Consider the following 111,602-nt stretch of genomic DNA (forward strand, 5'->3'; position numbering starts at 1 on the left):
CATTCGTTGCGGGCGAGTTGCGGCTCATTGGGAGGGACTTCCATGGCAACCAGCAACAAAGCAGACCATCAGTCTGTCTCCGAAGCGTTTCGGAAACTGATCCGTTCCGAGGGCTATCGTCATAACGTACAAACGTTCTTAAATCTGGGGGTCGAACCAGAACTGCCGCCAAACCTTCAGTCATTACTTGCGGCCATTGATCGGGCCAAAGAGGGGCCGACCGAAGAAGTCCCTTAGCTCCTCGGCAGCAAGCGTCATTACCTGCTGCATGTCAGCGCCGTAGCGACGGTAGTCCTTGTAGTGGAAGGTGATGCCGGCCTCATCGAAGCCGATCAGGCGGCGGTTCGAGATTGCCACGCGGTGGGTGTAGCGCGACAGATAGGCGAGCACCGCCTCCGGCCCGGCGAACGGCGCCTTGGCGTAGACCACCCAACACTTCTTCCGAACAGGAGCAAGGTGGTGCAGGAATGCGCGTCGATCGGACAGGTGCACCAGCGATCCGAAGAAGGCGAGCCGCCCGGCGTCGTGCAGAGCGACCAGCCGGGCGAGGAAGAGCCGTCGGAACAGTTTGCCGAGCACGCGCACCGGGAGCAGGAAGGCCGGCCGCGAGGAGACCCATCGGCTATCGCCCAGTGCGATGCCGCCGCCCGGCACGATTATGTGCACGTGCGGATGGTGGGTCATCGCCGATCCCCAGGTGTGGAGCACGGCGGTGATGCCGATGCGCGCGCCGAGGTGTTTTGGATCGGCTGCGATCGTCAGCATCGTCTGTCATGATCACGGAATCGGGACCCGATATTTTCGCGCAAAAGGAACCCCGGTTTTGGGGCGGTGAAGGGCACGAAGCGCCAGGATTCGTTGCCGGTCTCGGCGATCTCGCAGTGATGGGTGAGGCGGTCGAGCAGCGCGGTTGTCATCTTGGCGTCGCCGAAGACGCTCGGCCATTCCCCGAAGGCGAGATTGGTGGTGATGATGACACTGGTGCGTTCGTAAAGCTTCGAGACCAGATGGAAGAGCAATTGCCCGTCGGCCAGAGCGAAGGGCAGATAGCCGAGCTCATCGAGTACGACGAAGTCGAGCCGGGTCAGGTGATCGGCAATGCGGCCCTGGCGGCCGGAGCGGGTTCGGTCTCGAGCCTGTTGACGAGGTCGACGACATTGAAGAAGCGCCCGCGTGCGCCGTTGCGGATGAGAGAACGGGCAATTGGCTGGCCGAACCTCTGACAGAGGCACGCGGAAGGCCATCGATCTTCGCCCTCTAGCCATCATGCGCTATCGCACGACCGGTTCAATCGGGAACCGGAGCAAACCTGCGTCGGGATCGAGTTATGTTTAAAAATTAACAAAATCACTCTATAATTTAGATAAAGATAGACATATTGATGGAGATGGCGTATCGTCAGATGGAGGCTGACATCGGGAAGGGGCCTCGACACCCAGGGAGGAGATATAAAAATGAAATCGAAGCTGGTTTTGCACGCTTCCGTCGCGACCTTGCTTGCGGCAGGCTGCTGCGTTGCCTTTAGCGCTTTTGCAGGGGAAAAGCCCAAGGGGCTGATGCTCTTTTCGTACCTCGGCGATCAGGCCTATGTTCGCCAGTACAATGTCGCCAAAGGCCGGGCAGGCAAGATTGAAGATGTCCAGATCGACGTCAAATCGGGCACCTCGCGCGGCGACGTCAATTTCTTCATTCAGGAAATCGTCAACGCCCCCGCTGAAGGCTACAAGGTTATCGGCGTCAACACCGGTGCCACCTCCAAGGAACTGGTAAGCGCGCTCAACGATGCGACCAGGCAAGGCATCAAGGTGCTGTCCTTCGACGGCGCGCCACCGCCGATCGACGACCTGACGGCGCAGGTGAATTATGATCCGGTCGGGGCCGAGAAGGCAGTCGTGCAGGAGTTTGCCAAACAACTCCCTGCGGGAGGCGAGATTGGCGTCATCCGCTGTATTGCGGGCCTGGCGGATACCGACGCGTTCATCAATGCTTTCAAGGATGCGTTGAAGGGTACGAAGTTCAGCATCGTTGCCGAGGGCGACGCCCGTTGCGACCCCGAGAAATCGCGCACGATCGCCGAGGGCATGTTGAACGCGCATCCAAATCTGGTCGGCATCTACGATATCTTTGACGTCTCGGCACAGGGCACGCTGCAGGCGCTCGAGGCAGCCGGCTCCAATGTCATCGTTGGTTCGGTCGGCGGCCAGGAGTACGCGCTGAAGGCGATCGCTGCGGGCAACAAGAACTGGAAGTTCACGGTCCCTTACCCGTTCGAGGTGATCGCCAGAACAGCCACGGACACCACTGCTGACCTGGTGCGCGGTAAAAGCGTTGAAAAGCTTGTGGTGGTGCCGGCGCAGCCCGTCCAAACCTCGGAGAATGCGGGTGGCATGCTGAAGACGGTCTCCGACGTTGTGGCGGGCAACGTTGATGACGTCGTGAAATAGCGCCACCGATGGAAGCGCACGTCAACATTGCGGGGAAATCATCCGACCCGGCGGCGGGGCGCCGCGATCACCTCTCCATCCTGCTATGGCTTCTGCAGGCCGGGCCGATCATAATTCTCGTAACCCTGGTCGTGGCATTCGGCCTGCTTGCCCCGCATTTCATTTCGGTGCGCAATCTTCAGAACCTCCTGGCCCAAAGCGCGATTGTCTGCGCCTTGGGCCTAGGGCAATTCCTCGTGATCCTGGTTCGCGGCGTCGATGTCTCGGTCGGCAGCGTCATAGCGCTGAGTGTCGTGACGGTGGCCACGCTCATCGGTGTCGATCAACCCAGCTCGATTGCGCTGGTCATCTATCCTCTTGTTGGTCTGATTGTCGGACTGATCAACGGCTTCCTCATCGTTAAAGGCGGCATTCCGCAGCCCCTCGTGGTCACCGTCGCGATGCTCGGCATTGTTGCCGGTGTCGCATTGCTCATCAGCGGCGGCAACACGCTCGTGGGTGTTTCGCCCGCCGTGCATTGGCTGGCAAACGGCAAGATGCTGGGCATACCTGCCGCCGCCTTGATGGTCCTGGTTCTTGCAGGGTTGTTCTGGCTCATGTTGCGGCGTACGCAATGGGGCCGCTGGCTCTATGCGGTTGGTGGCAATCCGGATGTCGCGCAATGGGTTGGGCTTCCGCGCGACAGGTTGATCATGAGCGCCTATGCCATCTGTGGGACGACAGCGGGCATCGCAGGCATGCTGTATCACGGTCGGACCGGGTCGGCTTCGCCTCTTTCGGGCATCGGCTATGAACTGGACGCCATCACGGCGGTGGTTGTCGGCGGCGCAAGTCTCTTCGGCGGTCGCGGCAGCATCACCAACGTGCTGTTCGGCGCGCTCATCATCGCCACGATCCGCAGTGGCCTTCAGCAACTCGACGTCTCTCCGTTCTGGTCATCGGTGGCAATCGGCGTCGGCATCCTGCTGGCCCTTGAACTCGATGTCTTGCGCAAACACATCGAGACCCGCATTCGAACGCTGCGTGCGAGGCAGGTGAGCCAATGAGTGTCGCCTCGCCAGACAGCATTTCCAACATGGCCACCGATGCGCGTCTGGTTCTCTCGGTGCGGGACGCGCGCAAGGCCTACGGGTTCGTAACGGCGCTGGCTGGTGCGTCGCTTGACCTCCATGAGGGCGAGATTGTTGCCTTGCTCGGCGACAACGGCGCCGGAAAGTCGACACTCATCAAGGCGATCACCGGCATCGTAACGCTGGATTCGGGTGACATCGAGCTTGACGGACACCCATTGCGGCTGCGTTCGCCCGCCGACGCGCGTGCATCGGGCATCGAGACCGTGTTTCAGGACCTTGCTGTCTTCGACAATCTGACCGTATCCGACAACTTCCTGATCGGACGCGAGCAGACGCGGCCACGCTGGCTCGGTCCGCTGGGCTTCCTTTCCGCTGGACAAGAGCAGCGACAGTGGCTGCAGCATGCCAGCGCATTGAGCGTCAGCCATGTCTCACCTTCCCAGGAGATCGGACTGATGTCGGGTGGCCAGCGTCAGGCTGTCGCGGTTGCACGGGCAGTGGCGTTCGCCCGACGGGTGGTCATTCTGGATGAACCTACGGCGGCACTTGGTGTGCGGGAATCCGACGAGATATTGACGATGGTAAGACGCCTGCCGGAGCGAGGCCTGTCAGTCATCATCGTAAGCCACAACATGGACCACGTCGTGCGCGTGGCGCACCGTGCTGTCGTCATGCGGCAAGGCCGGAGTGTCGGCGAGATGACTGTAGGCCAAGGCGTTCAGAAGGATCTTGTCGCAATGATCATGGGCGTCACCTGAAACAGCGTCATCCGGAAATCCTGCCGCTTTGTAAAAGTGGATTGGCGCGGTCGACGGCAAGTCGATCGATGAGTTCCTCCACTTTCCCGAGGCTGAAGATATCCTCAAGCGCCAGATAGGCAGCGCCAAAAAGGGCACTGTCCTTTTGCGGGTTGGCAAGCACGATCTGCAACTCGCGCGTGGCGAGCGGCAGGCATCGCTGGTAGACGAGTTCGCGGATACCCGACAACAGAAACTCTCCGCCCCTGGCCAGCGTGCCGCCGACCACGATCAGGCTCGGATTGAGGATGCTGACGACATCGGAGGCGACTTCGCCGATCACCCGCCCGGCGCTGCGCAGCAGCATCAGGGCTTCCGGCTTCTGCATTTCAACCAACAAAATGACATCGCGGGCGTTCTCCGCCTTGAAGCCTTTGCTTGAGAGATCCCGGGCAATCGCCCAGCCGCCGGCGCGGGCTTCAACGCAACCGAGCTTGCCACAGCGGCACAAAGGCGCGTTCTCGGAGTTGAACTGGATATGGCCGATGTCGCCGGCCGCGCCCTGAGCGCCACGAAAGATCTTGCCGCCCGCGATAATGCCGCTGCCGATACCCGTTCCCGCCTTGATGAAGAACATGTCATCAACATGCGGGAAATTCTGGCGATGCTCGTGGATCGTCATGAGGTTCACGTCATTTTCGACATAGATTGGCACATCGAAGCGACGGCGCAGCCAGCTGATGGTGTCGAATTCGTCCCACCCGTGGAGCACCGAAGGACCGACGACGCGGCCCCGTTTGAAATCCACCGGCGTGGGCATGCTGAGGCTGACTCCAAAAAGCGAGCCATGGCTGGTCCGGGCCTTCGCTGCGAGGATGTCGAACCCGTCGGCAATCTGCTCGAGGGAAACCGCCGGTCCGTCCGACGCGTTGAACGGTATTGTACTTTGCGAGACGACAGCGGGTTCGAGGTCCATGGCGGCAAGATGGATGTAGGTTTCGCCGATATTGGCGACGAGAAAGAAGCCCGCCCGCTCATTGATCCCAAGCACGCGCGTCGGCCTTCCGCCGCTCGGCATGGTGCGCGCCGTCTCGCGGATCAGACCGGAGTCGATCAGCGCATTCAGGCGCTGGGTGACGGTCACGCGTGACAATCCGGACGCGTCGAGCAACGCCGACCGGGACGTGGCGGCGCCGGTGGCAATCAGCGAGAGAATTTCCCCGCTGTTTGCAAGCGCGGGATGCTCCGCCGTACCATTTGTCCTGACCATTCCGCACTTTCCCGTTCGCCCTGAGATTTAGCCATAAACCCCCGGGAGATAAAGGCGTGTCTGCAAGAAAGCTGCATAGCTTTTGTACAAAAATATGCAATAATACGTTGACTTAAAGATATATCGGTGGCTAAGAGGATGTCGCCCGGGAGGAACAGATGAACTTGCGTGGACCGCCCCGCGCTGTTGCGATGTTTCTCCGTCACTCGATCGACGGAATCTCACATGTTGTCAGCGCAAAAGGACTTCGCCCGCCCGGATCTCCTGGCGAACGCCATTCGCGCGCTGTCAATGGATGCGGTCGAGAACGCCAAGTCCGGCCATCCAGGCATGCCGATGGGCATGGCCGAGATCGCGGTCGCGCTCTGGCACCGGCACCTTCGTCACAATCCATCCAATCCGGCCTGGACCGACCGCGACCGCGTTGTGCTCAGCAACGGCCACGGCTCGATGCTGCTCTACGGCGTGCTTCATCTCACAGGGTACGATGTCTCGATCGCCGATCTCCGGCAGTTTAGGCAGCTTGGCAGCAGGACGCCGGGCCATCCCGAATTCGGCTATACGCCGGGAGTTGAAGTTACGACCGGGCCGCTCGGGCAAGGCCTCGCAAATGCCGTCGGCATGGCAATTGCCGAAAAGACGCTGGCCGCCAAATTCAACCGATCCGGACACGACATTGTCGACCACCACACCTTTGTCCTGGCAGGCGACGGCTGCCTGATGGAAGGCATTTCGCATGAGGCTTGCTCGCTTGCCGGAACGCTCGGCCTTGGCAAGCTGATCGTGCTCTACGACGACAACGGCATCTCCATCGACGGCCATGTCGGCGGCTGGTTTTCGGAGGATACGCCCAAGCGCTTCGAGGCCTATGGCTGGCAGGTCATTGCCGATGTGGACGGGCACGATGTCGAGGCGGTCGACCGGGCGATTTCCGCGGCGAAGGCGCAACCAGCCCGCCCGACGCTGATCTGCTGCAAGACCATGATCGGCAAGGGGGCGCCGACGAAAGCCGGAAGTCACGATAGCCATGGCTCTCCGCTCGGCGCCGACGAGGTCGGCCGGGCTCGGCTCGCGCTCGATTGGCCGCATGCGCCGTTCGCCGTTCCAGGAGAGATTGACGACGCGTGGAACGCCTCGGTCGGGGGGGCTGCATCGGAGGCCGCCTGGCGCCGCCGCTTCGAGGCATACCGCGCGGCCTACCCCGATGATGCGGAGGAGTTCGAACGGCGAGCCACGCACCATCTTCCCGCAGGCTTCGCCGCCAAGGCGGATGCGTTCGTTGCGCAAACCGTCGAGAAGGCCGAAATGCTGGCGACACGCAAGGCAAGCCAGAATGCCATTCAGGCCTTTGCCGGCTTGCTTCCCGAACTGATCGGCGGTTCCGCCGATCTGGCCAGTTCGAACCTCACGCTTTGGAAGGGGGCCGAACCGATCACATCCATCTCGGGCGGCAACTATATCTATTATGGCGTGCGCGAGTTTGGAATGGCCGCGATCATGAACGGCCTGATGGTCCATGGCGGGTTTCGTCCATTCGGTGGCACGTTCCTGATGTTCTCGGAATACGCGCGCAACGCCCTGCGGATGGCAGCGCTGATGAAGCTTGGTGCCATCTATGTCTTTACCCACGATTCCATCGCGCTCGGTCAGGACGGTCCGACGCATCAGCCCATCGAGCAGTTGGCCACGCTCCGTTTGATGCCCAACATGGATGTATGGCGACCGTGCGACACCGTTGAAACGACGGTTGCCTGGCAGATTGCGCTTGAGCAGGTGGCGACGCCGACAAGTCTCGCGCTTAGCCGGCAGAACCTGCCGTTTCAGCCGCGCGACCAAGCCCAGGTTCAAGCGGTGCGCAGGGGCGGATACGTGCTGCGCCGTGAAGACGGCTGGCTGGACGCTGTCGTCATCGCAACCGGTTCCGAAGTGCAGCTCGCAGTCGGCGCCCGCGAGCGACTTGCTAAGCAAGGGATCCAGGTTCGTGTGGTCTCCATGCCGTCCACCAGTGCCTTCGACCGGCAGGACGACGGCTACAAGACCGAGGTGCTGCCGCGCGGCGTTCCCCGCATCTCCGTCGAAGCTGGCGTCACCGACAATTGGCGCAAATATGTCGGCCTCGAAGGCGAATGCGTCGGCATCGACACGTTTGGCGAATCGGCCCCGGCCGAGATCCTCTACGAGCATTTCCAGCTGACCGTCGAGGCCGTCGAAAAGGCGGTTTACAGGGCGCTTGAGAAACATGGCCGCGCTGCGTCGCCGGAGTTGGGAAGGCAGCAGGCGAGATGACCGCTACCTATGTCATCGGACTGGATTACGGCACCGGATCAGCCCGCGGCGTCCTGATCGACGCCGCAACCGGCGAGCAGATCGGCAGCCACACGCATGCCTATCGCCATGACGTCATGACGCAAAGCCTTCCTGACGGCACGCCCTTGCCACGCTCATGGGCGTTGCAGAACGCCGCCGACTATCTCGATGCTGCGGAAGAAATCCTTGATGTGCTGGGGCGCGGACGGATCATCGAGTCGATCGGACTGGGCTTTTCGGCAAGCTCGCCGATGCCAACCACCACCGACGGCACAGCCCTTTCCGAACTTCACCCCGGCGAGCCTCATGCCTATGTCAAGCTGTGGAAACATCGCGCCGCACAGCCCTACGCAGACGCGATCAACCGTCGGGGCGGATCCTTCCTGCGCAATTTCGGCGGCAAGCTTTCCGGGGAATGGCTGCTTCCGAAGGCCGCCCAGATTGCGGACGAGGCGCCAGGCATCTGGAGCGAGGTCGGCCGGTTCATCGAGTCCGGCGATTGGCTTGTCTGGCAACTGACCGGCTCCGAAGTGCGCAGTCTGGGTTTTGCGGCCTACAAGGCCCAGTATTCCGAGACCGAAGGCTATCCGCAGGGAATCGTGCCCGGTCTTTCCGAAAGATTGTCGGTGCCGCACCGTATCGGCACTTCGGCTGGAGGCCTGTCTGAGGCATGGCGGACGCGCACGGGGATCACTGGCCGCGCGATCGTCGCAGTGGCGGTTATCGATTCACACGTCGTGCTGCCCGCGGTCGGGGCCGTGTCGTCCGGCTGTCTCGTCGGTGCGCTCGGAACGTCTGCGGTCTATCTCTTTTTGAACGAACAGTTCCGTCCTTTGCCTCCCGGCATCGAAGGTGTGGCCAAGGATGGATCGGTTCGCGATCTCTGGTGCTACGAGGCCGGGCAGGCCGGGTTTGGCGACATGCTCGCCTGGTTCGTGAAGGCCTTTCCGCGTGGCGCGGACGAGGCTGAAAGTTTCCGTATCTACAACCGTGAGGCAGCCGGGCTCGAACCCGCCGCCAACCATCTCGTGGCGCTTGACTGGTGGAACGGCAACCGGGTGCCGCTCGCGGATTCAGACCTCAGCGGCCTGCTTCTCGGTCTCACCACCGAAACCACGGGCGTCGGCATCTACCGCGCACTGATCGAGTCGCTGTGTTTTGGCGCTCGCACGGTGGTCGACCTCTTCGAGGCCGGCGATTTTGGCATCAACCGCATCATCCTGACGAGCGGGCTGGCCCAGAACAATCCATTGCTGGTGCAGATCATGGCCGACGTGCTGGGGCGCGTCGTGGAGGTTCCAAGCATTGCCCATGCGACGGCCGTCGGCGCGGCGGTTCATGGCGCGGTCGCGGCCGAACTGGTGAGCGGCTTCGCCGAGGGCACGGCCCGCTTCGGCGCACGCACCTTCACCCCCTATCACCCACGCCGCGAAAGCGCGGCCGCCTACCGGTCTCTCTACAAAAATTATCGGCAGCTCAGCGACAGCCGGACCGTACGCAACGCCATGCATGATCTGAACAGGGCGGCGTCGCTCGACCGGCCGGAGAAAGAAACGAAATCGGTGGCCTGAGCAAGGCGATTGCCAACCCCGTCGATCTCTTTTGCGGAACCGCCATCCTTCGACGTGCAGGGCACGCATGAGGCGCGGCTCGCATCTATAATTATGTATAAAAACATACATAATCATAGATATAATGTTTGACTGTATGCAAAACATATGCGTAACTCGGTGAGCCTTTGAGGAGAAAGGTTCAACAACTCGGGAGGAGTTCATGTTCACTTTGCCTATGTCGACCGGCACCAAATCCGGAACCATCGTGAAATCAGCCGTTGCGGGCCTGGTGTTCTTCGGGACCGCTTTTGCAGTGACCGGCCATGCCTCGGCCGATGAAGTCATTGTCGGCCTCGTCACCAAGACGGAGGTCAACCCGTTCTTTGTGAAAATGCGTCAGGCTGCCGAAGCGGAGGCCAAGGCCAAGGGCGTCAAATTGATCGCCCGTGCTGGCAAGTTCGACGGCGACAATGAGGGCCAGGTCACTGCGATCGAGGATCTGATCAGCGCCGGCGCCAAAGGCATATTGGTGACGCCTAACAACTCGACCGGCATGCTGGGTATCATCAAGAAGGCGCGCGATGCAGGGGTCCTCGTGATCGCGCTCGATACGGCGACCGATCCCGCCGATGCGGTCGACGCCACCTTTGCCACGGATAATTTCGAGGCCGGCGTGCAGCAGGGCGCCTATGCCCGCAAGGCGCTCGGCGACAAGAAGCCGGTGCTGGCCATGCTCGATGGAACGCCTGGCGGCACGGTCGATACGTTCCGCCACAATGGCTATCTGAAGGGCTTCGGGCTTGCCGAGGGCGATCCGGCCATCGCCGGCTCGGCCATCACCAATGGCGCGCAGGACAAGGGCCAGGTCGGCATGGAAAACCTGCTCTCCAAGAACGGCGAGATCAATGCGGTCTACACCATCAACGAGCCAGCCGCCGCCGGCGGCTATGCGGCGTTGAAATCCTTCGGCAAGGAAGCCGATGTCATGCTGACCTCGATTGACGGCGGCTGCGCCGGTGTCCGCGACGTCAAGGCCGGCAAGATCGCCGCGACCGTCATGCAGTTCCCCTACAAGATGGCGGCCATGGGCGTCGACGCGGTCGTCGATTATGCGGCCAGCGGCAAGAAGCCGAGCGGCTTCGTCAATACGGGTTCATTCCTGATCACCGACAAGCCGGTTGAAGGGATCGACTCCAAGGACACCGAATGGGGCCTCAAGAACTGCTGGGGCGACTGATATTTTGAATCCTCCCGGCGGGACCATGCCGGACAGGCCGTCGGCAAGACGGTATATCTGTATCGGCATGGTCCCGTTCGTTTCCGGCCCGACCCTTGAGGCTGGGAACGCGGCGACTGTTCCAAAGGGCACTTATGAATTCGCCATCGGCACTCTCTTTCGGCGGAACGTCCAGCATTGCCAAGAAGGTCATCGGCACGCCATCGGTGGGCCCATTGCTGGTACTGCTCGCTTTCGGCGTGATCTTTTCCCTGACCAATCCGCGTTTTCTCGCCACGCAAAACCTGTCGATCATTCTCCAGCAGACGGTGATCATCGGCACCTTGGCCATTGGCCAGACCTTGATCATCCTGACCGCCGGCATCGATCTCGCGGTGGGAGCGATATGCGTCCTGGGCACCATCCTGGCCGGAAAGCTGGCGAACAGCGGCTATGACCCGATCGCGGCCGTGGCCCTGGCCGTTCTTGCCTGCACAGCGGCGGGTGTCGCGGCTGGAAGCCTGATCAGCGGCCTGCGCCTGCCGCCTTTCATCGTGACCCTCGGTATATTGGGCATCATCACCGCCGCCCTCAGGTTGATTTCGGCGGGCGGGGCTTTTGCGGTCAACGACGACTTTCTCGGCTGGACGGGAAACACCATCCGCCTGAACGGTTTCGTCGTCACCTACGGCGTCATCATCATGCTCCTCCTCTATGGATTTATCTGGTTTCTTCTCAACCAGACGCAATGGGGACGGCATGTCTACGCGGTCGGCAACAATCCGGAAGCTGCCCGGCTTGTCGGCATACCGGTCGGTCGGCTTCTGCTCTCGGTCTACGTCCTAGCGGCGTTCATTTACGGGATCGCGGCCTGGCTGGCGCTCGGCCGAATCCCCAATGCCGACCCCAATGCCTTGCAGACCGCCAATCTCGATTCCATCACCGCCGTCGTCATCGGCGGCACCAGCCTGTTCGGCGGCCGGGGCGGATTGATCGGTACCCTAATAGGCGCGCTGATCGTCGGCGTCCTGCGCAACGGGCTGACGCTCGCCGGCATTGATCCGCTCTGGCAGGATCTGATCACAGGCATTCTCGTGATCGTGGCGGTCGCGCTCGATCAACTGACCAGGGGGAGGCGGTGATGACGCCTGTCGAGCCGAGAGCGCCAGTGGTGACCACCCCGGGTGGCGTCATCCTCGAAGCCCGCAACGTAGTCAAACGCTACGGCCACGTCACCGCTCTCGACGGTGTCGATTTCGAACTGCGCGCCGGCGAAATCCTGGCGGTGGTCGGTGACAACGGCGCTGGAAAGAGTTCGCTGATCAAGGCGCTGACTGGCGCGATCGTCCCCGACAGCGGCGACATTCTGCTGGACGGCCAACCCGTCCACTTCAAGGGTCCGCTGGAAGCACGCAAGCTCGGCATCGAGACGGTCTACCAGGATCTCGCCGTTGCGGCCGCGCTCGACATCGCCAGCAACCTGTTTCTCGGCCGGGAACGCCGCCGCCCCGGCTTCCTCGGCAATGTGCTGCGCATGCTCGACAAGAAGGGTATGCGCGCGGAGGCGGAGCGCAGCATGGCGGACCTGAAATTCCACCTGCCGTCGATCGGCAGCGCGGTCGAATCGTTGTCAGGCGGCCAGCGTCAGGGCGTCGCGGTCGCCAGAGCGGCATTGTTCGCCAAGAAGCTCGCGATCATGGATGAGCCGACGGCAGCACTCGGCGTGCGCGAAACTGGCCAGGTTCTCGACCTGATCCGGGCGATCCGCCAGCGCGGATTGCCGGTGGTCCTGATCAGCCACAACATGCCGAACGTCTTCGAAATCGCCGACCGCATCCACATCATGCGCCTGGGCAAACGTGCGGCCGTGGTCAGTCCGAAAACCCACACCATGGGCGATGTCGTCGCCATCATGACCGGCGCGGCGAAGTTCGAAAAACCGGCAGCATCAGCTTTTCGCTAATGCAATGTCGCCCAAAAGTGAGCTCGGTCTTGGGAGAACGACATGCATAAAACAAAGACCTAAAGCGGGTCGCCTGAATCCGTTCTGACGCGACACGCTTTAGGACCGCTGTCATAGGCCGAACGCATGTGGTCACCGCGAATTCATGTCGAGCTCGTTAGCCACCATCTCCATTGAGGCTCCCGCTCGACACATAATCAATAGAGGACGTCGCGAAGCAGCTCGAAGATTAGGTCAGAAAGATCGCCTGGTCATGGTACGGGTAGGCTAACGGGTCTTCGCCGGCAAACCCGGATCAATCAGCCTCGCGATCGGTGACGCGATAGAAGCCGTTGCCTGCTTTGATGAAAAGGCCAGGAACGCCAGCTCACGGCGAACAGAAAGACTTCGAGCCTGCCGGCGCTCGGCTATTTTTTCGGATACCAGGCGCCTGAATAGCTGGTCAGTGACCGCATCGTCCGGGTGCATAGTTACGTTCGGGACTTCGCGGGCGGTACTGTCCACAGCAATGCCACTGCCCTTTTTGTGCTGCAGCCGTCCGCGACCCCGATGGGACCTGGCCACATGGAGGCGACCATGCTGGTAAATGAAGCGATGACGGGGAAAGTGCGCTGGTACTCCCCCGATGCGTCGATGCAGGAAGTCGCGCGGGTCATGTGCGATGAGGGTATCGGTTGCGTGCCGATCGGCGAGAACGATCGACCCGTCGGCATGACCATGGATCGCGACGGGGTGTGCGCGGCAGGAACAATGCATGCTGGTCCCTTTGCCCACCTGGCTATCGATGCGGATGTGCCCGCCGGACTGTTTGACGAAGCCGTAGACTCGGCTGAGTCCGAGCCCTGTTCCCTCGCCATTGCTTTTTGTCGTGAAAAAGGGCTCGAAGACCTAGGCGAGAACTTGCTTGTCCATGCCGTGGCCGGTGTCGCTCAGCGTCAAGCGAACGAACAACGCCGCCAATCCTTTCAGATCAGATCGTCAGGCGCGTCACTCGTCGCGATCGTGAACCTGCCGTAGTCTGTCATTGCATGCCTGGCGTTGACCGCCAGGTTGAGAATGGCGACGTCGAGCTGATTGGCGTCGATGAGAACCGGACCGAGCGCTGGATCGAGATGACGCTCGATCCTGATGTCGCGGCCGAAGGTCCGCTCCAGCAGAGCGGTGAGCGATCCAATATGTTGGTTGAGATCGACCTTTTCGGGCTCCAGGAACTGACGCCGGGAGAAGGCGAGCAACTGCTGCGTCAGCGCGCCGCCATTTCGCGTGCGCTTCAGCATCTCCTCGATCAGCGTACCGATTTTCGGATCGGCGGGATTCTCCGCAAGCTGCTTTGCCAACTGCCGGAGGCCGGATTCGAAGAGGCGATCAGATTGTTGAAGTCATGAACGATGCCGGCTGCGATGCGACCGATGGCTTCGAGTTTTTGCGACTGCAACTGGCGTTCTTCCTGCGCGGGGCGCGCGGACACGTCGCGAAGGCTGGCGAGCAGGGCAGGTTTGCCATCCCAGGTCACCTCGACGACGCGCATCTCGACCTCGGCCGCCTTGCTGCCCGGACGGGCCACGGTGATTTCTGCGGTTTCTCCCGAGACGACGGGCCGCCCGAGGGGAACATGAAGAAGCTCTTCGAGCGGATGCCCGAAAATGCGGGCCGCGGCCGGATTCGCGTAGAGAACCGCTCCCGAAAGATCGACGACGAGGACACCGTCGGCCGTGTTCTCGATCAGGAGACGGAAACTGAGCTGGCTGATGCTGGTCAGCTGCGGATCATCGGTCAGGTCGGAAATTTCCGCCGCGCTCCGCGTCATCGTTCTGGCCTCCTCACAGGTATGACTATGACGAATCGTTCGTCGCGGAACCGCCGAAGACATCCGGCGCGCCCTCTATCGGCTGGCCGAGATGCATTCCGCCGCCATCGATCGTGAAGCGTCTGATCTGCTTGTCGTGTTCGCTGCCGCGCATCTTCAGCACCATGATGCCGCGATACATGAACTGTGCTTTCTGAATGTAGCGCAAAAGGATGAAGGAGTCGGTCAGCGTCGAGATGTGCTGTTCGCTCGCCGAATGGCCGCCGACCAGCGACTTGTCCGTGGCGGTGCAAAGTCCAGCGATTTCCCGTTTCTTGACGAAGGATGTGAGGCTGATCAGGAACTCGCGAAAGCCGGTCTCCGGCGCAATGCGTTCGAGCGCGGAAAGGCTGTCGATGGCAAGCCGATCCGGTTTGAATTCCTCGACCAATTGACGGATCATCAGCAGATGGTCGGGAAGGCTTTGCGCTTCCGGATAGAGACAGACGACCTTGAGCCCGCCTTCCGCTTCCATCGTCTCGAAATCGACACCCCAACTGCGCGCGTTGCGAATGAGCTGACCGCGGCTTTCTTCGTAGCCAACCAGTAAGGAGCGTTCGCCGGCCGCGACGCCACCGGCCAGGAAATTGGTCACCAGCAGCGTCTTGCCGGTGCCGGTCGCGCCGCTGACCAGCGTAACGCTGTCGCGGAAGAAGCCCCCGCTCGTCATCCTGTCAAGATCGGCATTGCCGCTCGTTACCGGGAGAGGTAGAGGCGGCTTAAGGCCGGCCTCCTTAGCCTCGAGAGGCGTCAATTTTCTCGGACAGCCAGGTCTTGATAAGGGACTGATAGGGCACGTCGCGCTTGTTCGCCGCGACCTTGATCCGTTCGAGCAGGCTATTGGGCAGCCGCAACGAGATCGAGGTCGACGACGGCTTGAGGTTGGGCAGGCGGACCCGCTCTGCCTTGCTCCAATCGACATGCTCACTGGAGTCGTTGGACTCCCAGAAGGCGCGCTCCTCGGCCTCCGATGCAAAGGTCGGAACCGGCTTAGCTGTCTTGGTCATAGTAGCCTCGCTCCTTGCGGCTCATATCCCGGGCGGAAATCATCCGGATCTTGGTGTCCTTGTCCCGAAGCGTGAAGGTGATGTGCAGCAGCCTTCCATCATCGGTGCGCCCGAGAGCATGAATTCGTTGCTCGATGACGCTGTGCTTTGCGTCGGGAACGGTCAGCAACGGCTCGTTGAAGAACACCTGTTCCGCCTCGGCCTGGCTGACGTCGTGCTTGTCGATGCTCTTGCGGGCATTGCCCGCATCCCAGTCGAAGCCGGCAATCCGTTCCCATTCGATCATCGATGTATATTGCCATAATATACGCGGATTTCAAGCTCCGTCAGGCGTGAGCGCTCCGCCCAGCAGATTTGGACAGCATAGGGAGAGGAAATGGAGGCAAGGAAAACCCCCTCGCTGATCGGCCAGACCGGTGGCGCTGACGCTCAACCGCCAGCCTCGCAATCCCGGCCGCGTCGTCCGGCGCAGGGCTGAAAGCCCCGCTTGTCCTGCCGGGCAGGGATGCTCACCAGGCAGTTGCACCGGCCCGCCGGCTCCGCGGGCAGGGGATGTCTTCGGAAGGAAGACGAGAAAGGACCGGTGAAAGGCCGCGTCTGCAACCCTCCAAGGAGAATTCCCATGGAACTGAAATTCGTTGATCCGCGCTCGCTCAAGGACAATCCCGACAAGGCGCGCCGTTCCAAGTCCAGCCCGCAGGCCGACGCGCTGCTGCTGGCGACGATCAAGGCTGTTGGCATCGTGCAGCCGCCCGTCGTCGCCGCAGAAACCGATGGCGGCAACGGCTTCGTCATCGACGAGGGCCACCGTCGCGTCAAGCAGGCGATTACCGCCGGCCTCGAGGAAGTCGCCGTTCTCGTCGTTCCCTGCGCCGAGGATGGCGGCGCCATGCGTTCGCTGGTCACCACGATCGCGCATGAGCAGCTTAACCCCGTTGACCAGTGGCGCGCCATCGAGCGTCTCGTGGCGCTCGGCTGGACCGAAGAGGCGATCGGCATCGCGCTCGCCCAGTCGGTGCGCCAGATCAAGAAGCTGCGCCTGCTCGCCAATGTGCTGCCGGCGATGCTGGATCATATGGCCAAGGGCGACATGCCCGACGAGCGCCAGCTCCGCGCCATCGCGGCCGCCTCGCTCGAGGAGCAGAAGGAGGTCTGGAAGGCACATAAGCCGACCAAGGGCGATCCCCAGGTCTCGTGGTGGGCTGTCGCCAACGGCCTCGCCAAGACCCGCATGTATGCGCGCGACGCCAGCTTCGGCGACGATCTGCGAGAGGCCTATGGCATCGCCTGGGTCGAGGATCTGTTCGCGCCGGCCGACCAGGACAGCCGCTACACCACCGACGTGGACGCCTTCCTGGGGGCCTAGCAGGAGTGGATGACGCAGAACCTGCCCAAGAAGGGCGTCATCGTCGAGACCAACAATTGGGGCGAGGTGAAGCTGCCGCCCAAGGCCGAACGCGTCTACAGTACGCCCAAGAAGTCGGACCACACAGCGATGTATCTTGACCGCGAGGGCAAGGTGAAGACGGTCCACTTCCGCATGCCCGAGGCCAGGAAGCCCAAGGGCAAGGGTGCGGAAGACGCCGGCGGCTCGCGGCGGTGCTCGAAGGTTCGCCCATGCCGCCCAGGCTTTCTCCGCGACAGGCCGAGATCATGATGCTGGTCAACAAAGGCATGACCAACAAACAGATCGCCAAGGATCTCGATATCTCGCCGGCGACGGTGAAGACCTTGCTCGAACGGCTGTTCCGGATTTCGAAGGCGAAGAACCGGATCGCCCTGATTCATTGGTGGCAGGGGACAGATCAGCCCAATGTGTTCGACGGCTGAGCATGGTGCGCCGGCTGCTCGGATAATTCGGCAGATAGGCTTCATTATGCCCACGGGATCCTGGTCGGCGGGGTCATCGCCGCCGCCGTCGGCAACGATCTGGTGCTGGCGCATTCCCATGATCCGCTCAAGACGGCCTAACCTAAGTCCTGATCCTCACTGGCGGACCGGCGATCTATCTGCTCGGGAGCGCCAACTACATGAAGGCGGTCTATCGTGTGGTGCCGGCATCCCAATGGCGGGCGTTCCTGCCCTGCTGCTCCTGATCCCGTCGCCTACACCGTCGACTTGCTCGCTATGGGCTGGCTGACAGAGCTGGCGCACCCACGCCCGGCAGGCATCGAAGAAACGGTGTCCGGTCCTGTCGGGCGGACCTCATTCGGCAATCGTCGTCGGCAGGAGAGCCAAAGTGTGATCGCGGCCCAAACCGGTGCTCATGACCATGTTTACGCTTGGGCCGTATGTGGCTGTTGTCTTTTGATATGGTATCGATAACATGCCTTGCGTGAAGTTGATTCCAACGGGTGGTTCATGAGCGATGCCGGACGCCGCAGAGAGCTTGTGCCCGAGTGTCCAGCGTTTTGCTTGGGCACATCGCTGCCGGCTGGTGGAGCGGCATGATGGCCAAGGCCGCCTCATCGAGACCGGGCGAGAGCCACGCCCCGACGATGGTCGACGTGGCGCGGCGGGCAGGTGTGTCCACCATGACGGTTTCACGCGCCCTGAAAGAGGGCAGCCTCGTTTCCAAGGCGACGCGGGAAAAGATCATGATCGCGGTCAACGACCTCGGCTACGTGCTCGACCAATCGGCCGGCAGCCTGTCCTCGCGCAAGACTGGATTTGTTGCCGCGATGGTTCCATCACTCAACAATTCCAACTTCGCCGATACGGCGCGCGGCATAACGGATGAACTGGAGAGCACGGGACTCCAGCTTCTGCTCGGCTACACCGACTATACGGTCGAGAAGGAGGAAAAGCTGATCGAAGCGATGCTCCGTCGGCGGCCCGAAGGCATCATTCTGACCGGCGGCGCCCATACGGAGCGCGCCCGCCGGCTTCTTAAAAACGCGGGCATCCCTGTAGTCGAAACCTGGGAGTTGCCGGCGAAACCCATCGATCAGGTGGTCGGATTCTCCAATGAAGAGGCGATGGGACTTCTCGTCAAGACGCTGGCCAGAAAAGGCTACAATAAATTCGGTTACATCGGTGGCACGACCTCGCGCGACACGCGCGGCAGCCAACGGCGCGAAGGCTTTGTCAGAGCCATTGAGGAGCTCGGCCTGCCAACCGGGCGCCTCGTTTCCTTTGGCGTGCCGCCGATATCCATCGAGCAGGGAGGCCAGGCCGTCGTCAGCATGCTGGAGCGCTGGCCGGACACGCAAGCCGTACTCTGCGTTTCGGACCTTTCGGCCTTCGGCGCACTGATGGAATGCAAGCGCCGGGGCATGCGGATCCCGCAGGACATCGCCATTGCCGGCTTCGGCGACTACGAGGTAGCCGCCTTTTGCCATCCCGGCATCACCACCGTGAATGTCGACTGCTACGGCATCGGGCAACAGGCCGCCCGCAGATTGATCCAGGTGATCCGAGGCGACGAGAAACGACACGGCGAAGAAATCGTCCTCACAAGCTATCGCGTCGTCGAGCGCGAAAGCACCTGAGTTCCTGCATCGATTCAAACGCAGCGAAGGGCAGCCCAGCAGCGATGTTTCGCGAGACCATCACCCTCACGCATGACGGTGCTTTGAAAGCCGTTGCAGCCGGAGCAGCGCGCGCCGTCACGATGGGCGTGCCGCAATGTCTCGTGGTCGTCAATGCGAGCGGCGAAGTCCTCGCCAGCCTGCGCATGGATGGCGCGCGGTTCCTCAGCATGCGTACGGCGCAGGCGAAGGCGTGCACCGCGGCGTCAATAAACGCCGCTACTGGCGGCATGGCGTTCGAAGTGGCGCTCTCAGCCGGTATCGCATCGCAGGGCGACGTGACCAATTTGCCCGGGGGCTTGCCGATCCGCTTCGGCAGACGCCTTGCGGGCGGCATCGGCGTCGGGTCGGAACCGGCGAGCAGGAGTTCTATGTGGCACACGCCGCCTTGGCGGCGGTTGGCGCCGACGTGATTTAATGCGATGTGCCGATGCGCCTCCAGCGCAACCGAAGGATCTTCAGAACGCTATCTGAACCTTCATGGATTTGTTTCGGTCACCGGCGATGTCGAAAGCCGCGACCGCCTCGTCGAGAGGATAGATGCCCGTCAGTAGCGGTTTGACATCCACCCGGCGGCGATTGATCAGGTCGACGGCGATCGCAAACTCCTCGTGGAAACGGAAAGTGCCCCGCATCTCGATCTCTTTGGCGACGACGAGGTTCTGCGGGATCGACAGATCGCCGCCGAGACCGAGCTGCACGAGCACGCCGCGCGGCTTCAGGACATCGAGCCCTGCACGCACCGCGCGTTCATTGCCGGAGGCCTCGAACATCACGTCGAAACTACCCTTGTCGACATTGTAGGCGGCGAGCTCTTCGCTGTTTGTCGCGACATTGATCGTCCGGTCGGCACCGATCTCCAGGGCCTTCGCCAGCACGCCGTCCATGACATCGGTCGCGACGATCTCGCGCGCGCCGTGGGCTCGTGCGGCGAGGATGCAAAGCGCGCCGATCGGCCCGCAGCCGGTGACCAGAACCCGCTTGCCGAGCAGCGAGCCAGCGCGGTTCATGGCATGCAGCGTCACCGCGAAGGGCTCGGCGAAAGCGGCTTCGTTGATGGAGATGTGGTCGGCTATTCTGTGGCACTGCCACGCCTCGGCGACCAGGCGCTGGCGGAACGCCCCCTGGATGTGCGGCATCGGCATGGCGCTGCCATAGAAGCGCATGTCGAGGCACTGGTTCTGCATGCCTTGCAGGCAGTAGCGACAGGCATTGCAGGGCCGGCTGGGCGAGATCGCCACGCGATCGCCGACCGCAAGTGTGGAGATGCCGTCGCCGAGGGCCCGCACCGTGCCCGCAACCTCATGGCCAAGAATCATGGGTTCACGAAGGCGGATCGCGCCGAAGCCGCCATGGTTGTAATAATGCAGGTCCGAGCCGCAGATGCCGCCAGCCTCGACCGCGATCTCGACCTGTCCGGCGCCAGGGGAGCCCGGATCGGTCTCCTCGATCCGCAGGTCTTTTGCCGCGTGGATGACGATCGACTTCATGATGTGATCCCTTCTCAGACGACCGGTGTCAGCAAGGTCTGTCCGCCGAAATGGGCCGCGAGATTATCGCGAACGAGCTGACCCATGGCCTTGCGGGTCTCCACCGTGCCGCTGGCGTGGTGCGGTTGCAGCACGACGTTGGTAAGCTTCAGGAAGCGCTCGTCGATGGTTGGCTCGTTCCAGAACACGTCGAGCCCCGCACCCTTGATGGCACTGGATTCCAGGGCCGCGAGCAACGCGGTCTCGTCGATCGTGCTGCCGCGCGAAATATTTATGACGATACCGTCTGCTCCGAGCGCTGCCAGGATCGACGCATTAATCATGTGTTTTGTGCTTTCGCCGCCGGCGAGCGTTACGATCAGAAATTCGCTGTCGCGCGCCAGTTCGACCAGATCGCCGACAAAAGCATAAGGAAGATCGTCGCGCTTGCGGTTGTCGAAATAGGAAATCGTGCAGTCGAATGCAGCGGCGCGCTTCGCCACCGCCGCACCGACGCGGCCCATGCCGACAATGCCCAGCCTTTTTCCACAGACACGCGTGACCAGCCCCATATTGCCCTTGCGCCAGCTTCCATCGCGTACGTAGGCGTCGGCCTGCGGGATTTTTCGCGCCACGGCGAGCAGCAGCCCGATGCCGATATCGGCTACGTCCTCGGTCAGCACATCTGGTGTATTGGTGACACGAATGCCGTTCGCCCTGGCATAGGCAAGGTCGATGGCGTCGGTGCCCACGCCGTAGCAGGAAACGATCTCGAGCTGCGGCAGCTTTCCCATCAGCGCAGCACTTGCGCCAAGCTCGCCGCGCGTAGCGATGGCGCGGATCGCGCCGGCGTGGCTTGAGAGCAACGCGTCCTTGTCCTCGGACTGCCAAAGTTTGTGGACGCGATACTTCGCCTCAAGATCTGCCATGTCCCAATCCGGATAGGGACCTGTCATCAAAATGTCGGTCACGGCATCATCTCCTGTGCGAGTCCATTTTTCCCATTGACTATGTTATCGATAACATTCATGTCAATAGCGACTGGCGGCGGGGTGATGGAAATCGCGGCCGCTTCAGGAAAGCTTGCTCGGGAGGAGCGTTTGGGCAGTTCGTTGTTTGATTTGAACGGCATGCGGGCGCTGGTCACCGGCTCGGGGCAAGGGATCGGCCTGGCGCTGGCCGAGGGGTTGGCGCAGCACGGCGCCGAAATCGTGCTCAACGGACGCAGCGCCGAAAAAATGAAAACGGCTGCGGATTCACTGACAGCGAAGGGACACAAGGTCCATAGCGCCGTCTTCGACGTCACCGATCATGCTGCGGTGGCGAACGGCGTCGCGCAGATCGAGGCGACGATCGGCGCCATCGATGTCCTTATCAACAATGCCGGCATGCAGTTCCGAATGCCGCTCGAGGATTTCCCCGCTGACAAATGGGAGGAACTCTTGCGCACCAACATCTCCAGCGTGTTCTTCGTCGGGCAAGCGGTGGCGCGGCACATGATCCCGCGGCAGCGCGGCAAGATCGTCAATATCGCCTCGGTGCAAAGCGAACTGGCACGGACGAACATCGCGCCCTATACGGCCACGAAAGGCGCTGTGCGCAACCTGACGCGCGGCATGTGTGCCGATTGGGCGAAGCATGGCTTGCAGATCAATTCCATTGCGCCGGGTTACTTCAAGACGCCGCTCAACCAGGCGCTGGTCGACAATCCCGAGTTTTCAGCCTGGCTGACCAACCGAACACCGGCGGGTCGTTGGGGCGATGTCGGCGAACTGGTCGGCGCGGCGATCTTTCTAGCTGGACCGGCCTCATCCTTTGTCAATGGACACACGCTCTATGTCGATGGCGGCATCACAACCTGCCTCTAAGTCCTGGCCCATCGTTGTGATGGGTGTCAGCGGCTGCGGCAAGACCAGCATTGGCGTCGCTATCGCGGCTCGTCTAGGGCTTGCTTTTGTCGAAGGCGACGTGCTGCACCCGCGTGGCAATGTCGAAAAAATGTCGGCGGGCATTCCGCTTACCGACGAGGATCGTTGGCCTTGGCTGGACCTGTTGGGCGCAGCCTTGCGCCATGCACATCAAGAAGGACGTGGGCTCGTCGCGAGTTGCTCGGCGCTGAAGAAGTCCTATCGCGATCGCCTTCGCCATGGTGCTAGCGGGCCGGTGCTTTTCGTATTTTTGCACGGGTCACGTGCGGTGCTGCAAGCCAGGCTCGCCGAGCGCGGCGGCCACTTCTTTCCACCCGCTCTGCTTAACAGCCAGTTCGCCACACTGGAAAATCCAGGCGACGAACCGCTGGTGGTCACAGTGGACATCGAGGCGCCTGTCGACACGATTGCCGATAGAGTATTGCAGGGTCTGGGTGCACTTGGGGTCAGCCCTGTCAGCATCAAGGAAAAAGGCACGTTGAAATGACGCAACCAGCAAAAGTCGCCGTTGTCGGCGCCGGCATCATGGGGTCGGCGATCGCCACCCGTCTGATCGAGACTGGGCAAGCCGTGACGGTATTCGATCTGGACAAGGCCAAGGTCGCCGCGCTGACTGCAAAGGGTGCGGTTGCCGTCGCGTCTGTTGCCGAAGCAACGCGGACGAGCAGCTTCGTCATCCTCAGTCTGAACCATGCCGACATCGTGCGTTCCGTGGTGTTCGGCGATGCCGGTGTCGCGGCCGCTGCGTCGCCCGAAAAGCTGCTGATCGACATGTCTTCGATCGATCCCGTCGACACCGCGCAGATGGCCAGGAAGCTGTCTGCCGAGACCGGCATGAAATGGCTCGACTGCCCGCTTTCGGGCGGCGTTCCCGGCGCGCTGGCCGGCCGACTGACCGTCATGGCGGGCGGCGAGGCGGCTGACTTCGAACAAGCCCGCACGGTGATGCGGCATCTCTGCGCCAACTACACGCTGATGGGGCCGAGCGGGGCAGGGCAGACCACCAAGCTGATCAACCAGCTTTTCTGCGCAGTTCTGTTCCAGGCCGTCGCCGAAGCGGTGAAGCTTGCCGAAGCCGGCGGCGTCGATCCGAAGGCAATTCCGGCGGCACTCAAGGGCGGGCGGGCCGATTCCAGCATCATGCAGGAGTTCATGGCAAAATTCGCTGCCCGCGATTTTTCGCCGACCGGCCGCATCGACAACATGCTGAAGGACCTGGATTCGCTGCAATCCTTTGCCCTCAAAACCAAGACGCCGATGCCGATGACCGGGCAGGTGGTCGAGATCCATCGCCTGCTCTGCACCGCAGGACTGGGGCCAAGGGATTCGGCCGAAATGATGCGTCTGCTCGACGGCAAGACCAACTGATCCGTTGGCCATATTTTCTTTGATGCTTGACGCTTAGAAATGTTATCGATAACATAATTTTATCTCGGGAGGAACGCATTGTGACCGAGCAAAAACTGATCGAGTTCAAGTCAATTACCAAGGAGTTCGGCGGCACCCGCGCGCTCTCCGACGTGACGCTTGATCTGCACAAGGGCGAGATCCTGGCGCTGCTCGGCGAGAATGGCGCCGGCAAGTCGACGCTGATAAAGACGCTCGCCGGCATCTATCGGCCGGATGGCGGCCAAATCCTGTTTCGCGGCGAGCCCTACCATCATCGCCCGCCGCGGCCGAACCAGCGCCAGCCCGTCGCCTTCATTCACCAGGATCTCGGTCTCATCGAATGGATGACGGTCGGCGAGAATGTCGGCTTGGCCCAAGGCTTTTCGCTGCGATCCGGGCTGATCGACTGGCGATCGACCGAGGCGAGGGCGCATGAGGCGTTAAAGCTGGTCGGCTGTGACTTCGACCCGACGACACGCGTTCAAGATCTGACGCGCACCGAAAAATCGCTGGTCGCCATCGCTCGCGCCTTGGCTACCGAGGCCGATGTGCTGGTGCTCGACGAGCCGACGGCCAGTCTTCCCGCCGACGAGGTCGAGCGGCTGTTCGACGCCATCCGTCCGCTCAAGCAACGCGGCGTCGGCATGATCTATGTCTCGCATCGCCTGGATGAAATTTTCCGCATCGCCGATCGCGTCGCCGTGCTGCGCGACGGCAGGCTGGTCGGCCAGAAGAAGGTCGCCGATACGAAACCGGACGAACTGGTCGAGATGATCGTCGGCCGTCCGGTCAGCCAGGTTTTCAGCAAGGCAGAGACGCAGGCCGGCGAGACGATCTGCGCCGTGCGCGACCTTGTCTGCGCCGGTGCCGGCCCGGTGTCTTTCGACGTTCGCAAGGGTGAGTTGCTCGGCCTGGTCGGCCTGCGCGGCGCCGGGCAGGAACTGGTTGGCCGGGCGCTGTTTGGCTGCCAGGCCTTTTCCGGCACGGTGACGATCCGCGGGGCTGTGCCGGACCTGTCCAGCCCGATCGCGGCGATGTCGTCCGGCATCGGCCTGATCGCGCGTGACAGGACCGAAGAATCAATCGCTGGATCCTTGTCGATCCGTGAGAACAGTTTCCTCAATCCCGGCGCCGGCAAGCGCGGCCTGTTTTCCTTCCTCGCGCCTCATAAAGAGGCTGCGCTAGCGCAGGCGATCGGCAGTTCCGTCGGGCTGCGCCCCAACGACCCGAATCTGCCGATCGAAGCCCTTTCTGGCGGCAATCAGCAGAAGGTGGTCGTCGGGCGCTGGCTGCACACCGGGCGTACGTTGCTGATCGCCGAGGATCCGACGGCCGGCGTCGATGTCGGCGCCAAGGCTGAGGTCTACCGGCTGATCGGCCGCGCGCTTGAAGCCGGCCTCGCCGTCGTCGTGGTGTCGACCGATTTCGAGGAGATTGCCCACATCTGCCACCGCGCTTTGGTGTTTTCGCGAGGACAGATCGTTCGCGAACTCACCGGCAAAGACCTCACCACATCCGCCGTGATCACCGCGGCATCGGCTTCCGAAGCCGCCTGATCTTTCTGGGAGCGAACTCATGCAATCGATCGAATCCAGCGCCCTCGAACCGACCCGCGGCGAGATGGCTGATTTGTCCATGGGGCAGAAGGTCATCCGGCTGCTACCGGTCTACGGGCTGGTGATCCTGACGGTGTTGCTGATCCTTTTGTTCTCGATCCTGCTGCCGAACACGTTCCCGACGCTGCTTAACCTGCGCTCGATCATCTCCGACAAGGCGATTATTGCGCTGTTGTCGCTGGCGGCGATGATCCCGATGGCGTCGGGACGGATCGACCTCACCGTCGGCTACGGAATTGTGCTGTGGCACATCCTGGCCATCAGTCTGCAAACCATGTTCGGCATTCCGTGGCCGCTGGCAGTGATGATTGTGCTGGTTCTCGGCGCCGCGACCGGCTTCCTCAACGGCCTGCTGGTCGAAGTCGCCCGCATCGACTCTTTCATCGCCACGCTGGGCACCGGCACCGTGCTCTATTCCTTGGCGCTTTGGCACACTGGCGGCCGGCAGGTTGTCGGCGTTTTGCCCAACGGCTTCTACGCGCTCAACGGCACGATGGTGTTCGGGCTGCCGATCACCGGCCTCTACGTGCTTGGCATCGCCGTCGCACTGTGGATCATCCTCGAATATCTGCCGATCGGCCGCTACGTTTATGCCATCGGCGCCAACCCGAAGGCGGCTGCTCTCAATGGCATTCCGGTGCGCCGTTTCGTCATTGGGGCGTTCATCTCCTCGGGGTTCCTGACGGCGCTGACGGGCGTGCTTCTCGCCTCCAAGCTGCGTATTGGCCAGGCCAGCGTCGGATTGGAGTATCTCCTGCCGGGTCTGGTCGGTGCCTTTCTTGGCTCGACCACGATCAAACCCGGGCGTGTCAATGTCTGGGGCACGATGACCGGCGTCATCATCCTTGCGGTCGGCATTTCCGGCATTCAGCAGTTCGGCGGCTCGTTCTTCGTCGAGCCATTGTTCAATGGCGTGACGCTGCTCGTCGCCATAGGCATTGCCGGCTACGCCCAGCGCAAGCGCGGCGCGGCGCAAAGAGCCAGGACCAAGACCGTCGCGCAGCGCTCGAAGTGACGTCGGGCCTCGGGGACCTGGGATGAGCGACTACGAGATTCTCGACGATCGGTTCGGCAAGCTGATGATCGGGCATGCCAAGCTCGAACGGCTATGGACCGGTAGCCGTTGGGCGGAAGGACCGGTGTATGTCCCCGCCGCAAGGCATTTGCTGTGGTCGGACATCCCGAACGATCGGCTGCTGCGCTACGACGAAGGCGACGGCTCGGTAAGTGTCTTCGAAACGCACTGCAACAATCAGAACGGCCACACCCTCGACCGCGAAGGCCGCGTCGTTGCTTGCGAGCATGGCGGGCGCCGTGTCTCCCGGCTCGAGCATGACGGGCGTTGGAAGACGCTTGTCGAAACCGTTGCAGGCAAGCGGTTCAATTCACCCAATGACGTGGTGGTCAAATCCGACGGTACGATCTGGTTCACCGACCCGGTCTACGGCATCGAAAGCCACTACGAGGGCAAGATCGCCAGAGCGGAGATCGGCGGCTCCCATGTCTACCGGTTCGACGAGCTTTCGGGTGAGGTGAGCGCCGTTGTCACCGACATGGTGCAGCCGAACGGCCTGGCTTTTTCGCCCGACGAGACGATCCTCTATGTCTCGGAGAGCGGCGCCAGCCATGTGCCCGGCCTGCCGCGCGCGATCAAGGCCTATGACCTTGCCGTCGATGGCCGGTCGGCGCGTGCAGGCGGCATCTTCGCCGAGTGCGGGGCTGGCCTCTTCGATGGTTTTCGCGTCGGTCGCGACGGCAACATCTGGGCCTCCAGCGCCGACTCGGTGCGCGTCCATGCACCGGACGGAACCCTGATCGGCCGTATCCTGGTTCCCGAGCTCGTTTCCAATGTCTGTTTCGGCGGTCCCAAGCGCAACCGCCTCTACATCACCGCTCAGACATCCCTCTACGCCATCTACGTCAACGCACATCCGGCCGGTGTTGGTCCGGTGGCGGGCGACATCAGCCGGTGACATGTCGCCAACTCCAATCGAAAGCCGAGTTTGAAAGATCATGCAATTTCTAGAAACCAAGGGAGGTACCAACATGCAACGCAGAACATTCCTGAAATCATCCGTAGCCTTGATGGCCATGACAATCGCTGCTCCTGTCCTGTTCGCCGGCCAGGCACGGGCGGACGCCACAGCCGACGCCATGGCGGTCGTCCAGAAATATGCGCAGAAGGTCACGGCCTGGGATGGCCCGACCACCGGTCCGAAGGCGCAGCAAGGCAAGACGATCGTCGTGCTCGCCGGCGACCTCAAGAACGGCGGCATCCTGGGCGTCACCAACGGCGTCGAGGAAGCAGCCAAGGCGATCGGCTGGGAGGTCAAGGTGATTGACGGCGCCGGCTCGATCGGCGGCCGCACCGCTGCCTTCGGCCAAGCCATGGCGTTGAAGCCGAATGGCATCGTCATCAACGGTTTTGACGCGGTCGAGCAGGCGCCGGCGCTGGAACAGGCCAAGGCCGCAGGTATCCCGTTGGTCTCCTGGCATGCCGGACCGGTGATCGGGCCCGACGAGAAAAGCGGCGTGTTCGCCAACGTGTCGACGGATGCCATGCAAGTCTCCACGGCCGCGGCCGACTGGGCCTACGCCGATGCCAAGGGCAAGCCCGGCGTCGTTATCTTCACCGATTCGACCTACGCCATCGCCATCGCCAAGGCAGACAAGATGAAGGCGGAGATCGAGCGGCTGGGCGGCAAGGTGCTCGAATATGTCGACACGCCGATCGCCGAGACCTCCCAGCGCATGCCGCAGCTGACCACTTCGCTGCTGCAGAAGTACGGCGATACCTGGACGCATTCACTGGCGATCAACGACCTCTATTTCGACTTCATGGGACCCTCACTTGCCGCCGCCGGCAAAGCCGGTACCGACGCGCCGATCAATGTCGCCGCAGGCGACGGTTCGGAATCGGCCTATCAGCGCATTCGCGCCGGTCAGTTCCAGAAGGTGACCGTTGCCGAACCGCTCAACTTGCAGGGCTGGCAATTGGTCGACGAGCTGAACCGCGCCATCGCTGGCGAAAAATGGTCGGGCTATCTGTCGCCGCTGCATGTGGTGACGGCCGACAATGTCGAGTTCGACGGCGGGCCGAAGAACGCATTCGACCCCGGCAATGGCTACCGCGACGCATACAAGAAGATCTGGGGCAATTAGGAGCCCGGCGATGCGGGCGCAATACGCGATGCGCCCGCATCTCATTCGCACGACAAATCCACGAATTGCACCGCGACCTGCCCTTGCCGGCCGGCGGCCATCCCAAGCGCAGAAAATCAGGAAACCCTCGCCATGATCATTCGCTACGCCCTGTTCGAAGGCGAAATCCACCCCGGACGCGAGAGCGAATTCCGGCGCTTTGTCAGGGAAAGGCTAGTGCCGTTGTGGACGCAATTTCCTGGAGCCGAGGAGGTGCGCGTTCTGGATGGCACGGCACGGGATGAGGGCGCCCCCGTCTATGCCATGGCGCTCGCCATCCGTTATCCCGACATGGACGCCTGCAACAAGGCGCTGCAGTCCGACGTTCGCTTTCAGAGCCGCGATGTGACCGGAGAGCTGCTCAAGATGTTCACCGGCCGTGTGCATCACCATGTTTTCGAAGCGAACGAGTTTCCAACCGCTCGATTACGGCGACGGGACGAGGTTTCAGAAATTCGCGTTCGAGGGCCTGGGCGAGATTGACTTCATCGTGGTCGGGGCCCGGCGTGGATCGTGTCGCTCGAACAAGGGAGCGGCTTGCAGAGCTGAATCCGGAGTTCGTCAGACGGACGATCGCACAGCTCATGATCATGCCAGACTACGAGGAGATGACTGCTGATAGCCTTGCCATTACAACAGCCCTGCTCGAAGAGGTGCTGTCGCCAGCGACATCATCCTGACCAACACCGGCAGCCGGCTTCGAGCGGGACCTTTTAGAGCCCAGACGCCTTGGTGAGGTTGGTCCGCAAGATGGGAGTCTTTGAGCGACCCCGAGGGGAAGGTCGTTCGCGCAGGACGAATTCACGCCGATGACCCTTTCGAGACCTTGCGGAGCCGAATTCTCTTTTTGGAAGTCGGCATTAGCCGGAACCAGCATTCGCGCGGGCTTCTCCAAGCCGCCGATCAGCGGCAGGGAAGCGGCATGGCGCTAGCCTGCTTGGGCGTGGCGAACGTCCACACGGGGCGGTGCTGACGTCCCGACTTTGTGAAGCTGAAAGACTTCCGTCGCTTCGCCGCGCCCGCGCAACCTGTGCTTGCCCGCCGGGATCGTTTCGAACTTTTCGTCGAGCCGCGAAACAGTCTCGCCGGAAATCGCGATGGCGGTCGCGGCATCTGGTGCGAGCAACTTGCCGAGTTCCTGAAGCCGCTGGCTGATGTTCACGGTGTCGCCGACGATTGTGTAGTTCACGCGATCGGATGCGCCGATATTGCCGACGATGACGGAGCCCGTGTGGATGCCGATGCGGACGTGAAGCGGAGGCCGGCCTTTGCCAGCCGCTTCCAGATTGTCCTTGTCCAGCTCCTCGCGGATCGCCGCGGCGGCGCGGACGGCCGCGGCGGCATGGCCCTTCAGACGATCCGGCGCGCCGAAGAACGCCAGCATGCCGTCGCCCAGGAACTTGTCGACCGTACCGCCATGTGCATCGACCGCGCCACACAGGATCGCGAAGTGGTGGTTCAGCAGCCTGGCCGCGGCTGCGGCGTCCATCTGCTCCGACAGCGTGGTGAACCCGACGATGTCGGTAAACATGACGGTGACGACCGCTTCGCGCGGTTCGGCGATGCCGACCTCTCCGGTGCGCACCAGCTTGGCCACCAGCGAGCGCGGAATATAGGTCGAGAATGCACGCAGACCGATCAGCATGGCGTTGAAGGCCGAAGCCTGGTTGTCCAACTCCAGAACCCTGCTGCGCGGCAGCGGAGTCACGCCGTCGAGATCGAAATCGGCAACGCGCATGGCCTGGCCGGCGATCGCCTGGATCGGTCGCGACAGGCGCCTCCCAAGCAGGATCGCGACGATGACCGCCACGGCCATCGCCCCAACACCGAGCAGGGCCGATCCCAACACGCGCTCGATCTCCTTGCTGATCTGACTGGTCTCGAAATACGCGCCGAGCGTCCAGGGCTTGTCGCCATAGCCTGCGATCTTGCGGGTGATGGCGATGTAGGTGGCGTCGCCGCTCCACTCGGACGCATTGTCCACGCTGCGGTCGATCTCGGCGATTTCTATGTCGCGGGCGCGGCGCGTGTCGAAATCCCGCTCTACCTTCCGCGCGCTATAGGCGGCCAATACCGGATCGCCATACGTGGCCAGCGGCGTCAGCGGCAGGACGCCGTTCTTCAGAGCGTCGGGATCGGCCAGCCTTTGGTCGGCGAGCACGCGGTCTTCGCCATCGAGAATGAAGGCATGCGTGCCAAATCGCGATGATAGCTCCCGCGTGATATCGGACAGTTTCTGCAATTCGACCGCCGCGATCACCCAGGCCTGCGTCACGCCATCACGTGCCAGCGGCACTGAGACATGCGCGTACAGGCCGAACTCGTTGGCTACGAATGCCCCCCATTGCCTGCCGCCGACCCGTCTGCGTTGTTCGAGGGCGGCGCGGACTTGGGGCGACTTCTCGGGCTTGGCCGGAAAATGCTCGATGGCGCCCGTTGCAACGTTGTTTTCGACTGAGCGCGCGGCGCCGCGGCAGACCAGGTCGGGGGTGCAGATCAGCATCGCCTCGACCCCCGAGGCGGTAGCCAGAGCACCGGCAACGGCTGCAGACATCGCCTCGTCGTCGATCTGGAACTCGCCCTGGGCATACAGCTGCGCGATGCCGTCGACCGCGTTCTCGGCGTCCCCCATCTCTGCGCGCAGCGAGTCCTCCATCGCATCGATCAGGAGTGTCGACTGGGCGCCGAGCAAGTCGAACGTGTTGCGAAAATTGGCGCCGACCGACAACGCGAGCACGCCCCCGACCGACAGGAATACGAGGCTGCCAAAACTCAACGCCATGATGACCGCAATAGGGATGCGACGCCGCTTCTTTTCGGGGCGGGCCAGACGCACTGGTTGTGCGGACGTGCTCATGCAACAAGTGTCGCAATGCGCCACCGAATTGCAAGCCCCGTGACGGCTTTAAAGAGGGCGCGCCCCGAATGCACGAGCCTCGTTGCTTCCGTGCCCAGCGCATCACCCGAATGTCCACTTCGGAAGATGTTTCTCAATTTCTGTTCATGGCGCGCCCGTTCCGGTTCAGATCGATCGCAGCAATGTGAGGCTTCCACCCGACCGTTGCTCATCCATGGCAGCCGCAATGAACGGCTATTCACAAAGCGGACCTTTGGTGAGGACAGAAATTGCCGCTTGCCCCGATGCAGCCATGGAAGGAGAGTCCATGTCAGGATGCACATCAGATCAGGATGGTGCAGGGAGGCTCGGCGGACCCCGACACCTCGACTACGACTACACGGCGGTGCAATTGCGGTGCGACTACGATCCGCGCCACGCAAGCCTCCCAAGCCGCTGGCTATTGTCATTGCATTTTGGCTGGCGGCAGATCGAGCCATAGCAAATCCGCCTCCAGCTCGCGCCAGTGCTTGCTATGTGCGCGGCTTGATAATTGATGCTAATTCCAACGGAACCATAAACTGCCCCAACATACAATTTCGCTAAAATGCCCCGGAACCTATTGCTGCTCTGCGTCTTGACTCGCCGTCGGAGGGTGCATGCGTAACGCCACAGACGGGCTTTCTTTCGTTGAGTTCCAGTCGCCGACGCTGGTCGAGAATGCGCCCGAGGGCGGCGAATGGCTTCATGAGATCAAGTACGACGGCTACCGCACCGAACTGATCATTGAGGGCGGCAAAGCGAGAGCCTTCACGCGCCGTGGCTACGACTGGTCGCACCGATACCGACGAATTGTTCAAGCGGCGGCGGACTTGCCGGTGAAGGCGGCGATCATCGACGGGGAGGCTGTCGTTCTCGGCGACACTGGCCTGCCGGACTACCAAGCGTTGGAACGGGAGTTGGGCAGCCCAGACTCGCCGAGGCTCATCTTCTACGCATTCGACCTGCTGCACCTCAACGGGCGCGATCTGCGGCAGCAGCCGCTGGTAAGGCGTAAGGCAGCCCTAGAGAAGCTGCTGAAGAACTCAGCCCCGACATTGACCTACGCCGAACATCTGGAGTTGGGCGGCACGGACGTATTTGAACATGCCTGCCGTATGGGGTTGGAGGGCATCGTCTCCAAGCGCACCGATGCCACCTACCGCTCAGGGGTCCAGACCAGTTGGCTCAAGGTGAAGTGCATCAAGAGCGACACTTTCCCCATCGTGGCATTTGTCGAGAAGCTGGGCGCTCACCCGCGCCGCATCGCATCCCTCTACATCGGTCGCCGCGAGGGCGACCGACTGCTCTATGCCGGGAAGGCTCGCAGCGGCTACACCTTGAGCGCTGCGCACCTGGTTCGAGAGCGGCTCGACCCGCTGATCATCAGCAAGTCGCCTCTGTCAGAGCCCATCGTGAAGCCGAAGGCGACGTGGGTCAGGCCAGAGGTGCTGGCCGAGGTACAGTTCAGCGGCGTCACTGATCGCGGCGTGTTGCGCGAGGCAGTATTCAAGGGTCTGCGCGAAGACCTGGTCGCGATCCCGGCCAAGCCTCCGGCGCCATCAAAGCGACGTGGACCAGCCCAGGAACATGGCATTGCCAGGGAGAACATCCTGCAACTGCTGCCCGACGCGGTCTCGCCCTCCAAGGAAGAGCTTGCGCGCTACTGGCAGAGGGTTGCCGATTACGCACTCGTCCATCTCGGCCATCGACCGCTGAAGCTGGTCCGCCATGCTCTCGGGGCAACCTTCTACCACAAGGGCGCGCTGCCGAAGATCCCCGCAGCAGTGCATCAGTTGCGCGTTCAGAAGCGCGAGGGTGGCGAAGGTGTGCGCGTGTGGGTGGACGACCTTGCCGGCTTGCTGGGGCTGGTCGAGATGGATGCGGTAGAGCTGCATCCCTGGAACGCTGCTGTTGACGACATCGAACATGCCGACCGGGTCGTTCTGGACCTTGATCCGGGCGAGGGGGTCGAGTGGGACAAAGTGATCGAGACCGCGCTAACGCTCCGCGACATCATGGAAGCGGAAGGTCTGCAGAGCTGGCCGAAGGTGACGGGCGGCAAGGGAATTCACCTGATGGCCCCACTTGAGACGAAGATCACGCACGACAATGCCCGGCTCCTTGCCCGATCGTTCGCCAAGCGCCTCGCTGAAGCCCATCCTGATCGCTATCTGCTCTCCGCCGCGCCGGCAGCCCGAAAGGGCCGCATCTTCATCGACTACCTTCGCAATGGGCGCGGCAACACGGCGGTCGGCGCCTTCTCCCCACGAGCGCGACCCGGCTTCCCAATCGCCCGTCCCGTGACCTGGAGCCAGGTCGAGGCAGCCATCCGTCCAGATGCGTTCACCATTGACCGTCCGTTTAGGGCGGCTGCTAGAAAAGCAGCGTGAGCAATCTCGCAGCGCATTCTATTAGCAGTGGGCGAAGACGCCCGGCGATTCCGCCGAACATTCGATCATGTCAACTAATTGCCGGCCGGGTCGATCTCTATCCAGGCGGGCACATGATCACTCGGCTTTTCCCAGCCTCGCAGGTCAGCGTCCACGCCCGCGTCACGTAATCTGTTCGAAAGTGATGGGCTGACGAGGAGGTGGTCCATCCGCAGGCCGGAACTCCGATCATAACCGCCTCGGTAGGAGAAGTTCCAGTACGTGTAGATGCCTTTCTCCGGATGAATGCAGCGGACGGCATCCATCCAGCCATTGTCTAGCATTTCGGCGTAGGCCTGCCTGCTCTCCGGAAAGTAGACTGCGTCGCCCGTCCAACGTCTCGGCACCACCGCATCGATCGGCGTTGGCACGACGTTGTAGTCGCCGCACAGAACGCTTGTGATCCCCTCTTTGAGCAGTAGCTGGCCGTAGCTGATCAGACGGTCGAACCAGCGGAGCTTATAGTCGAATTTCGGGCCGGGCGCTGGATTGCCGTTGGGCAGGTAGATGCACCCCACGACGATCCCATCCACCTCTGCCTCGATATACCGGCTGTGAGTATCGTCAGGGTCACCCGGCAGGCCGCGTCGACGCTCCAGGGGCTCCTTTCCCCGTGCGAGTATAGCTACACCGTTGTAGGACTTTTGCCCGTGCCAGATCGCGCCATAACCGGCGTTCCTGACGGCTTCCGCGGGAAATTTCTCGTCCGAAGTCTTCAGTTCTTGAAGGCACACGATGTCATAGTCGGTCTGACCCAGCCACTTGATGAGCAAGGGCAGGCGACCGTTCACGCCGTTGACGTTAAAGGTTGCGATACGGGTCATCCGAAGTTCTCAACAACCCTCGGCGATTTGAGCATGGAAGGCTCAGATGTTATGCTTGCATCATGCCGCCAAAGGGAGGCCTTGTCAGTCGTCTTTCTAGAATGGCGGTCGAGCGGTTTCAGCGAGCCTTTCCGCGTGCCAGATGGCGCAATGAGCGCAGAAGCTGGTCGTCGGGAGCGTCGTAGGCGAAGTCGCGAGCGGTAGATGCGGCGCGCACAATCCGGCGTTAGGGCGGCCGCAACGCACGGACGGGTGGAGCTTGGGCAGGTCTACTGCTGATTGAGGGCGACCGCCTTGGGTCCAGTGGGTTTAAGTAATGCTGCGAAGGAATCCTATATGGCCGAGCCACAGCTCTCAATTCGTAGCGGCAAGGCGGGCGATCTTGCGAAGGGTTGAACCGAAGCACGGCTCGACCTTGTGGACCACATCGGCCATGGTCTTGTCCGACCGGACCCGCTGCTTGTGCTGGACGGCATCCTTGCCCAGCCCGGCAGTTCGGCCGACTTCGTCGCTCGTCGTGCGAAAGGCGTCGGCAATCGTGCGCGGAGCGAAGAAGCCATTGTCGGAGTACTGGACCAGTGCCATCTCACTGCCTAACCACAAAATGCCTCATAACCTGAGGAGATATAGCGTCAAAATGGGAGGTCTTTGAGAGAAGAAGCCGACAAGAGGAATAATAAGCCGTGGCCATGCGGTGTTTAGCTGGTCTATTCACCGCATAAATTGCGGCAAATGATCTTGCATATACGACGATTGAGGCCCATATTCGACGCAAAAAGTGCGGAGAATATGGCGACCTATATCTACGAGCTTGAAAACTGGCCGCAGTTCGAGTGGCGCGGCCAGGACCTTGCCGATCAACTGGCGACGGTGCGCCATCGGCAGGGCCGGCTGCTGGGGCGGATGGAGGCGCTAGGCTTCGAATTGCGTGCCGAGGCGATGCTTCAGACCCTAACGGAGGACGTTCTCAAATCCAGCGAAATTGAGGGTGAAATTCTCGACAAGGAACAGGTGCGGTCGTCCATCGCCCGCCGACTGGGCATGAATATTGGCGCACTGGCGCCGGTCGACCGCGATGTCGAGGGCGTGGTCGAGATGATGCTCGACGCAACTCAGAACTATCAGGCGCTACTTACGGATGAGCGGTTGTTCGCCTGGCATGCGGCCCTGTTTCCGACGGGTCGCAGCGGCATGACGAAGATCATCGTCGGTGCGTGGCGGCATGAAGCCTCTGGTCCGATGCAGGTCGTCTCAGGTCCGGCCCGGCTTGAGCTTGAAATGGCCTCGTTCATCGACTGGTTCAACGGTTACGCGCCGCTTGATCCCGTTCTGAAGGCGGGGGTCGCCCATCTATGGTTCGTCACCATCCATCCCTTCGAGGATGGCAACGGCCGTATCGCCCGCGCGATCGCCGACATGATGTTGGCGCGATCGGAGGGCAGCGCTCAGCGGTTCTATAGCATGTCCGCGCAAATCCGGGCGGAGCGGAAGGACTACTACGCGATCCTCGAACGGACGCAGAAGGGCAGTCTCGACATCACCCCTTGGCTGCAATGGTTTCTAAGCTGCCTCGACCGCGCCTTCAGCGGGGCCGAGGAGATTTTGGCCAATGTGCTGCGAAAGGCCCGTTTTTGGGAGGAGATGGTCCAACGACCTCTAAGCGAACGCCAGCGCAAAGTCGTCAATCGGCTCCTGGACGGCTTCGAAGGCAAGCTCACCTCCTCGAAATGGGCAGTGCTGACCAACACCTCACCTGACACGGCCTTGCGCGATATCAATGATCTCCTGGCGCAAGGGATACTCGTGAGAGATGAAGCCGGTGGGCGAAGCACGAGCTATTCGCTGGCAGGATTGGATGACGGGCCGGATCGCGCGCCTCGGCGACATCGTTGAAACAGGAGCGCGAGCCGACAGCGCGCGCCCAAAGCATGATTGGCCCGCTCGATTGGTTCGGAGAATGCGTCTATGCCGTTTGTCGCTCGGCACTGGTCCATCGGGTTCGGTCGCAAGCCGTTAGGGCCAGTCATTGACGAACTTTCCGCCTTGATAGCCGCCATTGAAGCCCCAGCGAGCGGTTTGATAGGCTGCAAAACCCCTGAATCGCGCTTTGGCTTTGCCTAGGCACCCAACGCCTTCTGGTTTCGCCATCCTGACAGCACCACAACCCGTACGGCAACCGACGCCGGGCCTGACATTTTATCTCCTATTTCTGCGCAGCCGCAACTCGCTGCAACATCGGTTTTGACATCAAGCCATCAGATGCCATCTTGCTAGCAGGCGAAATGAGCCTATACAATGGGTGCCAAGGAGTCCGATATGGCCGAGCCACAACTCTCAGTCCGCAGCGCCAAGGCGCGTGATCTTGCACACCGGCTTGCCCGTCGTGAAAACCGCTCGATTGCGGAGGTGGTCGAGCGCGCCCTCGAATCTTACGAGGTCCGCGAGGCCGGTCGTGAGCCTGCTTCTGCCTTCTACCCGCGGCTTTCAGCGCAATCCGGCACAGACATCGACCTTGAGGCGGTGATCCGTGAGAGTCGCCGGCCGAATCGAGGCGTCGAGCTTTGATCTTTGTCGATACGAACGTCGTTTCCGAAACGTTGAAAAAGACCCCAGACGAGGCGGTCATTGCCTGGCTGATCCGATACGATGCCGAACTCGCGCTTCCAACCGTGACGATTGCCGAGATCGCGTTCGGCATCCAGAAGATAAGACCGGATCAACGTGCCGAACGGCTGGAGCAAGGGTTGTCGGACTGGCGCCGGCGTTTCGCAGACCGCATCTTCGGTCTGACAGAAGAGGCTGCGCTGGTTTATGGGGAAATTATGGGTGCTGCTGCTCGCCAGGGACGCGGCATGTCGGCACCCGATGGCATGATCGCGGCGATCGCTCGAGTAAACGGGGGCCGCCTCGCCACGCGCAATCTGACTGACTTCGAGACGGCAGGACTCGTTCTGACATCTCCGTGGGAGTTCTGAAGCGTTTTCCTGTCGTCGCTTTTGTTCAAGCCCCATCTGCCTGTCAAAGCCGGGCTGAAAGGCCGTCAAAGCGCAGGCGAGCGATATCAGGTCAATTTGCATGTCGTCAAAATCCCCTGAAGGTCACTCGAAGCGCCTCAGCGGCAGCCTGACCGGGTACGGCAACCGACCTGCCTTTTCTTCGGGAAAACCATTAGGCTCGCTGGGCTTGCGAGACGGCGAGAGATGCCCGATCTGAAACAGATGCCGGATGTGAAACAATTGAAATTGCTCGGCGTCCTGGCAGCGACGGCGATCGGTCTATATGTCTGTTATCTGCTGGCGTGGCCTTTTTTGCCGGCATTGACCTGGGCGCTCGTCCTGGCAATTATTCTGTCTCCGGCTCACCGGTGGGTTGAGAGACGGGTCGGAAATCGAAACCTGGCAGCGCTGATATCGGTAAGCGTCGCGGCGATCGCCGTCGGCCTGCCGCTGGCGCTCGTCGCACAACAGCTCGTTCGCGAGGCGGTAAACGGAGCGACTTATCTGGAGGAGGTCATCCGCGGTTGGGACGCAGTCGGCTTCATGTCTGGCTATCCCACGCTTTCGGCCATTGCCCAATGGATCGAGAACCAATTCGATCCGGCCGGCTCAGTCGCCGCATTCGTGCAATGGCTGACGGGACAAAGCACATCGCTATTGCGTGGCTCCATCTATCAAGTCGCGATGTTCGGCCTGACATTTTATCTTCTGTTCTATTTTCTGCGCGACCGCCAACATGGCCTGCAAGCCGTCGCGGGCCTTTCGCCCCTGCGCGCTCCGGAGACAGCCTACATCTTGTCTCGCTTTGCGGAGACCGTCCATGCAACACTGCTCGGCACCGTGTTCGTCGCCGCCGTCCAGGGAACATTGGGTGGCCTGATGTTCTGGTGGCTCGGCCTGCCGACGCCAGTCTTTTGGGGCCTTGTCATGGGACTTCTTGCCATCGTGCCCGTGCTCGGGGCGTTTGTGATCTGGGTGCCCGCAGCGGTCTATCTCGCACTGGAGGGAGCTTGGGCCAGCGCAGCGATATTGACCGTCTGGGGCGGCGTCATCGTCGGCGGCATCGACAATCTGCTCTATCCGATGCTTGTCGGGAATCGGTTGCGCCTCCACACGGTGGTGGCCTTTATCGGCGCGGTCGGCGGCATCGTCTTGTTCGGAGCATCCGGCCTTGTCCTCGGACCTGCGGTGATCGCCATCACAATCAGCCTCATCGACGTGCTAAAGACTCGATTGACCGACCGGCCGACGCCGGCGCGCGCTGGTGAGCTACCGCATCAGTCCGTGACGGATTGATCAAGCACGAAAAGGGCGCTGGTCTTCGAGTGGTAGCGCGAAACCTGAACAACCTCTGGGCAGAGATCTCAACGAAGGCAAGCACATCAGCCAGGCTGCTGTATTGCGGCAAGCTTCCAGTCACCGCCGTTCTGCCGCGTAAAGGTCCACAGTTCGACCGTCTCCGTCGGCTGATCGGCCCCGCCCTCAACGACCTTGCCGCTGATGCGGTCGCGGGTCACGTCGCGAGACTCATAGCGCAAAGCAGCCGTCGCGTAGTCGCGATCACCCTCCCGCCAACTTTCCGCAATATCGGCCTCCAGCAGGCTGACGTCCGACACGTCGTTCCTGACGCCCTTTTTGGCATTGTCGGCAAGTTCCTCGGACAGATAGGACACCATCTCGGATGTCACCAACCGGCGCAATGCAGCATGATCTTCGCGCCCGAATGCCTCCTGAACTTCCGTCAGCCGTTGCTGGAACGTGTCGAGGTCGGTTTGGGTGAGTGTGATCTCATCGGAAGCATTGTCTTGGTTCGTTCCGCCATATCCTGACCCAATGCCTGGAATGGGGAACGCTGCGGTGTTGCTCGGGTCAGGCCGGGCTGCAGCGCCCAAAGGTCCCGGTGCCACGCGAGGCACCGGCCATAGCGGGTGCCGGGTTTTGCGCCGCCTGCGAGCGGAAAAAGCGGATCGCCAGCATGATCGCGCCGCCGAACAGCAGTACTTGGAGCAAAAGACCCAACATGCCGGCCAAGCCGCCGAACCCATGACCCAGAAGAACGCCGATCAAACCGCCGAGAAGCAGCCCACGTATCATCGATCCGCCGAGGCCGTTGAAGAAGCCCGGGCGCTGGAATGCCTGCGGCTGACGGGCCGCATTGTTCGTGGCCGCATTGGGCGTCATCGAGCGCTCGACCGGTGCGGCCGGTTGCGGCGCAACTCTGGTCGGCGGGACCGGCTGGAAAGTGCGCATGCCGCGACTGCCGAAGCTGCCGCCACGGCGCGCATCGGCGTGATCCACAGCGACCATGGAAAATGCCAGGAACAACCCCACAAACAAAACTGCCAACCGTCCCCAACGCGAAATCAGCATAGGCAAGTCCTCAAGTGACACTCTTTCCGCTCATATGGGGTGCGTCGATCGAAATAGCAGTGAATCGTCCGTCGAGATATTTTCGGGCGGCATGGTCGGCCGCCCGCCGGTGTTCACGACGAGAATGTCTGCCCTACCCAAGCGCGATGATCGCTGTTCGACCACGCAGGCTCCCGCACCCGGCCGACCGGCATCGGTCGCGTCAACAGCATCGCTCATGCAAGCCTCTGGTCATCGATGTCCCCGGTGATGATGCCGAGGTCTCCCGGCGAAGACTCGATTGACTTACAGCTTTCCTATGTACTATCAACATATCTGGAAAACCTGCCATACAGGTTTGCCCACTCCTGAACGGGAGATTGCGTGAGCACGGCCGTATCCGCAAAACATTCCGACGCAGCGAGCCTGGTCAGCAATACGATCGGCGAGATCACGCGCCATATCCGCGCGCATGAGCTCGGGCCCGGCGACCGGCTGCCCAGCGAGGCCGCGCTTTCGAGACAATTGAGCGTCTCGCGTACCGTGGTTCGCGAGGCCTTCAGCTCGCTCGCCGCCATGCGGCTTATCGACCTGAGGGCGGGCAGACGGGCTACCGTCGCCGAGCTGGATTATGGCGCGATGTCACTGGTGATCGAGCATGGCGTCCACACCGAGCAGATCACGGTGCAGCAAATCTATGACGTGCGCCGCACGATTGAGACCCGCACCGCCATGCTGGCGGCCTTGCGCAGAACAGCCGACGAAGTGGAAAGGATCAGGACGCACGCGCTCGCCATGCTCGAGAATTTCCAGCGGCCGGAACAGGTCATGGAGCACGATCTCGCCTTTCACCTCGAAATCGCCAAGGCTGCGAAGAATCCGGTTTTCAGCCTCATCGTCGGCGCGTTCGAGCGCGTATCGCGCCAGACCTGGCCGATCGGCTGGCGGACCCGCCCTTCGGATGCCGAGCAGTTGGCGATGATCCAGATCCATATCGACCTCGCCGAAGCAATCGAGACCGGTGATCCCCAGTCGGCGCGTGACCTGATGGCGAGGCATTTTGACGAGAGCGTCAAGGCCCTGCTGGCGGCCGGCATCGCCTGAGGAGCAGGGGCGCAATGAAGATCACGAAACTGGAAACGCTGCGGCTCAAGGAGCGGCCGAACCTTCTGTGGGTCCTGGTTCACACGGACGAAGGCCTCGTCGGACTCGGCGAGACCTTTTTCATGGCTGAAACGGTCGAGACCTATCTGCACGAATATGTCGCGCCGTGCGTGATCGGGCGCGACCCCTTGCAGATCGACCTGCTTGCCGCCGACCTCGTCGGCTATCTCGGTTTCCGATCGACGGGCGCGGAAGTCAGGGGCAATTCCGCTTTCGACATCGCGCTTTGGGATCTGTTCGGAAAGGCGACGGGTCAGCCGATCGCACAACTCCTCGGCGGGTTCACCAGGCACGAGATCAGGACCTACAACACCTGTGCCGGAACCGAATACATCAAGAAGGCCACCGGGCAGACGACGGCCAACTACGGGCTCGATAAGCCTGGCGACGCCTATGATGATCTGAACGGCTTCCTTCACCGCGCCGACGAACTGGCGCATTCGTTGTTGGAGGAAGGCATCACGGCCATGAAGATCTGGCCCTTCGACATGGCCGCCGAGAAAACGCGCGGCCAGTATATATCGCAGCCCGACTTGAATTCCGCGCTGGCGCCGTTCGAGAAAATCCGCAATGCGGTCGGCGACAAGATGGACATCATGGTTGAATTCCATTCAATGTGGCAGCTGCTGCCGGCCATGCAGATCGCTCGCGAGCTTGCCCCCCACAAGACCTTCTGGCACGAAGATCCAATCAGGATGGACAGCCTGTCCAGCCTGAAACGCTATGCCGAGGCTTCGCTGGCGCCGATATCGGCTTCGGAAACGCTCGGTTCCCGGTGGGCCTTCCGCGACCTTCTCGAAACCGGAGCGGCCGGTGTCATCATGCTTGATATCAGCTGGTGCGGCGGGCTCTCGGAGGCGCGCAAGATCGCTGCCATGGCTGAAGCATGGCACCTGCCGGTCGCGCCACACGACTGCACAGGTCCAGTGGTGCTCGGCGCATCGACCCACCTGTCGCTGAATGCGCCGAACGCGCTTGTCCAGGAGAGTGTCAGGGCCTTTTACAAGACCTGGTACCGCGACCTTGTGACCGCTTTGCCGCAGGTGAAGAACGGCATGATCACCGTGCCTCCCGGACCGGGCCTCGGCATGGAACTGAACCCGGAGATCGATCGCGCCTTCACGGCGCTTCGACGGGTGAGCGAGGCATCTACTCTCTGAAAATGAACCTGAAGCAGCTTTCTACGGAGGAGGAGAACCATGAAGAAGCTACTTATCTCGGCAGCCTTGGCAGCAGTACTGGCTGGAGGCTCGGCAATCGGCTCACGCGCACAGGAGCCGATGAACATCGTCTTCACGCATCATTCGTCGGCGTCGAACCCGTTCTGGCAGGCGGTGAAGAAGGGCTTTGACGACGCCTGCGCCAAGATCCAGGCCAATTGCCAGATGGTCTTCACGCAGACCGAAGGTTCGATCGAGCAACAGTCGGCCAACATGCAGGCGGCACTCGCGGCAAAACCGGACGCGCTGATCACCTCGATCGTCGACAACAATGCCTTCGACCAGATCATCGCCGACGCCCGCGCTGCCGGCGTCACGGTCATCGCGTCCAACGTCGACGACACCGAGGGTGCAGCCGGCAATGCCCGCCAGGCCTTCATCGGCCAGGGCTTCATTCCCGCCGGTTACGAACTCGGCAAGAAGATGTCCGAGTTCTTCCCCAAGGAAGGCAAGATCAGGGCGCTCGTCGGCGTCTCCGCGCCCGGTCAGAACTGGTCGGAACAGCGCGCTGCCGGCGTCATGAAGTTCCTTGAGGAATACAAGGCGGCGAATGCCGGACGCGAAGTGGTCATTGAACGGCTCGACACCGGCACAGATGGCGCCGTCGTCGCCGATCGTGTTGGCGCCTATCTGTCTGCCCACCCGGACACCACGGTGTATTTCGACACCGGCCTTTGGCATGCCTACGTGGCCCAGGTCCTGATCGATCGCGGCATCGAGCCGGGCAAGGTGCTGATGGGCGGCTTCGACATCGTCTCGGAAGTCCTGCAACAGATGGAAGCGGGTTACATCCAGGTTCAGGTCGACCAGCAGCCCTACATGCAGGGCTTCATGCCGGTGATGGAAGCCTATCTCGCCAAGAACGTCGGTCTGCTGCCAGCAGACATCGACACCGGCAAGGGCATCATCGTCAAGGAAGACGTGCCGAAGCTCAAGGAACTGGCCGCACAAGGCGTGCGGTAGGCGCGAAGCCAGCGTCCTCTCCTCGTTCTTTACGCGGAGGGGGCAAGGGGAGGGCCAGGCAGCACGGCTTTGGGCGTCGGCTCCGTCCCATCCTCCAACGGCATCTCCCATGTCAGGGGCGGTAGCCGACAAACTGCCGCCATCCCCTTGCCGATGCGACAAGCCAGCGCAAACAATCCCAAGCCGGAGCGAATGATGAAGCGCTTGATGAAGATTTATCTGGAGAAGCCTGAGCTTGCGGCGGTCGTGTTCCTGCTCCTCCTTCTCCTCGTCTTTCAGATTCGCTCGAACGGCGTATTTCTGAACACACAGAACGTGCGCGGAATCCTTGGGCTGCTGCCTGAAATGGGGCTGGTCGCGATCGGCGTGACCCTGCTGATGATATGCGGCGAGTTTGATCTTTCGGTAGGCTCGGTATTTGCGCTGACCCCGATGACCATGGCGGTGATGCTGGCGGCAGGCGTGCCGTTCGCGCCGGCCTTTGCCGCCGGGCTCGCGATCGCCGCCCTGATTGGCTTCTTCAACGGGTTCATAACGATTCGTTTCGCGATACCGAGCTTCATCACCACGCTTGGCATGCTGTTCATCGCGCGTTCGCTGACGGTGGTAATCTCCGGTGGCTTCCCTCCTGTCATCCCGGCCAACGCTCTGCCGAAATGGCTGTTTACGATCTATGTGGGGCCGGGCGACCTCTTTCGCATGTCGTTCTTCTGGTTTCTCGCCGTGGCAATCCTGGTGACGGTGCTTCTGTCGCGCACGAATTTCGGCAACTGGGTGCGCGCCACCGGCGGCTTTCTGCCCGCCGCGCAATCGATGGGCATCCCGACGGCCCGGGTGAAGGTCGCCTGCTTCATGATCTGTTCGGTGCTCGCCGGCTTTGCCGGCACCATTCAGGTGATGCGGCTTGGCGCGCCGCTGCCTTCGATCGGCGAGGGGCTGGAGTTGCAAGCCGTGTCGGCTGCCGTCATCGGTGGCGCCTCGCTGACTGGCGGCATTGGCACTATCTTCGGCGGCATCATCGGGGCTGCCCTGATCCGCGTCATCGACAACGGACTGGTGCTGAGCCAGGTTGACGCCAACTGGTTCAAGATGGCAATCGGCTTCCTGACTATCTTCGCGGTCGTCGTGAACGCCTGGCTTCGAAAGCGGGGCAGGGCAATGAAGGTGGAGACCTGATCATGGCGGCACCCATCATCGCGATCAAGGGGCTCCAGAAATGGTATTCCGGCGTCCACGCCTTGAAGAACGTCACTCTGGACATTTATCCAGACGAGGCGCTGGGCCTTGTCGGCGATAACGGCGCCGGCAAATCGACGCTGATCAACATCCTGTCAGGCACCCAAAAGCCCGATGGCGGCGAGATCAGGATCGAAGGTGAACCGGTCCGCTTCTCGAACCCGCGCGACGCCATGGATCGCGGTATCGAGACGATCTACCAGTACAATTCGATGGTCCCGACCATGACCATCGCACGCAACGTTTTCATCGGACGCGAACCGGTGAAGGGCTCGGTTTTCGGCATCGGCATCCTGGACCAGAAGCGCATGCGTGACGAAAGCGTCAAAGCGATCGCCGACGTCGATCTGCATCTGAGGTCGCCCGACGCGCTGGTCGGCGAACTGTCGGGCGGCCAGCGCCAAGGCGTGGCGATCGCCCGGGCCATGCACTTCAAGTCGAAAGTCATGATCCTCGACGAGCCGACCAATCATCTCTCGGTCAAGGAGACGCGAAAGGTGATCGGCTTCGTTCGCGCCCTCAAGGCCCAGAACATCACCAGCGTCTTCATCAGCCACAACATGCATCATGTTTTCGAATGCTGTGACCGGGTCGTGGCGATGGCGCGCGGCGAGATCGTTCTCGACAAGCGGATCGGCGAGACTTCGATCGAGGAAATCCACGAGGTTCTGTGACGCGAAGAAGCGGTCACTGGCGAGCCGTTCGGCTGGTAGAGGTCAGTCTGCGCTACGGCTTTTCCGCAAGGATCGCCTCGGCGGTTTTCTCGTCGGTGATCAGCACATCGACGACTCCCAGACGCAACACGGCGCGCAGCACCGGAACCTTGTCGAGGCCGCCGGAGGGCAGGATCACAGTGTCGACGTCGCGCAGATGTTCGGGGGCGAGGCCGATGACACGGCTGTTTAGCGGGTGATCGACGAGTTGTCCGTCGGCGCCGATCCAGTGACCGCAGATATCGCCGACGGCTCCGGCTTTTTGGAGCGATCTGAGATCATTGTCTCCTACCAGTCCGATCCGAAAGATGGTGGCGTCTTTGTGCACCGCGCCCACCGAAACGAAAGCGGCGTCAACGTCGCGGGCGTGGGTGAAGGCGTCTTCCAGAATGGACTGGCGCATAAGCAGATCGCGCGTGGCCTCCGTATCCGTGAACACCGGTGCCGCGATGTAGTAGCATTCCGCGTCGAAGAGCGCCGCGAGCCGCGAGGCGATTTCATAGATGTTGATCGCCGATCCACGCGTGAGCCCGCCAAGCAGGGAAACGACCGACATGCCTTTGACGGGGCGCACGGTCACTGAGCGCAGACTAAGCTGGAGCGTGCGTCCCCATCCCACGCCCACCGATATCCCGTCACGGATTCTATGCGACAGGGCTTCACCGGCAGCGGCTGCGATCACCTGTGGCACCAGGGTAGGATCGGGCGGTGTCGGAACCACGATTGGGTCGGAAACGCCATAGGCGTCCCGCAGCCGGTGCTCCAGCTCGATGCAGTTCGCCACCTTGGAATTGATGCGAATCTGAACGATCCCGCGCTGACGGGCATGCGCCAGCATCCGGTTGACGCGAAGGCGGGTCAGGCCAAGAGACTTGGCGATTTGCGCCTGCGTCAGGTCACCGACATAAGCAAGCCAGGCGGCGCGCACGAGCAGCCCTTCCTCGCGATCGGCCGTGACGGAACTCGTTACGGCTTGGCGGCCGTCGCGTTTCTTTCGCGCTGGTTTCTCCATCAGATCATCCTGTCCACTCCGCGGCAGCGGGTCCAGACCGGCTCGGCGGAGCCATGTGCTCATCGATATGAGGCATCAATCGAGTTTCCCGGCTCCGCTAGCCTCGATGATAGCGGTCGAAGGACAAAACCAGCGGAGCATCATGGCAAATTGCGTCGATGATGGCGCTCGTCAGCGGCAGGCGATCGTGGGGAAGTACACCCCGGGCCATCATATTCTTCAAAGTCGGACCAAGGTCCAGCGCCAGTTGCGCGCCCTCGACCGTGTCTGAACTCATATGTTCGCGCTTCGCCACGGAATAGGGCAGGCCGCGGCCGAGCAGGCGCCCCATGCGACCGTTACGGCCCGCCTGGCAGGTCACGTAAAGATCGCCGGAGCCGGCCAGCCCCAGCACTGTTTCGACCTTTCCACCCAGGGCTTCGACCAGAATCGCCATCTCGGCGAGGGACTGCGAGAATAGCGACGAGGCAAGATTGTGCATCAGTGCGCCATTGGGCGCCTTGCCGTCGCGCTCGAGCAGCCCGACGGGAGCTCCAACGGCGAGTGTGTAGAAATTCTTGAAAGCGGCGCAGATCTCGACGCCGACGAGATCGGATGACGATCGCGCATGATAGAAAGGCGCGCGCAGAATGCGGGACGCCGCGGCCACCTGGTCGGGATCATGCCCGGCCACGATCACTGAGGTGTCGCGCTGCGCCGCCAGTTCGCCGGCAATGCACGGTCCGCCGACGGCCATCACCGGGACCGACAAGCCAGTGCGTTGCTCGATCTCGCGGGCAAGCAGATGTGGCAGGATTTCCACGCCTTCGTCGCTTGCCGCAAGCCCTTTCGTAATCATCAGTATCGGCACGGGCGACTTGATGCTTTCTGCAATGCGGTCGATCGCCCAAGGAATGCCGGCCGACGAGACGCCGAGTACAAGCAGATCGGGTCCATCGTTCATCGCCGCCCCGAATTCGGTCCAGGAACAGGCGGTTACCACATCAGGCAGATTGATGTTGAGGCGTGGGTGATGACTTGTGCTGGCCACGGAGCCGACGATCTCCTCATCGAGATGGGTCCCGACAAGAGTGATGCGGTTACCAGCGTGAGCGGCCGGAAGCGTCATGGCAGAGCCCATGACGCCGGCGCCGAGGATAACGATCCGCGCCATTCAGCTTCTTCCCTTGTCCAGCCGCTCGCCGCTGCCTTCGTCGAACAGGTGGATTCGCTCAGGCGCCGGCTCCACATGGATCACAGCTCCAGGAGAGACCTCCATGCGGTCATGCAGCACCGAGCAGATCGCGGTGTTGCCCATGCTGGCAAAGATGTGGATTTCGGGGCCAGTCGGCTCGACAACCGTAATCCTCGCTGGAATGCCGCGCCCGTCGGCCACTGGTCGAAGATGTTCGGGGCGAATGCCGTAGATCACCTTTTGGCCGGGCCGGACCGCAGCCCCTGGCGGGAGCGGGAGGGATAGCTCGTCGGTCCGCACCACCCAGGCGTCGCGCTCGGAAGCCACCTCGCCATGGAACATGTTCATTGCGGGCGAGCCGATGAAGGAGGCGACGAAGAGGTTTGCCGGGCGATCGTAGACATCGAGCGGGCGCCCGATCTGCTCGATATGGCCGTCGCGCATAATGACGATGACATCGGCCATGGTCATGGCCTCGATCTGGTCATGCGTGACATAGACGGTGGTGGTCTTCAGCCGCTGGTGGAGCTCCTTGATTTCGGTGCGCATCTGCACCCGCAGCTTGGCATCGAGATTGGACAGCGGTTCGTCGAACAGGAACACAGTTGGGTCCCGCACGATGGCGCGACCCATGGCGACGCGCTGCCGCTGGCCGCCCGAAAGCTGGCGGGGATACCGTTCCAGATAGGGTGTCAGGTTGAGGATCGATGCCGCCCACCCGACCTTCTGTTTGATTTCTTCGTTGGGGCGCTTCTTCAACTGCATGGAAAAGGCCATGTTGTCGAAGACGGTCATGTGCGCGTAAAGCGCGTAATTCTGGAAGACCATCGCGATATTGCGGTCTTTGGGATGGAGCATGTTGACGACCCTGTCACCTATGGCGATCTCACCGGACGTGATGGGCTCGAGACCGGCTATCATGCGCAACAGAGTGGACTTGCCGCAGCCGGACGGCCCCAGCAGAACGACGAACTGGCCATCCTCGATCGAGAGATCGAGTCCGTCGATAATCGAGAGGGCGCCATAGTCCTTCTTTATGTTGCTGATGGTGACAGACGCCATAAATTGCTACCCTTCGATTGCCCTTGCCGGTTGGATCTCATTTTCGCCATGCGAGCGATTGGCGATCGGATGCGCTCTCACCATTCGCTCTCCAGAAACTCTTCCAAGAGTCCCGCATCGGCGGCCAGGTTGACAAAGGACCATCGGCCGCGGATTTCTCGCGAATAGCGAATGGCGTCGTGCCAAAGCGCGCGCGGCAGCTCTAGTTCCGCGCCGGTGACCGGCCCTCCCGCAGCCTTGAGTGCTGCCTCCATGCGGGCGACCGGCATTGCCATGGGCCGAACCTCCTGGCGCAGCGCCGGCCAGATTTCCGCAAGCCTGCGGTTGAAGATTTCCGACTGGCTGGCGTCGAGTGCCGTCTTCTTCATCTCGGCAATGCAAAGTGGTCCAAGCTGCGCGCCATAGCGGGCCAGCATCGCCGCTTCGTCGATGGCGGTCGGCTTCACCTGCGGCGGCTCTTTCATGTCCAGCAGCCGCGCTTGCAGACGCGCCATGACCAGCGAGGCAACCCCGACCTGCTGGCCGTGCGTGGTGCCGGGATGACGCTCTCCCGCGAACATGTCGACCCAATGGGAAATCTGGTGCTCTCCCATGGACCCGGGATGGGAAACGCCGGCAAAGCACACGCCCATCGAGCACAGCGTCAAGACGCGCTGGAGATGCCCGACAGCGGTGACGTCATGCCTGGCAAGGCCAGGCGCATGGGCCAGCATCGGCTCCTCATCGCCCGCCTGCAGCAGGTAGGGCACCTCGGAATAGTAAGTGTCGAACAGCCGATGCGAAGCCCACCAGTCGATCTGGGCCGTGGAGCGGCAGAGGCTGTCGCCAAGCCCGGCGGCGCTGAGCCAGGCGGGCGCTGCGGCCGACACGCCAAGGTCCAGGAAGATGCCCCGGGGCGCGTGTGAAGGCAGCGAGATCTTGAGCCCGGAGGCCAAGGTCACCGACGCTGTCGAGGCGCCGTAGCCATTCATCGAGGCGGCCGTGCCGAAGACGGCATAGGGTCGCTCGTCGAGGAAGGTTGCATGCTTGCAGCTGTCATTGAGGACGCCCGACCCGACGGCCACGACCCCTTCGGCGTGACGTGTCTTCTCCCTGACCATCTGGATCGTCGCCTCATCACAGTCGAGGCCGTCAGGCAGCACGATTTCGTCGATGTCGGCGATGGCACGCAGCGCCTTCGCGACGCGCCTGCCCATCACATCGACGGTGTTGATATCGGAGACCACGGCGATGCGGCTGCCTAGCTTCAGCGGCGCAACGAGATCCGCCTCGCGGCCTTCCGTCGTCTCCAGCAATTCGATGGTCTGGAACGGCAGGACCGCGGCCGCGCCTGTCTTGGGATCTGTCCAGCGTCCAGCGACAACGTCCTCGATCAACGCGCTCCAGTTGGTCGCTTCAGCCATGATCGGCCTCCATGAAGGCCGCGAGGCGTTGGTTCCAGGCTGCAAGCGTTGGCCAAAGATCAGCATGGATCGCAAGAAGTTCGGCGTAGAGCGCGGCCCGTTTCGTGTCCGGTTCGAAGGTTTTGGCCGGCTCGCTGGCCATTGCGAGCGACGCTTCGGCGATCGTGGAAAACCAGCCCACCCCCTTTGCCGCCGCCATCGCCGCGCCTAGCGAGGAGGCTTCGACGGTCGTCGAACGCTTTATTGGACGATCGAGTGCATCCGCCAGAATCTGCATCCACAGGTCGGACTTCGCTCCTCCGCCGATGGCTATGAACTGGTCGATGGTCTGGGCGGCAGCCGCAGCCGCCCGCTGACTTGTCGCGGCCTGATGCAGCGCTATGCCTTCGAGCACGGCGCGATAGATGTCGCCGCGGCGGCTCGAGCCCGAAAGCCCGGCAATCACACCACGGGCCGCACTATCCCAGTGCGGGTCCATGACGCCCTGCCAGTAGGGCAGGAGCATTATGCCGCCTGCGCCGATCGGGCTGGCAGCGGCTTCGGTCTCGAGCGCCTCCAGCGCATCGCTTGCGCCATGCAGATCGACGCCAAGCATTTCGCGCGCCATCCAGTCGACAAGAAAAGTGCCGGCGCGAAGGCACGTCTCGTAGATGTAGCCATTATCGGCGACCGCCGTTTCGGTGCGGAAGGCCTGGTCGTGGACGTAGTCCGTGCCGAAGCTGCCGGAGACGACCGCCGTGCCGAGGTTGATGTAAGCGCATCGCGGCTGCAACACACCAGCGCCCGTGCCGGCGCATTGACCGTCGCCGCCGCCGGCGACGATCGGCGTGCCCTCGCGCAGGCCCGTCGAAATGGCCGCTTGCGACGTCAGTTGGCCCAGAACGGTGCCGGGCCGCGCCAGATCCGGCATCATGCGCCGGGCGACGCCCGCTGCCTCCAGTATATCGTTCGACCAGTCCATAGCCCGCATATCGAGTATGCCCATCGGGTCGGCGGATGCGGTGGACGTCACCCACCGGCCGCTCAAGCGAAAGACCAGATAGCCGTGGACTTCGGCCATCCGCTCCACGCGGGCAAAAATCTCGGGCTCTTGCTCGCGGAACCAGATCATGCGGTAAAGGCAAGGAATGACGTCCAGCGGCTTGCCGGATATTGCGTGGACGCGTGCCGCGCCGAAACTCTCGCCGAAGCGGCGTGCTTTGCCACGGGCGCGCTCATCGAGCCAGAGCGTCGCCGGCCCGACCGCTTCGCCTTGCTCGTCGAAAAGTCCGAAGCTCTCGCGCTGGTTGGCAATCGCGAGGGCGGCAATGCGTGCCGGCGAAACCGTTGACGTCACGGCGCGCAGCGCTGCGACCGTCGAGGTCCACCACTCGGCCGGATCCTGCTCGAAATAGCCCGAACGCGGGTTGGACATTGCAAGCGGTGCACGACCTTCGGCCACGGCCAGACCATTGCGGTCCCAGGCGATCGCCTTGGTTGCCGAGGTCGAGGAATCAATGCCGATGACGAGATCAGGAACCATTGCCGCCACGTTGCCAAACGGCGAGGGCGGCCGAAGCCGCCTTCGCCCAAATCACCGACCAGCCGCTAAAGACCGGCGTCCTTGACTTTGCCGTCGACAATGCCGGCAATGGCATCGAGGCACGCCTTGGCATCGCCGCCATAGTCTTGGCCCGTAAGCAACTTGCCGAGCTCAACCGGAATGTCGTTGTTCGACAGATCCGCCCAGATCGGCATGTCCGGCTCAGATCCCATCTGATTGTCGATCGTGTATTTGATCGCGTCGAAATGGCGTGTCGTTCCGGGGCCGACAACAGCCTTCGCCTTGACCCGAGGATCTGTAAAAGAGGAATTGCGCATCGGCGAGGCGCCGCCGCCGAGCGTCGATACCCGCGCCATGACATCCTTCGAGCAGACCCACTGCATGAACAGCCATGCCGCTTCCTTGTTCTTGGAATATTGCGACAGCGAGATCGTCGAGCCGCCCTGGTGGCCGACGGCCGGGATTTCGTTGAAGCCGCAATCGGCAGCGGCGCGACGACCAGGAACTTCCTTGGGCGCGGGCAGGGCCTCGAACAGGCCTTTGACCTTGGAATCCTTGGCATCGAAGCCGGGGAAATCCTCGCCCCAGGTGATTGCCATGGCGGCTTGTCCCTGTGTCAGGGCCTGTCCTTGGCCGTCCCAGGTCCAAGTCGTCGCCGACGGCGGCGAGTTCTTGACCAGCTCCTGATAGAATTTGAGCCCGGCCACGCCGCGCTCGTCATTGCCGACAAACTTCTTGTCCTTGTTGAAGACAGAACCGCCATGGCCCCACAATGCGAAGGTCCAGTCGCATTCCAGCGAATAGTGGCCGGACTTCGCCTGGCACGCGGTGCCGAAGATGCCGTTGCTCTTTTCTGCCTCTGTAAGCGCCTGGACGGCCTTGAGGTAGGCGTCGAGGTCTGTCGGCAGGGCAATGTTGTGTTTGTCGAAAAGATCCTTGCGGTACATCAGGATGAAGATCGGAATATCGAATGGAATTCCGCACTGTTTGCCGTTGTACATGGCGATGCCGTCGACCAGCGGCTTGGAGAAATCGTCCCAGTCGAAGTTCGGCATCGCCAGTTCTTTGTTCTGGTCGTAATACTCGCGCGGATCGACGACATCCTGGGCAAATGTCGCCATCCAGGACTGGTCGAGATAGTAGACGTCATAGGTGCCAAGCTGGCCCTGTACGTCTTGCGTCGCCTTGGCGAGAACCTGCTCCAGCGGCACGATCTCGACTTCCACCTCAATGCCGGTTGCCTTGGTGAATTCACCCGCGACAAGCTGGTTGGCAACAATCGTTGGCGGCGTCGCTTCCGACGTGTAGCGGATTTTGGTGCCGGCATATGGTTTGCCGACGTCGGCCAGCCACTTCAGCATATCGGCGTCCTGGGCGCGGGCTTCTTCAACCCCGAGGCCCAGCATCCCCCGACTGGTGCGGCCACCACCTAGCATGGCCGATCCGAAGGCGGAAAAGCCGACACCGGCGAGCGCCATCTTCCTCATGAAGTCGCGTTTGGTTATCCGGCGCGCCGTAAAGTCATTGCAGGTATCGGCTACGAATGTCTTCTTGTCGTGTTCACTGAAGCTCATGATCGTTCCTCCATTGCGTTTTTGTCGTCGTTCTTCTCGTCAGCGCCTCACTCCTTCAGCGATCCGAGGGTGAGGCCGCGGACCAGATGCCGTTGAACCAGCAGGATAAAGATGAAGCTGGGTATGATCGCGGACGTGCCGAGCGCTGTGATGTAGCCCCACTCGGTCGCGGTCGAGGTGACAAAGGTCGAGATCTTCACCGGCACAGTGCGGATCGACGTTGTCAGGAACAGTGAGAGCAGGAACTCGGTCCACGAAAAGATGAAACACAGCACGGCCGTCGCAGCGATGCCGCCCTTGACCATGGGAAGGACCACGCGTCGGAACGTCTGCCAGCGCGTCGCGCCGTCAATAAGCGCCGCCTCATCAACCTCGCGCGGAACATCGTCGAAGAACGACTTCAAAAGCAGAACCGCCAGCGGCAGGTTGATCAAACTGTGAACGAGGACGAGGCCCGTATAGGTATCGCGCAAGCCGAGATCGCGGAACATGAAAACGATTGGAATGACGATCGCGATTGGCGGCATGAAGCGCTGCGAAAGAATCCAGAACAGGAAGGACTGCTGGCCGCTGAACTGCATTCGCGACAGGCAATAGGCGGCCAGGGTGGCCAGCAGCAGCGTCAGCGCCGTAGATCCGACGGCTATGATGGCGCTGTCGAGCAACGACTGGCGGGAATCGTATGAACTGGCGCCACCCTTGATCACCCCGGCCGCCTCGCCGCCCTGTTCCATGCCGATGTCGACGCGTGAGACGCCAAGCAACGTCACGCGGTAATTGTCCGGCGTCGGTGTGAAACCGACGTAGACCGGTCCGCTGCGGTCGAAGATCGCCGAATAGGGTTTGATAGACGACAGCGCCCACCACGCGATGGGGAACATGAAGATCGCCACCACCAGAACGGCGAGCACGTCGCGGGCGATCGTTTGGGCGCGCGACGACTCCATCAGAACCTCACCTTGAACAGCCTGACGAAGAGATTCGACACGACGATCAAGACGACGAGCACGATCAGCGACAGGGTCGCGGCATAGGGGAAGTCTCCGGTGAAGTAGATACGGCCAGCGTAGAACGAAAGCGTCTCGGTGGCCGTGCCTGGCCCGCCGGCGGTGATGATGTAGACGTAGTCGTAGATGCGAAAGAGATCGACGCCGCGGATCAGCACCGCGACCGCTATCACCTTGCGCAGCATCGGCAATGTGAGCCGCAAGAACGTCTGGATGCCGTTGGCACCGTCGATCGCGGCTGCCTCGAAAGGTTCCTTCGGCAGCGCCCTGAGCCCTGCCAGGATGATGAGCACCATGAACGGCGTCCATTGCCATATGTCCGCCAGCAGGATCGCCGCCAATGCGGTTCCGGGCTGCGTCAGGATCGGCTGTGCCGGCGAGATCAGGTCGAGGGCATAGAGGTAGAACGACAGGACGCCGAAAGAGCCGTCCTGCATCAGCAGGAACATCATTCCGGTCACCGCAGGCGGCACCACCAGCGGCAGTGTCATCAGCGCCCGCAGCACGCCGTAACCTTTGCGATCGGTGTCAAGCAGAAGCGCGATGAGGATGCCGAGCGCAAGCTGAACCGCAAGCGCGACGAAGGTGTAGATCAGCGTGGTTTCCAGCGAATGCCACATACGCGCATCCGAGAAGGCGCGCGTCCATTGGTGGAGCCCGGCGAAGTCGAGCTGACGGGAAACGACATTGCGTTTGTGAAGCGACAGCCAGACCGAATAGGCGAGGGGATAGATGCCGAAAACGAGAAGCATCACCGTGATCGGCGCGAGCCAGGGGAAAGGATGCTCGGCCGTCATGAACCGGGGAAGGGCCCATCTGGGCGCTTCGCGGGTCACGGTCACCGTGCTCACGCGCAAATCTCCGCTCGGTCACACAGACGCATCGGCCTTCTCCCTATCGGCCAGATTGTGCCAACTTGAACTTTTGTAAGTTTGTTGTGCCTTTTGTTAAGAACGTGTCGGACGGCCGCCGATTTGTCAAGTGTCGGTTCAGTCAGGCTCAAGGGATTTGCTCGTGGTCCCAGAGGATGCGTGATCGCCGAGTATGGAGTTGTTTTGGAGGAAACGCCGCCGGCAAATGCCGTGCACCAGCCTCAAACGCGCTCAGGGCCGCCGCCAATTTTGGCTGCAACATCCTTGGCCCTCGAACTGCGCAATTAGCGCTAAGATGCGATAAACTGCGCAGTTACAATAAGACCCTTTTCGTTACGAATTTACAAATGCTTAACCCTGATGCCGTTTCGAGCTTAGTTGTCCGCGGACAACTCACAGGGAATGCAGGAGAACACCTCAGACAGAGCAGTGGTTGTCCGCGGACAACCAAATGGCGCCAGGTGGAACGATGAAGGATCGATTGCTATGATGGCGCCGAAGTCCACCGCCGGCCTCCGGACACCCCATCTCATTACGCGGCTTCCAGTCCGACGGCCGGCTGCAGCATTGTGAGATACTCGGCAGCGGCCTGCGCCTTCGCAGCGGCCGTGATGATGGCTCTCTTGTCACTCTTAAGGACGGCGAGCCAGCTCGCCAGATAGGCGGCTGTGTTGTCGCGTGGATCATGCGCCACGCCCAGGTCGGCACACAGGAACGATGCCGCGAGCTCCGCAACAAGCTCCTCCACGGCGTAGCCTTCACTGCCGAACCTGCCCGTCAGATCGCGGTCCAGGCGATGCTTTGCGCCGGACCAATGCGAAACCTCGTCTAGCAAAGTCGAGTAAAGGTGAACCTCGCTGTCGAAACGCCCGCGGTCAGGCATGAGGATGTCGTTGATGCTGGGCCGGTAGCAAGCTTTGGCACCACCGTAGCTGACGCTTGCGCCGATGTTCTGGACGAAGCTCTCGAGGGCCTCGATGTGCGGAGCCGGATTGCCGAGAGCTCCTCGGCGGGGCTGAAGAAGCGATCCGGTATGTTCTCGATCTGCTCAATATTGAAGACGGTGTAGCCCTTCAGATATGGAATCGCGCGGTCTTCGTCATCGTCGTGATGCTTCGGCGTGAACGTGCCATATTTGACGACGAGGGTGCCTTTTTCGCCCTTTCGGGCTTGACCACCGAAGTCCTGCGCCTGCCGGTAGGTCATCCAGGTGTTTTCCTCGCAGCCTGAGCCGAACTCAACGTGGGCGGAACCTGAATGTTGCAAAGTGAGGATCGGCATGGCTGGATACGGTGACGATGCAGGCTCCACGGCCTATGCGACGGCAGGCAGCTATACCTGCCAGCAGGCACGATCGCAGCGGCGCGCCACGCGGCAGCGCCTATATTGACGGCCCCTACGGCATGCTTCCCCAGCGTGCCCACGGGGGCTTGGCACAGCCACGGGCTTGGCCTCCACCGTGTACGGCGCGACGCTCGCTAGCGATCTGACCCTGCAGCGGGTGATCGATGCCTCGTATCAGCCCGCGTACCTCGAACTGGTCAATCCGGGCTCGCTGCGAGCGCTATGTCACCGATTCGGACGGCATCGTCCATGTGCCGTCGACCCGTTCAGACCGACGCGGACAATTTGCCCATCATTGCTGAACTTGTAGGTCCCAATTCGCCCTTGCGGGCCACCGACGCGGTAAAGAGCTTGATATCAAACATTCTTTTTGGTTCAGACTCGTGGGACATTCAGACTCGTGGGACATGACCCACACGACGCGCTACCGTGTGTCTCGCCATCACGCCACCGCCATCCGACTTTGAGAAAGATCAGGTAGACCGGTCGAAACGGCCCGATTTGCGAAGCTTCGCAAGCAAGCTCTCTGCCGCGCCGTGATAGTTGGCAGAGGCCTGCTCGGCCATCGGCAGCGAACTCCACACGGTTAATTCGGCCACCAGAAAGTCGTTGTCTGCGTCCACCGGCGCGGATCTAAGTTGTCCGTTTTTATCCATCATGATTGCTACCACGGTGTCGTTTGCGCCGTACCCAATCGCCGCCATCCTCTGAATGCGAGAATCGCCGTCCACGCGAACGTCGAACAAGACAGATCCGCCAGTTTTCTCCGCGATGTCATCCACTCGGTCGGAAAACGCCCGATTCATACCGCCTGTATTGGCAAGTGATTGCTCCAACAAAACCAGTTCAACGTACTCCGCCTTCATGCCGTGACTATGGGCGCACAGGCCCAATCGGCAATCCTACCCGGATCTTTTCACACAGGAATCCCAATGACATCCTCCAACGCGCCGCGGCGTGCGCGGCGACAATCAAGGTGAGACCGAACCAAGCACGAGACAGATGATATTGGTGATGATTGCGATTTCGACGCTGTTCCAGGTGGCTGCGATCAAGCGGTCGTTCTGCCACAACGAAGCGTACCACTCCGTCGTCCCTGATTGTCCTGACCCACAAGCTCCTCCCCAGGAAGAAACTAAGCCTTGAGCGGGCGCGTGGGCGGCTGCAGCGTCCGCAGACGACCCTCCGATCTCTTTCCGCTTCCTCGCAGGAGCGCCAGCTCCATGTTCGGCGTTTGCGCCGATTGCTGAGGGACGGAGACAAGGAACGCGACTGCCTCTCCGCTCGTTGACCGTCTCGACCCGAGTTGCCGTCATGCCCTCCACCTCCATACGCAAAACGGGGTCTGATCCGGAAAGAAGAATCCTCTCGGTCTGGTTTGTAGCCAGCGCCAAGGCATACCGAGTTTGACAGCGTTCCGCCGGAGACCTTTGCCGCGTTCCGGGCCGCATCCGCCAGGGTCGCTATTTCGACGACGCATCGGCAACAACTTCCGGTACCACCTTGTTGCTGCCGGTAGCGACCGGGGGACGACCTGACATTTCGGTGCCGAGTTCGTCCTTTACGCTCCAACCGTCGGTTTGTGGACGCATGGAAGCTCTGGAATACCAGTGGCCCTGATCGCGCATCGCGCGGAAATTTGCGGCTGTTGCGATGCTCCGCCAAGCGGCCGGATGTTCAGCGTCAGACCGCAGTCCGTGCAGGTGGAATCTATCTTGACCAGACGTTCTCTGGCCTCGGCCAGTCGACGTTGTGCAGACCTAATCCTGTCGCACAGCGCGATGTTAATGCCGACGCCGCAGTCTTTGTCCAGCATTTCGGTCGCACGCTGGAGAGACAGCTCCGCTCGTTTCACGCGCTGCCTGGCTTTAGGCAGCTCGATGTTCAAAAGATCGACCATCATTCAAGATCCGAGGGGCCCCTTCGATTGTTAACCGGACCCGGTCGCATTGGTTCCAGTGGGAATCTGCACAGGGATTGGACGCGAGGATTCGTAAGCCTTGGATTGCCGACCAACTGCGGCCACAAAATCTTGCCATCGATTGCGTGCGGCGGCGCTGGCCAGCGGCAGCTCACTAACGGCGCCTCATCGGGCCAAGGTGATCGCCCGAGTACGAGTTTGGAGCCAAGTCGGGTTAAGCAGCCGTGTCGAGCGGCGCCGCCGGCGTCTACGACTAAGCCAGCTTGCCGATGCTAGGTCGGCTTGGCAAAAAACTCCGGCAGGGTATGGACGGTATATTACTCGACCCTAATTAAGCGCCATGTTCCGCTTGCTGCTTAGCTTCGTCTCGTTGTTATTTTCCACCACGCTTCTTTATGCGCAAGAGTGGCAGCCCTTCGGCATTAAGCAGTTTGGCTTTGTATTCGATGCGCCCCCCGGCTTTGTTTTAACTCAGCGTTCCGACCAGGGAGCAGCTTTTCAGGGCAAAAACGAGGCCTTTCTTGCTGTTTGGGGCGCAAGGCTCGGAAAGGCCAGTTTCCGCGCCGAAATAGAGCATCGAATTGTCGAGGATGAAAAGGCGGGCTGGAAAGTGACCTATCGGCGCGTTAAGCCGACGTGGGCCAGTTATTCCGGTATCAGGGACGGGCAAATCCGCTACGTACGCGTCATTGCCGTCTGCAATGACGGTGCGGCGCTCTTTATAATGAACTACAGCAGATCCGAAAAAATCGCCTACGATCCCGTCGTCGTGCGAATGGTGCGATCGCTACGGGCGGAAGGCTGCTAAAGCCTGAGACTTTCAGAAATATGTGTGGACGTTGATCGCGTTGGCCTGCAGCGAAGACTGAGATTTAACGGCAACAGCGGTTCTCGGTCGCCCCGTTCCACCGCCGCACCGCCAACGTGAGGGAATCTGCCGTTTCCGTGGCTCCGCAACGGCGAAACCGAACCAGGCTGGGCGCCTATCCCTCACCGCGACCGCGGCGCAGCCGAGGAGATGGGGATGTTACGGTCCTCTGTTTAGGGCCGATGGTCAAAAAGTTTACCAGCTCCCGACCGGAAGCTGGTCGCAGAGGAAGTCCTTCTCTAAATTCCATAGCAATCCTTTGGTTCGCACCTCCAGTGCACCCCGTGATAAGGGAGTTGCGGCGCAGACTTGAGGCAGATGAAAATGTCGAAGAGCAGGCCTGGGCCGTCAGTGAGCGGCGGGTCTCGGACTCAATGCCTGACGACGCGCCCGTGATCTCGCAATCCCGCGCTTAGGACGTCGGGACCGCTGATGCCACAACAACAAGCAGAGCCGCAGTCGCGACAAACGACGTCGAGGCGAGCAGCAGTCCAATCAGGGTTACGAGACCGTCGCATTCCATCAATGCGACGGCCAAGACTACCAGTGAGAGCACCGGCAGGATATTGCCGAAGGGAATCAGCAGGGCGATAACGACAGCGAGCAGGAAGATCGGAACGCCGAGCGGGTCTGCACCGTCGGGCCCGTCAGGATCTGCAGCCGACCGGTGCGCACCACTTTCTCCACCCGGCTGATCATCGGCACCGAATGACGGACCATAAGACCGAACGCCACAGGCGAAAACTGGCGCTCTCTGATGATGGCGGGCAACCAGACCCTCCGGCTGCCCGCGACGATCTGGAGCGGGACCAGCGCGAGCCCGCTGCCGAACACCGTGCCGAACGGCCCCGGGATCGGCGTCAACGCTGGGATGGCTCGGACATCTCACCCACGCAGCCGGTCCTCACGCATCCTCGCCGGCTCTGTTCAGAGCCCGGACAAGGGCTGGGCATTGCGGGTCCTGGCTATCCAGAAGCTCCGCCGCGCGGTACGGCCAATCGCTATATTGATGGCGGTGGACCGCCGCCCAGCCGTAGTCGCCGGCGGCGCGCTCGATGAGTGGCGGGTCCTGAGACGTCAGGCAGTTCTGAGACTGGCGAACGATCTCCACGGAAGCTTCGCGCGCTCTCCGACCAACTCAAGGAGGCCAGTGGTGACAGCTTCCAATCGAAATATATCGACATGCAGACCCAGGCGCATAAGGAAGCGGTGGCGCTGTTTTCCGCTTACGCAAATTCCGGCGACGATCCGGCTGAAATGAAGGAGTTGCCAAAAAGACGCTGCCAGTGCTGCAGATGCACGAACGTCACGTCAAGGATCTCGCTGCCGCGCATCAATGGCGACGACCGCCAGCGGCTTCGCAAACGGAAACGTCCGGCATGAAGGGAGCGGCTGTCGTCGGGACCCGGGAACAAAGTACCGAGAGTGCCGTTATTCACCTGGCTTATTCCCGAGAGGATCCAACGGGAGGCGGCATTCGCGAGGCGCCAAGGGCAGTAGAGCTGGGTTTCGGCACCGTCCCGATTGCCGCTGTCACAGGCTGAATCGATTTCCGGCCAGGACAGGTTACCATGCGCTACGGCGAGATATTTGCAAACGCAACGGCACTCTTGTTGGTGACGCTGATGATTGGCGGCGTCTTCGTCCTGTTTGGAGAGCCGCTGTGGCCGCGGCACTACGCGAGAATGGTGCTGGTCACGGATATCGATGCCATGACCACCGCGTCAGTCCGAACAAGCTGCCTGCCCAGTCCCTGCCTGCCCGACACCATCGAACATACCGTGCTCACTCCTCGCCCCGAGGACGGACCTTGATTTGCGATTTGCAGACGCTGGAGCTGGGTACGGAAAAGCCCGCCGCCCGAGCTGCGCGGCGGGCTTTTTTGGTGAATCAACCCACGGTAGACCGTCTGGCCACGACTAGGTCAGGATAATCACGATCTTGTAGGTATTCGGGTCGACGATGACGATCCGGCCGTCAGCGAGCACGAAATACTCGTAATTTTCATAAGCCGGAACGATCTTGACGATGCGCGCCGGCAGACGATGCAGCCGGACCTTCTTTCGCGGAACCTCGACGCCGACGGAGATGTCGAAATCGACATTGGAAACGGGTTGGACGTTCGTTTCCTTGATGACCTGAGTGATCTCTGTCTTCTGCTCAACGGTCACATTGCTGATGGAAGCGGTCGAACTCTGGTCCTGCGTCCGCGTCGAGGCATTGCCTTGGGTCTGCTCGGTGGTCGTGGTCCCGGCCTTGCCCTGAGCCTGCTCGTCGGTCTTCATCTTGGTGCTGCCCGTGGCCTGTTGTTCAGTCGTGGCGCCAGCCTTGCCCTGAGCTTGCTCGGTGGTTGTGGTGGTTCCAGCCTTGCCCTGAGCCTGCTGATTGGGCTTTATCTTGGAGCTGCCCTGAGCCTGCTCGGTGGTGGTGGTTCCAGCCTTGCCCTGGGCTTGCTCCTCGGTCTTCATCTTCGTGTTGCCCGTGGCCTGCTGGTCAGTGGTGGCGCCAGCCTTGCCTTGGGCTTGCTGATCGGTCTTCAGTTTCGGTTTGCCTTGGGCTTGCTGGTCAGTCGTAGCGCCAGCATTGCCCTGTGCCTGCTCGCCGGTCTTCAGCTTCGGTTTGCCCTGCGCCTGTTGATCAGTGGTGGCGCCGGCCTTGCCCTGAGCCTGCTCGCCCATCTTGGCGCCGTTCTGGCAATTGGCAGTGCCGGCTGCACAATTGGCGCCGGACTGGTCGTCGGTCGACTGCTGCGTCTGGGCAAGTGCGGCCCCGCAGCTGACGCTGATTGCTAACATGCTGGTGATCAGAACGCCTTTCATGAGAGATCTCCTTGGAAAATGCTTCCCTTCACCCCGCAAAACTGCGGCTAAAAAAGTTTGTTCCAAACTAATGGAGCGAAACGGCAAGCGATCCGATCGGCGGAACTAGCTCCACCCGATAGCGTTACCGGCCTAGTCACCCCGCTGCGAACGGCATGACGCAGCGCAGCGCAGAGGTGGCTCACGACGAAAGGAGACAATCATGAGAATGCATCTTTCCACAGCCGCGGCTGGGTTTTTGCTGCTTGCGGGTATTGGCGCCGCTGCCGCCCAGGATGTGGTCATCGAACCGCAGCAGGAGACGATCGTACGCGAGTATGTGAAAAAGCAGCCTCTGGCGTCCGTCCAGCTCCCCGGCGTGGAGCTCAATGTCGGCTCGACCCTGCCCGATACCGTCGAGCTTCATGAAGTCCCCAACGTCAAATACCGCTACGTCGTCGTCGACAACCAGACCGTCCTGGTCGATCCAGGCACACGCAGGATCGTGAAGGTCATCGAGTGAACAAGCGCGTCGCTTTGAAGGGACATGCGGCGACGTTGAGCGACAATGAAGTACCGCACCGACACCGTGGCTACTGGCCATCGTGGCAAGGACCACGATGCGCATGACAAGGCCCAGGGTAACCAAAGCCCCGCTCCGGCGTTGGGGCGAGGGCGGGGGACGCTTTGGCCGGAGCGGGGTTAGGCTAGGTGGTCACCCCGTGGCAAGCAAAGGCGACCCCAGTTGAGATTAGCGGATTTTGTGGCGCTTTCAATATTTCAATATCCGTGACTGAGTGCCTATCGCCTCAGCGGCGCTGGTAAGGAATCGGGCTTCTCGCAAGAGCGAGTCCCAGTTGAGGTTGCCCAATAGGTTGATGAGATCGCGCGCCTGTTCGACGGTGATCCCCGTTTCTTTGACCAGCCGCAGAATGACCAGGTCGTGCATCGGCGGTGGATTGGCGACTTCGCCGGCATCGCAGAACCTTCCAGCGGCAGCCCAAATCATCGGGACGAGGTAGAGCGTCTGCATTAATGGGCAAGAAGGCCATTCTACAAGCGGACGTTTGTACCTGCTGAACTCAACCGGCTGAGTAATCAACATCAGGCTTAGGCTGCGGTGCATGAGCACGCGGTAGCTGCGCAAGCTTCGCTATACCAGCGCACTCGGTCGTGCGCATTGGCACGCTGGCATGTGCATCGGTGGCGGCAACCGGCAGGGTGGGTGGTTTCAGAGATTGAGTGCCGAAAAGGTCAGGAATAAATCGGGAGCGACTGTTCCCGCGTTGTCCTCGACACGCTTGCCCTCCGCATCCGTCCCTTTGATCTCGGTAGTCCACGCCTCGGTTGGCGCCGATTGCTGGCGGATTTGATATAAGCCTATTTGGGCCGGCGTGCGGCAGCGATGGCCTGCAACAGATTGATGCTGTTCACGTCGGGTTCGCTGGATGCGGCAACGGCAAGTGCGGTGGCTTCGGCTGTTTTCGCGACGTCGTCGCTGCTGATCGTTCCACGCTTTTCCAGCAGATTTACGAGTTCGACAACGAGAAGAAAGGCGTTCACGCCATATCGTTCGGCTCTGAGCTCGAACTCGCCTCGAGCCAATTTCTCCGCGTCTCCTTCAGCCCGTTTGTCCACGTTGGCGTCCTCTCCTATGGCTAGAAGCTATTAACGCTTAGCACGAATGGTTTAATCCTTCGAACTGGCCACAACCTTCGCCAATTGCCGGGCATAGTGTCGCCGGTGGCAGGGGCATGGGTTCAGCCAAGGATGAGACCAACCAACAGAACGGTAATAATAAAGGACAACACGACGGCAAGTAGCCCGCATGCTTCCAAAGTGTTGGTTTGCCAAGCTTTCGTCCGGCGCCTCCGGTTTGAATTGCCGTTTCGCGAAACAAACTTCATCGGGCACCAGATCGGACGCGGAGCCGGCTTGAACCTGGCAAAGCGCTCCTCTTCATCAGCCCGGAAGGCATCTCCGCGAAACTCCGGAGCACCGTATGCGCGGCGCCGGCCTGCCTTTCATCGACGCGGGCCATCACCAGTACGACACCTTCTGCGATCTTCGGCTTGCGCGGCTTCTGGGCAAAATTGGCGAAAGTTCCGAGAAGCACGCCGGCAAAGCCGCCCCAAGCCGCACCGACCAGAGCCATGCCGGTCATCCCCGCGGGATCAACGTCTTGAGCTCCAAAAGCGCTGAAGCCGGCCAACAGACCAGCCGTCGCGCCAAGTGCGGCACCAGCGACGGCACCTCGCCAGAGAGCGCTCATCTCATCGTCGTAATATCCAGCAACGCTGATCGGTTCATCATTGTCGTTGTAAGATCCGACCACGCTGATTTGCCGGCGGCGAATCCCGGCAGCCTGAAGCCTGGCCACGGCACGTGCTGCCTGGGCATGGGAATTGAACAGTCTGCTGATTGTTTGCATTTACGCCCAGGCCCGACGCCCGTTCGGAGCGTCGGGCCTCTCCTCCCTGGCTTGAACTCTTCCGCCCGGACGCATCTTCGTCGCGCCAAAGCTCACCACAACGTGAGCCAGCCGGCTACGTTCCTCAGCCGGGGCTTCGGTCCAATCCTGGAGTATCTTGCTTGGGACCTAAGTCTGACCTGCTTGAGTGCAACGGGCAGTGAGGCCACGCCGAGAGGGAGCCGTTGCCGAATCGAAGAGGTCGAGGAGAGGCTAAGGCCTATCGCAGACCCAAAAAGCTCAAAATGGCGATTATGATCACGATCGCGCCGACCAGCCAGATAATGTTGTTCATCATTGCACTCCTTCGCCTCCGGGCGGGGCGCACGCCGGGGCGAAGCCCGCCACGCAAGTGGAACATTAGATGCGGCTAAAGGTTCCTCGCGGGCCTCGCTGTCGAAAGAGCCACCGCACCAGTCGGCACGGCGGGCGACGCAAAGTTTCACCCCGGTGGGGGCAGAAGACGGCGTTGCGTCCAAGGCTCAGCTGATGCTTCGGGACCAGTCATCTACCTGGCGCTCTGCCTCTTCCTTGGCGATGCCATATCGCTCCTGGATACGTCCCAAAAGCCGGTCCCGGTTGCCCTCGATGCGATCAAGATCGTCGTCGGTGAGGTCACCCCACTGCTCCTTCGCCTTGCCTTTGAACTGCGTCCATTTTCCCTTGATTTGATCCCAGTTCATGTGTTCCTCCTTGCTTGCGCGCCAGCTCGCGTTGTTGAAAGCCACCTTTCAGGAGAAACCGCTCAGGCGATAGGCTCGGTTGATGCCAACAAAAACTGGGTTGCCAATGCCCTTGCTACAAGCCCGGAAGGCTACGCAACGCATCGAGGAGATCAGGAGGACAGCCCGGGGGCTTTGGAACTCGCCTTAATCCGGCAAAAGGATCTGAAGCTTTACGTCCGCGGGCCGGGCTTCGACTGCGCGGTTGAAGGCGTTGATGGAATCTTCGAAGGGGAAGGTCGCCGAAATGAGTGGCTTTAGGTCGACCCGGCCCGACCCCATCAGCGCGATTGCCCGCTCATATTGGTGGGCATATCGGAATACCGTTTCGATGCGAACTTCCTTGGTCGAGGCGGTGGCGACATCGAATGCGATCGGCGCCACCGGCAGGCCGACCACCACTACCGCGCCACCGGGCCGCGGCAGATCGAGCAGGGTCTCCCATGCCTTGGACGAGCCCGAGCATTCAAACACCACGTCGGCGCCCCAGCCATCGGTCAGGCGCTTTACCTCCGCCGCCAGGTTCCTGTCGCGGACGTTGATCGGGATCACGCCTTGATAGCCGCCGGCGATGTCGAGCTTGGGTTGGGCGAGATCTGCAACAACGGCGCGGGCGCAGCCGCCGGCGAGCGCCGCGATCGCCACCATCGTGCCGATTGGCCCTGCGCCAATCACCACCGCCGTGTCGCCCGGCGCGATCTTTGCTTTGGCAGCCGCCTGCATGCCGACAGCGAAGGGCTCCACCATGGCGCCTTCGGCGAAGCTGACATTGTCGGGCAGTTTGAAAGTGTAGTTGGCGGGGTGGACGACATAGGGCGTCAGCACGCCGTGGATCGGCGGCGTTGCCCAGAACCTGACCGCTGGATCGATGTTGTAGAGGCCGAGCCGGCTCGCCCGCGAATTGGGATCGGGGATACCCGGCTCCATGCAGACGCGGTCGCCGACCTTCAGATGCTCGACGCCTTCCCCCGTTTCGGAGACGGTGCCGGTGGCTTCATGGCCCAAGACCATCGGCGCTTCGACCACGAATGGGCCGATGCGGCCATGCGTATAGTAGTGCACGTCGGAGCCGCAAATGCCCACCGTATGGATCTTGATGCGAACTTCGCCCGGGCCGACGGTCTGTGGCAGATCGATGTCACGCAGCTTGAGTTCGTGCTGGCGTTCGAGGACAAGGGCGCGCACGTTCGACATCGACGTAGTCTCCTCTAAAGTTTATTGTAGGGGCCTTCGTGACCTTACTTGCACTCGGCGCGTTCATCATAGCCGCTCGTTCACGGCTTCAAAATCCAGCTCGGAAAACAGGGGTATTGCCTGATTCCGACTATCCGTACCAACTTCCCGGCCAAAGGACTTTGAAGGCCGGCCATGCCGCTGCCGAATGCCCTCGGCGGAGTTCGCCCCGAGACTCCCCACTCCCCACTCCCCAGCCTCCAAGCCAGCAGGCCGGCATCGGTCAGTCATCAACAGGAGTCCAGCAGGTGCGCGATACCCGACGCTACATGCCATGGAACGCTTGCCCAATCCGCTTCTGGTCGATGCGGCCCACCAGGTGAAATGTCCGCCATCGTTTTTTTTGGCGCCAGAAGTTCCCGGTTCGCTTCCGGCCCATAATGCTGCCCGGGCGGCAATGCGCTTCATTAACGTCATTCTCCATCCGAAGCGCTCAGGCCGGAAGCTGCGGTGCGTAAGACGCCGGGTCATTGCCCGCCGCGGATAAGTTTGCAGCTGGACGATATTGGCCAGCCGGGCGATCCCAGCATTTGGCATTGCTTCGGCGAGTCAATACTGAGCCTGCGTTTACGCGCCATCCTTCTCGACAAGACCAACGGCTGGACCCGATCGAGTGCAGACGGGTTCAGTTGGTGCTGGTTGTGGCGGTGAACCCGCACTGCTTCTGTTCCATATCGATCTGCTTCGTGATGCGGATGGCGTTCTGTGCGTAGGCCTCCGTCACGGAGCCACTATTCACAGTCTTGTCCTTCAGCGGGCTCACGCCTGCGCAGAGGTGGAAAACATGCGGCTCGCTGGACTTCGCGGCTCCGTTTTCGGGCGCGATCCAGTAGACGACATCCTGACCGGCGGGGTGGCTCGCGTCCCGCGTCGCCGCCGCCACGGCGGCGGTGTCCGTTGCAATCGCCTGCGCCTGAGCGGCGACATCGGGCGAACAGGCCGTGGTGGGCTGCCCCGACTTGATCTGGGCTGCGCATGCGTTCATATCCTGGGTGTACTGTTCGACCGACGGGGGTTTGAAACTGATCCCCATGACCGTCGCGAGCACGGCCAGCGCGGCGCCGACGCCGCCGGCAACCTTCTTGGTCCGCGGATCCATGTTCTTGTCAGTGAGGATCAGGAAAACCAGCGGGAGGAAGGCAATCAGTGTGATGATTGCGCCGAGCTGGTTTTGGAAGAAGAACCTGGCCGCGTCGGATGCACGAGCCGGATCGTGCCTGTTGGCCGCCTTCCATAGCAAGTTGCCGGCGATTGCGAAAATCGCGATGCCGACCAGAAGGCCGATGACCAGCGGCAGGTGTCCCTGGTCGAACTTGTTCTGGCGAAGCAGCATAATTCCGTAGATCTCGCCGCCAATGGCGACGACCCACGAGAGTGCGGCGAAAAGGCGAAGACGCGTGGCGGAGGACTTCTGGCCCTGCGTCGCTTGCCAATCCTTGGTAACGTCTGGCTTGTTGTCGGTCATTGACCAGATCCCCTGATATCGACACTTCTGCGGGCGGCGTTAGACCAGAAGGCCAACCCGCCCTGCGCAGCGTCATTGAACGAGCGTCACCTGCCTTAGCGACACGGCAAAAATGTGAGCGCCACGGCAGGCCTCATCTCCATTCATGATTCATATTGCGCATGAGTGAATCCGTCCATACCCACGCAGGCAGACGCCTATGCGGCGATGGCTTCGTTCTTGTTAATCTCTGGTTAATCTCTGGCTCGAACTTGACGCTGCCTTGCCTCGCTTCCCGGCGGCGGTCGCCCCATTCCCGACACCAGCCGAAGCGAAGTGACGAACCATTGAACGAGACAGTTCTAACGAGACAAATATTGCGGCAAGATCGACGCGGATAGCGGCCGTGGTGTTGGCTTGCATGCTGACCTCCAGGTGATGTTGGCGATTTCGCTCTGGCAGAGCGCTGGTCGCGATTCAGTCGCCGCATGGACGCCAAGCTTGGCCCCGACCATCTGCATTGATAATAATGCAGATTTGCATTGTCTTATCGCGATAAACAGGAAACGTTTAATATGACAACGTTGACAGTGACGACAAGGGGGCAGGTGACGTTCCGCAAGGACGTGCTGCAACATCTGGGCATCAAGCCGGGCGAGAAGATCGAGCTTGATCTGCTGCCCGACGGTCGGGCGGAATTGAGGGCTGCACGGGCGAAGGGGTCGTTCCGGGACCTCCACGGCTTCCTCAGAGGCAAGACGAACGGCCGGGTGCTCAGCATCGAGGAGATCAACGAGGCGATGGCGGAAGCGGGCGCTGTGGCCGGGTCCGGCGAGGAATGAGGGTTACGGCCGACACGAATGTGCTGCTGCGCGCCTATGTCGCCGATGATGAGGGGCAGGCGGCCATTGCTGTCGACCTGCTGGCCAAAGCGGACATCGTGGCCGTGAGCGTGAAGGCCTTGTGCGAGTTCCCAGGGTTCTGGCCCGGCAGTACCAGACAGAGCGCGAAAATTTGCCGCGGCGATCCGGGCGTTGCTGAACACCGCGAATGGTTGTCGTCAACCGGCCGGCAGTTTCTGCGGGGCAAAAGTCGATCAGTGGGTTGCGAAACCGCCGCTGACCAGGTTTGGCAAGTACTGGACGTCAAGCCGCATTTGCGCAGGGCTCGGCGTCCCGGAAGCATCGCCGATGCCTGCGCAGTGACTGCGTCCTTGTTATAGCCAGCATCGCCAACAATCGCCCAGCCTGGCCCGTATGGCGCTGCGCCAGCGAGCGGCCTCTCGCGCCTTGCTGCGCCAAGACGGTCGGCGAAGGCAGGCCATCCCGGCTCCGATCAAGAGCCCCGCGCGCCAGCCGGGCCACCAAGGTTGCCGCGATCACCCTTGATGTCGTAGAGCCTACGGTCGGCGGTTAAAATTGGTGGAGAAGGATATATGCCAGAGCACCTGAAACTCGTCTCGACTGCCAAGTCGCATGGCGGCGCCCAGCATGTTTACTCGCATCTCTCCACGAACTGCTCGTGCGAAATGACGTTTGCCATTTTCGTGCCTCCGCAGGCACGGGAAAGCCGTTGTCCCGTGGTCTGGTACCTCTCCGGGCTCACCTGCACCCATGCAAATGTGATGGAAAAAGGTGAATACAGACGTATTGCCGCCGAACTTGGCGTGATCGTTGTCTGTCCCGACACCAGCCCGCGTGGTGCCGACATTCCGGATGAAAAGGACAATTGGCAGTTCGGCAGCGGCGCCGGTTTCTACCTTGACGCGACGCAAGAGCCGTATGCCAAGAACTATCGCATGTATTCCTATATCGTCGAGGAGCTGCCAGCCGTGATCGGGCGCGAATTTCCCGCCGATATGGCGCGCCAGTCGATCTTCGGCCATTCGATGGGCGGGCATGGCGCGCTGACGATCGCACTGAACAATCCCGGGCGTTTCAGAAGTTGCTCGGCCTTTGCGCCGATCGTGCAGCCAAGCACAGCCGGCTGGTCGAAGCCGGCTTTCGAAAAATATCTCGGCCTGGATGAGGCCTCGTGGCGGCGCTACGATGCAACTTCGCTCATCGAGGATGGGCACCGTTTCCCGGAATTCCTGGTCGATCAGGGAACGTCAGACGGTTTCCTCCAGGAGGGCCTCAGGCCTTGGCTGCTCGAAGACGCCTGCTCCAAGGCAGGCATTCCGTTGAAATTGCGGATGCAGGACGAATACGATCACTCCTATTTTTTCATTTCGACATTCATGCATGACCATATGACGTGGCATGCCCAACGGCTTTCACGAGGGTAGGCCGTAGGAATTGGTCGGCAGTCAGGCGGGCTCGGTGACGACGCCGATGCGCCGGTAGACGAATGGTTCGTCCTTCGAAGGAACCGTCGCAGCGCGCTGGGCCTCGTCGATCAGCATTGCCATGCGCGCATGGATCGGCGATTTCGCGCAAGCCGGGTCCGTCGCGGCGGCATCGCCGGCGATTGCCATCGCCTGGCAGCGACAGCCGCCCCAGTCGATCTCGCGCCGCTCACAGTTGCGGCAGGGCTCCTGCATCCAGTCCGTGCCTCGAAAGGCATTAAATGCCGGGGAATCGGTCCAGATCGCGGCCAGGCTGCGTGATCCAAAACGCTCGAAGCCGAGCGACGGTATGGTCTGGGCGGCATGGCATGGCAGTACGGTGCCGTCCGGCGTCACCATGAAGGCGTCGCGCGCCCAGCCGCCCATGCACGGCTTGGGATAGACGGCGAAATAATCCGGCGTGACGAAATCTATGTTCATGATGCCGGTGAGCCGTTCGCGCGCCGCCGCGACGATCTCCGCCTGGCGGTCGACGGCCGCACGCTCGGGCATCAGTTGATCGCGATTGGTCAGCGCCCAGCCGGCGTACTGCACGTTGGCGATCTCGAGACGCTCCGCACCCAGCGAAAGGGCCAGATCGATGAATTCCGGTACCTCCTCGATATTGTGGCGATGGATCGGCGCGTTGATGGTAAGCGGCAAGCCGGCCGCGCGAGCGCGGCGTGCCGTCTCCAGCTTCTTTTCGTGGCTGCCCCTGTGATTGCCGATGCGCTCGGTGGTCGCCGGCCGTGCGCCTTGAAAGCTCAGTTGCAGATGGTCGAGCCCGGCTTCGGCAAATGCCTCGATGCGGCCATCCGCAATGCCGACCCCGGCGGTGATCAGGTTGGTGTAGACGCCGCGCGCCGAAAGCCCGGCGATCAATTGCTCGAGATCGCGACGCAGCGTCGGTTCACCGCCGGACAGATGCACCTGGAGAACGCCAAGGTCGGCCGCCTGCGAGAACAAGTCGAGCCAGCTCTGCGTGTCGAGTTCGCGATTGGCCCTCAGCAATTCGAGCGGATTGGAGCAATAGGGGCATTGCAGCGGGCAGCGATGCGTCAGTTCCGCCAGCATGCCGATCGGGGGGAGAGGGGGCTCGCTCATAGCTTCACCAGCAGCTTGTCCGACCATTCCTGCAGGAAGGCGACGACATCGGCCGCCACAGCCTCCCGTTCGGCATCATAATCTGCGGCAAGGCCGGCAATGATGTCACCGACCGTGGACCGTCCGTCGCAGCGGCGCAATATGTCGAGGCTGATGTCGTTTGGCCAGAACACCTTTTCGGGCGAAAGCACGGCGAACGCCTGGCGCACGGGGTCATGCTGTATGCGCACGTGCTTCGGCAGCGATGGAACCGACTGCAGCGACACCATGGCTCTTTCGCGCAGTGCCATCATTGGGCTGCCTCGGGACGGAAGGCGCCGGGCGGGATATTGCCCGGCTCGCCATAGGCGTGTTGAAGCGCGTCGAGCATGGCCCAGAGTATATCGCATTTGAACACCAGTGCATCGATCGCCTGCTGCTGGCGTTCCGCCGCGTCGGCATGTTCGAGCACATAGGCGAGGGCGAAGTCGGCGTCGCGCGAGGCCTGTTCGGGGCGTCGGGTGAAATAGGCCAGCGTGTCCTCGGTGATATAATCGTATTTGGCCAGCATCGCGGGTACCCGCTCGCCGATGATGAGCGGCGAGAACATCTCGGTCAGCGACGACGCGACCGCCTCCAGCAGGGTCCGGCTCGTGCAAAAGGAGAGGTAAGCGCCAACCGCAAAACGTGTCGCCGGCAGGGCCAGCCTCTCGCTCTTCACCGCGTCGGTATCGAGACCGAGCGAGGTCGCCAGGTGCAACCAGCGCGCAATACCGCCGCTCCAGCCGTCCTCGCCGTCATGATCCTCGATGCGTTTGCGCCAGGCGGCGCGAAACGCCGGATCCTCGGCATGCGCGAGGATCATGGCGTCCTTGCGCGGAATGACCGCCTGATAGCAATAGCGGTTCAGCGCCCAGGCCTGCATCTCGGTCCTCGACAGCGCACCGCTGGTCATCCTGTGATGGAAAGGATGGCGGTTGTGATAGCGCTCGGCACCGACCTGCCGCAGCACTGCTTCGAGCTCGCTTGAGGACAGGCCGTTGCTGGCCGCGTCGTGGAAATCACTCAAAGTTCTATCTCCATCCCGTCGCAGGCCACTTCCCAGCCAGCCGCTTCGACGGCTGCATGCTCGGCAGAATTCTCGTCCAGAACAGGATTGGTGTTGTTGATGTGGACGAAGACACGGCGGCCGATCCTCACATCGGCCAAGCCGGCGATCGACCCCGCGTCTCCCGACATTGCCAGATGCCCCATGCGTGCACCGGTCTTTTGGCCGACGCCGGCAGCAAACATCTCGTCGTCGGTGAAGACCGTGCCGTCGAACAGAAGGCATGCGGCATCGGCTAGCCGCGTGCGCAGGGTCGCATCGATGCGGGCGCAGCCGGGGATGTAGAAGACGGAGCCGCGACTGCCGGCACCGGCGATACGGACGCCGATCGTGTCGCCGGCATCGGAGCTGAAATTGGCATCCGGCTGGCCTCTTTCTTCGAGATAGAGGGCTATCTTCCCGGGCACGGGAAAGCTCTCGACAGCCACCCCGGTGTCGTGGCCGTCTGCGTCGCAGATCGACAGTTCTTGCGCCGGCGGCAAGATGCGTCGCGGCACGAGCGCCGGATCGAGGACATTGAAAATCGAATTCTCCTCCAGCGTCGCCAGAACCTGTGTCGTTGCATAGATAGCGAAAGGCTGCCGCTCACGCAGGCTGAGCAGGCCGGCGACATGATCGACATCGGCATTGGTCAGCACTACCGCGCGAATAGGCGTCGAGCGCAGCGGCGCATCGTGCGCGGGCTGCAATTCAGGCGTTGCCGCGATCTGCTGGCGAATGTCGGGCGAGGCGTTGAACAGAACCCAGCCGAGGCCATCCGCCGACGCGGCGACACTCGATTGGGTTCGTGAATGCACACCAGCTACCCCGGTGCGAGCCGCACGGCTCAGACGATAATTGCAGTTCCATTGCGGAAAGCCGCCGCCGGCCGCCGATCCGATGATTCTCAAGCGCATGAAAACGCCCGCCCCGCGGCTTCTCTGACCAGCAGCCAATTTGCAGCCGCAAAAAACGGCCCGCCCGCTTTGCGCGCCTCAAACTCTTTCACGAAAATCCCATACGGCAAGGGGATGCGTGCCCCTGTTGCCAGGGACACGCACCTCTGCGGCCTACTTCTTGGGAGTAATTTCAGCAGGCAGATAGCGCGAAATTTCAAAGCCCGCAGCAACCTGGCACATGGTCGGTTTTGTCCAGCTCTTCTTCATAACATTTCTCCTCTTCTACCAGCCCGAAGGGGCCGATCCGGTGGTTAGCCAACCATTGCAGGGCACCGAAGCAATGGCTCGTCCATCACGTTCTCAAAATGGACAAATGAACACAAGGTTTTGAAAGACCGAAAAACAAAAAAGTATCGAAAGTAGCTGTAGTCTTCTCTTCAATTGTTCATCGCGTAGGTTTTTCCTCCTCCTGACCCATCCCAACTATTGCGTAATCGGATTGTCGTGCTCGTCGATCAGCGGCACATTGTAACCCAGCAGGAGCTTGGTGATCTCCGCCTGGTTTTCCCTGATCACCCGGTTTAGCGTCCGTTTCCATTCCTGGTCGGACGGACGTACACCCATGGTAATGCGGTAGGACATGCGCGAGCCGGTTTTTTCCTTCAACAGCGGAACAATGGTGACATCGGCTCCGAGTTCCCTGGCATAGTAGCCCGCCATCGGCCCCCACAGGACCGCCGCGTCGATCTTGCCGGCGAGCATGTCCTTAATCATGACCTCCCCCATGGAAGGCGTGACGCGCGTATCCACCGCCAGCGGGTAGATCTTGGCGGTCCGCAGAAGCTTGTTGGCGGCCATGTTGGCGGTTGGCGGCGTGCTTTCGACGACGCCGATTCTCTTGCCGGAAAGTTTCGGGTCTTCGATCGTCTCGATGCCTTCCATGCCGTTGCCTTTGGGGTATACGAGCACATAGGCGGAGCGGTAGTAGGCGTTGGTGTTCTGCACCAGTTCATCGCCTTGGGCGTAGCCCATGATGATGTCGCATCGATTGGCCCCCAGCGTATTGCGCACAAAGCCGGTGACAGTGGGAAACCACGTGTAAGCGACTGATTTTCGCCCCGTCTTCTTGGCAACCAGTTCAGCCAGCTTGTTTTCGAAGCCTTGGCCGTTCTTGTCGGTAAAGGGCATGTTCGAGGGATCTGCGCAGACGCGCAGAATGTCGGGATCGACCAGTTCGCCCGCAGCGCCAAGCCCGGCATTTTGCGCCAGAACATTCGACGGCAGCAAGGCGAGCGCGCCGAGGATCGGCAGAACGACACGCAGCTTCGATGCAGTGCAGCCGGTCATATCATCCACCCATGCAGGATGCTTCGGCATCCTTGGCTGCCTGAGCCTTGTTTTCGTGCTTCGGCGGCCTGCCGCGGGGTGCCGCGCCATCGGCGCGCGCGCGCAGATAGACGTAGAGATCGTCCAGGTAACAATAGACGTTCTTGTTGTCGCCAAAGGCGGGCATGACGTTTTCCTTGCCGCCGCCGACATTCTTGCGGCCCTCGGCGACGATCGACAGGAACGTGGCGTAATCCATGGTCTTCAGGCTATTAGCCAGGGCAGGCGCATAGCTCGAACCTGTGGCGTCCTGTCCGTGACAGACATGGCAATCTGAGTGATACCGGCGGTACCCGCTGAAGGTGTACCAATCGACGGTTCCGTTTTCGATCTTGTAGGTCGGATTTCCGTCCGCATCTAAATATTTGCCTCCTTCTTGCTTCACCGCCTTGGCTTTCTCCATGCTGTCTTCGGCCCGTGCCAGACTTGAGCTGGCCAGAGGCAGCAGGACCAGGGCGAGAGCGGAAACTGCAATGCGAACGATCATTCAGGCTCTTCCTTCGTTTGCCAGAAACCCTGGCTGCCGTCGTGCAGCGGCATTGATCGGAGTTGGGTGCGCGGCGCAATCGAGAGCCCGGTTCCCGGCTTCGGGGTGACCCGGGCTCTCGTTTTCGAACCTAGCCGTAAGGCTCTTCCCGGTTATCAGTCCGGGAGGCCGAAGACGGTGAGCTGGCCGCCCAGCGTCGTATAGTCGGCAAGTGCCGCATAACCGCCGACGGCACCCAGACCGGCGGTTCCAACGACCGCGGCCTGATCGCCCTGCGCACGGCCCTGATCAACGGCGCCATGCCAGGCGGCGGCGTTGTCGGGCGAAAGCAGCCCACCTGCCAGACCGATACCGGCCCATCCACCGACGCCGGACAGAACGGCGACGTACTGCTTGCCGTCATGCTCGTAGGTCGTGATGTTGCCGATGATGCCGGACGGGGTCTTGAACTTGTAGAGTTCCTTGCCGTCCTTATCGACCGCCTTGATGTAGCCTTCGAGGGTACCGTAGAAGACGACGTCGCCATCTGTCGCCAATGCGCCCGACCACACCGAGAACTGCTCGGGCTTCGACCAGACGATCTCACCCTTGGCTGCATCCCAGGCAATGAAGTTGCCCATGTTACCGTCACCGCCGGGCGCCGCATACATCGACACGGTGGCGCCCACATAGGGCTGACCGGCGGTGTAGCTCACTTTGTAAGGCTCATAGTCCATGCAGACATGGTTGGTCGGCACGTAGAACAACCCGGTCTTCGGCGAGTAGGCGGCCGGCTGCTGGTCCTTGGTTCCAAGCGCGGCCGGGCAGATACCGGTCGAGTTGTTGTCTTCGCCGTTCTGCTGGGTCGAATACTTGGCCACGACCTGCGGGCGGCCATACTGGTCGCTCTTGGGATCCATGTTGACTTCCGTCGCCCAGTTCACTGCCGGATCGTATTTTTTGGCGACGAGAAGTTCGCCGCTGGCTCGATCCATTGTGTAGGCAAAGCCGTTGCGGTCGAAATGCACCAGCACGTCGTGCTTGGCGCCGTTGACCTCCATGCCATCGACGAGAATCATCTCGTTGATGCCGTCATAGTCCCACTCATCATGCGGGGTCATTTGGTAGAGCCATTTGGCAACACCGGTATCCGCATCGCGAGCCATGATTGTCATGGACCAGCGATTGTCACCGGGGCGCTGGACCGGGTTCCACGTCGAGGGATTGCCGGTGCCGTAATAGACCAGGTTCAGCTTGGGATCATAGGAATACCATCCCCATGTCGTGCCGCCGCCTGTCTTCCACTGTTCGCCTTCCCAGGTGTTCGTGCCGGAATCCTTTCCGACAGGCTTGCCGAGATGGGTGGTCTTCTCGGGATCGAGAAGGGTGTCTGCGTCAGGACCTTCCGAATAGGCTTTCCAGGCGAGCTTGCCGTCTTTCAGATTGTAGGCGGCCAGCCAGCCGCGAACACCGAATTCAGCACCGGAGACGCCCACGAGCACCTTGTCCTTGATGACTACGGGTGCCGACGTGCCGGATTCGCCCTTTCCGCCGTCGGTCTGGTCTCCGTTCTTGACAGACCAGACGACCTTGCCGGTCTTGGCATCGAGCGCGACGACGGTGGTGTCGGCCTGGTTGAGAATGATCTTGCCGTCGCCATAGGCAACACCGCGATTGACCGTATCGCAGCACATGATCGGAATGACGTTCGTGTCCTGCTTGGGCTCGTATTTCCACAGGATCTTGCCGTCATTCTTGAGGTCCAGAGCATAGACGTTGTTTGGGAAAGGCGTGTGGACATACATCACGTCGCCGATGACCAGCGGCCCGCCTTCGTGACCGCGCAGCACGCCGGTGGAAAAGCTCCATTTGACCTGCAGGTTCTTCACATTGTCGGCAGTGATCTGGTTGAGTTTGGAATAGCGGGTGTTGGCGTAGTCACCCGTCTGCATCGCCCAGTTCTTCGCATCCGATGCGAGCTTTGCAAGGTCTTCATTGGCCGAAGCCGTATAGGCAGCGCCGAGCGATAAAAACGCCGCGGTCGTCAGAATGTAAGTAGTTTTCGCAAGTACACGCATCCAAAATCCTCCCGGGTTCGCAGTGAAGAATCGACCGTCAAGCCCCACAAGGGCTTGCCCAAGCAATTCATGTTGGGAAGTTATTTTCCGGCAGCTGTCACGACCTACCCCGAAGCAGAGGGCACCGTTACCGCCCGCCCCCCTTGGTCTTCGAAAGACTGCCGCCGCTCCCTGATGACGGTGGCGCTCTTGAAGCCGGAAACAGGAAAAAGCTATGTCATCGTAAAAGGCCAGGCAAGCAAAAACCTACAATGGGTCGCTGCGCTGCAATATCGATATGGTGCGATGCAATATTTAGAAACAATTAAAATAAGCGCCGCGTGAAAAACTAATAAGAGGATGACCGCCAGCCGCGAGATATATAGCAAACATATTGTTCGCGTATTCTCGAGGTGATACACATTTGACTTTATTTCGATATATTCTGCGGGGCACTTACGAGTAAGTATGCGGGCGTCTCGCTCGTTGCCGATAGTGAGCGAAGCATGAAATGAACGCATGAAGGAGGGTGCGCAGCGGGTCATGAAGCGGGCTCTTGTCGGTCCATAGGGCATTCCTCCTTTGGTCCTATACGCAGGCCATGGGAGCTTGACTGGCTTTGCGGCACGTCGCCAATTGGAGCGATGACCCCGTCTGGATGCATGGTGTCCAGGCCAACTGGAGGTTCCTCATGATAAGGTCTGTTGGATCTCTCACCTTGCCGGCGGCCTTTGCGGCGACGCTGGCTTTTGCGAACTTGGCCAACGCCGCGGGAGACTACCCGACGGCAACGATTGCCGACTACGTGCTCGGCTGCATGCAAACAAATGGCCAGACACGTCAGGCGCTTGAAAGCTGTTCCTGCTCGATCGATGTCATCGCCTCGATCCTTCCTTACGATCACTATGAGAGGGCGGAGACCTTCAAAAGCATGTCGCTGACGACAGGGGAGGCGGCAGGGTTGTTTCGCGAAAGCGCGCCAGCGAAGGCGGCGCGCACGGAACTGAAACGCGCGCAGGCCGAAGCCGACGTACGTTGCTTTTAGTCAGGCGGAACAGGCACGCGTGGCCGTGCGCCTCACAGTCCCGCCGTTTCTATGGCCATTGGCTGCGAAATACCTTGCAATCCGCATTCGAGCCGTAAGGCGATCAGGCCACACCCGGAAATTTTTGCTGGAACGACTGCAAAAGGTCGCTGATCACCTGTGGATTGCGATGCTGCCGCGGCACTCTTACGTCGAACATGCCGAGCACGTGGGCTGGGCGCTGCGCAAGCACGATGATGCGGTCCGACAGCATCAGCGCCTCGCGCAGATTGTGCGTGACCATCAAGGCGGTCGTAGGCCGCGCCGACCAGACGGTCAAAAGCAATTGCCGAAGCCGCTCGGCGGTCTGTTCGTCGAGGGAGGCAAAGGGTTCGTCCAGGAAAAGCACCGCCGGTTCGGTGGCGAAAGCCCTGGCAAGCGCTGCCCTGCGCGCAAGGCCGAGCGAAAGCTCCGCCGGATAGAGCGAGCGCACGCCGGCGAGGCCGAGAGTGTCAAACAGCTCGTCGAGACTCTTCGCTCTTAGGCTTTTCGGCAGCGCCAGCCTGACATTCTGCTCCACCGTCCGCCACGGCAGCAAAGTCGGCTCCTGGAACACGGCGGCGATGCGGTTCGAGCCGCCTTGCGGCAGTTGGAAAGAGCCGGAAAAGTCTTTGTCCAGTCCAAGCAGGATGCGCAACGTCGTGGTCTTGCCGCAGCCCGACGGCCCAAGCAGACAAGCGAATTCGCCCTGCCGGACCTCGAAGGACAGACCCTGAAGCGCCGTGATCGACACGCCTTGCGCGGACCTGAAGGTCTTTTCGGCGATGTCGACCCTAAGCGGGACGGCGGCGCCAACGGGTTGCATGTCGTTCAATGGGCTGCACCAGGAGAAGTTCGATGACAAGCATCACCGCCACGAAAGCCAGCGTGTACGCAAGAATGGCGGCGACGTCGAAGAGCTGGAAATAGAGATAGATCTGGAAACCGACGCCATTGGAGCGGCCGAGCAGTTCGACCACCAGGACGATCTTCCATATGAGGGCGATGCCGGACCGCGAGGCCGCGGCAAAATAGGGCTGCAGTTGCGGCAGCAGGACATGGCGGACGCGCTCGAGTGGGGCGAAGCGGTAGACGGCGGCCATTTCGGCATAACGCGGATCAAACGCCCTGGCGCCTTCGCGCATCGTCACCACGACATTCGGGATCTTGTTCACGGCAACTGCGCCAATCGCCGCCGCCTCGTTGAGGCCGAACCAGATATAGGCGAGCACGATGACCACCAGCGCGGGAATGTTGAGAAACAGGACCACCCATGGACTGAAGAACCGGTCCGCACCGCGGTGGCTGCCGAGGATGACGCCGATGACCGAGCCGATAATCATTGCGACGACGTACGCCGCAGCAACCCGTCCGAGCGTCGCGCCAAGGTGATAAAAAAGGTCGCCGCTCGCCGCTTCCCTGAGCAGCACCTGCCAGACCTGCCCTGGTGAGGGGAAAGCTCGGCTTTGCCACAGATTGGCCGCGAGGCTCCACAGCAGGCAAAGTCCCAGCAGGGAAACCGCTACCGTCAGCACCGGTGTCAGCGCCGTCGCAAAGCCGGATGGACGCGACTTGTCTTCCGTTGCGGTCATTTCGCGAGTTCCGGCCAGAACGTGCCGGGCGCCATCTCGGGCGCCCTGCCAACCAGCTTCTCGCCGCCTATCGCGGCCAGCACGTGATAGAGTTTGCCCGCATCGGCCGCTTCTTCGGCGACCGGCCGTCTGGGGATGCCCTGGCGATAGCGGTCGCGCAGCTTTTCCAGCTCCTTGCCTTCTGCGCGAATGAGCGGCGCCAGGCGCAGCCATTCATCATCGGATTTGGCCAGCAAGTCCTTGGCCTGCTTGGATGCCTTCAAAAACCCCCGGGCGGCATCCGGATCGTCGCTCGCCCATTGGTCGTGGAAGACGTAGCCGAGTGCCGACACGGGGCCCGAGGCACCAAGCGCTTTCGTCGCGTCATCCGCACCGATCAACCGGCGAAAGCCATTGGCCTCGAGCCGGGCGCAGAAATGCCAAAAATTGAGCACGGCATCGAGTTCGCCCTGCATCGCCTTTTCAGAAATCAGCGGCGGCGCGCCAAAGACGACGTCACAGGCTGTCGGCAGGTCGAGGCCGTGCTCGCGTCTGGCCAGCGCCTGGACCAGTAGCCAGCTCTTGTCGAGCGGGCCGCCGGCGACACCGATTTTCTTTCCCTTGAGGTCGGCGAGCGTCCGGATAGGCGATTCCTCCTTCACCATGATTGCCCCCACGGCGGTCGAATAAGGGGCCAATGTAAGGTCGCCGCCCTCGGAGCGCTGGCGCGAGACCCACAGCCAGTCGGTCACGATCATGTCGATCGCGCCGGCCAGCAGCGCGACGTTGGTCGCATCCTCCCCGGCGAAGTAGACAATTTCCAGATCGATCCTGTTGGTCTCGTCGAGCTTGTGGCGTTTCAGCGTATCGAGTTCCCAGCTCACGGTGCCGAACTTCAGGACACCAATTCGGACCTTAGCGGCCGCAAAGACAGCAACCGGCCTTGAGGCGAGGATGGCCCCCAGAGCCGCCAAGCGCAGCGTCGTACGCCGCGAAATCATCATGGCGTCTCCTCTTTCAGGGCCATCGACGAACCAGGAATGTCGATCAAATCGCTCGTTCCTTGCTCGGAACGGCACATTTCCAGCGCACGACCTTGAGACTCGGATGTTCCTGAGACCATTTTGCGATCTCGGCGGGCGCCAGGAACATGCATTGGAACAGAGAGCCGCGGCTCTCGAAATAGAGATGTTCATCTCGGCAATTGCCCGGATTGGCGCTAAGGCACACCGTTAATATGAGATCGACCATGTCCATTTGGCACTTATCGTCGCCTGCGCGGCGAACTCTCCAGAGTTCGTGCTTTGGAGTTGCGCGGATTCCTGAAGGTGCCCAAACAGCAAACCGGTTGGAGTGAGGCTACGCGTTCGGCCAACAGGCGTCAATGATGTGGACCGCGTGTCGCTACACACTTCCCTTCGCGCAGTCGGGAAACGAAACAGGACCTTTGTACGATTGACTTCCTTCATCGGCAGTCTAGCTTTTCGAGGCGTGCAGGTGCTGCCAGTCCGGGGAGGAAGGACGAATGGTTCGCTCTCCCGCTTTAAAACGAATGCCGGCGATCAAGGCATCGACACGCGTAAAGTGTCCCGGGCACTCACACGATCAATGAGGAAATGCCATGCGCGCAGTCGCTTTTTTCGCCGCCGTGTCCGTCGCCACCTTTGTCACTGCCCAGTCTCAGGCACAGGATGCCGCGGCGGGTGAGAAGGTCTTCGCCAAATGCAAGGTCTGCCACGTCGCAGACAAGGACCAGAACAAGGTCGGCCCGTCCTTGAACGGCGTTATCGGCCGAACGGCCGGGACGCATCCGGGGTTCAGCTATTCCAAGGCCATGACCGAGGCCGGCAAGTCCGGTGTCAAATGGGATGAGGCCACGCTGACGACCTACCTTCGCGATCCCAGGGCGATGGTCAAAGGAACCAAGATGGCGTTTGTCGGCCTCAAGAAGGACGAGGACATCGCCAACGTCATTGCTTATCTGAAACAATTCTCAAAATAACGCGGTACTGCCGGCCGTCGGACTGCGCTCGGCCGGCGTTGGCTGGGCTGCGCTTGGGGTCATGCAGCGTCTTGCAGCCTCTGCATCGCGGACGGCAGATCGAACAGGCTGTCGCAAACGAGGTCGGCGCCAAGCTCTTCAACGGGAATTTGGCTGTATCCGCCACGCAGCAGAATGACGGCCATGCCGGCGGCGCGGGCGGCGGCCACGTCGGCGCTGCTGTCTCCGACCATCAGCGTGTCACGAGGTTCGACCTGAAGCAGGTCGAGCGCCAGCAACAGCGCGTCTGGCGCCGGTTTCAAGTATGTCACCGCGTCTCCGCCGACGATCGCGCCGAGATATTCCGTCAGCCGAAAATGCAGCAGTATTTCCCGCGCCGCCAGCTGCGGCTTGTTGGTCACCACGGCCATGGCTATTCCGCTCAAATGCAAGTGCGTGAGAACCTCCCTGACGCCAGGCATCAGCCCCGTGCGGCCGGTCAGATGCCTGCGATAGATCGGCGCCATGACGCGGTTGGCCTCATCGAGCGCGCTGCCGAGGAGCGGCGTGCCGGAAGCCGCGAAGGCTCGTTCGACCAGTTTCCTGATGCCGCCGCCGATCATGGCCTTGACCTGATCCAGCCGCAGCGGCGGCAGATCGTGGCCGGCCAGCAATTCGTTGACGGCGGCCGCTATATCAGGCGCCGAATCGACCAGTGTGCCGTCGAGGTCGAACAGGATCGCCTTGGGCGAGCGAAACGGCCTGACTGCGCCGACGTTCATGCAGCATCCTTCCACTTGATCGAACAGCCGATCGAAGCGATCTGGTCAAGCGGTCCGTCGCCGGTTCGGGCAACCTGCTTCATCGCCTCGAACAGGTCGCGCCTCAGCCTGGGCGATTCGGCGTCGCGTCGCGACGCGTCCAGCCGGCCGCGGTATTGCAGCGTCAACTCGCTGTTGAGCCCGAAGAAATCCGGGGTGCAAACGGCTCCGTAGGCACGCGCCACCGTCTGGTGCTCGTCATGGAGATAGGGGAAAGTGAGGCCGTTCGTCCTGGCAAAGAGCTTCATGTTGTCGAAGGAATCATCTGGATAGGCGTCGCTATCATTGGAGTTGATCGCGACAAAGCCGATGCCTTCGGCCTTGAGGCCATTGGCGTCGCGCACCATGCGTGAAATCACCGCCTTCACATAGGGGCAGTGGTTGCAGATGAAGGCCACCACCAGCCCGTTCGGGCCGGCGTGGCTTAAGATCGAATGCGATGTGCCGTCGACGCCTGGCAAAACGGCGTCGATGGCTCGCCAGCCGAAATCGCAGACAGGTGGGATTGCCGCCAAGTTTTCCTCCGATGAAATGTTTGCCCTCCGATGAAAGGGTTTACGCCGCTTTCCGGATCGCCCCGTCGGCCGCCTGCCTGATGGCGCCGATATTGGCGCGATAAGCCGCCTCGGTGCCGCCCTTAAAGATGGCCGAGCCGGCGACCAGCACATTGGCGCCGGCCGCGGTGACCAGCGGAGCGGTTTCGGGCGTGACGCCGCCGTCGATCTCTATGTCGATCGGACGATGGCCGACCAGCGCCTTGACCCGCCTGACCTTGTCGACGACCGCCGCGATGAAGGCCTGGCCGCCGAAGCCCGGATTGACCGTCATCAGAAGCACCAGATCGAGCCGGTCAAGTACATATTCGATGACGCTTTCCGGCGTTGACGGGTTCAGCGACACGCCGGCCTTCTTGCCGAGATTCCTGATTGCCTGCAGCGAACGGTCGAGATGCGGTCCGGCCTCGGCATGCACCGTAATGATGTCGCAGCCGGCATCGGCGAAGGCGCCGAGATAGGCGTCGGCCGGCGCGATCATCAGGTGGCAGTCGAAGACCTTGTCCGTTCGATTACGGATCGCCTTGACCACCGGCGGACCGAAGGTGATGTTGGGCACGAAATGGCCATCCATCACATCGAGATGGATCCAATCGGCACCCGCCCGGACGACCGCTTCGACCTCGTCGCCGAGCCGCGAGAAGTCCGCGGAAAGCACCGAGGGCGCGATGATTGTCTTGCTATCCATGGTCGTCGGCTCCCATTCTGTCGTCCGTTTCCGGTCGCTGCACACCAATCGCCGTCATCTTGTCAGCGCGCCTTCGTCTCCGGTTCGCCTTCGAGCTTACCTTCCGCGAACACGCGGCTGCCGCGAATATCGGATTCCTCGATGGTGATAAGATCGATTTTCGTCAACGCCCGGTCGCGCGATGCGAAAAGCCGGCCGGCCTGGCGAAGCCGCGCCCGGTCGAGGCTATTGCGAACGGAGCGGGCGTTGGAGAAATGCGGCAGCCGCATGCGGATCGGGAGATACTCTTCGAGCGCCTTGGCCGCCGCTTCGCTGAGACGGTAATTCTGTTCCGCCAGCATGATCTCGGCGATTGATTTGAGTTCGCTGACGCCGTAGTCCGGAAAATCGAGGTGATTGGCGATGCGCGAGCGCATGCCGGGATTGCTGTCGAAGAAGCGGTCCATCTTGTCCTTGTAGCCGGCAAGAATCACAACCAGATCGTCACGGTTGTTTTCCATGCATTGCAGCAGGATTTCGATCGATTCCTGGCCGTAGTCGCGTTCGTTCTCGGGCTTGTAGAGATAGTAGGCCTCGTCGATGAAAAGCACCCCGCCCATGGCGCGCTTGATCACTTCGCGGGTTTTGGGCGCGGTGTGGCCCACATACTGGCCGACGAGATCGTCGCGCGTCACCGCGACCATGTGCCCTTCGCGGACATAGCCGAGACGATGCAGGATTTCGGCCATTCTGAGCGCCACGGTGGTCTTTCCGGTACCGGGATTCCCCGTAAAGTTCATGTGCAGCGTCGGCGCGCCCGAGGTCAGCCCGAACTTGCGGCGAAGCCGGTCGACCAGAAGCAGCGCCGCGATCTCGCGGATGCGGGTCTTGACGGGCTTCAGGCCGACGAGTTCGCGGTCGAGCTTGTCCATCACCTCATCGATGTTGGACGCCTCGAACTCGGCCTGTAGATCAACCGATTCGCCCTGCGCGGCAGCGCTCTTTGCTATCGCGTCCAGCATGGTTCGCCTAGCTCCGTTCGCCTTCGGGCCTGTCGGTCGCATAAGGCACGATCGAATAGCCCTGACTGCGGCCGTCACGCTCTTGGCGCAGCAGCCGGAACCCGGGTTCATTGGGTGGCCGGTTGACGATGAATGACATGCGCGGTGCTTCCCAGCCCTTGGTCGAATCGAAGGCGGTGACCCGGACATACATGTTGGGCATAGCTCTCCGGCAATTGTTGACTTCAAGCAGGATGCCCGCCGGGTCCCTCAGGTCGAACATCGGGTTGCCGTACATTTCCCAATAGGTGTTTCGCGGATGTGGATCGTCCGTGTACTCGACGCTGACCGCCCAGTGGTTTTTCAGTGCGTATTTGATCTGCGCCGAAATCTGCTCATCGGTTAGCTCGGGCAGGAACGAAAACTGTCCCTGCGTGACCTTGTTTCCGGGATTGGTCATCATGGCGACGGTTCCTTTCGTCTAGAAGCTCGGCGTTGCGGTTGGCACGAAGTCGGCCGTGTCGGTCGATTCGTAGTTGAAGGTGACGTCCTTCCACGTCTCCAGGGCGGCCTTGAGCGGCGTGCACCATCTGGCCGCCTGTTCGAGGATTTTGGTTCCTTCGCGCAGATAGTCGCGGCCCTCGTTGCGGGCGAGGATCATCGCCTCCAACGCGACGCGATTGGCCGTCGCGCCGGCCTGGATGCCGTCCGGATGGCCGATCGTGCCGCCGCCGAACTGCAGGATGACGTCCTCGCCGAGATAATGGATCAACTGGTGCATCTGGCCGGCATGGATGCCGCCGGAGGCGACGGGCATCACCTTGTTGAGCGAGGCCCAGTCCTGATCGAAGAACAGCCCGGTTTCGAGGTTCTGCGGCGTGCGCTCCTCGCGCAGCGTGTCATAAAACCCCTTGATCATAAGCGGGTCGCCTTCCAGCTTGCCGACCACCGTGCCGGCATGGATGTGATCGACGCCGGCCATCCGCATCCATTTGCAGATGACGCGAAAATTCATGCCGTGGTTCTTCTGGCGCGAATAGGTCGAGTTGCCGGCCCGGTGGAGGTGCAGGATCATGTCGTTGCGGCGTGCCCACTTGGCCATCGACTGGATCGCCGTGTAGCCAATGACGAGGTCGATCATGACGATGCAGGAGCCAAGCTGTTTTGCAAATTCGGCGCGCTCGTACATGTCCTCCATCGTGCCGGCGGTGACGTTGAGATAATGGCCCTTGACTTCGCCGGTGGCGGCCGACGCCTTGTTCACAGCCTCCATGCAGTAGAGAAAGCGGTCGCGCCAATGCATGAAGGGCTGTGAGTTGATGTTCTCGTCGTCCTTGACGAAGTCGAGGCCACCCTTCAGCGCCTCGTAGACGACGCGGCCGTAGTTGCGGCCGGACAGGCCAAGCTTCGGCTTCGTCGTCGCGCCGAGCAGCGGCCGGCCGAACTTGTCGAGCCGCTCGCGTTCCACCACGATGCCGGTCGCCGGGCCCTGGAAGGTCTTGAGGTAAGCCACCGGGATGCGCATGTCCTCGAGCCGCAAGGCCTTGACGGCCTTGAAGCCGAACACGTTGCCGATGATCGATGCAGTCAGGTTGGCGATGGAGCCGGGCTCGAACAGGTCGAGGTTGTAGGCGATATAGGCGAAGTACTGTTGCTCGATCCTGGTGCCTGGACCTGTGTTCGGCACCGGCTCGGATTTGAATGCCTTGGCGCGGTAGAGCTCGCAGGCCGTCAGCCTGTCGGTCCACACCACGGTCCATGTCGCGGTAGAGGATTCACCGGCGATGGCGGCGGCCGCCTCCTCGTGGTCGACGCCGGGCTGCGGCGTGATCCGAAACATGGCGATCAGGTCGGTCTCCTTGGGCCGGTAGTCCGGCTCCCAGTAGCCCATCTTCTTGTAGGGGATGACGCCCGACCTGTAGCGTTCCTTGCCTTCCTTGAGCGTGCCTGCTGAGGGCATGTCGATCTTGTTCATGGCAGGTCTCCTGTTTGCCGCTCAGGCGGCTTTCGCGGTTGCGATTTGGGGGTCGAGCTTTCCTGCGGCGTAACGTTTCGCCATCTCATCCATGGCGATCACCCTGATCTTCGACGCGTGGCCTGCGGTGCCGAAGCGTTCGAAGCGATCGCGGCAAAGGTCGCGCAGGGCGTCCATGGCGGGTTTCAGGAATTTACGCGGATCGAATTCGCGCGGGTCCTCCGTCGCAACGCGGCGGAACTGCCCGGCCATGGCCATTCGGCAATCGGTGTCGATGTTGACCTTGCGCACGCCGTAGCGGATGCCGCGCTCGATTTCCTCGACCGGGACGCCAAAGGTCTGGGGCATCTCGCCGCCATAGTTGTTGATGATATCCTGCAGTTCCTGCGGCACGGAGGAAGACCCGTGCATGACCAGATGCGTGTTGGGTAGCTTTTCGTGAATCGCCTCGATCACCTGCATGGCCAGGATGCCGCCGTCGGGCTTGCGGCTGAATTTATAGGCGCCGTGGGAGGTACCGCAGGCGATCGCCAGTGCGTCGACCCGGGTGGCGGTGACGAAGTCGACCGCCTGATCGGGATCGGTCAAAAGCTGGTCATGGGAAAGCGCACCTTCGGCGCCGTGCCCGTCCTCGGCCTCGCCCTGGCCGGTCTCCAGCGAGCCGAGCACGCCGAGCTCGCCTTCGACCGAAGCGCCGACCCAATGCGCCATGCGTGCGACACGTTCGGTGATGGCGACGTTGTAATCGTAGCTCGCCGGTGTCTTGGCATCCGCCATCAGCGATCCGTCCATCATCACCGAGGTGAAGCCGTGGCGGATCGCCGACAGGCAGGTGGCTTCGTTGTTGCCGTGATCCTGATGGATGCAGAGCGGAATGGCCGGATGGATTTCGGTCAACGCCTCCATCATTTTGGCCAGCATGATGTCATTGGCATAGGAACGGGCGCCGCGTGAGGCCTGGATGATAACCGGCGCATCGCAGGCCCTTGCGGCCTCCATGATGGCGAGGCCCTGTTCCATGTTGTTGATGTTGAAAGCCGGCACCCCGTAGCCGTGCTCGGCGGCATGGTCGAGAAGCTGGCGAAGGGTGATGCGGGCCATTGTCGGTTTCTCCTAGATGATGAGCTTCAGCGCCGCTGCCGCGACGGCTTCGGGCGTGATGTCGAAATGCCGGTAGAGATCCGGGGCAGGGGCGCTGGCGCCGAAACCGGCCATGCCGACGAAAGTGCCGGTGTCGCCGATCCAGCGGTCCCAGCCGAGCCGAGCTGCGGCTTCGATGGCAATGCGGGGCGCCGAGCCGAGGACGGCCTTGCGGGTGCCGGCGTCCTGCTCCTCGAAAAGCTCCCAGCACGGCATCGAGACAACCGCGGCGGCGACGCCGTGCCCGGTCTCCAGCCGTTCGGCGGCGGCAACCGCGATCTCGACCTCCGAGCCGGTGGCGATCAGCGTCACCGCGCGCTGCCCGACTGGCTCGCGCAGGATGTAGGCGCCCCGGCTCGACCGGTTCTCGTCGCTGTGTGGCTCGTCGCTAGGTGCTTGGCGCAGCATCGGCAGGTTCTGGCGCGAGAGCACCAGCACGCTCGGCCGCTTCTCGCTTCTCAGCGCCAGTTCCCAGCACTCCGCCGTTTCGATGATGTCGGCCGGGCGGAAGACGTTGAGGTTTGGCGTCGCCCGCAGCATCGCCAGGTGCTCGACCGGCTGGTGGGTCGGGCCGTCCTCGCCGAGACCGATGGAATCATGCGTCATCACATAGATGACACGCTGGCCCATGAGCGCCGAGAGCCGCATCGCGCCGCGCGCGTAGTCGGCGAAGCACAGGAACGTGCCGCCATAAGGCACGAAGCCGCCATGCAGTGCGATGCCGTTCATGGCTGCGGCCATGCCGTGCTCGCGGATTCCATAGTGGATGTAGCGGCCTGCGTAGTCGCCCGGCGCGATGCGGTTCATACCCTTGGTGATCGTCAGGTTCGAATGCGTCAGATCGGCGGAGCCGCCGACGGTCAGTTCGGTTGCGCCATTGATCGCAGCGAGTGCCATTTCCGAGGCTTTTCGCGTTGCAACCTTGGTTGCCTTCCCGACATGCTCCTTGCGGAAAGCGTCGAGTACTTCGAAGACCGCGTCGGGCAGGGCGCCGGCGACCGCGCTCTCGAAGGCCTGCCGCCGTGGTGAGGCGGCAAGCCGCTGCTCCCAGGCGCGGCGTGCCGCTTGACCGCGGCCGGCAATCGCGCGCCAGGCGAAAAGGATATCGTCCGGCACCTCGAACGGCGCGAAGGCCCAGCCGATGTTTTCGCGCGTCGCGGCGATCTCCGCATCGCCCAGCGGCGCGCCATGCGTCTTTTCCGAACCACCCAGATTTGGGGCGCCCTTGCCGATCACCGTGCGGCAGGCGATCAGAGACGGCTGGTCCGATTGCTGCGCCGCTTCGATTGCCGCCGCAACGGCTTCCGTGTCGTGGCCGTTCACCGACTGGACATGCCATCCAGCGGCTTTGAACCGCGCCGGCTGGTCCATCGATGTCGACAGCGATGTGGGCCCGTCGATCGAGATCGCATTGTCGTCCCAAAAGACGATCAGCCGGGAGAGCTTCAGGTGACCGGCAAGATCGATCGCCTCGTGGCTGATGCCTTCCTGCAGGCAGCCGTCGCCGGCGATTGCGTAGGTGAAATGGTCGACGAGATCGGCGCCGTGGCGGGCCGCCAGCATGCGCTCCGCCAGCGCCATGCCGACAGCAGTCGAAATGCCTTGTCCAAGCGGGCCGGTCGTCGTCTCGATGCCAAGCGCATGGCCATATTCCGGATGTCCGGCGGTGCGGCTGCCCAGCTGGCGAAACCGCTGCAATTCTTCGATAGGCATGTCTTCAAAGCCTAGCAGGTAATGCAGCGCATACTGCAGCATCGAGCCGTGCCCGGCCGACAGCACGAAGCGGTCACGATCGGGCCAGTTGGGCGCCGACGGATCGATGTTGATGAAGCGGCTGAACAGCACCGTCGCGACATCGGCCATGCCCATCGGCATGCCCGGATGACCGGAATTGGCCTTTTGGACGCTGTCCATCGCCAGTGCGCGAATGGCGTTGGCCATGTCGCGCTCCGAGACGGCGGCGACGGGCTTGAGTGCTGCTGCCTGGCTGTTCATGGCGTCCTCCTCACGACACACGGTTCTTGCGTTCGATCAATTGCAGGATGAGCGGCGTCAGGATCAGCTGCATGGCAAGGTCGAGCTTGTTGCCGGGCACCACTATGGAATTCGGCCGCGACATGAACGAGTCGTGGATCATCGAAAGCAGGTAGGGGAAATCGATGCCGCGGGGATTGGCGAAGCGGATAACCAGCATCGATTCGTCGGGCGTCGGAATCCAGCGCGCGATGAATGGATTGGACGTGTCGACGATCGGCACGCGCTGGAAGTTGATGGCGGTCTGCGAAAACTGCGGGACGATGTAGCGGACGTAGTCCGGCATGCGACGCAGGATCACGTCCATCACTGCCTCGGTGGAATAGCCGCGCGTTGCGCGGTCGCGATGGATCTTCTGGATCCATTCGAGATTTATGACCGGCACCACGCCGATCTTGAGATCCGCGTGCCTGGCCAGGTTGATCTTGTCGGTGACGACGCAGCCATGCAGGCCCTCGTAGAAGAGCAGGTCGCTCGGCGGAAATTCGCGCCATTCGGTGAAATGTCCCGGCGGCGTGCCGTACTGCTTCTCCTCATCCTCATCATGGATGTATGTGCGGGTCTTTCCGGTTCCCCGGCGGCCATATTCCTCGAATACCTCTTCGAGGATTGCCAGTTCATTGGCCTCGGCGTGGAAGTGGGTGAAGTTCGGATTGCCCGCCCTTTCCTCCTCGGCCACCTTCGCCTTCATCGTGGCCCGGTCGTAGCGATGGAAAGCATCGCCTTCGATGAAGGCGGCCCCGATGTTCTCGCGCCGGAAGATCAGCTCGAAGATGCGCTTGACAGAGGTAGTGCCTGCGCCCGACGACCCGGTGATGGTAATGATGGGGTGCTTTGCCGACATGGTATTCAGGCCCTGAAAAGGCCGCGGCGGCTGAACAGCGGCGCGCGCTCGCCGATGGCACTCGGCTCGGTGTGGTAGCGGGTGATGCGCGCGACTTCCCGCGCCGATCCGAAAACCATGGGCACGCGCTGGTGCAGGCTCTCGGGTTCGATTTCGAGGATGCGGGTGATCGTGTCGGTGGCCGCACCGCCCGCCTGTTCGACGAGATAGGCGATCGGGTTTGCCTCATAGACGAGGCGAAGTCGCCCCTGCCTGTAGCCCTTGCGCTTGTCGCCTGGATACAGGAATACGCCGCCGCGCATCAATATGCGGTAGCAGTCCGCAACCAGGGAGGCGATCCAGCGCATGTTGAAGTCCTTCTCACGTGGGCCTTCGGTGCCTTCAAGACAGTCATCGATGTAGAGCCGCACCGCCTCGTCCCAATGCCGGTAGTTGGCGGCGTTGATGGCGAACTCCTGGGTTCGCTGCGGGATGATCCGGCTCTCATAGGGTTGGACGAAGGTGCCGAGCCTGGTCGAGAGAACGAAGACATGGGTGCCGCTGCCGAGCGACAGAACCAGCGCCAGCTGCGGCCCGTAGATGAAGAAACCGGCGCCCAGCTGGCTCACGCCCGCCTGCAAAAACGAGGCGGCCGGATTCCCATCCGGCGCGCCAGTTGCAGGGAGAAGCGAGAAGACCGTTCCGATCGACACGTTGGTGTCGATGTTGGATGAGCCGTCGAGCGGGTCGATGGCGATGGCAAGAGCCGCTTGCCTGTCGAGCAGCACCGGCTGCTCCAGTTCCTCGGAAACGTAGAGCGCGACCGGAGCGTGGCGCATGGCGTCGAGGAAGATGTCATCGGCGAAGACATCGAGATCCTTCTGGATGTCGCCGTCAGCATTGGCGCCGCGGGTTCCCGCAAAGGCGGTGCCGAGCACCCCTTGATTGATGGTGTTGCGGATTGTGGTGGCCGCCTGCGTCAGCTGACGGATGGTCGCTACGACCGCGGAGCGCAGTTCGTCCGGCTCGCCAAGATAGGAGTTCAGAAAAGCGTCGAGTGTTGCCGCTGGCATCGTAACCTCCCCATCCAGCCGCCTCTCCTCGGGTCGGCCGGATTGGGAAAGGAGAACAAACGACGCTGGATAAGTAAAATTCAATAACTTTACTCAGGCAGTAAAAAAATTTTAGTATGCCGTATGAGAAACCTCACGCTCAAGCAGTTCAAGACCGTTCAGGCAATCATCAGCCACGGAAAAATCGTCAGCGCGGCCAAGGTATTAGGGCTGTCTCCTCCAGCGGTGACGATCCAGTTGCGGCAAGTGGAGGAGGAGTTCCAACTGGCCTTGTTCGACCGGACGTCGGACGGCATGCGTCCCACTGCCGCAGGTCTGGCCTTCGTCGAGACCGCACAGGCCATCGAGGAGCGGCTTCGTCTGCTCCAAGACAAGATGGATGCGATCAAGGGCGTGCGCGCCGGCAGCTTGCGGCTCGGCGTCGTTTCCACGGCCAAATATTTCGCGCCGCGGCTGATGGCCGCCTTCATGAAGGAACATCCAGATATCGACATGCGCCTTGCCATCGGCAACCGCGCCGAGACGATCGACAATCTGAAGAACCACGATATCGATATCGCGCTGATGGGACGCCCGGCCAAGGAAGTCCCGGTGCGTGCTTCGGTCTTCGGCGATCATCCGCTGGTCATCATCGCACCGCCCGACCACCCGCTGGCGTCGGCACGCGACATTTCCAAGGAGCGGATCGCCGAGGAGCATTTCCTCATTCGCGAGCCCGGCTCCGGAACGCGCATCTCACTGGAAATATTCCTGAGCGACGTGCCCGGCCGCATCGACGATCTCGGCGTCGAGATGGACTCGAACGAGACCATCAAGCAGGCGGTGATGGCCGGGCTCGGCATCGCCTTCATCTCTGCCCACACCATCGCTGCCGAAACCGAAGCCGGCCGGCTGGTTATCCTCGACGTTGTCGGCATGCCGATCCGCCGGCAATGGTTTTCGGTGATGCGCAGCGATCACGCGATCTCGCCGGCGATGGCGACCTTCCACGATTTTCTGATGCGCAAGGGCGCGATGTACCTGCCCCTGTTCGGCAAGCTCTATCCGCACGAGGAACCGAACAGTAGAGGTCGCGCGAGTTAGCCTAGTTCAACAAGTTTCGGTCGTAGTAGGGACGTGGCGTGCAAATACAGGAGAACGGCGGTGGCGCTGAGCGGCAGCTTCGACTCGACTAACCCCTAAGGCTCGAATCATTTAGGATGGAAGTCCGAATGGAGCGACGCAACCGCTTGTCCGTATGGCTTAGCTGCGCCATGAGCGGTCGCTAAAGCGATCAAGGCCGAGCGGCCGGAGTCGACCCCTAAGCCGACCGTCGGAAGGCGGGCTGCAAGGTCCGCATCCGGCTGGTCAGCGGGCATCGCCCGAAATGGCTGCCTTTGGAGAGCTGTCTCGGACGAGGGACGGCTTTGCACCTCTTCCGGCACATGGTTCGGCAACCGTTGCTGTTCGTGTGTCAAGTTCCTCCGTCGAGTCCTCGTGGATGTCATCAGCGGCGGCTTGATCCTGCATACGGCAGGCTGGTCAATCCGACTTGCCGAGAGCTTTCAGGATGAATCGGATCTGCTCGCGCAGGCCCGCTTCGGTGTCTTCGCCGTATTGGACGCAGTGCTCGATCAGGATCGGATGGAGGAACGGCGTGAACGCGGTGTGGACGGCACGCGCCGCCGTAGCGGAATCGTCGACATTGAATTCGCCCGATTCGATGCCCTCGCGGATAATGACCCCTAAGGTAATTACCACGTGCTCGATATGCGCCTTGATGGTCGCCCAGTTCTCCTGCATGGCGGCGACAATCAGGTCGTGCATGCGCCTTTCCTTGACCAGCGTCATCTTCTTGTGATGGTGAACGGCGGTCAGTAGCCGACCCAATTTCTCCCCGGCCGACGCGTTCGTGCGCGCGATTGCCAGGGCGATGTCAGCTACCTCGTTCAAAGCTTTCCCGCAGATGGATTCTTTGATTGCGTCCCTTGAGGGGAAGAAGCGGTAGATGTTTGCCGTGCTCATGCTGAGTTCGGAGGCGATGTCGGCCACCGACGTTTTGTTGTAGCCGATGCGGCGAAAGTGCCCCTCCGCCACCTCCAGGATGCGGGCGCGCACCTCGTCGGGATCAGTTCGCATTCGGAGCGGACGATTCATGGATGTCTCCAGGACTGATGAAACGGATCTGCCGGGCTCGCCCTGGGCGATCATTCGTAAGCGGCAAGATCGTCCGGCTGGCCCTGCATATGTTCAGGCAAAACCGGCGGGCGAGAACTTGAACCGTCTTTTCCGACAACAGTGCCCTATTCGGCAGCCATCGCTGTTTGCAATTCCGGTTCCTCGGTCGAAGCCTCATGGGCCACATCTGCGGTCGGCTTGATCCGGAACCACGCGGCATAGAGAGCGGGAAGGAAGAGCAGGATCAGCACCGTGCCGGCCGCCGTGCCGCCGATCAGCGTATAGGCCATCGATCCCCAGAACACGGAGTGCGTAAGGGGGATGAAAGCCAGCACGGCGGCAAGCGCCGTCAGGATCACCGGCCTCGTGCGTTGCACGGTGGCCTCAATGACGGCGTGATAGTCGTCAAGGCCGGCAGCACGGTTCTCCTTGATTTGTTCGGTCAGGATCAGGGTGTTGCGCATCAGGATGCCGGCCAGCCCTATCAGGCCCAGAATGGCGTTGAACCCGAAGGGCTGGTTGAAGGTGAGCAACATCGGCACGACGCCGACGAGCCCAAGCGGTGCGGTCAGCACGACCATGGCCATCGTCGAGAAGGATCGTACCTGCAGCATGATGACGATCAGCATGGCGGCGATCATGGCCGGGAAGATCTTGCCCAAAGCAGTGTTGGCCTTCTCAGCCTCCTCGATCGATCCCCCCATTTCAATGTTATAGCCGGCCGGAAGGGACGCGATCAGCGGCTGAAGGGCTTTCATGATCTGCTTTGAGACCTCCGGAGGCTGAGTCGCTTCGTTGATATCCGACCGGATCGTGACGACGGGCGTCCGGTCGCGGCGCATCAGGATCGGCTCTTCAAGACGGATCTCCGAATGACCGATCTGGTCGAGCGGAATCTGGCGGCCGTCCCGGCTCATCAGCGAGAAATCCGCCAGACGCGCCGGATCCAGCCGCTCAGCCCCAGCGCTGCGCGCCACGATGGGGACATTGCGAATGTCCTCGCGGACCTGCGTGACAGGGATGCCGGTGAGGAGGAACTGGAGCTGCTGGCCTACTTCCGCCGGCGAGAGGCCGATGAGGTTCAGTCGATCCTGGTCAGGGATGAAGCGCAGTACGGGCGTGCGGTTGCCCCAGTCGCGGTTGGCCTGCCGCACGTCCGGGACGCCCCGCATGATATCGAGGGCCTTCTCGGAAATGCTATAGAGTTGCGCGGGATCAGGCCCCGTGACCCGGAACTCGACAGGGAACGGCGTATAGGGTCCGAACACAAGCTGCGTGACGCGGACATCGGCTTCCGGCGCGAGCCCCTGCGATACCGCCTCCCGGAGCCGGTGCTTTAGCGCCTCGCGCGCCTCCGCGTCCGGTGTCAGCACGACGATCTTGGCAAAGGCAGCATCAGGCAGTTCCGGTGCCATCGCGAAGAAGAAGCGCGGAGCGCCCTGACCGACGTAGCTCGTCACGATCTTGGCTTCGGGCTGGCCGTCCAGCCAGTGCTCCAGCTTCTCCACTGTGGCGGTCGTCGTCTCGATGCTGGTGCCTACCGGCAGACGAACCTCGACCAGCACTTCGGGGCGATCGGATGTCGGGAAGAACTGCTGTTTCAGGCTGCCCATGCCGACAACCGAAAGTGCGAAGACGATGCCGACGACACCGCAGGTTACGAACTTGTGGCGCACGGCAAAGATGATGAGCCGGCGAAGGCGCCGATAGTTCGGTGTGTCGTATATGGCGTGAACGCCGCCTTCGACCGGTTTGATCGCGGGCAGCATCTTGACGCCAAGGTAGGGCGTGAAAACCACGGCGACGATCCAGGAGACGATGAGAGCGAACCCTACGACCCAGAAGATATTGCCGGCGTACTCGCCGGCCGTCGAGCGTGCGAAGCCCACGGGCAGGAACCCAGCTATCGTCACGAGCGTTCCCGACAGCATCGGCGCCGCGGTATGGCTCCAGGCATAGGCCGCCGCCTTGATGCGATCCATGCCCTCTTCCATCTTCACCACCATCACCTCGATGGCGATGATGGCGTCGTCCACGAGAAGACCGAGCGCCAGGATGAGGGCGCCGAGCGTGATGCGATCGAAGAACCGGCCGGTCTCCAGCATGATGAGGAACACGGCGGCAAGCGTCAGCGGGACGGCGGCCGCCACGACGATGCCGACGCGCCAGCCCATGCTGAGCAGGCTGATCAGCAGCACGACACCGAGCGCCATCGCGAACTTCAACATGAACTCGTCGACCGCCGAGGTGATGTTGACGGCCTGGTCGGATACCTTGTCGAGCGTTATCCCAAGCGGCAATGTTCGTGCGATGGCCGCCGTCCGATCCTCCAGCGCCTTGCCGAGCGCGCGACCGTCCCAACCCTCCTGCATAACGGCCGCGAGCATGATGGTGGGCTCGCCCTGGCGTCGGATGAGATAGGTGGGAGGGTCCTCGTAGCCGCGGCGGACCTCGGCAACGTCGGAAAGCTTCAGCGTCCGCCCCCGGCAACGATCGGCGTGTCGGCGATAGCCTGGACACTGTCATAAGCGCCGTTGAGCCTGATGAAGACCTGCGGCCCCTGAGTATCGATCGAGCCCGCCGGTGTGACGGTGTTCTGCCGCTGCAATGCGACGATGATATCCTGTGCCGACACGCCCAGCGTTGCCAGCTTGGCATAGGAGAACTCGACGAATATCTGTTCGGGGCGCTCACCGAGGATGTTGATCTTCTTGACGCCGGGCACGTGCAGGAGGTCCTGTCGAATTGCCTCGGCCTGCCTGGCCAGCTCACGCATCGGCATGCCTCTGGCCTTCAGCGCATAAAGGGCGAAGCTCACATCCGAATATTCGTCGTTGACGAAGGGGCCGTAGACGCCGGGCGGCAGGTTGCGGGCTTCATCCCCCAGCTTCTTGCGGGCCTGGTAAAACTCTTCCTGCACGACGGATGGCGGCGTGCTGTCCTTCAGCGTGACCGTCATATAGGCGTAGCCCGGCCGCGTGGTGGTCTCGACCCGATCGTACCAGGTGAGCTCCTGAAGCCGCTTCTCCAACGGCTCGGCGACAAGGTCCTGCATCTCGCGGGCCGTCGCGCCCGGCCATGCCGTCGTGACCGTCAGGGTCTTAATGGTGAAGTTGGGATCCTCCGCCCGCCCGAGCATAAGGAACGCGTAGGCGCCAGCCGCCACGAGCAAGAGGATGAAGAAGAGGGTGACGGCCCGTTCGCGAACGGCGATCGCTGAAAAATTGAGGTTCATCGTCAGTTGCTCCCGCTTTCGGAAGCAGACCTGACGCGAGCGCCCTCCTGCAGAAGATGAGCGCCGAGCGAAACGACCGGATCTCCCATGTTCAGCCCGGAGACCACGGCGCTTTCGCTTGTCACACGAACAAGGCCGACAGGTCGGAAGTGTACGGTCGAGGTGGCGCGATCCAGGGCCCAAACGCCTGTTTTGCCGCCATCATCGAGCACGGCTCCGAGCGGCACCTGGACTTCCGGCTGGCTCGCCTGGCTTGTGATCCGGATAGTCACGGTCGCGCCAAGCGGTGCTGCCGCGGCCTCCCCGTCGAGCACATAGCGGGCCTCATAGGTACGGGTCTGGGGATCGGCGGCATCCGACAACTGCCGCAGATGCGCCGTATGGCGCCCATCGGCTGCATAAACGGCAGCCTCGGCCACAGAGCCGATCGCCGGCCGGATCGTTTCGGGAAGCGCGACCACCGCTTCACGAGGGCCGGCCTGGGCGATCCGAACCACTGTCTGACCGGCGGAGACGACCTGTCCCGGCTCGCCGATGGTTTCGACCACAGTTCCATCCGCGTCCGCCACCAGGACGGAATAGGCCGCTTCGTTTTCCGCGACTTTCGCTTCCGCTTCGGCGGCGGCGAGTTGCGCGGTCGCGGTGTCCAACGCGGCCTTCGCCTGCTCGTAGCGCTGCGGAGTTGCTGCCAATTCCTTCTTGACCAGAACGGCATAGCGCTTTTCGTCCGCGCTCGCCTGAACCAGCACAGCGCGTGCCGCGGCGACCGCATTGCGCTTGGCGGTGAGCGCGAGAGCCAGATCGGTGTCGTCGATCCGCAGAAGCGGTTGGCCCGCCTTGACCCGTTCACCGACGTTCACCAGGCGCTCGATGATCTTGCCGGGTACGCGAAAACCAAGATTGCTCTGCACCCGCGCGGCAATCGTGCCCGTGAAACCGCGTTCGGATCCAGCCACTGGCGCCGCCGTCACCAATCTGACGATCGGCGCTTCCTGCCTCGGATCCGCCACTGCGGTTGCCTGCGTGCGAATGGGCAGCGTGACGAATGCGGCCATCCCTAACCCCGCGGCCAGGACGCTGCCCAGCCCAATGACAAGTCGCTTTTTCATGCCCATCGCCTCATGCCGAAATAGATTGCGTTCATTGTCTATGCTGTGTCCTGCGTCGACCGGCAGCGGCCGGCTGCGACCTGCGCGGCGAGTCAGTCCGGTAGCGCGTCGGCGCGCGGATGCTTGTCGGTCCCAGTCGCGACTGTCACCTCCTCGCCGGACCTCGAGAACGCGTAGAGAGAGCCCCGGTAGCCCGGCATGGAGAAGGCAACGGAGTCGCGGTCGGCGAGGCCCATGACGACGCGCAGCGGATCGCCTCCGCCCTTGGGCGCGAAGGTGGCGGTGACCTCCAGGAGGTCGCCGTCGATTGGGACGTAATAGACCACCATGTCGAGGCGTCCGTTGTGCAGGCTGCCGGCTTCGATTGGGCGTCCGACGGTAGCTTCCTCGGCAAACGCTGGGGTCGCCAGAAACAGCGCGGTCAGGAGCGAAGCGCTCAGGATCTTGCGGATCATTTCGTGTCTCCTTTTTTAGATTGCATTCGCCATCTATATAGCAGATAGATTACGAATGCAATCTAAAAAAAGAGATCGACGATGCGTGTGAGTCGCATACAGGCCGCGGAAAACCGCGAAACCGCAATCAACGTGGCAAGCCGCCTTTTGCGGGAGCGTGGCTTTGACGGCATCGGCCTCAAGGATCTGATGAAGGGTGCCGGGCTGACCCAAGGCGCCTTTACAAGCATCGCATCAATGGAGGACTTGGTGGCACAGGCGTCCAAGCGGGCGATGGAGAGTGCCAACCACCGATGGTCGGCCGCGACCGCGGCAAAATCCGAGGATCCGCTTGGCGCGGTGATCGCGTTCTACCGGGTAGATTCTGACATCTTGATCCGGTGAAACCTTAGTGGTTTTCTGTCCGCTGGTCGGATCCGTGGCGCTGTCGGGAAGACCACCGAGCAGGACGCCCGCCAGCACAACGCGGGTCTCGTTTTCATGCCCATCTCAGTGCGGCCAAGAGCGGAGCGGTCGGGTTTCTGCGGATCATCTCTCATCTTCTCTTGATAGATTGCGTTCGCCCTCTATATAAGATATGGATTACGAACACACGCTAAAAGGGAGATTACCGATGCGCGTAAGTCGCATTCAGGCTGCGGAAAACCGTGAAACCGTTATCAATGTGGCAAGCCGCCTTTTTCGGGAGCGCGGTTTTGACGGCATCGGCCTTAAGGATCTGATGAAGGGTGCCGGGCTGACCCAAGGCGCTTTTTACAAGCAGTTCGCGTCAAAGGAGGACCTGGCGGCGCAGGCGTCCAAACGGGCGATGGAGAGCGCCACCCACCGATGGTCGGCCGCGACTACGGCAAAACCCGAGGATCCGCTTGGCGCGGTGATCGCGTTCTACCTCAGCATGGACCATCGCGAAGAAAGGATGGACGGCTGCCCGATCGTGGCGCTCGGTTCGGATGCCGCCAGACAGGGCGTGGACGTGAGAGCGTCGTTCGAAGCCGGGATCAGGGAATATCTTGAGATGTTTGGTAGTTGGGTTGGCGAGGCCGACGGCGAGCGGCCCGGCGACAAGGCCATGGCCATTCTCTCGACAATGGTCGGTGCGGTGCTCCTTTCGCGCGTCGTCAACGACCCCGACCTCGCGCAGGCATTTCTGGATGCGGCGACAGAACAGGTTCGCGAAGCAGCCGGCGCTTGAACGGCGTGTGCAGCGCTGGCGGCGCACCCAAATTGATAGGAAAATAGATGCGACGGATTGTTGTCACAGGCATGGGAGCGGTCACGCCCCTTGCTGCCGATGTCGAAGCGTCCTGGTCGCGTCTCCTGGCCGGCCGCTCGGGCATCCGCAGGCTTGCGGATGATGTGGTATGCGACCTGCCGGCGAAGGTCGGCGGGGTGGTGCCCTCCACAGAAGAAGATCCGGACGCTGGTTTCGATCCGGAAGCCATCCTTCCGCCGAAGGATCAGCGCAAGGTAGACCGGTTCATTCTCTTTGCGCTGGCCGCGGCACGAGAAGCGCTCGCCCAAGCAAGATGGGCCCCCGTCTCGGAAGCGGATCGCTTGCGCACCGCCACGATCATCGCCTCGGGCGTCGGCGGGTTCCCGGCCATAACCGAGGCGGTGCGCACGGTCGACCGGCGCGGCGTCCGCCGTCTATCACCTTTTACGGTGCCGTCCTTCCTGGTGAACCTCGCGGCAGGCCACGTCTCGATCCGCTATGGCTTCAAAGGTCCGCTCGGTGCACCCGTGACGGCGTGCGCGGCCGGCATTCAGGCGATCGGCGATGCGGCTCGCCTAATCCGCGCCGACGAGGCCGATATTGCCGTGTGCGGCGGGACTGAAGCATGCATGAATCTTGTCAGCCTCGGTGGGTTTGCCGCGGCACGCTCTCTTTCGACGTCCTTTAATCACCGTCCTGATGAGGCCTCCCGACCGTTCGACAAGTCGCGGGACGGCTTCGTCATGGGCGAAGGAGCCGGCATGCTGGTCATCGAGGAATTGAGCCACGCGCTGGCGCGCGGCGCAAGACCGCTGGCCGAGCTTGTCGGCTACGGCACGACGGCGGATGCTCATCACGTCACCTCCGGTCCAGAGGACGGCGACGGTGCGCGCCGGGCCATGGAGATCGCAATCGCCCAAGCAGGGATTTCGCCCCGCGAGGTTCGTCATCTCAATGCCCATGCGACCTCCACGCCGGTGGGCGACCTGGGTGAGATCGAAGCGATCAAGAGCGTGTTCGGGCGCGATTTCGCGATAGCTGTCAGTGCAACGAAATCGGCGACCGGACACCTGCTCGGAGCCGCCGGCGGGCTCGGAGCAATCTTCGCAATCCTGGCGCTCAGGGATCAGATGGCACCGCCGACCCTCAATCTGAGCGCTCCCGATCCGGCCGGCGACGGGATCGACTTCGTCGCAAACCGGGCCCGGCCGATGGCGATGGGCTATGCAATCGCCAATGGCTTCGGCTTCGGAGGCGTTAATGCCAGCGCGCTGTTCCGGCGCTGGACGGATGATCTGGCCGGCGCGAGTACCGGAGTCGCTCATGATTGACGCCTTTCGCTCCGACCTGTCGTGCTTCTCCCACGCCAATCCAAAACGAAGAAAAAAGTGACCTCCATGAACAAAACCAATCTAGGCGTCGCCCTGGTGACCGGGGCATCCAGCGGTATCGGGCACACAACGGCCAAAGCCTTGCAGAACGCGGGCTTTCGCGTGTTCGGAACCAGCCGTCGCGCGGTCGTCGACCGATCCGATGGCGTTACCATGCTGGCCTGTGACGTGACCGATGACACGTCCGTGGCGAAACTTGTCCAGGACGTGCTGGCCGAGACCGGGCGCATCGACCTGCTTGTCAATAATGCCGGCATTGGCCTGCTTGGTGGCGCGGAGGAGTCCTCGATGGCCCAGGCCAAGTCGTTGTTTGACGTGAACGTCTTTGGCGTTATGCGGGTAACCAAAGCGGTGTTGCCGACAATGCGCCGCCAAGGCAAGGGCAGAATCGTCAATTTGAGCTCGGTGCAGGGGTTCATTCCAGCTCCCTATTTCGCGCTTTATTCGTCGACCAAGCATGCCGTTGAGGGCTACTCCGAATCGCTCGACCACGAACTGCGTCCTTTCGGAATTCGCGTCGTGCTGGTGGAGCCCGCCTATACCCGCACCTCATTTGAAGAAAATCTCGCCAGGCCGGATCAGTTGCTCGATATCTATGACTCTGCGCGCGCCGGCATGAATGCAGCTGTGCGGAAAGCGATGGAAAAAGGCGATGCGCCGGAAGTGGTGGCCAGGACCGTTTTGGCGGCTGCGACCGATCCCGCTCCGAAGGGGCGCTATGCGGCTGGAAAAATGGCGCGCCAGGTCCGTTTCCTGCGCCGTTTCGTCCCCGCATCCGCATTCGACAAAAGCCTGCGAAAGCAACTCGGGCTCTCGGTTTGATGACATCGACGAACACCCGTCAAGATCGGAATCATCGACGCTGGAAACATCGGCACCACATTGGCGCGGCGCAACCTGACGCGATTGCTCTGCAGAACGCCCTGCGGTCGTTGGCGTTAGATTAGCGCCATGTTATGTTGCGGCGCGAAAGAGCGGGGGCCACGTCCTTTCACACCCGTAAGCGATCCGTATGTGCGACCCCTGCAGTCTGGTCGGAATCACGGAAACCTCCCGGGCATGGGGTTCGGGATCGATGGGGACAAGGGGTAATGCTTTACACGCTCATTATGATGGTCTGCCTGACGGATGTGCCGCAGACCTGTGAACAACGCGAACAGATGGTGGACGGCCTGGCGATGAATCCCGGGACCGCCTTCATGCAGGCGCAATCGCTGGTCGCCCAGTGGATCGAGACGCATCCCGGTTATTTCGTTCAGCGCTGGCGCGTGCTGCCCGGCCGTGGATCATGATATCCGCCGCGAAGATCGAATGAGGTTCTATTTCTTCGCGGCGAGCGTTTCCGAGACGGCCTTGGACAATTGATAAAGCCGCTGCTCGATTATTGTCGGCACTTCACAGACGTAGGTCAGTGATTGGACGCGTTCATCGAAAATTCGCGTTGCGAATTTCAGCTGTTCGGTTCGCCGATCGATCTCTTCGGGATCTGCACCCGGCTTTGCCCGCAATGCATCGACATCGGACGCTTCCTTGCGCAACGCGGCGGCCATTTCGAGCTGCTTGTGGGCGTAGCGGGAAATGCCGGAGATCACCTGCGAGCGCTCGGCGTCCAGGTGGTCGAACATGCCTTGCACCATCATCGCCATTTTGGGTGCACGTTGCTCGGCCGGCAAGGAGGCCGCGAAATCCCTGATCTTCTTTTGAGCTTCCGCAATCGGCATCCGGCGAGCCGACACTTCCTCGATCAGGGCGGAGATGGTGGGGTCCTTCGACCAGTCCTTCGCGGCTGAAGGAAGGTCCGGTCCGCTCCAGATCTGGCCGAGCGAGAGTTGCGGCACCTTGCGCTGCATGCAGGGCCAGTCCGGATCGGGGTTGGCTGCCATGGCGTTGACGCCCGGCGCGAGCATGGCGACCAGAGCCAGACTGCGAACATGGATCATTCGCGCCATCAGGCATTTCCTCCCGTGTCCTGTTTGCGGGTCATCAGGCCGCGCGAAGGGTCGTAGGCGATGATGGCGGCGGCAAGGAACAGCAGCGTGCAGCCGGCAACGACGCCCAGCGACAGCCAGTCAACCTGGCCGTAGAAGGCGAAGCGGATCAGTTCGACGGCGTAAGTAAATGGATTGGCGAGGCAGATTTTGTAGAGCAGGGGGCTAGCCTCCTGGATACGCCACAAGGGATAGAGTGCCGGAGAAGCGAAATAGCCGGGAAAGATGACGAAGTTCATGATGCCAGCGAAGTTTTCGAGCTGCTTGATCATTGAGGACAGAAGCATGCCGAGCGCACACAGCATCATGCCTGACAGGAACAGCGCCGGCAGCACCGTGAGATAGCCAAGCGGCGGCGCTTTGACGCCCCAGAACCAGGCAACGATCAGGAACGCGTAAACCTGCGCGATTGACACGGCGACACCGGCGAGCATCTTCGAGATCAGTAAAAACCATCGCGGGAAGGGGCTGACCAGCAGGGTGCGCATGTTGCCCATTTCGCGATCATAGACCATCGACAGCGAAGACTGCATGCCCGAAAACAGCAGAATCATGCCGCACAGGCCCGGCGTGATGTAGACCTCGTAGAGCACGTAGGTCTTGTAGGGCGGGATGATCGATACGCCGAGCACCTGCCGGAATCCGGCGGCAAAAATGAACAGCCAGACGAGCGGCCGAACCAGCGAGGATATAAAGCGCTCGCGCTGATGCAGGAAGCGCAGGCACTCCCGCACGACGATCCCTTTGAGGCAAACGAGGTAGTGGTGGAGCCCAAACTGTTCGAACTTCACCGGCGTGAGGGCGGCGACTTTTGCGGGCATTGCGGGAGCGCTCATGGCGACATCTCCGCGATGCCGCTTGTCTCGATGCGGTTGAGCCTGGAAAAGGCGTCGCGGATCGAACTGGCACCGCTCGTCGCAACGACATCGGCCACCTTACCCTTGGCAACCAGGTCGCCCTGCCGCAGCATGACGACATGGTCGCCGTCTTCGACCTCATCGATCAGATGCGTCGCCCACAGCACACCGATGCCCTCGGTTTCGACGAGTTTGCGGATGGTGGCCAGAATGCCCGCACGCGACTGGATGTCGAGACCGACCGTCGCCTCGTCGAGCAGCAGCAGGGAAGGGCGGTGGAGCAGCGCCCGCGCGATCTCGATGCGCCGCATTTGGCCGCCGGAAAGACTGCGTGCCTTGTCATGCTGACGGCCCTGCATGTTGACTGTATCGAGCAGCGCGGCAATGCGCTGCCGGGCTTGGTGTCCGCCAATGCCATGCAGCGAGGCGTGGTAGGAGAGGTTCTGGTGGACGCTGAGGTCGAGGTCGAGCGTGCGTGCCTGGAATACGATGCCGACACGCCTGAGCGCTTCGCCCGAAGCGCGGCTGACGTCATGGCCGAAGATGCGGATCGATCCGCGGCGGGTGCCGTAAAGATGGCTGATCAGTGAGAACAAAGTTGTCTTGCCGGCCCCATTGAGGCCGAGCAGAACGGTGAAAGTTCCCGGCGCGATCGAGAATGAGACGTCCTGGAGCGCTCGCTTCGGACCATAGGAATGGCTGACGCCGGCAACATCGAGCGCTGCCACCTCCTCTCCAGCTCCGCTTGTCCTCACATGCTGCATGCCGCTGGCTCCTTCGGGGCGCGCTGGTCATCTAGTGCACTTGCAACATCCCCGCGGCAAATATTCATCACGTCGGTCTCCCTGATCATTGCTGCGGTCTAGTGGGGCGATATGGCCACGCCCCAAGGCTGCTGGCCCACCGTAACCGATTGAACCGGCTCGTCCGTCGCCGTGTCGATGAAGGTGATGTCGTTGGAATTGCCGTTGGTGGTGATCAGCGTCTTCTGATCGGGGGTGAAGTCGAGATGCCAGACGCGCTGGCCGACCAGGATGTATTTTTCCACCTCGTAGGTTTCGGTGTTGATGACGGCGACGTGGTTCGCTGGGCCGAGCGCGACATAGGCTTTCTTGCCGTCCGCGCTGATTGCGATGCCGACCGGCTGGATGGTTTCGGGCCGCAGTCCCGCAATCGCGAACTGGATCTTCTTCACCACCTCGCGTTTGAGACTGTCGATGACGCTCACGGTGCCGCCGATTTCGGCACTGACCCAGATCTGGGATCCGTCGGGCTTGAATTGCGCAAAGCGCGGACGCGTATCGACCAGGACGTTGTCGGTCACCTCATGGCTGTCGGTGTCGATGAAATGCGCCATGCTGGTGGTTTCGGAGGTGTTGACCATGGTTTTGCCATCGGGACTGACGGCCATGCCTTCAGGCTCCACCCCGACGGGAATCTCGGTCATGACCTGCTTGCTCTCGACGTTGATCGCGGTGACGAGATTGTCGTCCTCGTTGGCGACGTAGAGCGTCTTGCCGTCGGGCGAAAGCACGAACAGTTCGGGATCGGGGCCTGATGGCAGCGTGCCAACGATCTGCAGCGTCGCGGTATCGATGATTTCGATCGTATCGTCATCGCTGGCGCACAAATAGATGAACTTGCCGTCATGCGAGATGGTGATACCGCGCGGCCTCTGGCCGACTTCGACGGTCTTCACCACTTGCATGGTCGCCGTGTCGACGACCGTTATCGTATTGTCTTTCTCGTTGGAGACATACACGGTGTAAGCCCACGCCGGATTGGCCATGAAGCCGAGAATGGCGAGTGCGCAAGCTCGTCTCTGCACGAAAATTCCTCCCGATTGGTTCTACTTAAGGACGCATTTCGTTTCCGGCTGATCGACGCCGAGCGTATCGAGCTCGGAGATCTGGTGGAGATAACCCTCCTGTGGCGATGTCGAGACCACGGATTTGGTGTCGCCGAGCAGGATTGGCTGGCGAAGCTGATGGTTCCACTTGCGGAAGGTCAGCTTCTGTCCCTTGAAGGCGGCGACCGAGAAATCGTCCGAGCGGATGTAGTCGCTGATCTTCTTCGGATCGTCGCCATTGGTCCGTGTGCTGGCTTCGCCCACCGCCCGCACCGCCGTCCAGGCCGACATATCCTTGGACAGCATTCGCCGGCCGGTCGTCCTCAGGAAACGGCTTTGCATTTGAATGCCACCCCATTGCTCGCTCGCGGGATGCCAGGACGATGCGACAAGACCGGCCGTGCCAGCGACCAGCCGCGGTGTCCAGGTGCGGAAGGGCACATAGGTTCCGAACACCTCGCTCTCATCGGCGACAAGCACCACGTCATGCTCCGGCAGATCCTGCGTGAACACGGAAATCTGCTGCTGTATCTGCGTGGCGCCGGTGTCGGTGCGGCGCGCCGTGCCAGTGTCTTTGAACTCCTTCTCGGCGACGATCTGACCGCCGAAGCGAGCCGCCGCGCGGCGCAACGCGGCCGCATAGAGATGATCCCGCTCATGCGAACCATAGAGCAGCACCCAATTCGGCCATTTCTTTACCACGAGATACTGCGCCAGCGCGTCAGCCAGCATGCTTCGTGTCGGCGCCACATGGAAGATGTTTATGCGGCAGTCTTCCTCGCGCAGGCTGTCGTCTGTGGCACCGACATTGAAGACCAGAACGCCCTTGTCGCGGGCGATGTCGGCGATCGACAGCAATTGCCTGGCCGAGAGGTCAGCGACAACATAGCGGTCACCTTTGGCAATCAGATCGTTGAACGCCTGAACCGCGTCGGCGTCCGACTTGACCTCGGCTATGTCGAGGCTGAATTTCTGGCTGAGGAACTTTCCTGTCGTGTTGTTGTCGCCGATCGCCACATTGGCGCCGGCGACACCTTCGTCGCGTGGCGGCAGGTCCAGCAGGGAAAGCGCCAGTTGCGGCGCGTAGGCCCGCAAATAACCTATTCTGATTTCGGTTATCTTTCTTTCCGGCCTGTCGGCTGCGACCGGTTGCTTGCCCGTCACTTCCTGGGCCATCACGCCTGTAATGTTGGCGGTCTGGAAAAAAAAGCACAAAAAGGCCGCGAGAGTGCCTGGCACCGCGCTCGTCATCGATAAAACTGCCCATTCTTGCACTAAAGTCCGATTGTTCCCGGACCAGCGCGAATTCAAGGTGCCCACAATGAGCTTAGCGGACGCCACAAGATTTATCAAAGCCCCGCAAGTGGACTTACGTGTCTGCTTTAGTCCTATTCCTTTTCGCGGGGATACGGCGATGAATGAGCGTATTGCGGTCTCATCCGCAGCAATGGCGGAATGAGAAACTCTATGGGTCGTCATGGGAGGATTGCCTGATGAAAACGCGCGCCGCTGTCGCCGTTGCCGCCGGAAAGCCGCTGCAGATCATGGAGGTCGACCTCGAAGGTCCCCGCGATGGCGAGGTGCTGGTCGAGATCAAGGCAACCGGCATCTGCCACACCGACGAGTTCACGCTGTCGGGCGCCGACCCGGAAGGCCTGTTTCCGGCGATCCTCGGCCATGAGGGCGCCGGCATCGTCGTCGACGTCGGCAAGGGCGTCACCTCGGTCAGGAAGGGCGACCATGTCATCCCGCTCTACACGCCGGAATGCCGGCAGTGCCCGTCCTGCCTGTCGCGCAAGACCAATCTGTGCACCGCCATCCGCGCCACGCAGGGACAGGGTTTGATGCCGGACGGCACCTCGCGCTTCTCGATCGGCAAGGACAAGCTGTTCCACTACATGGGCTGCTCGACCTTCTCCAATTTCACCGTGCTGCCCGAGATCGCGGTGGCCAAGGTCAATGCCGACGCCCCGTTCGACAAGATCTGCTACATCGGCTGCGGCGTCACCACCGGCATCGGTGCTGTGATCAACACGGCCAAGGTCGAGCAAGGCGCGACGGCGGTCGTGTTCGGCCTCGGCGGCATCGGCCTCAACGTCATCCAAGGCCTGCGCCTTGCCGGCGCCGACATGATCATCGGCGTCGACCTGAACAACGACAAGAAGGAATGGGGCGAGAAATTCGGCATGACGCATTTCGTCAATCCGAAGGAGATCGACGGCGATGTCGTGGCCCATCTCGTCAACATGACCAAGCGCGGCGCCGACCAGATCGGCGGCGCCGACTACACGTTCGACTGCACCGGCAACACCAAAGTCATGCGGCAGGCGCTCGAAGCGTCGCATCGCGGCTGGGGCAAGTCGGTCATCATCGGCGTTGCCGGCGCCGGCCAGGAGATCTCGACGCGGCCGTTCCAGCTGGTCACCGGCCGCACCTGGATGGGCACCGCCTTCGGCGGCGCGCGCGGCCGCACCGACGTGCCGAAGATCGTCGACTGGTACATGGCCGGCAAGATCGAGATCGATCCGATGATCACCCACACGCTGAAGCTCGAGGACATCAACAAGGGCTTTGACCTGATGCATGAAGGCAAGTCGATCAGGAGCGTGGTGGTTTACTGACGAGGAGAAAGCCGTCGGCTAACCGGCCAGCGGCCGAAAAATGCAGATGTTCAACCAGGGAGGAGACAAAAATGCCGGAAAAACTGCATCCTAAAATCGACAATGGACTGCCACGGGAAAAGGCCGACTTTGCGGGCGGCACGCTGGTCTGCGCCTGCACCAGCAACCCGGTCAAGGTGAAGGTCAAGGGCCAGATCGCCCACAACCATGCCTGCGGCTGCACCAAATGCTGGAAGCCGGAAGGCGCGCTGTTCTCGGTCGTGGCGGTTGCCGGTACAAACGACGTGACGGTGACCGAAAACGGCGACAAGCTGAAGATCGTCGATCCGGGCGCGCTGATCCTGCGCCATGCCTGCACCGGCTGCGGCGTCCATATGCACGGCCCGGTCGAGCGCGACCACGCTTTCAAGGGGCTGTCCTTCATCCATCCCGAACGCTTCCAGGAAGACGGCTGGTCACCGCCGGGCTTCACCGCCTTTGTCTCTTCGATCATCGAGTCCGGTGTCGATCCGAGCCGCATGGACGGCATAAGGTCACAGCTGAAGTCGATCGGGCTCGAACCTTATGATTGCCTCAATCCAGGACTGATGGACTATATCGCCACCTGGACGGCCAAGCGGTCCGGCGCGTTGCCGGCCTAACGACTGATCAGACACTATCTTTGGGGCCGGACGAAATCGCCCGGTCCCAGGCGTTGGAACGAACGCAGGCGAGCGCGTAGACGGACACGCTTCGTAAGTCATTGCCGACGTGCTGTCAGCCTCGGGGGCGTTGGGCCCAACGGGAATACGCTGAAATTGGTCCAACCGGGTCGTATAGTTCTTCGAGATCAGCGACTGCGATCAGGTGGTTCTGGCTTGGCGCGGCCCAGATCGTGGACTAGCTTGGATATCGCGGGCAAAGTCGCGCCCAAAGCGCGATGGCGACAAGGTGGTGCTCCTTACCAGAACGATACGAGCGCCTAGCGGGGCTTGAACGGCAGCACCATCAGCTTGCCGCGTTTTGCCCAGGAAACCAGCCCGTACACCAGCGCGACCCCAGACCAGCCGATACCATCGGTGCGGCCACGAACAGGGCGGGCGTCGGGGAAGCGTCGTGTGGCGGCCGGCAACAGTGCGAAAGCCGGCGGTCACTGGCTGTCACGCGAAGCCGGAAGTCGGTCACGACCTGTCTCTGTTTCAATCGATCCGTCGCCGGCACATTCGGCCGATTTGGGCCACCGGGCAAGGTATTGCATTTCAGAACGGCCACATCTGCCGCGTGGCGCCGCGGAAATCATGGCCACATTCTGCTTTAGCCGGCCAAGATGGCAATGTACTATTTGCCAATAAGCTGGCCATGGTTGCAGGACTATTCTAGGCCAGACCAAACCGAAATGAAGCTGATGACCGATCGCGCCAGGTTCCTGATCATTGACGACCATCCGCTGTTTCGAGAGGCGCTGCATAGTGCCGTGCAGATGGCCTATCCGGAAGTCGACACGGTGGAGGCGCGCTCGATTGCCGAGGCGCTCGAGCTTCTGACGGATGCCAAGCCGTTCGACCTGGCGCTGCTCGATCTCAGCATGCCCGACGTGCATGGGTTTGACGGGCTGCTGCAGCTCAGGACGCGTTATCCGCGCCTGCCGGTCGTCATCGTCTCCGGCTATGAGGAACCGAAGATCATTTCCGAGGCGCTGTCCTACGGTGCGGCCGGCTTCATCCCGAAATCGGCGCGCAAGAGCGACCTTGCCGCCGCCATCCGCTCGGTGATGGAAGGCGCGATCTATGTTCCCGAGACTTATGAAGGCCGGCCGCGCGACGCCGACAGCACCGACCGCGCCGAGATGGTGCAGCGCCTGGCCACGCTGACGCCGCAGCAGCTCAAGGTGCTGCAGATGCTGCGCCAGGGCCTGCTCAACAAGCAGATCGCCTACGAGCTGCAGGTCGGCGAGACCACCGTCAAGGCGCATGTCTCGGAAATCCTGCGCAAGCTCAACGTCTACAGCCGCACACAGGCGGTGATCGAGGTCTCAAAGCTCGACAATGCCGAGCTGTTTCGCGATCGGGCGGGGTTTTGAGAGGGCTCGCTAAAAAGCGCACTGTCACCCTAGTCGACAGCACTCGTGTCACCGCAATCGGACTAACCGACGGCTCTCACGTTCCTGACACCAGCTAAGCAACCCGCGCCTCCCTAGTCAGATCAAATTCACGCGGCGATTGCTCTGCAGCAGTTAGCCGCTTTCCCTCGTCCAGTAAAATGGCGGCCCCGGGTCCAACGTGAAATGCTTTAATTTTACTAAATTGCTTTTTGAATGCTCTATTAAAAGTCTTCATTAGCTCCTGAGCGAGCGGCGTGTCGGAGACCGTAGCTACGCGGCCATTTATCACAACATCTTCAGCCCATCGCCCACCAGGCGAAAAAGTTACTGTGTCCGGATTGCCAAGCTGATCTAACGAATACCGGATGCCGAAAGGTGTTTTTATCGGCCTCACCTCAATGGGCACAGCGTGGCCAGTGACAAGAAATGATCGACCGCTGGAAGCCGATCCAGTGGTTGAATGCCCAAGAGTTGGAATTTGCATTCTATTGCTAAAAGGGTCGAATTCCATCTTGGGAAAATGACCCATGAGGATGTATTTTATCGAAATTTCAAGTTCTACTGCTTCCAATACGGGAAGAATATCATCCTTTAGCGCGAAGAAGTGAATCTGCTTCATATGAATTACCGCCTAGGCACAAGTAATGGCTGGAATACGCTGACCCGTGTGCTGGGAAGATACGACCAGTTCAAGCCAGCAGATGTGCCAGCAACGCCCTCAGTTGCGCTGGTTTCAACGGTTTGCGCATCAGTTCGATGCCGGCGGCGCGGGCGGCGTTGGCGATTGTCTCCGAACCATCGGCGGTGACGATCAGCGCCGGCACCGCGCGGCCGAGACAATCACGGACTTTGGCGATTGTGGTGGTGCCGAG

108 protein-coding genes and 9 pseudogenes (1 of these 117 running past the window's edge) are annotated in these 111,602 nt (G+C 61.5%); 50 read left to right on the top strand and 67 right to left on the bottom strand.

The window, feature by feature from the left end; genetic code table 11:
* Positions 1-237: 237 nt before the first annotated feature.
* Together NKJ81_RS22810 and NKJ81_RS22815 are read right to left on the bottom strand one after the other, a co-directional pair.
* Positions 238-768 (bottom strand): annotated as a pseudogene (locus NKJ81_RS22810) (IS91 family transposase); the annotation flags it as partial.
* A pseudogene (locus tag NKJ81_RS22815) lies at positions 759-1,204 on the bottom strand (ATP-binding protein); the annotation flags it as partial. The pseudogenes NKJ81_RS22810 and NKJ81_RS22815, both read right to left, overlap by 10 nt.
* Positions 1,205-1,454: 250 nt before the next feature.
* Between NKJ81_RS22815 and NKJ81_RS22820 the strand changes: the two are divergent.
* The 3 genes from NKJ81_RS22820 to NKJ81_RS22830 are packed head-to-tail and all read left to right on the top strand — an operon-like array spanning position 1,455 to position 4,275.
* A complete protein-coding gene (locus NKJ81_RS22820) occupies positions 1,455-2,444 on the top strand; it encodes a sugar ABC transporter substrate-binding protein (RefSeq protein ID WP_352541816.1) in 990 nt (329 codons plus the stop codon).
* Between the two features lie 8 nt (positions 2,445-2,452).
* Entirely contained in the window at positions 2,453-3,490 is a 1,038-nt protein-coding gene (locus NKJ81_RS22825; protein WP_352541817.1) for an ABC transporter permease, read from the top strand.
* Positions 3,487-4,275, top strand: a complete 789-nt coding sequence (locus NKJ81_RS22830; protein ID WP_352541818.1) for an ATP-binding cassette domain-containing protein — start codon at positions 3,487-3,489, stop codon at positions 4,273-4,275. The genes NKJ81_RS22825 and NKJ81_RS22830 overlap by 4 nt, the downstream gene beginning before the upstream one ends.
* Positions 4,276-4,282: 7 nt before the next feature.
* Here the strand turns inward: NKJ81_RS22830 and NKJ81_RS22835 are convergent, their stop codons facing one another.
* Positions 4,283-5,524 carry an ROK family transcriptional regulator gene (locus tag NKJ81_RS22835; RefSeq protein ID WP_352541819.1) on the bottom strand — a complete coding sequence of 414 codons (1,242 nt, stop codon included), beginning with the start codon at positions 5,522-5,524 and terminating at the stop codon, positions 4,283-4,285.
* 225 nt (positions 5,525-5,749) lie between these two features.
* Here NKJ81_RS22835 and tkt (NKJ81_RS22840) point away from each other — a divergent pair, with 225 nt between their 5' ends.
* The 5 genes from tkt (NKJ81_RS22840) to NKJ81_RS22860 all read left to right on the top strand — a co-directional run bounded on the left by tkt (NKJ81_RS22840) (position 5,750) and on the right by NKJ81_RS22860 (position 12,563).
* Positions 5,750-7,810, top strand: coding sequence for a transketolase (gene tkt, locus NKJ81_RS22840; protein WP_352541820.1), 2,061 nt, complete (start codon positions 5,750-5,752; stop codon positions 7,808-7,810).
* Entirely contained in the window at positions 7,807-9,402 is a 1,596-nt protein-coding gene (locus NKJ81_RS22845; protein ID WP_352541821.1) for an FGGY-family carbohydrate kinase, read from the top strand. Before tkt (NKJ81_RS22840) ends, NKJ81_RS22845 begins: the two co-directional genes overlap by 4 nt.
* 202 nt (positions 9,403-9,604) lie before the next feature.
* Positions 9,605-10,621 (top strand): substrate-binding domain-containing protein, encoded by a 1,017-nt coding sequence (locus NKJ81_RS22850; RefSeq protein WP_352541822.1) that lies wholly within the window; start codon positions 9,605-9,607, stop codon positions 10,619-10,621.
* Between the two features lie 134 nt (positions 10,622-10,755).
* Complete coding sequence (locus tag NKJ81_RS22855; RefSeq protein ID WP_352541823.1) at positions 10,756-11,742, top strand: ABC transporter permease; 987 nt, start codon at positions 10,756-10,758, stop codon at positions 11,740-11,742.
* Positions 11,742-12,563 (top strand): ATP-binding cassette domain-containing protein, encoded by an 822-nt coding sequence (locus NKJ81_RS22860; protein WP_352541824.1) that lies wholly within the window; start codon positions 11,742-11,744, stop codon positions 12,561-12,563. Before NKJ81_RS22855 ends, NKJ81_RS22860 begins: the two co-directional genes overlap by 1 nt.
* A gap of 267 nt (positions 12,564-12,830) precedes the next feature.
* Here the strand turns inward: NKJ81_RS22860 and NKJ81_RS22865 are convergent.
* The 6 genes and pseudogenes from NKJ81_RS22865 to NKJ81_RS22890 all read right to left on the bottom strand — a co-directional run.
* Positions 12,831-13,391: pseudogene (locus tag NKJ81_RS22865) on the bottom strand (hypothetical protein); the annotation flags it as partial.
* Positions 13,392-13,528: 137 nt separating this feature from the next.
* A complete protein-coding gene (locus NKJ81_RS22870; RefSeq protein WP_352541825.1) occupies positions 13,529-13,900 on the bottom strand; it encodes a hypothetical protein in 372 nt (123 codons plus the stop codon).
* Positions 13,849-14,370 (bottom strand): PAS domain-containing protein, encoded by a 522-nt coding sequence (locus tag NKJ81_RS22875; RefSeq protein ID WP_352541826.1) that lies wholly within the window; start codon positions 14,368-14,370, stop codon positions 13,849-13,851. The genes NKJ81_RS22870 and NKJ81_RS22875 overlap by 52 nt, the downstream gene beginning before the upstream one ends.
* Before the next feature lie 25 nt (positions 14,371-14,395).
* A complete protein-coding gene (locus NKJ81_RS22880; RefSeq protein ID WP_352541827.1) occupies positions 14,396-15,163 on the bottom strand; it encodes an ATPase domain-containing protein in 768 nt (255 codons plus the stop codon).
* Positions 15,144-15,416 (bottom strand): BrnA antitoxin family protein, encoded by a 273-nt coding sequence (locus NKJ81_RS22885; protein WP_352474883.1) that lies wholly within the window; start codon positions 15,414-15,416, stop codon positions 15,144-15,146. The genes NKJ81_RS22880 and NKJ81_RS22885 overlap by 20 nt, the downstream gene beginning before the upstream one ends.
* A complete protein-coding gene (locus tag NKJ81_RS22890) occupies positions 15,400-15,702 on the bottom strand; it encodes a BrnT family toxin (RefSeq protein WP_352541828.1) in 303 nt (100 codons plus the stop codon). The genes NKJ81_RS22885 and NKJ81_RS22890 overlap by 17 nt, the downstream gene beginning before the upstream one ends.
* A 336-nt stretch (positions 15,703-16,038) precedes the next feature.
* Here NKJ81_RS22890 and NKJ81_RS22895 point away from each other — a divergent pair.
* From NKJ81_RS22895 to NKJ81_RS22910, 4 genes and pseudogenes are all read left to right on the top strand, one after another.
* A pseudogene (locus tag NKJ81_RS22895) lies at positions 16,039-17,010 on the top strand (ParB N-terminal domain-containing protein); the annotation flags it as partial.
* A 59-nt stretch (positions 17,011-17,069) separates the two neighbouring features.
* Positions 17,070-17,246, top strand: a complete 177-nt coding sequence (locus tag NKJ81_RS22900) for a helix-turn-helix domain-containing protein (protein WP_352541829.1) — start codon at positions 17,070-17,072, stop codon at positions 17,244-17,246.
* 668 nt (positions 17,247-17,914) lie between these two features.
* Positions 17,915-18,907 (top strand): LacI family DNA-binding transcriptional regulator, encoded by a 993-nt coding sequence (locus tag NKJ81_RS22905; protein WP_352541907.1) that lies wholly within the window; start codon positions 17,915-17,917, stop codon positions 18,905-18,907.
* Between the two features lie 44 nt (positions 18,908-18,951).
* The gene (locus NKJ81_RS22910) at positions 18,952-19,359 is read left to right on the top strand and encodes a GlcG/HbpS family heme-binding protein (RefSeq protein ID WP_352541830.1); all 408 of its coding nucleotides are present in this window, start codon (positions 18,952-18,954) and stop codon (positions 19,357-19,359) included.
* Between the two features lie 45 nt (positions 19,360-19,404).
* Here the strand turns inward: NKJ81_RS22910 and NKJ81_RS22915 are convergent, their stop codons facing one another.
* Complete coding sequence (locus NKJ81_RS22915; RefSeq protein ID WP_352541831.1) at positions 19,405-20,436, bottom strand: L-idonate 5-dehydrogenase; 1,032 nt, start codon at positions 20,434-20,436, stop codon at positions 19,405-19,407.
* 14 nt (positions 20,437-20,450) lie between these two features.
* Complete coding sequence (locus NKJ81_RS22920) at positions 20,451-21,371, bottom strand: 2-hydroxyacid dehydrogenase (RefSeq protein WP_352541908.1); 921 nt, start codon at positions 21,369-21,371, stop codon at positions 20,451-20,453.
* A 99-nt stretch (positions 21,372-21,470) separates the two neighbouring features.
* On the opposite strand from NKJ81_RS22920, the gene NKJ81_RS22925 reads away from it, so the two are divergent.
* The 9 genes from NKJ81_RS22925 to NKJ81_RS22965 all read left to right on the top strand — a co-directional run bounded on the left by NKJ81_RS22925 (position 21,471) and on the right by NKJ81_RS22965 (position 29,229).
* Entirely contained in the window at positions 21,471-22,283 is an 813-nt protein-coding gene (locus NKJ81_RS22925) for an SDR family oxidoreductase (RefSeq protein ID WP_352541909.1), read from the top strand.
* On the top strand, positions 22,252-22,830 hold the full coding sequence (locus tag NKJ81_RS22930) for a gluconokinase (protein WP_352541832.1): 579 nt from the start codon (positions 22,252-22,254) through the stop codon (positions 22,828-22,830). The genes NKJ81_RS22925 and NKJ81_RS22930 overlap by 32 nt, the downstream gene beginning before the upstream one ends.
* Entirely contained in the window at positions 22,827-23,711 is an 885-nt protein-coding gene (locus NKJ81_RS22935; protein ID WP_352541833.1) for an NAD(P)-dependent oxidoreductase, read from the top strand. The genes NKJ81_RS22930 and NKJ81_RS22935 overlap by 4 nt, the downstream gene beginning before the upstream one ends.
* Positions 23,712-23,791: 80 nt before the next feature.
* Positions 23,792-25,288 carry a sugar ABC transporter ATP-binding protein gene (locus NKJ81_RS22940; protein ID WP_352541834.1) on the top strand — a complete coding sequence of 499 codons (1,497 nt, stop codon included), beginning with the start codon at positions 23,792-23,794 and terminating at the stop codon, positions 25,286-25,288.
* Between the two features lie 19 nt (positions 25,289-25,307).
* Positions 25,308-26,363 (top strand): ABC transporter permease, encoded by a 1,056-nt coding sequence (locus NKJ81_RS22945; RefSeq protein ID WP_352541835.1) that lies wholly within the window; start codon positions 25,308-25,310, stop codon positions 26,361-26,363.
* A 22-nt stretch (positions 26,364-26,385) separates the two neighbouring features.
* Positions 26,386-27,321, top strand: coding sequence for an SMP-30/gluconolactonase/LRE family protein (locus NKJ81_RS22950; protein WP_352541836.1), 936 nt, complete (start codon positions 26,386-26,388; stop codon positions 27,319-27,321).
* Positions 27,322-27,394: 73 nt separating this feature from the next.
* Entirely contained in the window at positions 27,395-28,510 is a 1,116-nt protein-coding gene (locus NKJ81_RS22955; protein WP_352541837.1) for an ABC transporter substrate-binding protein, read from the top strand.
* A 132-nt stretch (positions 28,511-28,642) separates the two neighbouring features.
* A complete protein-coding gene (locus NKJ81_RS22960) occupies positions 28,643-29,032 on the top strand; it encodes a hypothetical protein (RefSeq protein ID WP_352541838.1) in 390 nt (129 codons plus the stop codon).
* A gap of 23 nt (positions 29,033-29,055) precedes the next feature.
* Complete coding sequence (locus NKJ81_RS22965; protein WP_352541839.1) at positions 29,056-29,229, top strand: hypothetical protein; 174 nt, start codon at positions 29,056-29,058, stop codon at positions 29,227-29,229.
* A gap of 248 nt (positions 29,230-29,477) precedes the next feature.
* On the opposite strand, the gene NKJ81_RS22970 is transcribed toward NKJ81_RS22965, so the two are convergent.
* Positions 29,478-31,241, bottom strand: coding sequence for an adenylate/guanylate cyclase domain-containing protein (locus tag NKJ81_RS22970; RefSeq protein ID WP_352541840.1), 1,764 nt, complete (start codon positions 31,239-31,241; stop codon positions 29,478-29,480).
* Positions 31,242-32,044: 803 nt separating this feature from the next.
* Between NKJ81_RS22970 and ligD the strand changes: the two genes are divergently transcribed.
* Positions 32,045-33,817: a DNA ligase D gene (gene ligD / locus NKJ81_RS22975; protein WP_352541841.1), complete on the top strand. Its 1,773-nt coding sequence runs from the start codon at positions 32,045-32,047 to the stop codon at positions 33,815-33,817.
* Positions 33,818-33,891: 74 nt separating this feature from the next.
* On the opposite strand, the gene xth is transcribed toward ligD, so the two are convergent.
* Positions 33,892-34,680, bottom strand: a complete 789-nt coding sequence (gene xth, locus NKJ81_RS22980) for an exodeoxyribonuclease III (RefSeq protein WP_352541842.1) — start codon at positions 34,678-34,680, stop codon at positions 33,892-33,894.
* A 354-nt stretch (positions 34,681-35,034) separates the two neighbouring features.
* Entirely contained in the window at positions 35,035-35,265 is a 231-nt protein-coding gene (locus NKJ81_RS22985) for a hypothetical protein (RefSeq protein WP_502904314.1), read from the bottom strand.
* Between the two features lie 204 nt (positions 35,266-35,469).
* Here NKJ81_RS22985 and NKJ81_RS22990 point away from each other — a divergent pair, with 204 nt between their 5' ends.
* From NKJ81_RS22990 to NKJ81_RS23005, 4 genes are all read left to right on the top strand, one after another.
* Positions 35,470-36,573 (top strand): Fic family protein, encoded by a 1,104-nt coding sequence (locus NKJ81_RS22990; RefSeq protein WP_352541843.1) that lies wholly within the window; start codon positions 35,470-35,472, stop codon positions 36,571-36,573.
* Between the two features lie 423 nt (positions 36,574-36,996).
* Positions 36,997-37,245 (top strand): plasmid stabilization protein, encoded by a 249-nt coding sequence (locus NKJ81_RS22995; protein ID WP_352455498.1) that lies wholly within the window; start codon positions 36,997-36,999, stop codon positions 37,243-37,245.
* Positions 37,242-37,655 (top strand): type II toxin-antitoxin system VapC family toxin, encoded by a 414-nt coding sequence (locus NKJ81_RS23000; RefSeq protein ID WP_352541844.1) that lies wholly within the window; start codon positions 37,242-37,244, stop codon positions 37,653-37,655. Before NKJ81_RS22995 ends, NKJ81_RS23000 begins: the two co-directional genes overlap by 4 nt.
* Positions 37,656-37,880: 225 nt before the next feature.
* Positions 37,881-38,972, top strand: a complete 1,092-nt coding sequence (locus NKJ81_RS23005; protein WP_352541845.1) for an AI-2E family transporter — start codon at positions 37,881-37,883, stop codon at positions 38,970-38,972.
* An 86-nt stretch (positions 38,973-39,058) separates the two neighbouring features.
* Here NKJ81_RS23005 and NKJ81_RS23010 read toward each other — a convergent pair.
* A pseudogene (locus NKJ81_RS23010) lies at positions 39,059-40,043 on the bottom strand (Tim44 domain-containing protein).
* A gap of 366 nt (positions 40,044-40,409) precedes the next feature.
* Between NKJ81_RS23010 and NKJ81_RS23015 the strand changes: the two are divergent.
* From NKJ81_RS23015 to NKJ81_RS23035, 5 genes are all read left to right on the top strand, one after another.
* Positions 40,410-41,129 carry a FadR/GntR family transcriptional regulator gene (locus NKJ81_RS23015; RefSeq protein ID WP_352503247.1) on the top strand — a complete coding sequence of 240 codons (720 nt, stop codon included), beginning with the start codon at positions 40,410-40,412 and terminating at the stop codon, positions 41,127-41,129.
* Between the two features lie 14 nt (positions 41,130-41,143).
* Positions 41,144-42,349, top strand: coding sequence for a mandelate racemase/muconate lactonizing enzyme family protein (locus tag NKJ81_RS23020; protein ID WP_352541846.1), 1,206 nt, complete (start codon positions 41,144-41,146; stop codon positions 42,347-42,349).
* Between the two features lie 39 nt (positions 42,350-42,388).
* Positions 42,389-43,372 carry a sugar ABC transporter substrate-binding protein gene (locus NKJ81_RS23025; RefSeq protein WP_502895713.1) on the top strand — a complete coding sequence of 328 codons (984 nt, stop codon included), beginning with the start codon at positions 42,389-42,391 and terminating at the stop codon, positions 43,370-43,372.
* Between the two features lie 195 nt (positions 43,373-43,567).
* Positions 43,568-44,548: an ABC transporter permease gene (locus NKJ81_RS23030; RefSeq protein WP_352541847.1), complete on the top strand. Its 981-nt coding sequence runs from the start codon at positions 43,568-43,570 to the stop codon at positions 44,546-44,548.
* A gap of 2 nt (positions 44,549-44,550) precedes the next feature.
* Entirely contained in the window at positions 44,551-45,282 is a 732-nt protein-coding gene (locus NKJ81_RS23035; protein ID WP_254819755.1) for an ATP-binding cassette domain-containing protein, read from the top strand.
* A gap of 52 nt (positions 45,283-45,334) precedes the next feature.
* On the opposite strand, the gene NKJ81_RS23040 is transcribed toward NKJ81_RS23035, so the two are convergent.
* The 11 genes and pseudogenes from NKJ81_RS23040 to NKJ81_RS23090 form a co-directional block, all read right to left on the bottom strand.
* Positions 45,335-46,333 carry a sugar-binding transcriptional regulator gene (locus NKJ81_RS23040; protein WP_352541848.1) on the bottom strand — a complete coding sequence of 333 codons (999 nt, stop codon included), beginning with the start codon at positions 46,331-46,333 and terminating at the stop codon, positions 45,335-45,337.
* Between the two features lie 97 nt (positions 46,334-46,430).
* Positions 46,431-47,486, bottom strand: a complete 1,056-nt coding sequence (locus NKJ81_RS23045; protein ID WP_352541849.1) for a hypothetical protein — start codon at positions 47,484-47,486, stop codon at positions 46,431-46,433.
* On the bottom strand, positions 47,487-48,569 hold the full coding sequence (locus tag NKJ81_RS23050) for an ABC transporter ATP-binding protein (RefSeq protein ID WP_352541850.1): 1,083 nt from the start codon (positions 48,567-48,569) through the stop codon (positions 47,487-47,489).
* A gap of 77 nt (positions 48,570-48,646) precedes the next feature.
* Positions 48,647-49,972, bottom strand: a complete 1,326-nt coding sequence (locus NKJ81_RS23055; RefSeq protein WP_352541851.1) for an iron-containing alcohol dehydrogenase — start codon at positions 49,970-49,972, stop codon at positions 48,647-48,649.
* Positions 49,965-51,494, bottom strand: coding sequence for a xylulokinase (locus NKJ81_RS23060; protein ID WP_352541852.1), 1,530 nt, complete (start codon positions 51,492-51,494; stop codon positions 49,965-49,967). Before NKJ81_RS23060 ends, NKJ81_RS23055 begins: the two co-directional genes overlap by 8 nt.
* A gap of 65 nt (positions 51,495-51,559) precedes the next feature.
* Entirely contained in the window at positions 51,560-53,089 is a 1,530-nt protein-coding gene (locus NKJ81_RS23065) for an ABC transporter substrate-binding protein (protein WP_352541853.1), read from the bottom strand.
* Positions 53,090-53,136: 47 nt separating this feature from the next.
* The gene (locus NKJ81_RS23070; protein ID WP_352503255.1) at positions 53,137-54,036 is read right to left on the bottom strand and encodes a carbohydrate ABC transporter permease; all 900 of its coding nucleotides are present in this window, start codon (positions 54,034-54,036) and stop codon (positions 53,137-53,139) included.
* Positions 54,036-54,947: a carbohydrate ABC transporter permease gene (locus tag NKJ81_RS23075; protein WP_352474341.1), complete on the bottom strand. Its 912-nt coding sequence runs from the start codon at positions 54,945-54,947 to the stop codon at positions 54,036-54,038. Before NKJ81_RS23075 ends, NKJ81_RS23070 begins: the two co-directional genes overlap by 1 nt.
* Positions 54,948-55,500: 553 nt before the next feature.
* Positions 55,501-56,198 (bottom strand): annotated as a pseudogene (locus NKJ81_RS23080) (ArdC family protein); the annotation flags it as partial.
* 587 nt (positions 56,199-56,785) lie between these two features.
* A complete protein-coding gene (locus NKJ81_RS23085) occupies positions 56,786-57,178 on the bottom strand; it encodes a hypothetical protein (RefSeq protein ID WP_353016357.1) in 393 nt (130 codons plus the stop codon).
* Positions 57,179-57,873: 695 nt separating this feature from the next.
* Positions 57,874-58,215, bottom strand: a complete 342-nt coding sequence (locus NKJ81_RS23090; RefSeq protein ID WP_352541854.1) for a hypothetical protein — start codon at positions 58,213-58,215, stop codon at positions 57,874-57,876.
* 358 nt (positions 58,216-58,573) lie between these two features.
* On the opposite strand from NKJ81_RS23090, the gene NKJ81_RS23095 reads away from it, so the two are divergent.
* Positions 58,574-59,041, top strand: a complete 468-nt coding sequence (locus tag NKJ81_RS23095) for a hypothetical protein (protein ID WP_352474337.1) — start codon at positions 58,574-58,576, stop codon at positions 59,039-59,041.
* A 472-nt stretch (positions 59,042-59,513) separates the two neighbouring features.
* Here the strand turns inward: NKJ81_RS23095 and NKJ81_RS23100 are convergent.
* Positions 59,514-59,935: pseudogene (locus NKJ81_RS23100) on the bottom strand (exopolysaccharide biosynthesis protein).
* Positions 59,936-60,160: 225 nt separating this feature from the next.
* Here NKJ81_RS23100 and NKJ81_RS23105 point away from each other — a divergent pair.
* Positions 60,161-60,484 (top strand): DUF4142 domain-containing protein, encoded by a 324-nt coding sequence (locus NKJ81_RS23105; RefSeq protein ID WP_352541855.1) that lies wholly within the window; start codon positions 60,161-60,163, stop codon positions 60,482-60,484.
* A gap of 188 nt (positions 60,485-60,672) precedes the next feature.
* Entirely contained in the window at positions 60,673-60,915 is a 243-nt protein-coding gene (locus NKJ81_RS23110) for a polymerase (protein WP_352541856.1), read from the top strand.
* Positions 60,916-61,020: 105 nt separating this feature from the next.
* Here NKJ81_RS23110 and NKJ81_RS23115 read toward each other — a convergent pair whose 3' ends face one another.
* Positions 61,021-61,920: a DUF1236 domain-containing protein gene (locus tag NKJ81_RS23115; RefSeq protein ID WP_352541857.1), complete on the bottom strand. Its 900-nt coding sequence runs from the start codon at positions 61,918-61,920 to the stop codon at positions 61,021-61,023.
* Positions 61,921-62,122: 202 nt separating this feature from the next.
* Between NKJ81_RS23115 and NKJ81_RS23120 the strand changes: the two genes are divergently transcribed.
* Positions 62,123-62,422 (top strand): DUF1236 domain-containing protein, encoded by a 300-nt coding sequence (locus NKJ81_RS23120; RefSeq protein WP_352541859.1) that lies wholly within the window; start codon positions 62,123-62,125, stop codon positions 62,420-62,422.
* A gap of 249 nt (positions 62,423-62,671) precedes the next feature.
* On the opposite strand, the gene NKJ81_RS23125 is transcribed toward NKJ81_RS23120, so the two are convergent.
* The 6 genes from NKJ81_RS23125 to NKJ81_RS23150 form a co-directional block, all read right to left on the bottom strand.
* Complete coding sequence (locus NKJ81_RS23125; protein ID WP_352541860.1) at positions 62,672-63,046, bottom strand: hypothetical protein; 375 nt, start codon at positions 63,044-63,046, stop codon at positions 62,672-62,674.
* Between the two features lie 233 nt (positions 63,047-63,279).
* The gene (locus NKJ81_RS23130) at positions 63,280-63,537 is read right to left on the bottom strand and encodes a hypothetical protein (RefSeq protein WP_352541861.1); all 258 of its coding nucleotides are present in this window, start codon (positions 63,535-63,537) and stop codon (positions 63,280-63,282) included.
* A gap of 265 nt (positions 63,538-63,802) precedes the next feature.
* Entirely contained in the window at positions 63,803-64,330 is a 528-nt protein-coding gene (locus NKJ81_RS23135; RefSeq protein WP_352541862.1) for a hypothetical protein, read from the bottom strand.
* Positions 64,331-64,851: 521 nt separating this feature from the next.
* Entirely contained in the window at positions 64,852-65,052 is a 201-nt protein-coding gene (locus tag NKJ81_RS23140; protein ID WP_352541863.1) for a CsbD family protein, read from the bottom strand.
* A gap of 186 nt (positions 65,053-65,238) precedes the next feature.
* Positions 65,239-66,285, bottom strand: coding sequence for an NAD(P)-dependent alcohol dehydrogenase (locus tag NKJ81_RS23145; protein ID WP_352541864.1), 1,047 nt, complete (start codon positions 66,283-66,285; stop codon positions 65,239-65,241).
* A 664-nt stretch (positions 66,286-66,949) separates the two neighbouring features.
* Positions 66,950-67,789 (bottom strand): succinate dehydrogenase/fumarate reductase transmembrane subunit, encoded by an 840-nt coding sequence (locus NKJ81_RS23150; RefSeq protein WP_352474932.1) that lies wholly within the window; start codon positions 67,787-67,789, stop codon positions 66,950-66,952.
* Positions 67,790-68,343: 554 nt separating this feature from the next.
* On the opposite strand from NKJ81_RS23150, the gene NKJ81_RS23155 reads away from it, so the two are divergent.
* The 3 genes from NKJ81_RS23155 to fghA all read left to right on the top strand — a co-directional run bounded on the left by NKJ81_RS23155 (position 68,344) and on the right by fghA (position 70,055).
* Complete coding sequence (locus tag NKJ81_RS23155) at positions 68,344-68,610, top strand: AbrB/MazE/SpoVT family DNA-binding domain-containing protein (RefSeq protein ID WP_352503269.1); 267 nt, start codon at positions 68,344-68,346, stop codon at positions 68,608-68,610.
* Entirely contained in the window at positions 68,607-68,990 is a 384-nt protein-coding gene (locus tag NKJ81_RS23160) for a PIN domain-containing protein (RefSeq protein ID WP_352541865.1), read from the top strand. The genes NKJ81_RS23155 and NKJ81_RS23160 overlap by 4 nt, the downstream gene beginning before the upstream one ends.
* A 213-nt stretch (positions 68,991-69,203) precedes the next feature.
* Positions 69,204-70,055 carry an S-formylglutathione hydrolase gene (gene fghA / locus NKJ81_RS23165; RefSeq protein WP_352541866.1) on the top strand — a complete coding sequence of 284 codons (852 nt, stop codon included), beginning with the start codon at positions 69,204-69,206 and terminating at the stop codon, positions 70,053-70,055.
* A gap of 21 nt (positions 70,056-70,076) precedes the next feature.
* Here the strand turns inward: fghA and pqqE are convergent, their stop codons facing one another.
* The 8 genes from pqqE to NKJ81_RS23205 all read right to left on the bottom strand — a co-directional run bounded on the left by pqqE (position 70,077) and on the right by NKJ81_RS23205 (position 76,967).
* Positions 70,077-71,198: a pyrroloquinoline quinone biosynthesis protein PqqE gene (pqqE, locus tag NKJ81_RS23170; RefSeq protein ID WP_352541867.1), complete on the bottom strand. Its 1,122-nt coding sequence runs from the start codon at positions 71,196-71,198 to the stop codon at positions 70,077-70,079.
* Positions 71,195-71,491, bottom strand: a complete 297-nt coding sequence (gene pqqD / locus NKJ81_RS23175; RefSeq protein WP_352541868.1) for a pyrroloquinoline quinone biosynthesis peptide chaperone PqqD — start codon at positions 71,489-71,491, stop codon at positions 71,195-71,197. Before pqqD ends, pqqE begins: the two co-directional genes overlap by 4 nt.
* Positions 71,488-72,246 (bottom strand): pyrroloquinoline-quinone synthase PqqC, encoded by a 759-nt coding sequence (gene pqqC / locus NKJ81_RS23180; protein WP_352541869.1) that lies wholly within the window; start codon positions 72,244-72,246, stop codon positions 71,488-71,490. Before pqqC ends, pqqD begins: the two co-directional genes overlap by 4 nt.
* Positions 72,243-73,181, bottom strand: coding sequence for a pyrroloquinoline quinone biosynthesis protein PqqB (gene pqqB / locus NKJ81_RS23185; protein ID WP_352541870.1), 939 nt, complete (start codon positions 73,179-73,181; stop codon positions 72,243-72,245). The genes pqqC and pqqB overlap by 4 nt, the downstream gene beginning before the upstream one ends.
* Before the next feature lie 153 nt (positions 73,182-73,334).
* Complete coding sequence (locus NKJ81_RS23190) at positions 73,335-73,430, bottom strand: pyrroloquinoline quinone precursor peptide PqqA (protein WP_101918690.1); 96 nt, start codon at positions 73,428-73,430, stop codon at positions 73,335-73,337.
* A gap of 216 nt (positions 73,431-73,646) precedes the next feature.
* Complete coding sequence (locus NKJ81_RS23195) at positions 73,647-74,510, bottom strand: substrate-binding domain-containing protein (protein WP_352450664.1); 864 nt, start codon at positions 74,508-74,510, stop codon at positions 73,647-73,649.
* A gap of 1 nt (position 74,511) precedes the next feature.
* Positions 74,512-75,036 carry a c-type cytochrome, methanol metabolism-related gene (locus NKJ81_RS23200; protein ID WP_352541871.1) on the bottom strand — a complete coding sequence of 175 codons (525 nt, stop codon included), beginning with the start codon at positions 75,034-75,036 and terminating at the stop codon, positions 74,512-74,514.
* Between the two features lie 155 nt (positions 75,037-75,191).
* On the bottom strand, positions 75,192-76,967 hold the full coding sequence (locus NKJ81_RS23205) for a methanol/ethanol family PQQ-dependent dehydrogenase (RefSeq protein ID WP_502904316.1): 1,776 nt from the start codon (positions 76,965-76,967) through the stop codon (positions 75,192-75,194).
* Positions 76,968-77,147: 180 nt separating this feature from the next.
* Here NKJ81_RS23205 and NKJ81_RS23210 point away from each other — a divergent pair, with 180 nt between their 5' ends.
* Positions 77,148-77,417, top strand: coding sequence for a hypothetical protein (locus NKJ81_RS23210; RefSeq protein WP_352474916.1), 270 nt, complete (start codon positions 77,148-77,150; stop codon positions 77,415-77,417).
* A 346-nt stretch (positions 77,418-77,763) separates the two neighbouring features.
* Positions 77,764-78,117, top strand: a complete 354-nt coding sequence (locus tag NKJ81_RS23215; RefSeq protein ID WP_352541873.1) for a hypothetical protein — start codon at positions 77,764-77,766, stop codon at positions 78,115-78,117.
* Positions 78,118-78,220: 103 nt separating this feature from the next.
* On the opposite strand, the gene NKJ81_RS23220 is transcribed toward NKJ81_RS23215, so the two are convergent.
* The 4 genes from NKJ81_RS23220 to NKJ81_RS23235 are packed head-to-tail and all read right to left on the bottom strand — an operon-like array spanning position 78,221 to position 80,963.
* Complete coding sequence (locus tag NKJ81_RS23220) at positions 78,221-78,961, bottom strand: ABC transporter ATP-binding protein (protein WP_352541910.1); 741 nt, start codon at positions 78,959-78,961, stop codon at positions 78,221-78,223.
* Positions 78,930-79,727, bottom strand: a complete 798-nt coding sequence (locus NKJ81_RS23225; protein WP_352541874.1) for an ABC transporter permease — start codon at positions 79,725-79,727, stop codon at positions 78,930-78,932. Before NKJ81_RS23225 ends, NKJ81_RS23220 begins: the two co-directional genes overlap by 32 nt.
* On the bottom strand, positions 79,724-80,710 hold the full coding sequence (locus NKJ81_RS23230) for an ABC transporter substrate-binding protein (RefSeq protein WP_352541875.1): 987 nt from the start codon (positions 80,708-80,710) through the stop codon (positions 79,724-79,726). The genes NKJ81_RS23225 and NKJ81_RS23230 overlap by 4 nt, the downstream gene beginning before the upstream one ends.
* A 43-nt stretch (positions 80,711-80,753) precedes the next feature.
* Positions 80,754-80,963 carry a hypothetical protein gene (locus NKJ81_RS23235; protein WP_023678830.1) on the bottom strand — a complete coding sequence of 70 codons (210 nt, stop codon included), beginning with the start codon at positions 80,961-80,963 and terminating at the stop codon, positions 80,754-80,756.
* Between the two features lie 364 nt (positions 80,964-81,327).
* Here NKJ81_RS23235 and NKJ81_RS23240 point away from each other — a divergent pair, with 364 nt between their 5' ends.
* Positions 81,328-81,708, top strand: a complete 381-nt coding sequence (locus NKJ81_RS23240; protein ID WP_352541876.1) for a c-type cytochrome — start codon at positions 81,328-81,330, stop codon at positions 81,706-81,708.
* Positions 81,709-81,767: 59 nt separating this feature from the next.
* Here NKJ81_RS23240 and gph read toward each other — a convergent pair whose 3' ends face one another.
* The 10 genes from gph to NKJ81_RS23290 form a co-directional block, all read right to left on the bottom strand.
* Positions 81,768-82,469, bottom strand: coding sequence for a phosphoglycolate phosphatase (gene gph, locus NKJ81_RS23245; protein WP_352541877.1), 702 nt, complete (start codon positions 82,467-82,469; stop codon positions 81,768-81,770).
* Entirely contained in the window at positions 82,466-83,023 is a 558-nt protein-coding gene (locus NKJ81_RS23250; protein WP_352541878.1) for a thioredoxin family protein, read from the bottom strand. Before NKJ81_RS23250 ends, gph begins: the two co-directional genes overlap by 4 nt.
* 40 nt (positions 83,024-83,063) lie before the next feature.
* Positions 83,064-83,750 (bottom strand): ribulose-phosphate 3-epimerase, encoded by a 687-nt coding sequence (gene rpe, locus NKJ81_RS23255; protein WP_352541879.1) that lies wholly within the window; start codon positions 83,748-83,750, stop codon positions 83,064-83,066.
* Positions 83,751-83,812: 62 nt separating this feature from the next.
* On the bottom strand, positions 83,813-84,751 hold the full coding sequence (cbbX, locus tag NKJ81_RS23260; RefSeq protein ID WP_352541880.1) for a CbbX protein: 939 nt from the start codon (positions 84,749-84,751) through the stop codon (positions 83,813-83,815).
* Positions 84,752-84,758: 7 nt separating this feature from the next.
* Complete coding sequence (locus NKJ81_RS23265; RefSeq protein WP_352541881.1) at positions 84,759-85,193, bottom strand: ribulose bisphosphate carboxylase small subunit; 435 nt, start codon at positions 85,191-85,193, stop codon at positions 84,759-84,761.
* 18 nt (positions 85,194-85,211) lie between these two features.
* Positions 85,212-86,705 (bottom strand): ribulose-bisphosphate carboxylase large subunit, encoded by a 1,494-nt coding sequence (locus NKJ81_RS23270; RefSeq protein ID WP_502904315.1) that lies wholly within the window; start codon positions 86,703-86,705, stop codon positions 85,212-85,214.
* A 21-nt stretch (positions 86,706-86,726) separates the two neighbouring features.
* Positions 86,727-87,806, bottom strand: coding sequence for a class II fructose-bisphosphate aldolase (gene fba, locus NKJ81_RS23275; RefSeq protein WP_023678837.1), 1,080 nt, complete (start codon positions 87,804-87,806; stop codon positions 86,727-86,729).
* Between the two features lie 12 nt (positions 87,807-87,818).
* Positions 87,819-89,840 carry a transketolase gene (tkt, locus tag NKJ81_RS23280; RefSeq protein WP_352541882.1) on the bottom strand — a complete coding sequence of 674 codons (2,022 nt, stop codon included), beginning with the start codon at positions 89,838-89,840 and terminating at the stop codon, positions 87,819-87,821.
* A gap of 10 nt (positions 89,841-89,850) precedes the next feature.
* Positions 89,851-90,723 (bottom strand): phosphoribulokinase, encoded by an 873-nt coding sequence (locus NKJ81_RS23285; RefSeq protein WP_352541883.1) that lies wholly within the window; start codon positions 90,721-90,723, stop codon positions 89,851-89,853.
* Positions 90,724-90,728: 5 nt separating this feature from the next.
* Entirely contained in the window at positions 90,729-91,775 is a 1,047-nt protein-coding gene (locus tag NKJ81_RS23290) for a class 1 fructose-bisphosphatase (protein ID WP_352541884.1), read from the bottom strand.
* A gap of 123 nt (positions 91,776-91,898) precedes the next feature.
* On the opposite strand from NKJ81_RS23290, the gene NKJ81_RS23295 reads away from it, so the two are divergent.
* Positions 91,899-92,858, top strand: a complete 960-nt coding sequence (locus NKJ81_RS23295) for a LysR family transcriptional regulator (RefSeq protein WP_352541885.1) — start codon at positions 91,899-91,901, stop codon at positions 92,856-92,858.
* A 438-nt stretch (positions 92,859-93,296) separates the two neighbouring features.
* Here NKJ81_RS23295 and NKJ81_RS23300 read toward each other — a convergent pair whose 3' ends face one another.
* From NKJ81_RS23300 to NKJ81_RS23315, 4 genes and pseudogenes are all read right to left on the bottom strand, one after another.
* Positions 93,297-93,911 carry a TetR/AcrR family transcriptional regulator gene (locus NKJ81_RS23300; protein ID WP_352541886.1) on the bottom strand — a complete coding sequence of 205 codons (615 nt, stop codon included), beginning with the start codon at positions 93,909-93,911 and terminating at the stop codon, positions 93,297-93,299.
* 146 nt (positions 93,912-94,057) lie between these two features.
* Positions 94,058-97,167, bottom strand: a pseudogene (locus NKJ81_RS23305) (efflux RND transporter permease subunit).
* Between the two features lie 2 nt (positions 97,168-97,169).
* On the bottom strand, positions 97,170-98,276 hold the full coding sequence (locus tag NKJ81_RS23310) for an efflux RND transporter periplasmic adaptor subunit (protein WP_352541887.1): 1,107 nt from the start codon (positions 98,274-98,276) through the stop codon (positions 97,170-97,172).
* A gap of 92 nt (positions 98,277-98,368) precedes the next feature.
* Complete coding sequence (locus NKJ81_RS23315; protein ID WP_352503292.1) at positions 98,369-98,731, bottom strand: hypothetical protein; 363 nt, start codon at positions 98,729-98,731, stop codon at positions 98,369-98,371.
* A gap of 81 nt (positions 98,732-98,812) precedes the next feature.
* On the opposite strand from NKJ81_RS23315, the pseudogene NKJ81_RS23320 reads away from it, so the two are divergent.
* The 5 genes and pseudogenes from NKJ81_RS23320 to NKJ81_RS23340 all read left to right on the top strand — a co-directional run.
* Positions 98,813-99,085: pseudogene (locus NKJ81_RS23320) on the top strand (TetR/AcrR family transcriptional regulator); the annotation flags it as partial.
* A 259-nt stretch (positions 99,086-99,344) separates the two neighbouring features.
* Complete coding sequence (locus NKJ81_RS23325; RefSeq protein ID WP_352541912.1) at positions 99,345-99,923, top strand: TetR/AcrR family transcriptional regulator; 579 nt, start codon at positions 99,345-99,347, stop codon at positions 99,921-99,923.
* A 47-nt stretch (positions 99,924-99,970) separates the two neighbouring features.
* Positions 99,971-101,275 (top strand): beta-ketoacyl-ACP synthase II, encoded by a 1,305-nt coding sequence (gene fabF / locus NKJ81_RS23330; RefSeq protein ID WP_352541888.1) that lies wholly within the window; start codon positions 99,971-99,973, stop codon positions 101,273-101,275.
* A 66-nt stretch (positions 101,276-101,341) separates the two neighbouring features.
* The gene (locus NKJ81_RS23335) at positions 101,342-102,157 is read left to right on the top strand and encodes an oxidoreductase (RefSeq protein ID WP_352541889.1); all 816 of its coding nucleotides are present in this window, start codon (positions 101,342-101,344) and stop codon (positions 102,155-102,157) included.
* Positions 102,158-102,426: 269 nt separating this feature from the next.
* Positions 102,427-102,627 carry a hypothetical protein gene (locus NKJ81_RS23340; protein WP_352541890.1) on the top strand — a complete coding sequence of 67 codons (201 nt, stop codon included), beginning with the start codon at positions 102,427-102,429 and terminating at the stop codon, positions 102,625-102,627.
* Between the two features lie 27 nt (positions 102,628-102,654).
* Here NKJ81_RS23340 and NKJ81_RS23345 read toward each other — a convergent pair whose 3' ends face one another.
* The 5 genes from NKJ81_RS23345 to NKJ81_RS23365 all read right to left on the bottom strand — a co-directional run bounded on the left by NKJ81_RS23345 (position 102,655) and on the right by NKJ81_RS23365 (position 107,205).
* Entirely contained in the window at positions 102,655-103,284 is a 630-nt protein-coding gene (locus NKJ81_RS23345; RefSeq protein WP_352541891.1) for a hypothetical protein, read from the bottom strand.
* On the bottom strand, positions 103,284-104,144 hold the full coding sequence (locus NKJ81_RS23350) for a lanthanide ABC transporter permease protein PedC (protein WP_352458846.1): 861 nt from the start codon (positions 104,142-104,144) through the stop codon (positions 103,284-103,286). Before NKJ81_RS23350 ends, NKJ81_RS23345 begins: the two co-directional genes overlap by 1 nt.
* Before the next feature lie 11 nt (positions 104,145-104,155).
* Entirely contained in the window at positions 104,156-104,944 is a 789-nt protein-coding gene (locus NKJ81_RS23355) for a lanthanide ABC transporter ATP-binding protein PedB/LutE (RefSeq protein WP_352541892.1), read from the bottom strand.
* A 98-nt stretch (positions 104,945-105,042) separates the two neighbouring features.
* The gene (locus NKJ81_RS23360; protein WP_352541893.1) at positions 105,043-106,008 is read right to left on the bottom strand and encodes a YVTN family beta-propeller repeat protein; all 966 of its coding nucleotides are present in this window, start codon (positions 106,006-106,008) and stop codon (positions 105,043-105,045) included.
* 21 nt (positions 106,009-106,029) lie between these two features.
* Complete coding sequence (locus NKJ81_RS23365) at positions 106,030-107,205, bottom strand: ABC transporter substrate-binding protein (protein ID WP_502904317.1); 1,176 nt, start codon at positions 107,203-107,205, stop codon at positions 106,030-106,032.
* A 317-nt stretch (positions 107,206-107,522) separates the two neighbouring features.
* Between NKJ81_RS23365 and NKJ81_RS23370 the strand changes: the two genes are divergently transcribed.
* The 3 genes from NKJ81_RS23370 to NKJ81_RS23380 all read left to right on the top strand — a co-directional run bounded on the left by NKJ81_RS23370 (position 107,523) and on the right by NKJ81_RS23380 (position 110,709).
* Positions 107,523-108,650: an S-(hydroxymethyl)glutathione dehydrogenase/class III alcohol dehydrogenase gene (locus NKJ81_RS23370; protein ID WP_352541895.1), complete on the top strand. Its 1,128-nt coding sequence runs from the start codon at positions 107,523-107,525 to the stop codon at positions 108,648-108,650.
* Between the two features lie 71 nt (positions 108,651-108,721).
* A complete protein-coding gene (gene gfa / locus NKJ81_RS23375) occupies positions 108,722-109,291 on the top strand; it encodes an S-(hydroxymethyl)glutathione synthase (protein WP_352451333.1) in 570 nt (189 codons plus the stop codon).
* A 734-nt stretch (positions 109,292-110,025) separates the two neighbouring features.
* Positions 110,026-110,709, top strand: a complete 684-nt coding sequence (locus NKJ81_RS23380; RefSeq protein WP_352541896.1) for a response regulator — start codon at positions 110,026-110,028, stop codon at positions 110,707-110,709.
* A gap of 94 nt (positions 110,710-110,803) precedes the next feature.
* Here the strand turns inward: NKJ81_RS23380 and NKJ81_RS23385 are convergent, their stop codons facing one another.
* The gene (locus NKJ81_RS23385; protein WP_352541897.1) at positions 110,804-111,349 is read right to left on the bottom strand and encodes a hypothetical protein; all 546 of its coding nucleotides are present in this window, start codon (positions 111,347-111,349) and stop codon (positions 110,804-110,806) included.
* Between the two features lie 70 nt (positions 111,350-111,419).
* A protein-coding gene (locus NKJ81_RS23390; RefSeq protein WP_352541898.1) for an ATP-binding response regulator crosses the window boundary here: on the bottom strand, positions 111,420-111,602 show its 3' portion. Its footprint extends 1,158 nt past the window's final position; only the last 183 of its 1,341 coding nucleotides appear in the window; the start codon falls outside the window, past its right edge; the stop codon is at positions 111,420-111,422.

Source organism: Mesorhizobium sp. M0018 (assembly GCF_040323955.1).
Classification (GTDB): domain Bacteria; phylum Pseudomonadota; class Alphaproteobacteria; order Rhizobiales; family Rhizobiaceae; genus Mesorhizobium.

What these genes read in the sequence shown, in the direction of transcription:
- NKJ81_RS22820 (WP_352541816.1), top strand. Translation starts at nt 1,455, where the DNA reads ATGAAATCGAAGCTGGTTTTGCACGCTTCCGTCGCGACCTTGCTTGCG.
- NKJ81_RS22825 (WP_352541817.1), top strand. Translation starts at nt 2,453, where the DNA reads ATGGAAGCGCACGTCAACATTGCGGGGAAATCATCCGACCCGGCGGCG.
- NKJ81_RS22830 (WP_352541818.1), top strand. Translation starts at nt 3,487, where the DNA reads ATGAGTGTCGCCTCGCCAGACAGCATTTCCAACATGGCCACCGATGCG.
- NKJ81_RS22835 (WP_352541819.1), bottom strand. Translation starts at nt 5,524, where the DNA reads ATGGTCAGGACAAATGGTACGGCGGAGCATCCCGCGCTTGCAAACAGC.
- tkt (WP_352541820.1), top strand. Translation starts at nt 5,750, where the DNA reads ATGTTGTCAGCGCAAAAGGACTTCGCCCGCCCGGATCTCCTGGCGAAC.
- NKJ81_RS22845 (WP_352541821.1), top strand. Translation starts at nt 7,807, where the DNA reads ATGACCGCTACCTATGTCATCGGACTGGATTACGGCACCGGATCAGCC.
- NKJ81_RS22850 (WP_352541822.1), top strand. Translation starts at nt 9,605, where the DNA reads ATGTTCACTTTGCCTATGTCGACCGGCACCAAATCCGGAACCATCGTG.
- NKJ81_RS22855 (WP_352541823.1), top strand. Translation starts at nt 10,756, where the DNA reads ATGAATTCGCCATCGGCACTCTCTTTCGGCGGAACGTCCAGCATTGCC.
- NKJ81_RS22860 (WP_352541824.1), top strand. Translation starts at nt 11,742, where the DNA reads ATGACGCCTGTCGAGCCGAGAGCGCCAGTGGTGACCACCCCGGGTGGC.
- NKJ81_RS22875 (WP_352541826.1), bottom strand. Translation starts at nt 14,370, where the DNA reads ATGACGCGGAGCGCGGCGGAAATTTCCGACCTGACCGATGATCCGCAG.
- NKJ81_RS22885 (WP_352474883.1), bottom strand. Translation starts at nt 15,416, where the DNA reads ATGACCAAGACAGCTAAGCCGGTTCCGACCTTTGCATCGGAGGCCGAG.
- NKJ81_RS22890 (WP_352541828.1), bottom strand. Translation starts at nt 15,702, where the DNA reads ATGATCGAATGGGAACGGATTGCCGGCTTCGACTGGGATGCGGGCAAT.
- NKJ81_RS22900 (WP_352541829.1), top strand. Translation starts at nt 17,070, where the DNA reads ATGATGCTGGTCAACAAAGGCATGACCAACAAACAGATCGCCAAGGAT.
- NKJ81_RS22905 (WP_352541907.1), top strand. Translation starts at nt 17,915, where the DNA reads ATGGTCGACGTGGCGCGGCGGGCAGGTGTGTCCACCATGACGGTTTCA.
- NKJ81_RS22910 (WP_352541830.1), top strand. Translation starts at nt 18,952, where the DNA reads ATGTTTCGCGAGACCATCACCCTCACGCATGACGGTGCTTTGAAAGCC.
- NKJ81_RS22915 (WP_352541831.1), bottom strand. Translation starts at nt 20,436, where the DNA reads ATGAAGTCGATCGTCATCCACGCGGCAAAAGACCTGCGGATCGAGGAG.
- NKJ81_RS22920 (WP_352541908.1), bottom strand. Translation starts at nt 21,371, where the DNA reads ATGACAGGTCCCTATCCGGATTGGGACATGGCAGATCTTGAGGCGAAG.
- NKJ81_RS22925 (WP_352541909.1), top strand. Translation starts at nt 21,471, where the DNA reads ATGGAAATCGCGGCCGCTTCAGGAAAGCTTGCTCGGGAGGAGCGTTTG.
- NKJ81_RS22930 (WP_352541832.1), top strand. Translation starts at nt 22,252, where the DNA reads ATGTCGATGGCGGCATCACAACCTGCCTCTAAGTCCTGGCCCATCGTT.
- NKJ81_RS22935 (WP_352541833.1), top strand. Translation starts at nt 22,827, where the DNA reads ATGACGCAACCAGCAAAAGTCGCCGTTGTCGGCGCCGGCATCATGGGG.
- NKJ81_RS22945 (WP_352541835.1), top strand. Translation starts at nt 25,308, where the DNA reads ATGCAATCGATCGAATCCAGCGCCCTCGAACCGACCCGCGGCGAGATG.
- NKJ81_RS22950 (WP_352541836.1), top strand. Translation starts at nt 26,386, where the DNA reads ATGAGCGACTACGAGATTCTCGACGATCGGTTCGGCAAGCTGATGATC.
- NKJ81_RS22955 (WP_352541837.1), top strand. Translation starts at nt 27,395, where the DNA reads ATGCAACGCAGAACATTCCTGAAATCATCCGTAGCCTTGATGGCCATG.
- NKJ81_RS22960 (WP_352541838.1), top strand. Translation starts at nt 28,643, where the DNA reads ATGATCATTCGCTACGCCCTGTTCGAAGGCGAAATCCACCCCGGACGC.
- ligD (WP_352541841.1), top strand. Translation starts at nt 32,045, where the DNA reads ATGCGTAACGCCACAGACGGGCTTTCTTTCGTTGAGTTCCAGTCGCCG.
- xth (WP_352541842.1), bottom strand. Translation starts at nt 34,680, where the DNA reads ATGACCCGTATCGCAACCTTTAACGTCAACGGCGTGAACGGTCGCCTG.
- NKJ81_RS22985 (WP_502904314.1), bottom strand. Translation starts at nt 35,265, where the DNA reads ATGGCACTGGTCCAGTACTCCGACAATGGCTTCTTCGCTCCGCGCACG.
- NKJ81_RS22990 (WP_352541843.1), top strand. Translation starts at nt 35,470, where the DNA reads ATGGCGACCTATATCTACGAGCTTGAAAACTGGCCGCAGTTCGAGTGG.
- NKJ81_RS22995 (WP_352455498.1), top strand. Translation starts at nt 36,997, where the DNA reads ATGGCCGAGCCACAACTCTCAGTCCGCAGCGCCAAGGCGCGTGATCTT.
- NKJ81_RS23005 (WP_352541845.1), top strand. Translation starts at nt 37,881, where the DNA reads ATGCCCGATCTGAAACAGATGCCGGATGTGAAACAATTGAAATTGCTC.
- NKJ81_RS23020 (WP_352541846.1), top strand. Translation starts at nt 41,144, where the DNA reads ATGAAGATCACGAAACTGGAAACGCTGCGGCTCAAGGAGCGGCCGAAC.
- NKJ81_RS23025 (WP_502895713.1), top strand. Translation starts at nt 42,389, where the DNA reads ATGAAGAAGCTACTTATCTCGGCAGCCTTGGCAGCAGTACTGGCTGGA.
- NKJ81_RS23030 (WP_352541847.1), top strand. Translation starts at nt 43,568, where the DNA reads ATGAAGCGCTTGATGAAGATTTATCTGGAGAAGCCTGAGCTTGCGGCG.
- NKJ81_RS23035 (WP_254819755.1), top strand. Translation starts at nt 44,551, where the DNA reads ATGGCGGCACCCATCATCGCGATCAAGGGGCTCCAGAAATGGTATTCC.
- NKJ81_RS23040 (WP_352541848.1), bottom strand. Translation starts at nt 46,333, where the DNA reads ATGGAGAAACCAGCGCGAAAGAAACGCGACGGCCGCCAAGCCGTAACG.
- NKJ81_RS23045 (WP_352541849.1), bottom strand. Translation starts at nt 47,486, where the DNA reads ATGGCGCGGATCGTTATCCTCGGCGCCGGCGTCATGGGCTCTGCCATG.
- NKJ81_RS23050 (WP_352541850.1), bottom strand. Translation starts at nt 48,569, where the DNA reads ATGGCGTCTGTCACCATCAGCAACATAAAGAAGGACTATGGCGCCCTC.
- NKJ81_RS23055 (WP_352541851.1), bottom strand. Translation starts at nt 49,972, where the DNA reads ATGGCTGAAGCGACCAACTGGAGCGCGTTGATCGAGGACGTTGTCGCT.
- NKJ81_RS23060 (WP_352541852.1), bottom strand. Translation starts at nt 51,494, where the DNA reads ATGGTTCCTGATCTCGTCATCGGCATTGATTCCTCGACCTCGGCAACC.
- NKJ81_RS23065 (WP_352541853.1), bottom strand. Translation starts at nt 53,089, where the DNA reads ATGAGCTTCAGTGAACACGACAAGAAGACATTCGTAGCCGATACCTGC.
- NKJ81_RS23070 (WP_352503255.1), bottom strand. Translation starts at nt 54,036, where the DNA reads ATGGAGTCGTCGCGCGCCCAAACGATCGCCCGCGACGTGCTCGCCGTT.
- NKJ81_RS23085 (WP_353016357.1), bottom strand. Translation starts at nt 57,178, where the DNA reads ATGAAGGCGGAGTACGTTGAACTGGTTTTGTTGGAGCAATCACTTGCC.
- NKJ81_RS23090 (WP_352541854.1), bottom strand. Translation starts at nt 58,215, where the DNA reads ATGATGGTCGATCTTTTGAACATCGAGCTGCCTAAAGCCAGGCAGCGC.
- NKJ81_RS23095 (WP_352474337.1), top strand. Translation starts at nt 58,574, where the DNA reads ATGTTCCGCTTGCTGCTTAGCTTCGTCTCGTTGTTATTTTCCACCACG.
- NKJ81_RS23110 (WP_352541856.1), top strand. Translation starts at nt 60,673, where the DNA reads ATGCGCTACGGCGAGATATTTGCAAACGCAACGGCACTCTTGTTGGTG.
- NKJ81_RS23115 (WP_352541857.1), bottom strand. Translation starts at nt 61,920, where the DNA reads ATGAAAGGCGTTCTGATCACCAGCATGTTAGCAATCAGCGTCAGCTGC.
- NKJ81_RS23120 (WP_352541859.1), top strand. Translation starts at nt 62,123, where the DNA reads ATGAGAATGCATCTTTCCACAGCCGCGGCTGGGTTTTTGCTGCTTGCG.
- NKJ81_RS23135 (WP_352541862.1), bottom strand. Translation starts at nt 64,330, where the DNA reads ATGCAAACAATCAGCAGACTGTTCAATTCCCATGCCCAGGCAGCACGT.
- NKJ81_RS23140 (WP_352541863.1), bottom strand. Translation starts at nt 65,052, where the DNA reads ATGAACTGGGATCAAATCAAGGGAAAATGGACGCAGTTCAAAGGCAAG.
- NKJ81_RS23145 (WP_352541864.1), bottom strand. Translation starts at nt 66,285, where the DNA reads ATGTCGAACGTGCGCGCCCTTGTCCTCGAACGCCAGCACGAACTCAAG.
- NKJ81_RS23150 (WP_352474932.1), bottom strand. Translation starts at nt 67,789, where the DNA reads ATGACCGACAACAAGCCAGACGTTACCAAGGATTGGCAAGCGACGCAG.
- NKJ81_RS23155 (WP_352503269.1), top strand. Translation starts at nt 68,344, where the DNA reads ATGACAACGTTGACAGTGACGACAAGGGGGCAGGTGACGTTCCGCAAG.
- NKJ81_RS23160 (WP_352541865.1), top strand. Translation starts at nt 68,607, where the DNA reads ATGAGGGTTACGGCCGACACGAATGTGCTGCTGCGCGCCTATGTCGCC.
- fghA (WP_352541866.1), top strand. Translation starts at nt 69,204, where the DNA reads ATGCCAGAGCACCTGAAACTCGTCTCGACTGCCAAGTCGCATGGCGGC.
- pqqE (WP_352541867.1), bottom strand. Translation starts at nt 71,198, where the DNA reads ATGAGCGAGCCCCCTCTCCCCCCGATCGGCATGCTGGCGGAACTGACG.
- pqqD (WP_352541868.1), bottom strand. Translation starts at nt 71,491, where the DNA reads ATGATGGCACTGCGCGAAAGAGCCATGGTGTCGCTGCAGTCGGTTCCA.
- pqqB (WP_352541870.1), bottom strand. Translation starts at nt 73,181, where the DNA reads ATGCGCTTGAGAATCATCGGATCGGCGGCCGGCGGCGGCTTTCCGCAA.
- NKJ81_RS23190 (WP_101918690.1), bottom strand. Translation starts at nt 73,430, where the DNA reads ATGAAGAAGAGCTGGACAAAACCGACCATGTGCCAGGTTGCTGCGGGC.
- NKJ81_RS23195 (WP_352450664.1), bottom strand. Translation starts at nt 74,510, where the DNA reads ATGACCGGCTGCACTGCATCGAAGCTGCGTGTCGTTCTGCCGATCCTC.
- NKJ81_RS23200 (WP_352541871.1), bottom strand. Translation starts at nt 75,036, where the DNA reads ATGATCGTTCGCATTGCAGTTTCCGCTCTCGCCCTGGTCCTGCTGCCT.
- NKJ81_RS23205 (WP_502904316.1), bottom strand. Translation starts at nt 76,967, where the DNA reads ATGCAGACGGGTGACTACGCCAACACCCGCTATTCCAAACTCAACCAG.
- NKJ81_RS23215 (WP_352541873.1), top strand. Translation starts at nt 77,764, where the DNA reads ATGATAAGGTCTGTTGGATCTCTCACCTTGCCGGCGGCCTTTGCGGCG.
- NKJ81_RS23220 (WP_352541910.1), bottom strand. Translation starts at nt 78,961, where the DNA reads ATGCAACCCGTTGGCGCCGCCGTCCCGCTTAGGGTCGACATCGCCGAA.
- NKJ81_RS23225 (WP_352541874.1), bottom strand. Translation starts at nt 79,727, where the DNA reads ATGACCGCAACGGAAGACAAGTCGCGTCCATCCGGCTTTGCGACGGCG.
- NKJ81_RS23230 (WP_352541875.1), bottom strand. Translation starts at nt 80,710, where the DNA reads ATGATGATTTCGCGGCGTACGACGCTGCGCTTGGCGGCTCTGGGGGCC.
- NKJ81_RS23235 (WP_023678830.1), bottom strand. Translation starts at nt 80,963, where the DNA reads ATGGACATGGTCGATCTCATATTAACGGTGTGCCTTAGCGCCAATCCG.
- NKJ81_RS23240 (WP_352541876.1), top strand. Translation starts at nt 81,328, where the DNA reads ATGCGCGCAGTCGCTTTTTTCGCCGCCGTGTCCGTCGCCACCTTTGTC.
- gph (WP_352541877.1), bottom strand. Translation starts at nt 82,469, where the DNA reads ATGAACGTCGGCGCAGTCAGGCCGTTTCGCTCGCCCAAGGCGATCCTG.
- rpe (WP_352541879.1), bottom strand. Translation starts at nt 83,750, where the DNA reads ATGGATAGCAAGACAATCATCGCGCCCTCGGTGCTTTCCGCGGACTTC.
- cbbX (WP_352541880.1), bottom strand. Translation starts at nt 84,751, where the DNA reads ATGCTGGACGCGATAGCAAAGAGCGCTGCCGCGCAGGGCGAATCGGTT.
- NKJ81_RS23265 (WP_352541881.1), bottom strand. Translation starts at nt 85,193, where the DNA reads ATGATGACCAATCCCGGAAACAAGGTCACGCAGGGACAGTTTTCGTTC.
- NKJ81_RS23270 (WP_502904315.1), bottom strand. Translation starts at nt 86,705, where the DNA reads ATGAACAAGATCGACATGCCCTCAGCAGGCACGCTCAAGGAAGGCAAG.
- fba (WP_023678837.1), bottom strand. Translation starts at nt 87,806, where the DNA reads ATGGCCCGCATCACCCTTCGCCAGCTTCTCGACCATGCCGCCGAGCAC.
- tkt (WP_352541882.1), bottom strand. Translation starts at nt 89,840, where the DNA reads ATGAACAGCCAGGCAGCAGCACTCAAGCCCGTCGCCGCCGTCTCGGAG.
- NKJ81_RS23285 (WP_352541883.1), bottom strand. Translation starts at nt 90,723, where the DNA reads ATGTCGGCAAAGCACCCCATCATTACCATCACCGGGTCGTCGGGCGCA.
- NKJ81_RS23290 (WP_352541884.1), bottom strand. Translation starts at nt 91,775, where the DNA reads ATGCCAGCGGCAACACTCGACGCTTTTCTGAACTCCTATCTTGGCGAG.
- NKJ81_RS23295 (WP_352541885.1), top strand. Translation starts at nt 91,899, where the DNA reads ATGAGAAACCTCACGCTCAAGCAGTTCAAGACCGTTCAGGCAATCATC.
- NKJ81_RS23300 (WP_352541886.1), bottom strand. Translation starts at nt 93,911, where the DNA reads ATGAATCGTCCGCTCCGAATGCGAACTGATCCCGACGAGGTGCGCGCC.
- NKJ81_RS23310 (WP_352541887.1), bottom strand. Translation starts at nt 98,276, where the DNA reads ATGAAAAAGCGACTTGTCATTGGGCTGGGCAGCGTCCTGGCCGCGGGG.
- NKJ81_RS23315 (WP_352503292.1), bottom strand. Translation starts at nt 98,731, where the DNA reads ATGATCCGCAAGATCCTGAGCGCTTCGCTCCTGACCGCGCTGTTTCTG.
- NKJ81_RS23325 (WP_352541912.1), top strand. Translation starts at nt 99,345, where the DNA reads ATGCGCGTAAGTCGCATTCAGGCTGCGGAAAACCGTGAAACCGTTATC.
- fabF (WP_352541888.1), top strand. Translation starts at nt 99,971, where the DNA reads ATGCGACGGATTGTTGTCACAGGCATGGGAGCGGTCACGCCCCTTGCT.
- NKJ81_RS23335 (WP_352541889.1), top strand. Translation starts at nt 101,342, where the DNA reads ATGAACAAAACCAATCTAGGCGTCGCCCTGGTGACCGGGGCATCCAGC.
- NKJ81_RS23340 (WP_352541890.1), top strand. Translation starts at nt 102,427, where the DNA reads ATGCTTTACACGCTCATTATGATGGTCTGCCTGACGGATGTGCCGCAG.
- NKJ81_RS23345 (WP_352541891.1), bottom strand. Translation starts at nt 103,284, where the DNA reads ATGGCGCGAATGATCCATGTTCGCAGTCTGGCTCTGGTCGCCATGCTC.
- NKJ81_RS23350 (WP_352458846.1), bottom strand. Translation starts at nt 104,144, where the DNA reads ATGCCCGCAAAAGTCGCCGCCCTCACGCCGGTGAAGTTCGAACAGTTT.
- NKJ81_RS23355 (WP_352541892.1), bottom strand. Translation starts at nt 104,944, where the DNA reads ATGCAGCATGTGAGGACAAGCGGAGCTGGAGAGGAGGTGGCAGCGCTC.
- NKJ81_RS23365 (WP_502904317.1), bottom strand. Translation starts at nt 107,205, where the DNA reads ATGGCCCAGGAAGTGACGGGCAAGCAACCGGTCGCAGCCGACAGGCCG.
- NKJ81_RS23370 (WP_352541895.1), top strand. Translation starts at nt 107,523, where the DNA reads ATGAAAACGCGCGCCGCTGTCGCCGTTGCCGCCGGAAAGCCGCTGCAG.
- gfa (WP_352451333.1), top strand. Translation starts at nt 108,722, where the DNA reads ATGCCGGAAAAACTGCATCCTAAAATCGACAATGGACTGCCACGGGAA.
- NKJ81_RS23380 (WP_352541896.1), top strand. Translation starts at nt 110,026, where the DNA reads ATGAAGCTGATGACCGATCGCGCCAGGTTCCTGATCATTGACGACCAT.
- NKJ81_RS23385 (WP_352541897.1), bottom strand. Translation starts at nt 111,349, where the DNA reads ATGAAGCAGATTCACTTCTTCGCGCTAAAGGATGATATTCTTCCCGTA.